This window comes from Streptomyces flavotricini (assembly GCF_020639365.1).
GTDB classification, from domain to species: domain Bacteria; phylum Actinomycetota; class Actinomycetes; order Streptomycetales; family Streptomycetaceae; genus Streptomyces; species Streptomyces flavotricini.
Window position 1 is genome coordinate 1,640,491 of record NZ_JAINUL010000001.1, and the last position, 115,343, is coordinate 1,755,833.

103 protein-coding genes and 2 pseudogenes (2 of these 105 only partly in view) are annotated in these 115,343 nt (G+C 70.4%); 66 read left to right on the plus strand and 39 right to left on the minus strand.

Going from position 1 to position 115,343, the window contains the following annotated elements; translation table 11 throughout:
- The 8 genes from K7B10_RS41225 to K7B10_RS07715 form a co-directional block, all read left to right on the plus strand.
- Positions 1-97 carry the final stretch of a GNAT family N-acetyltransferase gene (locus tag K7B10_RS41225; RefSeq protein ID WP_229335199.1) on the plus strand. Its footprint begins 383 nt before the window's first position, so only the last 97 of its 480 coding nucleotides appear in the window; its start codon lies off the left edge, out of view; it ends in the stop codon at positions 95-97.
- Positions 94-600: an NUDIX domain-containing protein gene (locus K7B10_RS07685; protein WP_308284560.1), complete on the plus strand. Its 507-nt coding sequence runs from the start codon at positions 94-96 to the stop codon at positions 598-600. The genes K7B10_RS41225 and K7B10_RS07685 overlap by 4 nt, the downstream gene beginning before the upstream one ends.
- Positions 601-1,263, plus strand: coding sequence for a M15 family metallopeptidase (locus K7B10_RS07690; RefSeq protein ID WP_229335200.1), 663 nt, complete (start codon positions 601-603; stop codon positions 1,261-1,263).
- Between the two features lie 31 nt (positions 1,264-1,294).
- Complete coding sequence (fxlM, locus tag K7B10_RS07695; RefSeq protein WP_229335201.1) at positions 1,295-3,667, plus strand: methyltransferase, FxLD system; 2,373 nt, start codon at positions 1,295-1,297, stop codon at positions 3,665-3,667.
- Positions 3,664-4,002 carry an ATP-binding protein gene (locus tag K7B10_RS40750; RefSeq protein WP_267501348.1) on the plus strand — a complete coding sequence of 113 codons (339 nt, stop codon included), beginning with the start codon at positions 3,664-3,666 and terminating at the stop codon, positions 4,000-4,002. The genes fxlM and K7B10_RS40750 overlap by 4 nt, the downstream gene beginning before the upstream one ends.
- Positions 4,003-4,231: 229 nt before the next feature.
- A complete protein-coding gene (gene hemC / locus K7B10_RS07705) occupies positions 4,232-5,191 on the plus strand; it encodes a hydroxymethylbilane synthase (RefSeq protein ID WP_229335202.1) in 960 nt (319 codons plus the stop codon).
- Positions 5,188-6,078 (plus strand): hypothetical protein, encoded by an 891-nt coding sequence (locus K7B10_RS07710; RefSeq protein WP_229335203.1) that lies wholly within the window; start codon positions 5,188-5,190, stop codon positions 6,076-6,078. The genes hemC and K7B10_RS07710 overlap by 4 nt, the downstream gene beginning before the upstream one ends.
- A gap of 88 nt (positions 6,079-6,166) precedes the next feature.
- Entirely contained in the window at positions 6,167-6,931 is a 765-nt protein-coding gene (locus tag K7B10_RS07715) for a PIG-L deacetylase family protein (RefSeq protein ID WP_229335204.1), read from the plus strand.
- A gap of 797 nt (positions 6,932-7,728) precedes the next feature.
- On the opposite strand, the gene K7B10_RS07720 is transcribed toward K7B10_RS07715, so the two are convergent.
- Complete coding sequence (locus K7B10_RS07720) at positions 7,729-8,154, minus strand: acyl-CoA thioesterase (RefSeq protein WP_229335206.1); 426 nt, start codon at positions 8,152-8,154, stop codon at positions 7,729-7,731.
- A 223-nt stretch (positions 8,155-8,377) separates the two neighbouring features.
- The gene (locus K7B10_RS07725) at positions 8,378-9,712 is read right to left on the minus strand and encodes a helix-turn-helix transcriptional regulator (protein ID WP_229335207.1); all 1,335 of its coding nucleotides are present in this window, start codon (positions 9,710-9,712) and stop codon (positions 8,378-8,380) included.
- Positions 9,713-10,643: 931 nt separating this feature from the next.
- Between K7B10_RS07725 and K7B10_RS07730 the strand changes: the two genes are divergently transcribed.
- The 9 genes and pseudogenes from K7B10_RS07730 to K7B10_RS07770 all read left to right on the plus strand — a co-directional run bounded on the left by K7B10_RS07730 (position 10,644) and on the right by K7B10_RS07770 (position 18,824).
- The gene (locus K7B10_RS07730) at positions 10,644-11,732 is read left to right on the plus strand and encodes a hypothetical protein (protein ID WP_229335208.1); all 1,089 of its coding nucleotides are present in this window, start codon (positions 10,644-10,646) and stop codon (positions 11,730-11,732) included.
- A complete protein-coding gene (locus tag K7B10_RS07735; protein WP_229335209.1) occupies positions 11,729-12,490 on the plus strand; it encodes an ATP-binding protein in 762 nt (253 codons plus the stop codon). Before K7B10_RS07730 ends, K7B10_RS07735 begins: the two co-directional genes overlap by 4 nt.
- Before the next feature lie 143 nt (positions 12,491-12,633).
- Complete coding sequence (locus K7B10_RS07740) at positions 12,634-13,356, plus strand: WhiB family transcriptional regulator (protein ID WP_229335210.1); 723 nt, start codon at positions 12,634-12,636, stop codon at positions 13,354-13,356.
- A pseudogene (locus tag K7B10_RS07745) lies at positions 13,317-13,773 on the plus strand (DUF2637 domain-containing protein); the annotation flags it as partial. The gene K7B10_RS07740 and the pseudogene K7B10_RS07745, both read left to right, overlap by 40 nt.
- 1,039 nt (positions 13,774-14,812) lie before the next feature.
- Positions 14,813-15,004, plus strand: a complete 192-nt coding sequence (locus K7B10_RS07750; protein WP_229335211.1) for a hypothetical protein — start codon at positions 14,813-14,815, stop codon at positions 15,002-15,004.
- A gap of 172 nt (positions 15,005-15,176) precedes the next feature.
- Entirely contained in the window at positions 15,177-15,803 is a 627-nt protein-coding gene (locus K7B10_RS07755) for a plasmid mobilization protein (RefSeq protein WP_229335212.1), read from the plus strand.
- Positions 15,800-17,530: a relaxase family protein gene (locus tag K7B10_RS07760; RefSeq protein ID WP_229335213.1), complete on the plus strand. Its 1,731-nt coding sequence runs from the start codon at positions 15,800-15,802 to the stop codon at positions 17,528-17,530. Before K7B10_RS07755 ends, K7B10_RS07760 begins: the two co-directional genes overlap by 4 nt.
- Before the next feature lie 86 nt (positions 17,531-17,616).
- A complete protein-coding gene (locus tag K7B10_RS07765; RefSeq protein ID WP_229335215.1) occupies positions 17,617-18,039 on the plus strand; it encodes a hypothetical protein in 423 nt (140 codons plus the stop codon).
- Positions 18,040-18,131: 92 nt separating this feature from the next.
- Positions 18,132-18,824, plus strand: a complete 693-nt coding sequence (locus K7B10_RS07770; protein ID WP_229335216.1) for a hypothetical protein — start codon at positions 18,132-18,134, stop codon at positions 18,822-18,824.
- 98 nt (positions 18,825-18,922) lie between these two features.
- On the opposite strand, the gene K7B10_RS07775 is transcribed toward K7B10_RS07770, so the two are convergent.
- From K7B10_RS07775 to K7B10_RS07900, 26 genes are all read right to left on the minus strand, one after another.
- Positions 18,923-19,780, minus strand: coding sequence for a nucleotidyltransferase domain-containing protein (locus tag K7B10_RS07775; protein WP_229335217.1), 858 nt, complete (start codon positions 19,778-19,780; stop codon positions 18,923-18,925).
- A gap of 263 nt (positions 19,781-20,043) precedes the next feature.
- Entirely contained in the window at positions 20,044-20,265 is a 222-nt protein-coding gene (locus tag K7B10_RS40755) for a hypothetical protein (RefSeq protein ID WP_267501349.1), read from the minus strand.
- A 44-nt stretch (positions 20,266-20,309) separates the two neighbouring features.
- Positions 20,310-21,059 carry an SPDY domain-containing protein gene (locus K7B10_RS07785; protein ID WP_229344834.1) on the minus strand — a complete coding sequence of 250 codons (750 nt, stop codon included), beginning with the start codon at positions 21,057-21,059 and terminating at the stop codon, positions 20,310-20,312.
- Between the two features lie 16 nt (positions 21,060-21,075).
- Complete coding sequence (locus K7B10_RS07790) at positions 21,076-21,390, minus strand: hypothetical protein (protein ID WP_372481384.1); 315 nt, start codon at positions 21,388-21,390, stop codon at positions 21,076-21,078.
- Positions 21,391-21,421: 31 nt separating this feature from the next.
- Complete coding sequence (locus K7B10_RS07795; RefSeq protein ID WP_229335218.1) at positions 21,422-21,784, minus strand: SPDY domain-containing protein; 363 nt, start codon at positions 21,782-21,784, stop codon at positions 21,422-21,424.
- A 335-nt stretch (positions 21,785-22,119) separates the two neighbouring features.
- Positions 22,120-23,829, minus strand: a complete 1,710-nt coding sequence (locus K7B10_RS07800) for a UvrD-helicase domain-containing protein (protein ID WP_229335219.1) — start codon at positions 23,827-23,829, stop codon at positions 22,120-22,122.
- Positions 23,819-25,642: an ATP-dependent nuclease gene (locus K7B10_RS07805; RefSeq protein WP_229335220.1), complete on the minus strand. Its 1,824-nt coding sequence runs from the start codon at positions 25,640-25,642 to the stop codon at positions 23,819-23,821. The genes K7B10_RS07800 and K7B10_RS07805 overlap by 11 nt, the downstream gene beginning before the upstream one ends.
- A 507-nt stretch (positions 25,643-26,149) precedes the next feature.
- The gene (locus K7B10_RS07810; protein WP_229335221.1) at positions 26,150-27,145 is read right to left on the minus strand and encodes a SpaA isopeptide-forming pilin-related protein; all 996 of its coding nucleotides are present in this window, start codon (positions 27,143-27,145) and stop codon (positions 26,150-26,152) included.
- Between the two features lie 74 nt (positions 27,146-27,219).
- Positions 27,220-28,113, minus strand: a complete 894-nt coding sequence (locus K7B10_RS07815; protein ID WP_229335222.1) for a hypothetical protein — start codon at positions 28,111-28,113, stop codon at positions 27,220-27,222.
- A 21-nt stretch (positions 28,114-28,134) separates the two neighbouring features.
- Positions 28,135-28,980, minus strand: coding sequence for an SPDY domain-containing protein (locus K7B10_RS07820; protein WP_229335223.1), 846 nt, complete (start codon positions 28,978-28,980; stop codon positions 28,135-28,137).
- 20 nt (positions 28,981-29,000) lie between these two features.
- Positions 29,001-30,257, minus strand: a complete 1,257-nt coding sequence (locus tag K7B10_RS07825; RefSeq protein ID WP_229335224.1) for an ATP-grasp domain-containing protein — start codon at positions 30,255-30,257, stop codon at positions 29,001-29,003.
- A complete protein-coding gene (locus K7B10_RS07830) occupies positions 30,254-30,478 on the minus strand; it encodes a hypothetical protein (RefSeq protein WP_229335225.1) in 225 nt (74 codons plus the stop codon). The genes K7B10_RS07825 and K7B10_RS07830 overlap by 4 nt, the downstream gene beginning before the upstream one ends.
- A gap of 17 nt (positions 30,479-30,495) precedes the next feature.
- Entirely contained in the window at positions 30,496-31,752 is a 1,257-nt protein-coding gene (locus K7B10_RS07835) for an MFS transporter (protein ID WP_229335227.1), read from the minus strand.
- 67 nt (positions 31,753-31,819) lie between these two features.
- Positions 31,820-32,278, minus strand: a complete 459-nt coding sequence (locus K7B10_RS07840) for a hypothetical protein (RefSeq protein ID WP_229335229.1) — start codon at positions 32,276-32,278, stop codon at positions 31,820-31,822.
- Complete coding sequence (locus tag K7B10_RS07845; protein WP_229335231.1) at positions 32,275-32,802, minus strand: regulator; 528 nt, start codon at positions 32,800-32,802, stop codon at positions 32,275-32,277. Before K7B10_RS07845 ends, K7B10_RS07840 begins: the two co-directional genes overlap by 4 nt.
- Positions 32,799-33,662, minus strand: coding sequence for a winged helix-turn-helix transcriptional regulator (locus K7B10_RS07850; RefSeq protein WP_229335233.1), 864 nt, complete (start codon positions 33,660-33,662; stop codon positions 32,799-32,801). The genes K7B10_RS07845 and K7B10_RS07850 overlap by 4 nt, the downstream gene beginning before the upstream one ends.
- A gap of 48 nt (positions 33,663-33,710) precedes the next feature.
- Positions 33,711-34,121 carry a hypothetical protein gene (locus K7B10_RS07855; protein WP_229335234.1) on the minus strand — a complete coding sequence of 137 codons (411 nt, stop codon included), beginning with the start codon at positions 34,119-34,121 and terminating at the stop codon, positions 33,711-33,713.
- Positions 34,122-34,568 (minus strand): hypothetical protein, encoded by a 447-nt coding sequence (locus K7B10_RS07860; protein WP_229335235.1) that lies wholly within the window; start codon positions 34,566-34,568, stop codon positions 34,122-34,124. It lies immediately after the preceding gene.
- On the minus strand, positions 34,565-35,014 hold the full coding sequence (locus K7B10_RS07865; RefSeq protein ID WP_229335236.1) for a hypothetical protein: 450 nt from the start codon (positions 35,012-35,014) through the stop codon (positions 34,565-34,567). The genes K7B10_RS07860 and K7B10_RS07865 overlap by 4 nt, the downstream gene beginning before the upstream one ends.
- A 159-nt stretch (positions 35,015-35,173) precedes the next feature.
- A complete protein-coding gene (locus tag K7B10_RS07870; protein WP_229335237.1) occupies positions 35,174-35,818 on the minus strand; it encodes a hypothetical protein in 645 nt (214 codons plus the stop codon).
- A 116-nt stretch (positions 35,819-35,934) separates the two neighbouring features.
- The gene (locus K7B10_RS07875; protein ID WP_229335238.1) at positions 35,935-36,555 is read right to left on the minus strand and encodes a hypothetical protein; all 621 of its coding nucleotides are present in this window, start codon (positions 36,553-36,555) and stop codon (positions 35,935-35,937) included.
- Positions 36,556-36,692: 137 nt separating this feature from the next.
- The gene (locus tag K7B10_RS07880) at positions 36,693-37,145 is read right to left on the minus strand and encodes a GNAT family N-acetyltransferase (protein ID WP_229335239.1); all 453 of its coding nucleotides are present in this window, start codon (positions 37,143-37,145) and stop codon (positions 36,693-36,695) included.
- A gap of 41 nt (positions 37,146-37,186) precedes the next feature.
- Positions 37,187-37,876 carry a DUF3631 domain-containing protein gene (locus tag K7B10_RS07885; RefSeq protein WP_229335240.1) on the minus strand — a complete coding sequence of 230 codons (690 nt, stop codon included), beginning with the start codon at positions 37,874-37,876 and terminating at the stop codon, positions 37,187-37,189.
- Entirely contained in the window at positions 37,873-38,364 is a 492-nt protein-coding gene (locus K7B10_RS07890) for a type II toxin-antitoxin system RelE family toxin (RefSeq protein WP_229335241.1), read from the minus strand. The genes K7B10_RS07885 and K7B10_RS07890 overlap by 4 nt, the downstream gene beginning before the upstream one ends.
- A complete protein-coding gene (locus K7B10_RS07895; RefSeq protein ID WP_229335242.1) occupies positions 38,361-39,011 on the minus strand; it encodes a DUF4913 domain-containing protein in 651 nt (216 codons plus the stop codon). The genes K7B10_RS07890 and K7B10_RS07895 overlap by 4 nt, the downstream gene beginning before the upstream one ends.
- A 175-nt stretch (positions 39,012-39,186) precedes the next feature.
- Positions 39,187-39,942, minus strand: a complete 756-nt coding sequence (locus K7B10_RS07900) for a DNA-methyltransferase (protein WP_229335244.1) — start codon at positions 39,940-39,942, stop codon at positions 39,187-39,189.
- Positions 39,943-40,488: 546 nt separating this feature from the next.
- Between K7B10_RS07900 and K7B10_RS07905 the strand changes: the two genes are divergently transcribed.
- The 29 genes from K7B10_RS07905 (at position 40,489) to K7B10_RS08045 (ending at position 67,818) form a co-directional block, all read left to right on the plus strand.
- Positions 40,489-41,631: a C40 family peptidase gene (locus tag K7B10_RS07905; RefSeq protein ID WP_229335246.1), complete on the plus strand. Its 1,143-nt coding sequence runs from the start codon at positions 40,489-40,491 to the stop codon at positions 41,629-41,631.
- Positions 41,632-41,760: 129 nt separating this feature from the next.
- Entirely contained in the window at positions 41,761-42,075 is a 315-nt protein-coding gene (locus K7B10_RS07910) for a DUF6112 family protein (protein WP_229344839.1), read from the plus strand.
- Positions 42,075-42,761 (plus strand): hypothetical protein, encoded by a 687-nt coding sequence (locus K7B10_RS07915; RefSeq protein ID WP_229335248.1) that lies wholly within the window; start codon positions 42,075-42,077, stop codon positions 42,759-42,761. Before K7B10_RS07910 ends, K7B10_RS07915 begins: the two co-directional genes overlap by 1 nt.
- Before the next feature lie 35 nt (positions 42,762-42,796).
- The gene (locus K7B10_RS07920) at positions 42,797-44,137 is read left to right on the plus strand and encodes an SCO6881 family protein (RefSeq protein WP_229335249.1); all 1,341 of its coding nucleotides are present in this window, start codon (positions 42,797-42,799) and stop codon (positions 44,135-44,137) included.
- An 85-nt stretch (positions 44,138-44,222) separates the two neighbouring features.
- Entirely contained in the window at positions 44,223-45,689 is a 1,467-nt protein-coding gene (locus K7B10_RS07925) for an SCO6880 family protein (protein ID WP_229335250.1), read from the plus strand.
- A gap of 71 nt (positions 45,690-45,760) precedes the next feature.
- Positions 45,761-46,207: a DUF6238 family protein gene (locus tag K7B10_RS07930; protein WP_229335251.1), complete on the plus strand. Its 447-nt coding sequence runs from the start codon at positions 45,761-45,763 to the stop codon at positions 46,205-46,207.
- A gap of 30 nt (positions 46,208-46,237) precedes the next feature.
- A complete protein-coding gene (locus K7B10_RS07935) occupies positions 46,238-47,752 on the plus strand; it encodes a putative type IV secretion/conjugal transfer ATPase (protein ID WP_229335252.1) in 1,515 nt (504 codons plus the stop codon).
- 91 nt (positions 47,753-47,843) lie between these two features.
- The gene (locus tag K7B10_RS07940) at positions 47,844-48,626 is read left to right on the plus strand and encodes a ParB/RepB/Spo0J family partition protein (RefSeq protein ID WP_229335253.1); all 783 of its coding nucleotides are present in this window, start codon (positions 47,844-47,846) and stop codon (positions 48,624-48,626) included.
- Positions 48,623-49,132 (plus strand): hypothetical protein, encoded by a 510-nt coding sequence (locus tag K7B10_RS07945; protein WP_229335254.1) that lies wholly within the window; start codon positions 48,623-48,625, stop codon positions 49,130-49,132. Before K7B10_RS07940 ends, K7B10_RS07945 begins: the two co-directional genes overlap by 4 nt.
- A gap of 271 nt (positions 49,133-49,403) precedes the next feature.
- The gene (locus K7B10_RS07950; protein WP_229335255.1) at positions 49,404-49,688 is read left to right on the plus strand and encodes a hypothetical protein; all 285 of its coding nucleotides are present in this window, start codon (positions 49,404-49,406) and stop codon (positions 49,686-49,688) included.
- A gap of 123 nt (positions 49,689-49,811) precedes the next feature.
- Positions 49,812-50,441 (plus strand): hypothetical protein, encoded by a 630-nt coding sequence (locus tag K7B10_RS07955; protein WP_229335256.1) that lies wholly within the window; start codon positions 49,812-49,814, stop codon positions 50,439-50,441.
- A 174-nt stretch (positions 50,442-50,615) separates the two neighbouring features.
- Entirely contained in the window at positions 50,616-51,050 is a 435-nt protein-coding gene (locus K7B10_RS07960) for a hypothetical protein (protein ID WP_308284562.1), read from the plus strand.
- A gap of 150 nt (positions 51,051-51,200) precedes the next feature.
- Positions 51,201-51,497, plus strand: a complete 297-nt coding sequence (locus K7B10_RS07965) for a hypothetical protein (protein WP_229335258.1) — start codon at positions 51,201-51,203, stop codon at positions 51,495-51,497.
- Complete coding sequence (locus K7B10_RS07970; RefSeq protein ID WP_229335259.1) at positions 51,494-51,838, plus strand: hypothetical protein; 345 nt, start codon at positions 51,494-51,496, stop codon at positions 51,836-51,838. The genes K7B10_RS07965 and K7B10_RS07970 overlap by 4 nt, the downstream gene beginning before the upstream one ends.
- Positions 51,839-52,102: 264 nt before the next feature.
- Positions 52,103-53,350, plus strand: a complete 1,248-nt coding sequence (locus tag K7B10_RS07975) for a hypothetical protein (protein WP_229335260.1) — start codon at positions 52,103-52,105, stop codon at positions 53,348-53,350.
- A gap of 237 nt (positions 53,351-53,587) precedes the next feature.
- Positions 53,588-56,365, plus strand: coding sequence for an MFS transporter (locus K7B10_RS07980; protein WP_229335261.1), 2,778 nt, complete (start codon positions 53,588-53,590; stop codon positions 56,363-56,365).
- Between the two features lie 134 nt (positions 56,366-56,499).
- Positions 56,500-56,919: a hypothetical protein gene (locus tag K7B10_RS07985; protein ID WP_229335262.1), complete on the plus strand. Its 420-nt coding sequence runs from the start codon at positions 56,500-56,502 to the stop codon at positions 56,917-56,919.
- Positions 56,916-57,776, plus strand: a complete 861-nt coding sequence (locus K7B10_RS07990) for a hypothetical protein (protein ID WP_229335263.1) — start codon at positions 56,916-56,918, stop codon at positions 57,774-57,776. The genes K7B10_RS07985 and K7B10_RS07990 overlap by 4 nt, the downstream gene beginning before the upstream one ends.
- Before the next feature lie 23 nt (positions 57,777-57,799).
- Positions 57,800-58,507 (plus strand): hypothetical protein, encoded by a 708-nt coding sequence (locus K7B10_RS07995; RefSeq protein ID WP_229335265.1) that lies wholly within the window; start codon positions 57,800-57,802, stop codon positions 58,505-58,507.
- Positions 58,508-58,539: 32 nt separating this feature from the next.
- The gene (locus tag K7B10_RS08000) at positions 58,540-59,289 is read left to right on the plus strand and encodes a hypothetical protein (RefSeq protein ID WP_229335266.1); all 750 of its coding nucleotides are present in this window, start codon (positions 58,540-58,542) and stop codon (positions 59,287-59,289) included.
- A 116-nt stretch (positions 59,290-59,405) separates the two neighbouring features.
- Entirely contained in the window at positions 59,406-60,161 is a 756-nt protein-coding gene (locus K7B10_RS08005; protein ID WP_229335267.1) for a hypothetical protein, read from the plus strand.
- A 35-nt stretch (positions 60,162-60,196) separates the two neighbouring features.
- Entirely contained in the window at positions 60,197-60,592 is a 396-nt protein-coding gene (locus K7B10_RS08010; RefSeq protein ID WP_229335268.1) for a hypothetical protein, read from the plus strand.
- 277 nt (positions 60,593-60,869) lie between these two features.
- A complete protein-coding gene (locus tag K7B10_RS08015; protein WP_229335269.1) occupies positions 60,870-61,247 on the plus strand; it encodes a hypothetical protein in 378 nt (125 codons plus the stop codon).
- The gene (locus K7B10_RS08020; protein ID WP_229335270.1) at positions 61,244-62,062 is read left to right on the plus strand and encodes an SPDY domain-containing protein; all 819 of its coding nucleotides are present in this window, start codon (positions 61,244-61,246) and stop codon (positions 62,060-62,062) included. Before K7B10_RS08015 ends, K7B10_RS08020 begins: the two co-directional genes overlap by 4 nt.
- Before the next feature lie 27 nt (positions 62,063-62,089).
- On the plus strand, positions 62,090-62,911 hold the full coding sequence (locus K7B10_RS08025; RefSeq protein WP_229335271.1) for an SPDY domain-containing protein: 822 nt from the start codon (positions 62,090-62,092) through the stop codon (positions 62,909-62,911).
- Between the two features lie 40 nt (positions 62,912-62,951).
- Positions 62,952-63,542: a hypothetical protein gene (locus K7B10_RS08030; protein WP_229335273.1), complete on the plus strand. Its 591-nt coding sequence runs from the start codon at positions 62,952-62,954 to the stop codon at positions 63,540-63,542.
- Positions 63,543-63,651: 109 nt separating this feature from the next.
- Positions 63,652-65,451: a type IV secretory system conjugative DNA transfer family protein gene (locus K7B10_RS08035; RefSeq protein ID WP_229335275.1), complete on the plus strand. Its 1,800-nt coding sequence runs from the start codon at positions 63,652-63,654 to the stop codon at positions 65,449-65,451.
- Positions 65,448-66,689, plus strand: coding sequence for a DNA cytosine methyltransferase (locus tag K7B10_RS08040; RefSeq protein WP_229335276.1), 1,242 nt, complete (start codon positions 65,448-65,450; stop codon positions 66,687-66,689). Before K7B10_RS08035 ends, K7B10_RS08040 begins: the two co-directional genes overlap by 4 nt.
- 1 nt (position 66,690) lies before the next feature.
- A complete protein-coding gene (locus K7B10_RS08045; protein ID WP_229335277.1) occupies positions 66,691-67,818 on the plus strand; it encodes a DnaB-like helicase N-terminal domain-containing protein in 1,128 nt (375 codons plus the stop codon).
- Positions 67,819-68,068: 250 nt separating this feature from the next.
- Here the strand turns inward: K7B10_RS08045 and K7B10_RS08050 are convergent, their stop codons facing one another.
- Positions 68,069-68,212 carry a hypothetical protein gene (locus K7B10_RS08050; protein ID WP_229335278.1) on the minus strand — a complete coding sequence of 48 codons (144 nt, stop codon included), beginning with the start codon at positions 68,210-68,212 and terminating at the stop codon, positions 68,069-68,071.
- Positions 68,213-68,490: 278 nt separating this feature from the next.
- On the opposite strand from K7B10_RS08050, the gene K7B10_RS08055 reads away from it, so the two are divergent.
- The 3 genes from K7B10_RS08055 to K7B10_RS08065 are packed head-to-tail and all read left to right on the plus strand — an operon-like array spanning position 68,491 to position 75,823.
- Positions 68,491-69,690, plus strand: coding sequence for a restriction endonuclease-related protein (locus tag K7B10_RS08055; protein ID WP_229335279.1), 1,200 nt, complete (start codon positions 68,491-68,493; stop codon positions 69,688-69,690).
- Entirely contained in the window at positions 69,687-73,049 is a 3,363-nt protein-coding gene (locus tag K7B10_RS08060; RefSeq protein ID WP_229335280.1) for a pPIWI_RE_Z domain-containing protein, read from the plus strand. Before K7B10_RS08055 ends, K7B10_RS08060 begins: the two co-directional genes overlap by 4 nt.
- Before the next feature lie 5 nt (positions 73,050-73,054).
- On the plus strand, positions 73,055-75,823 hold the full coding sequence (locus K7B10_RS08065; RefSeq protein ID WP_229335281.1) for an RNaseH domain-containing protein: 2,769 nt from the start codon (positions 73,055-73,057) through the stop codon (positions 75,821-75,823).
- A gap of 204 nt (positions 75,824-76,027) precedes the next feature.
- Here K7B10_RS08065 and K7B10_RS08070 read toward each other — a convergent pair whose 3' ends face one another.
- A complete protein-coding gene (locus tag K7B10_RS08070) occupies positions 76,028-76,915 on the minus strand; it encodes a DUF5655 domain-containing protein (RefSeq protein ID WP_229335282.1) in 888 nt (295 codons plus the stop codon).
- 591 nt (positions 76,916-77,506) lie between these two features.
- Between K7B10_RS08070 and K7B10_RS08075 the strand changes: the two genes are divergently transcribed.
- The 6 genes from K7B10_RS08075 (at position 77,507) to K7B10_RS08100 (ending at position 92,940) form a co-directional block, all read left to right on the plus strand.
- The gene (locus tag K7B10_RS08075) at positions 77,507-79,555 is read left to right on the plus strand and encodes a type I restriction-modification system subunit M (RefSeq protein WP_229335283.1); all 2,049 of its coding nucleotides are present in this window, start codon (positions 77,507-77,509) and stop codon (positions 79,553-79,555) included.
- Positions 79,552-80,838, plus strand: a complete 1,287-nt coding sequence (locus tag K7B10_RS08080) for a restriction endonuclease subunit S (protein WP_229335285.1) — start codon at positions 79,552-79,554, stop codon at positions 80,836-80,838. Before K7B10_RS08075 ends, K7B10_RS08080 begins: the two co-directional genes overlap by 4 nt.
- Before the next feature lie 38 nt (positions 80,839-80,876).
- Positions 80,877-84,107 carry a type I restriction endonuclease subunit R gene (locus K7B10_RS08085; protein ID WP_229335286.1) on the plus strand — a complete coding sequence of 1,077 codons (3,231 nt, stop codon included), beginning with the start codon at positions 80,877-80,879 and terminating at the stop codon, positions 84,105-84,107.
- A 52-nt stretch (positions 84,108-84,159) separates the two neighbouring features.
- Entirely contained in the window at positions 84,160-85,818 is a 1,659-nt protein-coding gene (locus K7B10_RS08090; RefSeq protein ID WP_229335287.1) for a serine/threonine-protein kinase, read from the plus strand.
- A gap of 237 nt (positions 85,819-86,055) precedes the next feature.
- Positions 86,056-91,461: a sacsin N-terminal ATP-binding-like domain-containing protein gene (locus tag K7B10_RS08095; protein WP_229335288.1), complete on the plus strand. Its 5,406-nt coding sequence runs from the start codon at positions 86,056-86,058 to the stop codon at positions 91,459-91,461.
- A gap of 285 nt (positions 91,462-91,746) precedes the next feature.
- Positions 91,747-92,940 (plus strand): tautomerase family protein, encoded by a 1,194-nt coding sequence (locus K7B10_RS08100; protein WP_229335289.1) that lies wholly within the window; start codon positions 91,747-91,749, stop codon positions 92,938-92,940.
- A gap of 31 nt (positions 92,941-92,971) precedes the next feature.
- Here K7B10_RS08100 and K7B10_RS08105 read toward each other — a convergent pair whose 3' ends face one another.
- Both K7B10_RS08105 and K7B10_RS08110 read right to left on the minus strand, forming a co-directional pair.
- On the minus strand, positions 92,972-94,237 hold the full coding sequence (locus tag K7B10_RS08105; RefSeq protein ID WP_229335290.1) for a hypothetical protein: 1,266 nt from the start codon (positions 94,235-94,237) through the stop codon (positions 92,972-92,974).
- A gap of 362 nt (positions 94,238-94,599) precedes the next feature.
- Positions 94,600-95,565: a pirin family protein gene (locus K7B10_RS08110; RefSeq protein WP_229335291.1), complete on the minus strand. Its 966-nt coding sequence runs from the start codon at positions 95,563-95,565 to the stop codon at positions 94,600-94,602.
- A 143-nt stretch (positions 95,566-95,708) separates the two neighbouring features.
- Between K7B10_RS08110 and K7B10_RS08115 the strand changes: the two genes are divergently transcribed.
- The 6 genes from K7B10_RS08115 to K7B10_RS08140 all read left to right on the plus strand — a co-directional run bounded on the left by K7B10_RS08115 (position 95,709) and on the right by K7B10_RS08140 (position 100,069).
- Complete coding sequence (locus K7B10_RS08115; protein ID WP_229344844.1) at positions 95,709-96,086, plus strand: tetratricopeptide repeat protein; 378 nt, start codon at positions 95,709-95,711, stop codon at positions 96,084-96,086.
- A 57-nt stretch (positions 96,087-96,143) separates the two neighbouring features.
- Positions 96,144-97,331, plus strand: coding sequence for a methyltransferase (locus tag K7B10_RS08120; protein WP_229344845.1), 1,188 nt, complete (start codon positions 96,144-96,146; stop codon positions 97,329-97,331).
- A gap of 52 nt (positions 97,332-97,383) precedes the next feature.
- Positions 97,384-98,178 (plus strand): MerR family transcriptional regulator, encoded by a 795-nt coding sequence (locus K7B10_RS08125; RefSeq protein ID WP_229335292.1) that lies wholly within the window; start codon positions 97,384-97,386, stop codon positions 98,176-98,178.
- A gap of 138 nt (positions 98,179-98,316) precedes the next feature.
- Entirely contained in the window at positions 98,317-98,979 is a 663-nt protein-coding gene (locus tag K7B10_RS08130) for a DUF6230 family protein (RefSeq protein WP_372481385.1), read from the plus strand.
- Positions 98,970-99,422 (plus strand): DUF6114 domain-containing protein, encoded by a 453-nt coding sequence (locus K7B10_RS08135; protein WP_229335294.1) that lies wholly within the window; start codon positions 98,970-98,972, stop codon positions 99,420-99,422. The genes K7B10_RS08130 and K7B10_RS08135 overlap by 10 nt, the downstream gene beginning before the upstream one ends.
- A complete protein-coding gene (locus K7B10_RS08140; RefSeq protein ID WP_229335296.1) occupies positions 99,419-100,069 on the plus strand; it encodes a hypothetical protein in 651 nt (216 codons plus the stop codon). Before K7B10_RS08135 ends, K7B10_RS08140 begins: the two co-directional genes overlap by 4 nt.
- A 103-nt stretch (positions 100,070-100,172) precedes the next feature.
- Here the strand turns inward: K7B10_RS08140 and K7B10_RS08145 are convergent, their stop codons facing one another.
- Positions 100,173-102,929 (minus strand): penicillin acylase family protein, encoded by a 2,757-nt coding sequence (locus K7B10_RS08145; RefSeq protein WP_229335298.1) that lies wholly within the window; start codon positions 102,927-102,929, stop codon positions 100,173-100,175.
- Positions 102,930-103,094: 165 nt separating this feature from the next.
- Between K7B10_RS08145 and K7B10_RS08150 the strand changes: the two genes are divergently transcribed.
- Positions 103,095-103,415, plus strand: a complete 321-nt coding sequence (locus tag K7B10_RS08150; protein WP_229335300.1) for a DUF2087 domain-containing protein — start codon at positions 103,095-103,097, stop codon at positions 103,413-103,415.
- Here K7B10_RS08150 and K7B10_RS08155 read toward each other — a convergent pair.
- The 5 genes from K7B10_RS08155 to K7B10_RS08175 all read right to left on the minus strand — a co-directional run bounded on the left by K7B10_RS08155 (position 103,387) and on the right by K7B10_RS08175 (position 109,655).
- Entirely contained in the window at positions 103,387-104,826 is a 1,440-nt protein-coding gene (locus K7B10_RS08155; RefSeq protein WP_229335302.1) for a dihydrolipoyl dehydrogenase family protein, read from the minus strand. The two genes, K7B10_RS08150 and K7B10_RS08155, sit on opposite strands and share 29 nt — an antisense overlap.
- Before the next feature lie 122 nt (positions 104,827-104,948).
- A complete protein-coding gene (locus K7B10_RS08160; protein WP_229335305.1) occupies positions 104,949-105,338 on the minus strand; it encodes a thioredoxin family protein in 390 nt (129 codons plus the stop codon).
- A 133-nt stretch (positions 105,339-105,471) separates the two neighbouring features.
- On the minus strand, positions 105,472-106,911 hold the full coding sequence (locus K7B10_RS08165; RefSeq protein WP_229335306.1) for an aldehyde dehydrogenase family protein: 1,440 nt from the start codon (positions 106,909-106,911) through the stop codon (positions 105,472-105,474).
- Positions 106,912-107,073: 162 nt separating this feature from the next.
- On the minus strand, positions 107,074-108,291 hold the full coding sequence (locus K7B10_RS08170) for a thiolase family protein (protein WP_229335307.1): 1,218 nt from the start codon (positions 108,289-108,291) through the stop codon (positions 107,074-107,076).
- Positions 108,292-108,641: 350 nt separating this feature from the next.
- Positions 108,642-109,655 (minus strand): LacI family DNA-binding transcriptional regulator, encoded by a 1,014-nt coding sequence (locus K7B10_RS08175; RefSeq protein WP_229335308.1) that lies wholly within the window; start codon positions 109,653-109,655, stop codon positions 108,642-108,644.
- 333 nt (positions 109,656-109,988) lie between these two features.
- On the opposite strand from K7B10_RS08175, the gene K7B10_RS08180 reads away from it, so the two are divergent.
- From K7B10_RS08180 to K7B10_RS08190, 3 genes are all read left to right on the plus strand, one after another.
- The gene (locus K7B10_RS08180) at positions 109,989-111,266 is read left to right on the plus strand and encodes an MFS transporter (RefSeq protein ID WP_229335309.1); all 1,278 of its coding nucleotides are present in this window, start codon (positions 109,989-109,991) and stop codon (positions 111,264-111,266) included.
- 92 nt (positions 111,267-111,358) lie between these two features.
- Complete coding sequence (locus K7B10_RS08185; RefSeq protein WP_229335311.1) at positions 111,359-112,063, plus strand: alpha/beta fold hydrolase; 705 nt, start codon at positions 111,359-111,361, stop codon at positions 112,061-112,063.
- Positions 112,064-112,121: 58 nt separating this feature from the next.
- Positions 112,122-113,546 (plus strand): amidase, encoded by a 1,425-nt coding sequence (locus K7B10_RS08190; RefSeq protein WP_229335313.1) that lies wholly within the window; start codon positions 112,122-112,124, stop codon positions 113,544-113,546.
- Between the two features lie 419 nt (positions 113,547-113,965).
- Here the strand turns inward: K7B10_RS08190 and K7B10_RS08195 are convergent, their stop codons facing one another.
- A complete protein-coding gene (locus K7B10_RS08195; protein ID WP_229335314.1) occupies positions 113,966-114,436 on the minus strand; it encodes a hypothetical protein in 471 nt (156 codons plus the stop codon).
- A gap of 311 nt (positions 114,437-114,747) precedes the next feature.
- Here K7B10_RS08195 and K7B10_RS08200 point away from each other — a divergent pair.
- A pseudogene (locus K7B10_RS08200) lies at positions 114,748-115,343 on the plus strand (IS982 family transposase); it runs 258 nt beyond the window's last position.

A 115,343-nucleotide genomic window follows, 5' to 3' on the forward strand; every position in this document is an offset into this window, starting at 1 on the left:
TTCCGCCCCGCTGTACGAGCAGCTCGGCTTCGCGGCCGACCCGGCACTCATGCGGATGACGCGCTTCCCCGCCGCTGTCGAAGGGAACGCGTCGTGAGCAAGCGGAAGTGGCTGCCTCCGGAGGAGTTCGCCGCGACGCTGCCGAAGGCCACGATGTTCGGGACCGTCTTCTTCACCGACGAGGACGACCGGCCCGTCCAGCTGCGTGCCACGTACTCCAGTACCCACCCCTGGCAGTGGCCGGGCGGCGTCGCCGAACCGGGCGAGCGCCCCTGGGAGACCGCCGTGCGGGAGTGCCGGGAGGAGACTGGCCTCCGCGTGGAGGGACCGCCGAAGCTCCTGGCCACCGTGTTCGGGCTGCCGGGCAAGGACTGGCCGCTGGCCACCGTCGGATGGGTTTTCGACGGCGGCCAGCTCACCTCCGGGCAGCTTGCGGGGATCGTGCTGGACCCGGACGAGCACGACGAGTTCCGTGCCCTGGCCGTCCCCGAGTGGCAGGGCCTGATGCCGGGACGCGACCACGCCCGGCTCGAGGCTGTGATGGCCGCCCGCCATGCCGGGATCCCGGCGTACTTCGACACCTGGGACTGGGAGGTCTAGATGAGCATCATCCTCATGTCCGACCCGCGGGTCGCAGCTATCCCGGTCGCGGACAACGGTGAACCCCTGGCCGATGTCCGCGGCGGCGGAAAACTCCTCCTCGATGACCGCCGCTCCGATCCCGCGTACGCCTTCGCGCACCTACGCTCCGGTGTTCTCGACCGGCTCCTGCAGGCACAGCTGCTGCTGCCCGAAGGGCTGCGCCTGCTCGTCGTCGAAGGGTTCCGCCCGCCGGCCCTGCAGCAGCGGTACTTCGAGGAGTACGCGGCCGAGCTGCGCGCGGCCCACGGCGACTGGCCGGCGGAGGAGCTGCGGGCGCAGACGAGCCGGTACGTGTCACCGCCCGACATCGCCCCGCACAGCGCCGGCGCGGCCGTCGACCTGACCCTCGTCACCTCGGACGGCACCGAGCTCGACATGGGCACCCGCGTCAACGCCAGCCCGGAGGAGAGCAGGGGCCGCTGCTACACCCTCGCCGACGGCCTCCCCCACCAAACCCGGCTGCACCGCGCCACCCTCAGCCGTGCGCTCACCGCCGCCGGGCTCGTCAACTACCCGACCGAGTGGTGGCACTGGTCCTTCGGCGACCGCTACTGGGCCCTGATGACCGGCAAGCCGGCAGCCCTCTACGGACCCGCCGCCCAGCACTCCGACCTCTCTTGAGCCACCCAACGAATAGGGAGCCCCGCACCGCATGAGCACCACGCACACCGCACAGGACTGGCACGCCCACTACGCGGCCGGCCGCGACTTCCGCCCCCTGAGCGACACCGAGAAGACCGTCCTCACCAAGCACCTGGCCCTGTCGGAAGGCGCCGAGGCGGCCCGGGCCCTGGACGTGGCCTGCGGGACCGGTGAGCTCGCCCGCTTCCTCGCCACCGCCGGGTACCAGGTGGACGCCGTGGACTGGGCCCAGTCCGCCGTCGACAAGGCCAGCGCGGCCTCGGACCAGGTCAGCTGCCACCACCTCGACCTGACCAGCGGGGACCTCTCCTCCCTCGCCCCGGCTGGCACCGGCGGCTATCGGCTGATCACCATGCGCCGGGCGCTGGCCCACCTGCCCGACCGCACCCGCACGGTTGCCGAACTCGCTGCCCTCCTCGACGAGGACGGCACCCTGTGCGTGATCACCCCGCACGCCGACCGACACCCCGAGGAGCTGCGCGGGATCTGCCTGGACGACACCGAGATCGACCTCCTCGCCGACGGCTGGCACCACACCGAGCGCGTCGAGGCCGGCGACCTCACCGTCCTGCTGCTGCGCGGGCCCAAAACCGATGCCGTCACCTACAGCGAGAAGCGGACCCCGAAGCCATCCGCGATGGCCGGCGTCGCCGTGGTGGTCACCAACGACCGCGGGCAGGTCCTCCTCGGCTGGAACGCCTCCCGCGCCGTGTGGGAACTCCCGGCCGGCAAGGTGGAGCCGGGCGAGGCGTTCGAGGCCACAGCGGTACGCGAACTCGCGGAGGAGGCGGGCCTGCACGCCCGGCCGGAGTCGGTGCTCCTTCTGGGCACGTTGTGCGACTCCACGCACGGATTCACCCGGGTCACCGAGATCGCCCGCATCACCGACTTCACCGGCGAGCCGACCGTCCGTGAGCCGGAGTTGATCACCCGGTGGGAGTGGCACACCCCCTTCGCCGTGCGAAACCTGCCTCAGCCGCTGTTCGCGGCGTCCGCGCAGGCCCTCAACGTGGTGTGGCCAGGCCTGCTGCCCGACGTCCCGCCCGCGCACCATACGCCCAGGCCCGCCGGAGGCGTGCCGCTGAAGTTCGGCGAACCGACCGCGGCGGTCCGGCTCCGCGAGCAGCTGGTCCACGACCTCACCGAGGCCGGCTGGACGGACACCCCGGAGCTGCGGCGGGCGTTCACGACGGTGCCCCGTCACGCCTTCCTCCCCGAGCAGTCGCTCTCCCGGGCGTACGCCAACGAGGCGGTGGCCACCGTGTACGACCAGGGCAGCGGGCGGTCGATGAGCTCGGTATCCCAGCCCGAGATGCAGGCGGTCATGCTGCACCGCGCCAACCTCCGGCCCGGCGCGAACGTGCTGGAGATCGGGGGCGGTGGCTACAACGCCTGCCTGATCGCCGAACTCGTCGGCCCTCATGGGTCGGTGGTGTGCATGGAGATCGACCCGTACGTGCACGCGCGTACGGAGCGGTTCCTGGCCGAGACCGGTTACGCAGGCCGGGTCCGGGCCGTCCTGGGCGACGGCACCCGCGGGGCCCCCGGAGAGCTGATCCCGGCGGACGGCTTCGACGCCATCATCGTGACGGTCGCCTCGAACGACGTTGCGCGGTACTGGACGAACCATCTCGCGCAGGGCGGGCACCTGGTCATGCCCCTGCGGATCGGCGGGTTCACCCGGGCCGTCGGCCTGCGCAACGAGGACCCGGCGCTGGTGTCCACGGAGATCAGCCCGTGCGGGTTCGTTCCCATGCAGGGTGCCGGCCGGTGGGACGAGACCGCGGCCCCGCTCGGGGACACTGGCTACGGCATCCGCTGGGAGGACACCCCACCTTCCGCGCTCGACGGCCTGGACCGCGCCCTGGCCGTGGGCGGCACCGAGCTGTGGACCGGGGTGACGGTGCGCGGCGGGGAGACGCTGGAGGACCTGCAGCTGTGGCTGGCCACCTCCCTGCCCGGGTTCTGCCGAATGGAGGGGGATCCGGACCGCCCCGGCCTCGTGCGGCTGCCGAAGCGGTCGGGCGCCGAAGCGATCGTCCTCGGTCGCTCGCTGGCCTGCCTGATGACGGAGCGACGTGAGCACGACGAGGCCGAGGGCACGTCCACGTGGGAGTTCGGCGTCCAGGGCTTCGGGCCGGACGGCAAGGCCGCCGCGGACACCCTAGCCGCCGCCGTCCACACCTGGGACCGCGACCTGCGGGGCCGGGCCACGCCCCGGCTGACGGTGATGCCCGCAGGTACCCCCGACTCCGCGCTCCCCGCCGGAGACGTCGTGGAGAAGAACGACTGCCGCATCGTGGTCTCCTGGCCCGGCCGTGACGAGGCTCCCGCCCCCGCCGTTGGACGGAACACAGCCTCAGGGAGGTCCGACGAGCAGTGATCACCTGGATCAACGGGGCCTTCGGCAGCGGCAAGAGCACCCTGGCGGCCGGCCTTCATCAGGCGCTGCCCGGTTCGGTGGTGGCCGACCCGGAGGAGATCGGCGACCTGCTGCGCCGCACCCTGGCCTGGCACCCCGGAAAGCTCCGCGACTACCAGGACTATCCGGCCTGGCGGCGCCTGACCACGGCCTACATCAGCGAGATCGCCGCGCACACCAGCGGTCACGTCCTCGTGCCCATGGCCGTCCCGCCTACGCCGCGGAAGTGTTCACACCCTTGCGCCGCTCGCCCGGGCTCGTCCATCTCGTCCTCCACGTCGAATCGGACGAGCTGAAAGCCCGGATCGACGCGAGCGAGGAGTTCCCGGGAGACGAGACCCGTAGCGAGGCCGTGCGTGCGTACCGGCGGCGAAGGGCGGTGGACTACGCCGCTGCCGCTGTGTGGATGCACGCCGACGGCCACGTCATCGACACCAGCGTCCTGCCGGCGCACGCGGTCCTCCAGGCCGCCCTCAGCCGTATCTCGCCCGCCCACCCCGTAACCGCCGATGGAGCCCGACCCTCATGACCAGCAGCACCACCCTCACCACCGTCCGGCTGGGGACCCGGCCCAGCCCCATGGCCCTGGAACAGACCGACCGCTTCGGCGACGCCTTCCGCGCCCGCTACCCGGAGGCGGTCCTCGACATCGTCGAGATCGTCTCCGAGGGCGACCGGCACCGCGGCCCGCTCTCGGCGATCGGCGGGAAAGGGGCCTTCACCCGCAACGCGGACCGGTACCTCCTCGACGACCTCGTCCAGGCCACGATCGCGTGCGCCAAGGACGTACCCGGCCCGCACGACCGGTCCCCCGGCATCATCATCGGAGCGGTCCTGCCCCGAGAGGACACCCGCGACGCCCTCGTCCTCCCCGCCGGCCATCCCGCGGCCACTCTCGCCGAACTCCCGCCCGGCACCAGGGTCGGGACCAGCGCGCCTCGCCGCTCGGCCCTTCTCAAGGCTCTCCACCCGAAGCTCGTACAGGTACCGATCCGCGGCAACGCCGACAGCCGGCTCTCGAAGCTGGACGAGGGAACGCTCGGCGCGGACGTGATGATCGCTGCCCTGGCCGGGCTGCGCCGCCTCGGCTATGAGGGCCGGGCGTCAGAGATCCTCGACCCCACCGTGTGGCTGCCCGCGGCCGGCGCGGGGACCGTGATCGTCGAGCACCGTGCCGACGACCCCGCCACCGGGGAGCTGCTCGCACCCCTCACCCATGGCCCCACCCGGATCCTGCTCGACGCCGAGCGGGCCGCTCTCGCCACGCTGCAGGGCGGGTGCCTGACGGCCGCCTCCGCCCACGCCACCCTCGACGCCGCGTCGGGAGTCGTCACCGTGCACGCCGCCGTGCTCGACCCGACCGGCGGCGCCCCTCTGCGCGCCTGCGCGTCCGGCCCCTCGACGTCAGCCCATGAAGTCGGGCAGGACGCAGGCCGACAGCTGCTAAACGCCGGAGCGGAGCGTCTTCTCGGACGGTCCGCATGACCGATTCGAACGCCCGGCAGGCAGTATTCGCGCCACCAGCCCAGACGTCCGACCAGGAGCGGATGCGAAGTCGGCACCAGCAAGCTGCCCGTGCCTTCTCCGTGACCGCGTCCGGGCCGGAAGCCTGGGGGTGGCAGGGCCGAACCCTGGGGCGCCGAGCCGGCCGGTGGTGGCTGCGGCTGGTCAGTGCTCCTGCCGACAAGCGCAACGCCCGCCTATGGGAGGGCACTGCCGCCGCGGACTCCGCCCTGCCCCGCTCCGTTCCCCGGCCTCGCCTGCACGACGTCACCGAGTGGACCGACGACGCCATCGCTTACCGGGCCGAGCTGTCCGAGTACATCTCCCAACCGGCGCTCCAATCCGGCGGACCGGTCCTGACAGGCGAGGTAGACCTGCCCCGCTCCTGGTGGGCAGACCTACGCAACGCACTCGCTGCCACAGCGACGGTGCCCACCGACCGGCAAGCCGTACGGCAGCAGTGGATCGACCGCAACTTCACCCGCTTCCTCGGCACCCCGGTGCCCACGATCGCTACCTGGACCACGGGACACGGGGACCTCCACTGGGGCAACCTCACGCCGGAGCCCCTCGTGATCCTCGACTGGGAGGGGTGGGGCCTGCTCCCCACCGGCTACGACGTGGGCCTGCTCCACGCCTACACCCTCCCCCAGCCCGCCACGGCCGGCCGCATCCGCAGCGAGTTCGCCCACGTCCTCGACACCCCCGAGGGACGGATCGGCGAACTCGTCGCCCTCGCTCAGCTTCTCCAGGTAACGAGCCGCGGCGCCCACCCCGAACTCGCCCCGCACCTGGCCCGCCGAGCTCAGCAACTCACCGGCACGCCCGTCCCAGCAGCCACCGGCACGGCCGGAAACACCGACCGCTGACGGCCCACCCACGACATCTCGATGCTGCGGCCCGCACACAACCGTGAGGGCCGGCACCGGCACCGGCACCCCAACCGAAGGAGAAGCCGTGTCGCTTCCCAGCCTGCTCGGCGTCTTCGCACACCCCGACGACGAGGCCCTCTTGGCCGGAGGCGTTCTCGCGCAGCACGCCGCCGCGGGCGCGGCGACCGACGTCGTCACCGCCACCTGGTCCCCCACCAGCCACCGGGCGCCCGAGCTCGCCGATGCTCTGGCCGTGCTGGGCGCGGGCGAGCCGAGGATGCTCGGCTACGCCGACGCCCGCATCCCCGACTCCGCGCCCGGCCGGGCCCGGCTGTGCGACGCTCCCATCGACGAGGTCGTCGAGCTGCTCGTCGGGCACATCCGCGCCGTGCGCCCTCAGGCCGTGGTGACCCACGACGCCTACGGCCAGCTGACGGGCCACCCCGACCACGTCCGCACCCACCAAGCGACCGTCCTTGCGTTCCACGCCGCCGGACTTGAGCACCTCCACCCGGATGCCGGGGCCCCGTGGCAGCCCGCGGCTCTGTATGCGGCCACACACCCGGTCTCGGGGGTGGGCGAGCTCGGACCGCTCTTGGAGCGGGTGGGGAAGAAGATCCTCAGCGTTCCGGACAAGCACGCCACCGCGATGGTCGACGTGAGCGAGTGGCTCGAGCAGAAGTGGGCCGCGATCTCGGCTCACCGAAGTGAAGCCGCCAAGGAACGGCCACTTCCCGGGATCCTCTCCCGCCTCCCTGCAGCGGAGCGGGAGTCGATCATCTCGACCGAGCACTTCACCCTCCTCGCCACCCGCCCCGCACCCGCCCACCTACAGCAACTGGTCTTCTGACCGGCACAGCGGAACGCAACCGCGCACTCATCCGCAACGGAGAGCAGGGGATATGACCATACGTCTGGCGAATCTCAACGCCTACAAGCTCGCCCCTGCCACCCGCCACAGCAGCTCCTGGACGGCCCGGGGCACCGCCACCGTGGGGGGTGCGCGCCGGCCACCCGCACGGCATGGCCATGGCGAGCGGGCTGGCGAGGCCATCCAGGAACACTTCGGCCGCGGGTACGGGTTGGGCCTGGACGGCGCTCTGCGCGGTCCAGGCCAGCCGTGGTTCCAGGTCTGCGTCGAGGAGGTGGAGGCTCGGTGGTGGGTGAGGAGTGCGAGGGCGGCGGCTTCGTTGGCGGCGCGGGCCGGGTCGCTGCAATGCTTGAGGACGTACGGCTCGCGTCCGCCGATGTACCAGACGCTGTTGGCCTGGCCGGTGCTGATTTCGGTGCGCCTTCGGGGACGACGCGGCAGTCGATCGTCGCCATGGCGTCAGGCGAGGTCGCCGAGATAGCGGGTGGGAAGCTCGGCGTGCGCGAGGTCGGCAATCAGGGGGGCGCAGGCCCTGGGGCAACAGGTTGATGCCGGTCACCTTCGCCCTCGGGCCGGCACCCGGTGATCTTCCGGGGCACCGTCGTGGTTGGCGCCGATGTACTCACGCAGCCACAGCAGAGGCTCGGGGGTGACGTCCAGGCCGGCCTCCTCGTGGACCTCGCGGCCGCGCTGCGGTAGAGCATGGCGCCACGTACGAGGGACCGAACCTGACCCGCCACCCGTCCCACACCTGGCAGGCAAGCCAGGGCGATGGTTCAGCTGCCCACTGCCTGGGGGGTGTCGGCGTAGCTGTTGAACACTTCGAGCTCATCCTGCTCGAAGCGCCGGATGCCGCCGCGGATGGAGTCGTAGCCGGCCACGACCGCGGTCGCGGTGGCGTAGACGTGATCGTCGTCCTTCACCTCGAAGTGGAAGGTGATCGACACCCGCTTGACGTCGGTCACCCAGGCTTCGATACGGACCGGGGTCTCCCAGGCCTCAAGCGGGTACTGATAGCGGATGCTCTGCTCGCGCAGGAGGAAGTTGCGGGCCAGTCGCTCGGTGGGATCGCTGGGAACCAGCATGCTGAACATGCGCATGCGGGTCTCTTCCAGGAGGACGCCGTAGCGGCTGGAGTTGAGGTGTCCGTTTGCATCGAGGTCCGACCAGCGAACGGGGCAGTCGTAGGTGTACCGGGACACGGTGGCTCCTGAAGGGCTGTGGGATCTGCCGCGCCTCTGAGGCGCCCGGCCGATCCGAGGACGGACTGGCGCAGTCGTCGCAAGAGAAGCGGTTCATGGGCGCGGCCGTCCGGACGATCTCTGCTGCCCGGATGGCCACGCCCCGGCCCCCTGCCCTCGCACGGAGACGGCGCCAGCGGTGACACTAAGTTGTCTTCAATGCTCATTCGGCCAGCCACACCAGCTATTGGGCCAAGTCCTCGCCCTCTTGGAGGCTCTCGGAAATCTCACGAAGGAGAGCGGCCCGGAGGTCTGCCTGCGGTAGTTGATCCTGGAGCCGACTGAGGGCCTCGCGGTCAGATGCCGGGAGTGAAGCGCGCAACAGAACCTTCAGCTCAGCCCGAGCTTGGGGGTCAATGTTCGCCGGTTGAATGCGGTCTACCACCGCACCGGCCCCAAGCTGCGTTATGCCCCACTCTTCAGGCGCTTCTCGTACGGCCCACACAACGGAGTGGTTCTCGGGTGAGAGGGTGAGCTGGCACTGCGGGCCAAGCAATTCACTGAGCGCGGGGAGCGGAACGCCTCCGGGGCCGGCGAGCGCCGCGGCTTCGTCGGCACTGTCCACGACCAGGCGGGCCGTGAGCGCATTGGCTGCGCGGCGCCGGGCAGCATCCGCTTCGGCCTGGCCGGTTGGGTGCTGGGCCGGGGCGGCCCAGGCGTTTCGCCTTCCACCGAGGGCGTCGATCTCGTCGTCAGAGGACTCGGCCTCGACCCAGGTGATCACGACGAAGCGGCAGTGGGGCATGCTGGCCGGGTAGAGAACGTGACTGACGACCTCGACAGTTTCCCAGCCCAGCGCGGGGATGATCATACGGAAGACATGGCCGTCACGGTCGGCCTCCATGTCCGCCTCGGTGCGCCAGATCCGGTCGACGTCGGAGTTTCGGCGGACGTCTGCAATCAGCTCGGCCAGTTCCGCGTTGTCCTTGTGGGTGGCCTGTGCGAACTTCAGCAGTCGGACGTAGGCCATCGCATGCTTGTCCCAGTCGTGGTACTGGGTGCGGGCCTCCGGGTTCGTCAGCGCCCAGCGCATCAGGTTCGCCTGCGGCTCCATGACCCACGGCCACCACTCGGCCATGGCCTGGTTGTACGCCAGAACGTTCCAGTTGCGGTCGGTGAGGTAGGTGGGCGAGGGCATCTGCCGATCGATTAGCAGCCGCAGGGCCCTGCGCAGCTCGGGGCTGGCACCGACAAGCGGGTCATCGTCCAGCGTCGTTCCAATGTTGTACAGCAGCAGGGCGTGGCGCTCGCTCTTGTCCAGCTGGAGGACGTCCGCCAGCGCGTCGCACTGGGCTTTGGTGAACCGCGGTGGAGTCGCGCCCTTCTCCACGTTGCGGTAGGTCCGGACTCCCATGCCGAGGGCCCTGGCGACCGGAGCCTGGGTGATCCCGGCCGATTGGCGCCAGTTCTTCAGCCAGCCGCCGAACCCCATGAACTGGCCGGCGAGCTCCTCGCCGCGCGTGCCCTTGTTCTCGGCGTGGTCATCGCCGAAGGGGGTGGATATCCCCTGAGCAACCATGAGGCTCTTCCTTGTCTTCCCGTATCCCACGGGGACACCTGACGCGGACATGAAAAAAGAGGGGCAGGCATGAATGCCGGCCCCCCCGGCCTGGTGTCTCCCACAAAGACGATACGACGACCTTGAATGCTGTCCACAATTTGTGGCCTCGACCACAGCAATGTTGGTTAAATCTGCAACCATACCCGCCGCCATCAAGGCCCTTCCATGACGAATCTGGACATTCCCTCGCCCATGGATTCCCATGATCGGCAAAGCGGCAAATCCTTGCCGCTTTTCCCTGTAGCGGCATAAATGATCACTCGCACCTCTGTCAGGCATCCCTGAATGGCCATGCTTCACCACTCAATCCCCCTTCATCGCAAAGGCGTTACGCGACTTCATCACCCAGTCTTCACATCCTCTACACGTCGCTCTACGCGCGTGGATTCCGCCTTGAGCCACCGTTGACGAAGGCTTTGCCTGCGGGCTTAAATCCAGACCTGACCAGCCCGGTACAGCGCGACAGCCTGCCGGTTCACAGCTGGTCAGAGCATGTGCGGGAAGTTGTATGGGGTTGTAGAGCTATCTCTGGACCTTGGCGCAGCCTGCCCATATGTTCGTCGTCGCTCGCCGGGCAGTCCGCCCGGCCAACGGGGGGATCGGGGGAGAGCCATGTGTAGTGCGTGCACCAGCCGCGCGGATTAAACCGCAGATACAGCGACGGCGCCTGAGAGGGCCAACTCTCAGACGCCGAACGCTCACGGCGCTCCTACCCAAGGCAAGGGCCGGAGACCACTTCATCCGCACCGATCCTTCTCACGGGACCATCGGTGCGGCTTCACTGCACAGGAGAGTGTTGCATGACGCCTGCCCAGCGCAAAAGGCCAAGTTGTTCGGCCCGCGCGGCCACGGCCCCCTTTCGTAACCCCGCCCGCGGGGGCGCTGCCTGATGGCCCGCATCCGGACGATCAAGCCTGAGATGTTCTTGTCGGAGGATGTCGCCTCGGTCGACATCAGCGCGATGGTGACCTTCATTGGGCTGCTGACTCAGGCTGATGACAACGGTCGCTTCCTCGCCCACCCTGCGATCATCGCCGGTTTCCTGTGGGCGCTGCGCGCCGAGCACACCCCGGAGCACGTGGCCAACGACCTGGAGCAGCTGGAGGCAGCCGGGCTGATCTGCCGCTACATCGGGTGCGACGGCAAGAAGTACCTGCACATCGTGACGTGGGAGAAGCACCAGAAGATCGACCGGCCGTCCGCCTCTCGGGTATCGCGCTGCCCGAAGCACCAGACGCACCAGCGGTGCGGCGGGTGCACGGCCGAGAAGCAGCGGCCCTGCCCGGTCTCCCAGCCTGCCGCGGTGCAGGTGCCGGCCACACCTGCGGGAATCACCGGTCCGGTTCTGCAGGCCTCGGCGCACCCTCGTCGAGCCCTCGATCATCCGGTTTCGCCCGCTTCTGCGCTGGCGGCCGTATGCGGCGCCGAAGCGGCCGGGGGAAGCTCCTCCTCTGAGGACGCCTGCGAGACCCTCTCGGACGCAGCTCCGGCGAAGTCTGGAGAAAGTCCAGCTCAGGGGGCATTCGTCGAGCCCTCGACACAGACTCGCGAGGGCTCTTCGTCTGGATCTAGGATCTTGGATCCTGGATCTTCCCCTAAGGGGGGCGATGCCCCCGTGCACGAGGCGGCTCCCGGGCCTGACTCGACGAAGGCCCTGGTGGCCGAGTACGTCAGCAGTCACGTCCAACGGCCCCCGAAGGACGTGATCGGTCTGGTCGGGCGCCACGTCAAGGGCCTCCTGGAGGAAGGCTTCGACGCCGAGGTGATCCGGGCCGCTCTGGAGCGGCTGCGGTTCAAGAACCTGCATCCGAGCGTCCTGCCGAGCCTGGTCAACGAGGCCCTGAACGCCGCACCGCCGCATGCCGCCGCTGGGGTGTCGTCCGCCTCCGGCGCGGGGGCCTGGGCCCACGCCTCGGGCTACACGCCCTACATGAACCCGACCACGCCGGAGCCGACCACGTTCGGGGGCAGCCTGTGAACCGCGCCCGACTCTCGGACCCGCTGCCCGCGGTCTCCGACCGGCTGCGTGAGCGTCTGGCCGCCCGCCTGGCCGAGCGCGGCATCGACCCGGCAACGGCCCCGGTGCTCCCGAATTCGCCGGAGCCGATCCCGGCACTGGAGGCCGCCCAGAAGCGGATCCCCTACGCCTACCGGGACGCGGCGCCCCAGCATCCGCAGGTCGCCGCCTGGGTGCGGACCATCGCGGAGACCGCCGTCGCCCCGGCCGCAGAAGATCTCAACGCAGCCTGGGGTAGGCCCGGCCGCCGGCGGATCGCGCACGGACCGTCGCTGCTGCTTTGGGGCGGGACCGGGATCGGCAAGACGCACGAGGCGTACGGGGCGGTCCGGGCTCTGACCGCTGCCGGGTGTGGGGTCGAGTGGCATGCGACGACCGCCGCGGACCTGTACGCGGAGATGCGCTATCGGTCCGGCGTGGACCCCGAGCACATGCTCCGGCGGATCATGCGGGTGCCGCTGCTTCTCCTGGACGATCTCGGCGCGGCGAAGACCAGCGAGTGGACGGAGGAGATCACCTTCCGGCTGGTGAACTGGCGCTGCCAGAACCGCCTGCCGACGATCTTCACTACGAACCTGCCGCCGGTCCGCGCCCACCACATGGAAAAGCATCTCCCGGTGCTGCGCGACAAGGTCGGCGACCGGGTCCTGTCCCGCCTGTCCGGCATGTGCACGCCCGTGGAATTCACCGGAACCGACCGCCGCTTCCAGCGCGCCTGACCGGCCCTCCGCCCGGCACACGCTCATCGGCACGGCACCGCCGCCCTCGCCCCCTTCTCCGCCTCCCACCGGCCCGCCAGCCGCACCCCGGCCCCGTGCCGGCCCGCCGCCGGCCGGTGAGGCGTACCCGAAAGACAGCTCCGATGCGCACGATCACCTCGAACACCACTCCCCCACCGACACTCCAGGGCGTCTCCGACCACAGCTGGCACGCCCGCGCCGCCTGCCAAGGGATGGATCCGAACTCCGCCGACGAGCTGTTCTTCCACACCCCTCGCGACCGCTGGGCCATCCGTGAGGCCCTGGAAACCTGCGGCATGTGCCCGGTCCGCCAGGAGTGCTTTGACTACGCCCTCGACAACGAGGAGAGGGAAGGCATCTGGGGCGGCATGACCGCCGACGAGCGCCTCCACTGGCACGAGAAAGTCGAGCACCGGCTCGACTACGGCCGTGTGCTCTCGGTGATCAACGGCCGGAGCATCCAGCTCAGCGAGCACGAGCGCCGGACCCTGATCCGGTACGCCGCAGCCCGGGGCTGGAGCCCCGAACGCCTGGCCTTCACCCTGCAGGTCAGCCTCAACTGGGCCCGCGACGTCCTGCGCGAGGAAGCCCGCGCCATCGAAGACCGCGACAACTTCAACGTCGCCCTCGACACCAACCCCGTCGCCACCGCACGGCAGGCCGAGGCCGACGGCAAGGAGCCCCCCGGTGCGGGCGTTCGCCACGACGGCGACGGCCCCGAGCGCGACCGCAGCAAGCAGACCCCCCAACCTGTGCCCCGGCAGGTCCACACCTCTGCCCTGATCGACGACTTCCGAAAGGCCACATGCCGCCCCAGCACGACAAATGGAGGCACCACCCGGTGACCACCCAGACCGCTGAGCGATTCGTCCTGATTGCCGCTGGCGCCGTCATCGTGGCACTCACCGCCGCCGGGTTCTGGCTCTCCTACGCTCACCTGGCCGAGGTCGCGGGCCTGCACGGCCTGGGTGGCTCCCCCGTCCGACGGTGGGCCTGGCCCGGCACCTTGGATGCCTTCATCGTCGCCGGTGAACTGCTCATGCTGAGGGCCGCGCTCCGACGGGTGACCGACTGGTGGGCCATCGCTCTGACCACCACGGGGTCGGTCGGCTCGATCGTGCTGAACGTGGCCGGCGTGAGCGGCACCGGCACCGCGCCGGTGCCCCTGCTGAACTACGTGGTCGCCGCGATCCCACCGGCCGCCGCCCTGCTCGCCTTCGGTGTCCTGATGCGCCAGGTCCACCAGCTGGTCGCCACCCCCCAGGACGGCCAGAGCCCGAACGGGGACCGTACCCCCGCGCACGTCACACCGGGACCGTCCGCAAAGGGCCAGGCGGTCGGGGACGGGGCGCTGCCCGGACGGGGCGAGGGCACCCAGCATGACGGGGACCAGGTGTACGGGACCGAGGCCTCCACCGCCGGGGACCGTCCCCACACCACCGCGGGGACCGACCCCGGTCCCCGCCGGGACCGCACCACCGCAGTCCCCCACACGGTCCCGGTCCCCAACGGGGACCGTACAGACGGGACCGCCCATCCTGCCGGAGGGGACCGAACCGCCACCGCCGGAACCGTCCCGCAGGACAGCGACCACGGTCCCGGATCAGTCCCCAACACCGCCGTCCCCCAGCGGGACCACGCGTACGGGACCGGGGATCCCGTCGCAGGAGATCGTCCCCACACCGAGGGGACCGCCCCCGGCAGCGACCACGGTCCCCTCCGGAACCGCGCCACCACGGTCCTGGACACCGGCCACGATCCCCAGATGGTCCCGGTCCCCAGAGTTGCGGTCGCCAGCGGGGACCGTCCCCGGCATGAGCGCACTCTCGCAGTACCGGGGACCGGGGACCGCCTGTGGGCCGGGCTGGGGACCGATGCTGAGGGACCGCGTCCCCACCCGGTCCCCGAAGGGAACTCAGACGGGGACCGGGACGATGCCGGGGACGGGGACTGCAGTGACGGCGAGGACGACCCCGCCACCGGGGACCGGGAACCGGACCCCGCAGCCACGCGCTCTCGAGACCGTGCACGGGACCGGTCCCGAACGCCACGGGGACCACGGCCCCGTACGGGACGGGGCCCGCGGTCCCGGACCCGCCTGTCCGAGGACGAGATCGTCGACCTGCTGCGCCCCCATGTCCCGACGGCCCTGAGACGGGACGGCAACGAGTCCATCACGCGCGTGCAGCTGCGGCAGATCATGCGCGAGCACAGCATCCCCATCCGCAACGACCGACTTACCCCGGTTCTCGCCCGCCTGCGTGACGAGAACGCCACGTCCACGAATAGGAGTTCCGCCCGATGAAGACCTGCCGCACCTTCAGCCGCATCAAGGCGGGATACGAGACGGAGATGGGCCAGATGAGCAACCACTCCGTCCGCCACGCCGGCACCAGAACGGGCAAGTCCAGCGCCGGGTTCGCGGCCGGCGCCAAGCAGCGCATGGCCAGGGCCCTTACCCAGCACTACGCACACTGCCCCGAATGCGGCTGACACCGCTATAGCTGCAGGTCAACCGCCTGCCGCGCACAAACTGACATCCGGGTGGCCCGGCGATCGGCCGGGCCACCCCGCTCTCCTTCCCCCGGCCACACGAGCGGCAAGGCAGGCGACACCCGACAGGCACCACCAGCACCGGCCAGCCCAGCGACGAGGACCCCAACCCATGACCAGCCCAAACACCACGCCCGCAACCGAACACGTGCAGTCGGCATCCAACTCGACCTCAACGCGAGCAAGTTGGGGCGGAAGCGTAGCTTCCGCCGAACCCGCCCCCGAGGGGGCGGGCCAAGACCTGCACCAGGGGGCGCAGGTCCTTCTGGCTTCGACCGGGGGCGGATCGAAGCCAGGGCAGGAGGAGAAGCCGTCCGAGCGTCGCAGCCGCCGTGACCGCGCCGACCGCGCCCGACAGCGCCCGCGCCAGCCGCGCGAGAAGAAGCGCCTGCACCAGCCCAATACCCGCTTCAACGAAGAAGAGTTCGCCCTGATCAAGTCCGCCGCTGCCCAGTGTCGCCTGTCCGTCGCCGGCTTCCTCGCCCGCGCCGCTCTCGCCGCCGCCCGCGACCTCGACCGCACCAGCGCCGAGATCGCCGACGAGCGCGAAGTGATCACCGCACTGTTCGAGAGCCGGCGCAGGCTCGGCTGGGCCGGCAGCAACCTGAACCAGGTCTCCAAGGCCCTGAACTCCGGTGCTGACGTCCCGCAGCTCGACGCGGCCCTCGCCGCCGTCCAACGGGCCGCCGAAACTGTTCACGAGGCTGCCTCGCTGCTGATCGCGCAGCGCGCCTCGTGATCCCCAGAGTGCACACTGCCGGATCGCGGACCATCGGCCTTCTCGCCTACCTGTACGGGCCGGGCAAGCACGAGGAGCACACCGACCCGCACCTCGTCGCGTCCTTCGACGGCATGTCCCCCGATCCCGGCCGTGACCCGAACGCCACCTTGAAGGACCTCCAGCAGCTCCTCGACCAGCCCGTCCAGGCACTTCCCGAGCATGCCCGCCCTGCCAAGCACGTGTGGCACACCTCCGTGCGCGCCACCGCGGATGACCGGATCCTGTCCGACGAGGAGTGGGGCGAGATCGCCCGCCGGGTCGTGGCCGCCACCGGCATCGACCCCGGCGACGGTGAGCCGGGCTGCCGGTGGGCCGCTGTCCGGCACGCGGACGACCACATCCACATCATCGCCACCCTGGTGTGCGAGGACGGCAGCCGCCCCGACGACTTCCGCTCCGGCAAACGGGCGCAGGCCGAGTGCCGCCTCATCGAGAAGGAACTCGGCCTGCACCAGGTCGCGCCCGGGGACGGCACCGCCGCCCAGCGCCCCACCAGCGCTGAACGCCACAAGGCCGAGCGCCAGGGCCGGAAGCGCACCGCCCGGGAAGAACTGCGCGAGACCGTACGACGTGCGGTCGCCGGCACGCACAGCGAGGAGGAGTTCTTCGCCCGGCTGGCCGCCGCCGGCCTGCTCATCCGCAAGCGAGTCGCCCCGTCCGGTGACCTCCTCGGGTACAAGGTCGCCCTCCCCGACGACCGCAACAAGGACGGCGAGCCGGTGTTCTACCCGGGTGCGCGGCTCGCACCGGACCTGTCCCTGCCCCGCATCCGGGAGCGCTGGACCGTCGCTGCGCCGTCCGGCCAGGAGACCGAAAGCACTACGGCCGACGCTCCACTGCGAGCCGTGCCCGGGCCCGCTTCCGCACGCCGGGCCGCGACCACCGCCGCCTGGCAGGCCGTCCTGGTCCTCGACGACGGTGACGACGGCGTGATCGCCGCGCACATCGCGGCGGCGGGCGAGGTCCTCGACGCGCTCGCGAAAACCTCCGCCGCCCACACCCGCAAGCAACTCGGTGACGCGGCCGTCGCGTTCGAGCGGGCTTCCCGCTCCCACGTCCGGGCGGTCCGCGGGCACGACCGTGCCCTGCGCCAGGCAGCCCGCGACCTCGTCCACGGCGGCCCGGCGCTCGGCCGCGGCGAGGACGGAGCCACCACCGCCATGCTCATCGACATGGCGTTCTTCCTCGTCACCGCCGCCGCGCACTGGCACGGCAAGAAGCAGCACGCCCAGCAGGCCGAGGCCGCCCGCCAGGCCGCCGAACACCTGCGCGCCGCCTACCAGGCCGCAGCCTCCCAGCCCATGGCCGTCCTCCACCAGCGCGGCCGTCTCCTCCCCCTGGCCGTGCAGCGCCGCCACGTCCTCCTCGTGCGGCAGGCGCTGCCGGAGCTGGCCGGGCAGATCCTCGCCGAGGCTGGATGGCCCGCGCTCGCGGCCACGCTCGCCGATGCCGAAGCCGCCGGCCACGACCCCACCCTCCTGCTCGCCGAGGCGACGGCCCGGCGGGAGTTGGACAGCGCGGCCTCGGTCAGCGACGTCCTCGTGTGGCGGCTGCGCCGGTCTGCCGGCCTCCCTGCCGACGCCTCCGCCCAGCCCCTCCCAGGCGCCACCACGGCACAAGCATCGTCGCAGTCGCGTACAAGCGGGCGTACGCAGAGCCGCGACGACCGTCGCCGGGGCCGGTGACTATTCATAAGTTTGCTAGTTGCGGCAGGTCACGGGGTTGGTGCACGATCTCCCCTGCCCGGCTGGATCAGGACGAGGGGGAACTGATGCTTCGACGCAGACGTGAACGACAGCAGCGGCTTCAAGCGCAACAGCAGTGGGTGGCCTGGAACGCCATGCACGTCGAACCGGACCCGGCACCGTCGTCGGCCGCGCAGGCAGTCGTCGCGGTGGTGGACGACTTCCTGCCGCCCGACCTGCGGATGCCCGCCCGTGACGAGCTGGCCGGGATCCTGATGCCCCATGAGGCGCCGCTCGTTATCGATGGCGAGGTCCACGCCTGCGCCGACTGCGGTGCGTACCGGCAGTGGATCGTCGCCAGCACCCGCGACGGCGTGTGGCTGCGCTGCCCTGCAGGCCACGAGCGGCCCGAGTCCCGCCTGGATGCGGCCTGGTTCAACCGGGCCAGCGGCCCCATCACCGCCCAGCACGCCTCCTACGAGGAGTGCCTGCGCCACCTCGGCCACTGAAACCCGCCCCCTGCCATCACCCGCCCATCTGCCGGAGGAGAGCCCCACGCGGGTCCGGCTGTCAGACCCGCCACACCCAGCAAGGGGTTCCCATGCGCCGTCGCACCACCATCGCCATATCCCTGGCCCTGACCGCCTCCGCCGCGCTGTCCGGCTGCTCCGGCAGCCCGGCGACCGCACCATCCGGCTCGGCCGTCTCCTCCTCGGCGACCGGACCGGCCGCCCCTGCCGGCACGCCGAGTACGCCGGTGCCCTCGGCCGCGCTCGGCCAGCGGCTCCTCACCGAGGCAGACCTCGGCCAGGGCTACACCCGCAAGCCCGAACGCGAGAGCCGCCGGGACGACGTCACGGTGATCGGCTGCCCCGCACTCGAGCAGCTCGGCGACGCCGCAGCCGGCGGAAGCCTGGACTTCCCGAACAAGGCCAAGACCGCGTTCACGTACAACGGCAGCACCGGCTCCGAAGTGTCCGAGGAGCTCTACAGCGACACCCCCGACAAGCTCGCCGACGGCACGACGCGGATCTTCGACGCGATGACCGGCTGCCCGGTGTACCAGGTCGTCATCGGCAGCCGGCCCGTCAAGGTCACCACCCAGAAGCTGACCGCCCCCGCCCTCGGTGATCAGGCGTGGAGCCAGCTGCTCACCTTCACCGCCGGCGGGCAGGAGAGCGTCGTCAAGCAGACCGCCGTGCGCAAGGGTGCTGTCCTGACGGTCGTTTCCGGGTCACCCGCGCTGGTGGACACACACGTGGAGAAGGCGCTCGCCCAGGCCGTCTCCCGCTGAGCCTCTCCTGGACGGGCCCCGCCGATGCTTCCGCAGCGGTGGGGCTCAGTCTTGTTCACGCCGCCGCCAGAAACCGGCCATCGCTCATGCGGGACAGGTCACAGAGGGGGTAGTGCCGCCACGTCTCGTACGGTGATGTGCAGGGCGTGCAGCGGCTGGGTTCGCGTGGGGCGGATGACTTCCAGGGTCTGCGCACCCTGGCGCAGCCGGAAGGGCAGCTGGTCGAAGTCGTACCAGCCGAGGTTGATCCACATCGTGCCGGGCAGCTCGAAGCTCTGACCGGCTTGGAGGGGCTGCCCCTGCACCCACACCGGTGAGGTCGTCGGCAGGATCTCGGCGTGGCGCAGCGCGGCGCTGGCGGCTCGTCGCAGGGGGCTGTCGGGTTTCCAGCGGCGTGCCAGCATCACCGCTGCCTCGGGGCGTTCGGGATGCGTGTCGGGCAGCTCGATGCGCTGGATGCCGATCGCGCCCGCGTTCAGCATCGTGACGACCTGGGCCCGGACCGGTAGGGGGATCCAGCGGTCCAGCCCTTCGAACTGCTCGATCATCTCGTCCCGCGGAGCTCGGGCCGCGTCAGGGTCGGCTGTGATGGCCTCAAGGCGCGCCCGGGCGGCGGCGGGCGTGTCGCCGCGCTTCCACAGCAGTACCAGTTCGACGCCGTCGGGCAGGCTGCCGTTCTGGTTGAACTGGAACTGGAGTCCGCGCTTGGTGCCCTTGAGGGCCCGCTTCATGGTGGCCATGGGATCCCGGCCCGACATCAAAGCGCCCACCAGTTCCTCGGTGAACGCGGCATCCGTGCGGTGTGCGACCGCGACGTCCACGTCGCCGGGCTCCAGGGCGCCGCGCGCGTAGGAACCGAACACGTACACCTCGTCCACGAGGTCCAGGGGGCGTTCCTGGGCGTCGAGCCGGTCGAGCATCTCCTGGAGCAGCCCCGTGGCTCGCTCGCGTCGCATCTGGCACTCCCTCGGTTCCGGCCCTGGCTGTTCGACCCTACGGCCTCTGACAGCGTGCGCCAGATCGCCCACAAGGGTGAACTCCGCCGTGCCGGGAACTGCTGCCCGGGCACAGCCTGGCGGCAGCACCGAGCCGGGGAGATGCGCGTGGAACGGGCAACGGCCCGGTCCCTTACTCCATGGCATGGAGCAAGGGACCGGGCCGTTGTGTAGCAGGGGGCGGGCGGGAGCCGGCGGGCGGTCGGGGAGCGATGACGTGTGGCTCAGGGGCATGTGTGGCGTCGGCGGTTGTCGTCGGGCACGACCTTGAGGTCGGCCTGGTTGCGCCAGCCGCACTGGCAGACCGCGATCCAGGTGGCGCGGCCGGTGCAGCCGTCGGTGCGGGGGTAGCCGCGTGGGGAGAGCCGGTGCCGGTCGGGGCCGGTGGTGGGGCATTCGCTGCCGTCAGGGTGGTAGGCGGTCAGCTTGGGCTGGCGGCGGGACAAGGGCTCCTCCAGGGGGTAGGCGGCCAGGGCGCAGGGGGTGGCGCTCAGTGGGCGGGGGTGGTGATGAGGCGGCCCTCGGTGCCTTCGGGCAGGGTGCGGCGCAGGACCGGGGCGGGTGAGGCCAGGGAGGCGGCGAACGCGGCGACGAGGTCGTGGGGGACGCTGGGGCTGAAGGTGGCGGCCCACTGGTACGGGGCGCCGAATGTGGGTTCGGCCCATGCCTGCCAGCCCATGAGGTCCGGGCGAGGGTCGGCGTCCTGGATCTCCGCCGGGGTGGGTCCCCAGGTGAAGCCGGCGGACAGGGCGGGATCCCAGGCGGTGGTCTCGGGGCGGTCCACGTCGCGGGCCCAGCCGAGCGCGGTCAGCGCGTTGAGGACGGCGTCGGGGCCGTCGTAGTTGAGGGCCGGGTCGGTGCGTGCCTCGACGGCGAGGAGGAAGTCTGCGACGGCTTCGTGCGGGGTGCCGGCGGTGAAGTAGGCGTTCCACTCGGCCAGTGCGCTGTCGGCGGTGGGGCGGGCGGAGACCTGCCAGGCGACGGGGAGGTCTCCGAGGTGGAAGAGGTTGTCGGTCAGGATCCATTCGGCGCCGCACAGTCGGCCGGGGCTGAGGAAGAGCCAGGTGCTGCGGGCGGTGGTCCAGCTGGTCCAGCCGGCCTCGGTGAGCAGGCCGGTGATCCGGTCGGCGAGGATGCCGTCGTCGCCGGCCAGGTGGCGCGGGGTGACCCAGTACGCGGGGCCGGCGGGGTTGGGGGTGGACGGGTAGCGGGGGTGGTGCGGGTTCAGCAGCGCCTCCAGGCGTGTGCGGTACGGGTCACTGGCCGGCGCCGGCAGTGCCGGTGGCGGGGCGGCGGCGCCGCGGGGGTGCCTCGGTGGGCTCGCGCCAGGCCAGGCCCACGGCGACCGCGGGCGGTACGGGGCCGAGCTGTTCACCGCGTTCGGCGATGTAGACAACCGTCCGCCCCTGCGTGTCCACGGTCGCGGTGATACCGGCGACCGTGTGCTCCAGCGGGAAAAGAGGGTTGATGGCCAAGCGCACAGGTGCGCCGCGATCGAAGGCAGACAGACGGTCGATGACCTCGCCGACGGTGATCTCGCGATCCAACAGGTTCTCCTTCAAAAGCGTCAATGGGACTGTCATCGGGCGGAGCGGGTGCTGTTCAGCCCAGGGTCACGGGGCGGGAAGTGGCCAGCACGTGCGCGACGGCGGCCGCGACGAGCTCTGCAGGCGTGTCGACATCGAACGAGACGTGGTAACCGGGGAACTCGGCGGGCCCGGTCACCGCGAGTTTCCAGCCCTCGCCGTCGGTGCCGGGACGTCCGGTGGGGAACCAGCCGAGGTAGAAGCAGCCGTCCTTGCTGCTGATGTGGAGATCGGCCCGGTCGTCCACGATGAGGTTGAAGTCCTCGGCGGTGAACTGGTCGATCACGCTGGACGGCTGGCCGGGACCGACCTGCCAGGAGCGGAGCCTCAGCGCCTCGATCGTCGTAGCGAAGCCGTGCTTCGAACCTGCCGCAGCCATGAGCGCACACCTCTCTGACCTGGGGTTTCTTGGGAAGGTGTCTACGTTGACATCGGTTGCCGCGCTCCACCAGTCCTTTGCCTCTCTTTCCTGTCTGCCCCAGGCGAACTGGTGTCCCTTGTCGTCCAAACGAGTCGTTTGACACCGAACTTAGTCGTGCGGGGTGAACACGCCGGGAGATGTGTGGCCATACCGGCTGGGACGGGTCGACAGACAGACACATCAGTACGCGGTGTGTGCTCTCAAGCCGTGGCGCAACCTCCCGGTCTTGGCATTTCGCCATTGGTCCGAAAGGCAGCGGAGATCGCCCCCTAGCGCAACCGCGATTCCGGGGATTAGCGCGTCCTCGTGAGCTGTTGACTGCCCTGCGGGCGGATGAAAAGGACCATGGTGCGCGCTCGCGTGATAGCGACGCGCAGGAGGCGTCGCTGAGCACGGAGCCGTTCGGGTGGCCAGCTAGGGTCGAGCAGGGTGCCTGTGTAGGGGCCTTCGACGATGATGACACCGTCGAATTCCTTGCCCTTGGAGCGGTGCATGCTCATCAGGGAAACGGTCTCTGGTGGTTGTTGGGCGGCGGTGAGGGTCTCGGCGGCAAGGACGGCGCGGACGGTGGCTGCCGCGTCTTTGTAGGCGGAGTCGCCGTCCCAACTATCGGATAGGCCCCAGGCCAGTGCATCGGTAGCGTTGAGTAGGCGCAACAGGCGTGCGTGCTTGAGGACTTCTTCGAGTTCGTTGGAGCCGTGGAGGCGGTCGCGAGCGGTTGGCCAGTCAGCGACCGGTTGTCCGAGGTAGGAGATCCCCGCGTCGTAGGCAGCGGTCACGGCTTTGACGGTCTTGGAGCGGATGGTCTTGCCGGACATGAACGCGCTGAGCCCGTTCTCCAAGGTTTTGATCTTGTCGCGTGCGCCGGCGGTGCCGCTGGTCAGCTTGACCCGGTAAAAGTCGGCGAGGGCTTGCACGGTGCGAGTGACTGCCTCCACACGGGGCAGACCGGGCCATTCCATGATTGACGCTACGACGTAGCCGGCCGCGGCGGTCAGTTCGGGATCCCATTGCAGGGCGTGGTCGACTGCGGGAAGTGTGGTGTTGCCGGTGATGGTGTCGGTGGCCAGGGCCTCGGAGACCTGGCCCAGCAGGGAGTTGACGCTCGCCAGGACTGCGATGGTCGGTGTGTGCCCTAGCTGGGTGGTGAGGTAATCCCGCATGGCGATGACCCCGTGGTGGACACGCGTCTGCCACGGAACGCCGTAGACCGGGGTGTAGGTCCAGGTGTGGACGTTGGCCGGCTCGGCGTGAAGGGTGTTGTTCAGGACGGCGTTGGCGTAGTCGAGGAGTCCGCCGCCGGGGCTGCGGTGGTTGTCCTTGGACAGGTCGAAGGGCGTAGGCGCGAGGTGCGCCACGGCGTCGTCGAGGCGTTGCTCCTCGACGCCGTCCAGGTGGTCGAAGATGCGTTGGTCGGGGTCGGCGAGGCAGATGACGGTGGAGGCGCCGCTGACGGCCTTGATCACGCGCCATTGGTCGGTGTTGGTGTCCTGGAATTCGTCCACGATGACCAGCGGGTAAATGCTGCTGTAGAGGGCACGCAGGGCGGCGCTGCGTTCCAGGAGAGTCGCCGTTGTGTCGGCGAGGAGGTCGAAGACGTAGCGGCCCTCCTCGGTCGCGAGGCGTCGGCGCTCGCTCTTCCAGTCGCCGTCGAAGTCCGCCTGGATCTGCCGTTCACGATCGGGCGTGATGAACGAAGACGGCCGACCGGTGAGCAGCCGTCCGTGGCTGCGTACGACGTCAAGGAAGAAGGCGTGAAAGGTGCGTACTTCCAGGCGCTGGCGGCTGGCCCGGTCCAGCACTCCGGACATCCGGTCCGTGATCTGGCGTACGGCGGCGCGCGAGAAGCTCAGGAAGAGGACGCGCTGTTCGGGTTCGAGGGCGGCTAGTCTCGCCTGGGCCTTGAGCAGAGCGATGGTGGTCTTGCCGCAGCCGGGGCCGCCGACGATTAGAAGGTGGCCGGAAGCATCGAGGATCTCTTGCCTGACCGGGTCAATTTCCATCGGTCTCGTCCGAGTGGGCGGTGTCGTCGGTCTCTCCGCCGCTCGCAGAGGTCCCCAGGTCGCGGTCGATTTGGAGAAGGAGATCGGCTAGCACGGCGGGTAGCTGACTTCGGCCCGTGCACTCGGCGATGAGCAGCGCGGCATAGCCGTCACCCTTGCGGGCCCGCAACACCTCGTGGGTGAGGGTGTTTACCGCCGTGTCCGTGGCGGACGGGTCGGGTCGGGCGCATCCGGAGGGGTAGTCCGTGCGCTGGGCCACGGTGGCGAGGAAGCGACGCTGGGCATCGACCGGTACTTCGGCGACCAGCAGCTTCTCGACGCTCTTGTAGTTCAGCACCGTGTAGTGCGTGAAGTCGGCAGTCTTGGCTGCGACCTTGGCGTCAAGCGGCTTGTCGGGCTGGTCGTGGATCCCGTAGACCGGCTTGCCCAGCCCTTTGAAGACGGGGGCGAACAAGGGCACGGAGACGTCGTTCTGAGCGTCGAAGATCGTGACACCGGCCAGGTCGAGTGGGACGTAGCCCACGACGGAGGGATCAGCCTCCAGCACATCCGATACGGCTGGGAACAGGGCCGCTTCCGCAGCACCCTCCACCACCAGTACGGCACGCCCCAGGACGGCCTCAGCGAACTGCCGGCGGTTGTCCCGGTACCTCTTCAGCTTGAAGTCACCAGGCAGGACGACACGGTTGCTGCTGAGCGTGCCCTTTGAGTCGCGGCTGATCACGACAATGCCGGAGGGCTCGAACTTCTCGATCACGTACGGCGAATGGGAAGTGACGATCACCTGGCCCATGCGTTTGACCACGAAGTCGATGAGACGGCGCTGCGCGTGCGGAGGGAGCGCGATCTCCGGCTCCTCCATCGCGAAGATCACCGATTTGTCGCCCTTGAGTTCAGCGATGTAGGTGAGGAGGGCGAACACCAGCAGGTTCAGCGACCCGGTGCTCAGCCGGTTGAACGGCACGGCGTGCGGCCCAGGTTGGGTAGCGATGAACAGGCGCAATACCTCACGCAAGTGTTCGCGCGTGAGTTCAGACGCCTGCAGATCGACCGGATCCGCTGTGTCGCCGAGGCTGACAAAGCGGTCGACGCGATCGCGGATCTCCGTACGGATCTTTCCGAATCCTGATTCGGCCGCGGCCACGGCGACCTGCTCCAGGTCACGCAGCGCCTTCTCCCACAGCGGACCCGCCAGCTCGGCTTCCAGCCGCACGATCGTGTCCAGCAGCGAACCACGCTGAAAGGTGAGCGCCCTGTTGCCCGTACGGTTCGGCCGCAGGTAGAGGAATCCACAGTGCCGCTTGTCCTCCCGGGTGAATGATTTCAGTCCCGCGCCGAGCCCACTCTCCTCCCCGTCTAGGCCGTCCGGGACGCTCTCGGGATGCGCGAAGAACGTACCCCCGATGAAGTCGTCCTCCTGAGGGTCGTAGCGGCCGAGGAAGACCACCGGCAGGCACCATTCGCCGGTCTCGGCGTCTTCGACAGCGTCCGGAACCATGTCGAGGAAGTCACTCGTCTGCGCCGACCAGCGGCGCAGATGACTTCCGAATCGGCGCTCGGCAGCGTCGGACAGGTTGGTGAGGACCACCTCGATCCTCACTTCGGGTAGCTTGCCCTCCCGTTCCTGGTAGCACCCGCCGTAGAAGTCGTATTCGTCGACCACCGGTCGTCGGAACATGCGCTCGGGCCCCAGCACGAGCTCCAGCCCCTCGCACACAGTCGACTTGCCGACGCTGTTCGAGCCGACCAACAAGGAGTGGCCGTCCAGGAGAATCGTCCCGCTCTTCACCCCACGGAAGTTCTCCAGAACCACCCGTCGTACCTGCACGCCCGCCCCCCATCTTCGAGGGAGCAGGACACAGTCGACTCGTCGCCGCTGGCGCTTCCTCGCGCGAAAGCCGTCGCCACGAGGACAGATCGGAGCATCCCCTGACGCAAACCGGAGCCGATTCTACGACAAGCGGGATCTTCAGACCGCTCCTAGACGCGAATGACGGCGGCGGCGCCATACGGAGGAGCCATCACCCCGCAACCCGTGTGCTGCCCCTGCGGGTGGGGGTGGCCAATCCGCGACAGCAGAGGGCGGGTGCGGGCTGTAGGGGCTACCTGGCCAGTCGGATTCCCAAGCATGCAGCAGGAGCGTGCGAGCTTCCTCGTACGACTGGGTTCGCTGTCAAACGACTCGATTGGATGACAAAGGACAACTGGAGCCCCCCGAGGCCCCTGCCCGGTGCAGGCAAGGCAACAGGCCCCAGGAACCTGCGCGGTTCCTGGGGCCTGGCCTGGGGGTTGTTCACTTATGCGGGTGTCAGGTGCGGGATCAGCCGTTCGGCTGGCTGTCCTGGTTGGCTTCTCGACGGCGGCGCAGAGCGAGCAGCGCGCCGCCGCCCGCGCTGATCAGCAGTCCGGCGCCGGCAAGTAGCCAGGAAGTGGAGTCTGCGCCGGTCTGGGCAAGGGATCCCTTCGGGGCGGGAGAAGCGGTGCTCGACGCGGTCTCGGTCGGCCGCGGAGCAGCCGAGGACGGCGGAGTCGCGGACGGGGTGGGCGTGCCGGTCGTGTCGGGGGTGGTCGGGGTCGGGCTCCCTGACGGTGTGGCCGGTGTTGTGGGTGTCGGGGTGGTGGGCGGGTTGGTCGGCTGGTCCTTCTTGGTGTTGGTGAAGGCGGCGGTGGTCTTCTCGCCGGGCTTGGCGGTGATTTTCACGGGGGTGGAGTTGAGCTGGTAGCCGTCGGGGGCCTTGGTCTCGGTGGCGGTGTAGGGGGTGCCGGTGCGGGCGGAGACGTCGAGCTTGGCGGTGGCGGTGCCGTCCTTGCCGGTGGTGAGCGTGAGCGGCTTGCCGTCGCCGGCCTGTGGGGTGATGTTGATGACGGCGCCGGCGAGCGGCTTGCCGGTGTCCTTGTCCGTTTTGGTCACCGTGACTTCGGCGGGCTTGAATGGGTCGACGACGGTGAGCTTGGCACTCTGGCCGGGGGTGACGACGATGTCCTGGTCCGGGGCGAGGTCGTGGATCGGGCTGCCGGAGTTGGTTTCCTTGAGACGCCACACGCCTGGGGTGACGCCCTCGAAGCGCAGGATGCCGTCCTTGCCGGTCCTACCGGTGAGGGCCTTGGTGCCGTTGAGGGTGTCGAGCAGGGAGAACTCCGCTCCGGCCAGGAGGTCGCCGCCGGGGTCCTTCTTCGTGATCTCGATGTGGCCGGGCTGCGGTTCGGGGGCTTCGGCCCAGGCACACGGCGCCCAGGTCAGCGTCGTGGTGGCGAGGGTGGCTGCGGCGGCGACGGCTGCCGGTGCGGTGCGGCGGGAATTGGTGCGGGTACGCATGCGGTGGAACAGTCTCCTGATGTGGTGGGGTGGGGGTGCACTGCCGGGATCCCTTGGCGGGGCCGGGACGGGCGTCAGGGGGTGCGCCCCAGTGCGGCCTGTGCGGGTGCCGAGGCAGGCAGAGCGGGCCGGGCGGTGGGCGCGGTGGTCAGGACCGGCTGTGCCTGGGAAGCGCGGTAGCGGTGGGCTGCTGCCTTGACCAGGGCATGCTGGTCTTCCAGGCTCACGGCGTCGATGCAGGCCAGTGCTGCGGCGGTGCCGGGTCCGTACGGGCGGCCGGCGGTCTGGGTGATGTGGGCGACGGCCTCGGCCTCGGCCAGGAGGCCGTACTCGGTCGGCAAGCCGAGGGTGTCGCGGACGCCTTCGCGGGCGTAGCGAAGGTTCTGCGAGACGGGGATGCCGTCGAGGGTGCCGTACTCGGCGAAGTCGAAGACGAGCAGGGTCGCCTGGTGGAGCAGGTCGAGGAAGTCGGTGTCGGCAGCCCAGAAGCCGGCCGGGTGTTGCAGCCCGGGCGCGTCGAGGGTCTGTGCCTTACTCGCCCGCTCGCGCTGGTGTCCGGTAGAGGGTGCGGTCGGTGGGTGGGTCCACATGGCGGTGAAGTCGGTGACGGCCTGCCGCAGTCCGGTGAGGTCGGCGCCCCGCCAGGGCGCCGGGCCGGAAGACTGCCAGTCGCGGATGCGGGCGTAGCCGTCGTGGCCCGGGGACTTGCCGCGTGCGGCTTCTCGGTGGGTGAAGGTGTGGTGGTCGGCGAAGGCGAGGGTCTCCACGTGGAGGGCGCCGCGTTCGGGGTGGATCACGTTCAGGCGCAGTCCGTCGTACTCCCCGTGGCGGATCGTCGGGGCGAAGTCGATGCGCAGCCGCAGTGCCGAGCCGTCGGCGAGGGCGGCGTAGTAGCGGTCACCGATAACGGTGCTGGTGGCAAATGGCAGGTTGAGTTCGGCGAAGAACTCCTTGGCGTGCAAGGGCACGTGGGCTCCGGGGTGCGGGGGTCAGCGGCGGGCGGCGGCTGGGCGAGTGCTGGTGCTGGTGCTCCAGCGGGGGACGCTGGTCGTGGTGAGGGCCGGCCGTGGCCTTGTCCCGGTGCGGCGGTGTACGTCCAGCGGGGTCGGTGCCGGCGGCGGGGGCGGGACGACCGGGGTGAGCTGGACGTGCGGGCGCAGCAGTGAGCTGAGGAAGCTGTCCCATCGGGCGACCGGAGCCGGGTCGGCGAGCGCGGTGGTGACCGCGGCGACCAGTGTTACGGGGGTGCCGGTGGAGGCGGTGGCGTACCAGCGGGGGCCCTTGAGACCGCCTTCCATGTACCAGCGGGCCTGCAGCGTGGTGAGTTCGCGTTGCGGGTCGAGTGGGCCGGTTGCGTACTCCAGGCCGGCCATGCCGTCGGGGGCCCGCAGGGCCAGTGCGGAGCCGTAGCCGGTGTACTGGAGCTTCCACCGTTCGTCCAGGAGTGGGGCGAGGGCGTCGTACCGGTCCTGGTCGGCGCCGTTGTGAAGGTAGGCGTCGGCGCCGGTGGTGTACGCGCTGGCGAGCGCGGTGGTGAAGGCGGTGACCAGTTCGGTGGGCGCTGAGTCGTTGAAGCAGACGCCCCAGGCGGGGGCGGCGAACGGGTCCTTGTAGGCGGTGATCCGCCACATGCCGTCGTCTTCGCCCTCGGGGAGGAAGCCGAGGCGGACCTTGCGGTCCGGGGAGGCGAGGTAGAGGTTGCCGTACTCGTCGTTGTGGCGGTCGAAGCCGAGGTCGAACAGCGGCTTCAATGCGGGGTCGACGTTCGCGGCGCTGCCGGCGAGGTAGCGGGGGGATACCCACACGTCGCCGTCGATGTCGGAGGTGTCGGTCAAGGGGCTCCAGGTCTCGGGGTTCAGGCGGCGGGTGCGACAGTGATCGTGATGTGGCCGGTGACCGTGTCGAGGCACTCGCGGGCCTGGCCGGCGTCGGCCGCGGTGACGACGACAAGGCCGACGCGGGCGACGTCGACATCGCCCTCGGGCGGCAGAGTGACGCGGTCGCCGGGCTCGAGGATCCAGCTGGTCTGGTGCAGCCAGTCTGCTCCGGCCAGGGCAGGGTCGATGCCCCGGGCGGTGACGGTGCCGGAGGTGTCGGGGTAGAGCAGGGCGATGGCCGCGGCCTGGTGCCGGGTCGGGGTGAGGTCGGGGCGGCGGCCGAAGGCGAGGTCGGCGGCGGCCCGGGGCAGGTCGATGCCGGTGGCGAGCAGGACGAGCTTGCCGATCAGGTCGCCGCCGATGCGGGCGTTGACCTCGACGATGCGCGGTCCGCTCGCCGTGAGCCGCATCTCCACGTGCTGGATGCCGGAGGTGATGCCCAGGGCGGCGACGGCGGCCTGGGCGATGGGGCCGACGTGCGGCAGGAGCAGGTCTGCGGCGTCCACGCTGTGGCCGGTCTCCTCGAAGTACGGGGCGAAACCCAGTTGCTTGCGGGTGATGGCGACCGGGGTGGTGATGCCCTGGTGGGTGACGCACTCGACGGAAATCTCCTCGCCGTCGAGGTACTCCTCCACCAGCACCACCGTGGACTCCCCGCCGTGCAGCTGGGCGCCGGTGGTGGCGAAGGCGAAGGCGTCCGGGAGCTGCTGCGGGGTATCGACGCGGATGACGCCGACGCTGCCGGCCTGGCCCGCTGGCTTGACGACGACCGGGTAGCCGATGGCCTGGGCCGCCGCTACGGCTTCCGCAAGGGTCGCGGCCTTCACCGAGGTGGCGGAGGGCACCTTGTGGCGGTCGAACAGGGCGCGGCTGGTGGCCTTGTCGCGGCAGGCCCGCATCACGCCGGGCCGGTCGCCGGGCAGGCCGAGGTGGCGGGCGAGGCGGGCGGTGTTGACGAGCAGGGTCTCGTTCCAGGTGAGCACGCCGACGACCGGGTTCCGCGAGGCAAGGGCCTGCCCGGCCGTGAGCAGGGCGTCGAGGTCGTAGGGGTCGGCCTGTTCGTGGTCGATGACGTGGGGGTGTTCCCAGGTGAGGGGGGTGGGGGTGATGACGACGGTGTCGTAGGCGGCGGCGACGGAGGCGAGGCAGTAGCCGCGGTACAGCTCGTCGTTGGGGGCGACGACCAGGACGACGGGGCGTCCGGTCGGCTGCCGGAGCGGTCGGGGATCGGTCAAGACGGGTCCTTGTCTGCGGGGGCGGGGTGGTGGGCGGCTGCGAGGAGGCTTCGCATGTCGGTGGCGAGGCCGTCGGGTGCGTGCAGCAGGCGGGCCAGTGCGGCGGCCTGGTCGGAAGGCAGGCTGTGGAGGCGGGTGGTCAGGGTGCGGAGCAGTGCGGCGGCGCAGGCGGCCTGGTCGGCGGTGTAGGCCGAGACGGGTGCTAGTTGGTCGTTGGGCATGGGCAGTTCCACGGGGGTCAGGTGGCGGCCGGGTGGCGGTCGCGCATGGCGGGTTCGCGGCGCAGGCGCCAGAAGGCTGCGGTAAGTCCGATGGCCTGGAGGGCGGCGCAGGCGGTGAGGACGTGGCCGAGGAGGGCCGACGGGGTGAGGGCGACGAGGATGCCGGCGAGGGGGAACGGCAGGAGCATGACGAGGATGGTGACGCCGAGGGTGGCGCCGAAGACCTGTTCGGGGATGAGGTGGGAGCGCAGGGTGCGCAGTACGACGGTCATGCCGCCCTCGCCGGCCATCAGCACGGCGGTGAGGACCAGGAACTGGGTGTAGGTCCCGACTTGGGAGACGGCGAGCCCTGCCGCGGCGGCGACGAGGGCGCTGGCTGCTCCGGTGGGCCACAGGCCGACGCGGTCGATGGCGAAGCGGCAGCAGGCGACCGTGAGGAGGGAGGCCGCTGCGGCTGCGGACCAGATGACGCCGACGGCGGCGCTGGAGTACCCGAAGTGCTGAACGACGATGATCGGAGCGGCGGCCTGCAACATGCCCGTGGCCACGTTGGAGACAGTCAGTCCGGCGATCAGCCAGGCGAGCGCCGGCAGGGAGATGAGGGTCTTCCAGCCGGTGGCCAGTCCGGTCAGGGTGGAGGCGTCCGGGTCCACCTGGCGGGGCTCGCGGTGCCACGGGGCGAGGAGCGCACCGAGGAGGGAACAGGCAGCGATGGTGACCAGGGTGCCAGTCACCCCGGCCCAGTGCAGGAGGAATCCTGCGGCGGCGGGTCCTGCGAGGGTGGCGGTCTGGTCGATGCCCAGCAGGACGGACTGCACCCGGTGCGCCCGCTCGCCCGCGTCCCGGCTGGCGGTGGCCCCGGCGGTCTCGGCGGCGATGTAGGAGAACTCGGTGACCACGCCGGTGACGGCGGCGAGCGCCATCACCGTGACCGTCGCAGCGGCACCACTGACCTGGGGCAGGAGGAACGCGGCGGCCAGCACCACCAGGGCGCGCAGTACGGAGGCGATACGGAAGACCCTTTTGGTGCCGTGCCGGTCGACCATCGCCCCGGCCAGGGAGAACGCTGCGAGCCTGGGTACCCACTCCAGTGCGAACGCCAGGCCGGTCAGGGCCGCCGAGCCGGTGGTGGCCAGCACGATCAGCGGGATGCCGTACGTGGTCATCGCGAACGCTGCGGCATCCGCGGTGCGGGGGAGGTAGATCCGGCGCAGCAGGGACAGCTGCGGCAGGAGGGCGTGCCGGGGGCCGGCGATCACAAGCTCGGTGGTCATCGTCGCTTTCACACAAGAACGGCGCCCGCCGCAGCGAGCTGAACAGAGAGAAGGAGGTGGAGCGAGGTCAGCGGCGCGGGCCGCGCGCCTGCGGCGGGGAGTCCGCAGGATGCGCCGGACCCGCTGTGCTCGTCGGCCCGGCAGTCGGCTGGGGCCCGGAGTTGGCGGCTTGGTAGAGGGCCAGGTGGGCATCGAGGCGGCGCAGGAGTTCCCCGCGGCGGACGGCCAGGCGCTCGATGCGGGCGCCCCGGTCGCCGAGGAGGCCGCCGGTGGCCCGGAGGCTGTCGGTACCGGCCGCGGTCTTCGACAGCTCCTCGATCGCGCGGACCGCGTCGTCGAGGAGGTGCCGCTGCACGGCGTCCAGTTCGTGGGCGGTGTTCATCACCGCGAGCACCACGGCCTGCACGTGGCCGGGCGCGTCCTTCATGACGGCGTGCGCCCACACGGATGGGTCGGTGCCGACGGCCTCGGCCACCGTGCGGATTCCAAGACCTGCTTCGGCCGGACCGTTGGAGGTAGTGCTCACGCCGCCAGTTCCATCCCGTCCTGCGCCCGGGCGGACACCGGGTCCGTGACGAGGGCGTCCCCGTGGTCGCCGGACCACTGCGACAGGGCGGCCCGTACGGAGTGCAAGGTGCGCGCGGCTTCGTCGTCCGGCCCGGCCTCGGCGGTGTTGCCGGGGTGCTGGGCGAGGAGGGTGAGGGTGGCCTGGACGCGGGTGGTGAAGTCGCTGACCGGGTGGGGGTAGTGGTAGGTACGGGCCCACCGGGCCGCGATGTCGTAGACCTCGGCGAGGTCGCGGCCGACGCTGGTCAGGACGTAGCAGGCGTTGCCGGCCTGGCGGCCGGTACGCAGCAGTCCCAGCCGTCGGCCGGTGGTGGTGGCGTGGGTGAGCTGGCGGCGGGAGAGGCCGTGCAGGGTGGTGGCGAGCATGCGCCGCTGGAGGGGTCCGTTGTCGTCGATCTCGCTGATGAGACGGATGAGTCCGGCGTGAGCCAGCGTGTCGGCGGACCGCGACGTCGGGGTGGCCGGGGTGCGGGAGGTGTTCATCGGGTGCGGCCTCCTGCCGGTGCGGGGGTGATCGGGCGGGCGGGGGTGGTGTGGGAGAACATGTCGCCCGGCTTCCAGGCGGTCTGGGTCGGCCGGGGTGCTGGTGCGGGGTGGCGGGGCTGGGTGGTGAGCCACACGCCGGGCCCGGCGGTCGTGGCCGGGGAGGGTACGGGTGCCAGCCCCCAGACCGGGTGGTCGCCGGCCTCCGCCGGTGGGCGGCCGGCCGCCCAGGCGGACAGGGCCCGGTAGACCGGTGCGAGGTTCCGGCCGGCCGCGGTCAGCTCGACGTGGCCGTCGCGGTGCCGGTCGCGGGTGATCAGGCCGTCCTCGGCCAGCCGCTGCAGGGGCTGGTAGATCACGGAGAGGCTGGAGTCGGGCATCACACTGGCGGCGATGGCCTTGGCGCTGGACGCTCCTCGCACCTGGAGCGTCCACAGGATCGCGGTGGCGTGCCGGGGTGAGAGCAGCGTGAGGGTGTCTTCGATGTCCTGGGCCTGTGGCACCGCCTTGGGTACGCGCTGGCCCGTGACGGCGTCCGGGGCGGTGTCCTTCTCCAGGTGGGTGCGGCCCCAGTGGGCCAGCTCCGGGAGCACCGGCAGCACCGCCTTGCCGCGGGCGGACAGCCCGTAGAGGACGTTTCGCCGGTCAAGGGCGGTGCGCTCGACCATCCCGGCGTCGGTGAGCTTGCGGAGCTTGGGGTGGAGCTGGCCGTCGACGAGCCAGGGCAGGCGGGTCTTGATGTCGCTGTAGCGCAGGGGCTGTTCCGCCAGGGTCATCAGCACCCACACGTTCCAGCGGGGGGCCAGCATCTGCAGGCTTTCGGTGACGCGGGACAGGTCGGCGGCGACGGTTTCGGGCATCCCGGGGGTAGGCAAAGTGGTGCTCCTGGAACGTGGGTGGAGGAGGGTTCAGCGCGCCCGCGCGGCCGGGGCAGCGGGTGCGGGAGCCGGCAGGGCGGGCGTGGCGGGGGCTTGCTCGGCGGGCGCGGGGGCGCGGTGCAGGCTCTGCAGGACGGCGGAGGTGTGCCGGGCCTGGGAGTCGCGGATGGCGACGGCTTCGCCGATGCGGCGGGCGCAGTCGAGGAGGTGTCCGGCGGTGAAGCGGCCGATCTCGCGGTCGGGGTGGGTCAGCTGGCGCAGGCGCTCGGCCTGGAAGGCGATGTCGCGTTCGGCGAATTCGACCGCGGACAGGGAGCCGAGGAGCGCGGCCAGCATGCTGGGGTGGCCGGTGGCATCCGCGTGGGCTTCGAGTTCGGCACGGGGCCGGCCGTAGAGGGCTTCGATGCGTTCGGTGATGGACTGGGAGGTGCGGTGGGGCAATCAGCGGCCTCTCGTTGCGGGCTGTGGCGGTAAGGCGGCCGGGGCGGGACGGGGACTCAGCCGGGCTGCGAGACGAGAATGATCGAATGCGACCGGCCGGCGGGGAGGGTTGGTCGGCGCCGGCATGGTCTTAAGGAGCTCGCCCAGAGCGGTGAGGTACTCGCCGCGGGCGGACAGGGCGGCGTCCATCCACTGCGAGTCCATCCGCAGCTGTGCGGCCGACAGCTCGTTCATGTCCCGGTCCGGGGCCATGGCGGCGTGCACCCGGTCCCGGACCCGAGCGACCTGTTCCTCGGTCAGAGCGAGGAAGGAACGCAGCTCCAGCGCCCGCGACACCGCCGGCGGCGCGATCCCGGCCATGGCCTGCGCGTACAGCTCGCCGACCGGGGCGCCGAAGACCTCTTCGAGACGGATGTCCTGGCTGGAGGGCTTGGTGGAAGCGCTCATCGCACAGCCCCCCTCACCGGCACCGCAGTGGCGGCGGGCCGGGCAACCGGCGTGGTCCGGACGGCCGGAGCCAGTCCGTTGGTGCGTGCGGACCAGGCAGCGCGGTTGCCGGGGGCGTTGCCGTCGAGGAGGTAGCGCACGACCATGGCCCGGCCCTCGCGGACCGCGACCGCCGCGTTCACCTGGTGGGCGAGGGCCATGGCCGGGTCGTCCAGCTCTCCCGGCGTGCTACCGAGTTCAGCGACGAGCGCGTCCTCGGCGCGGGTGAGGGCTTCCTGGGCATCGGTGAGATGCCCGTACCAGCGGAGGACCGTGGTCGCGCCGGGATCGGCGCCCGGTGCCGCCGTGACCGCGGCCCGCAGCTCGTCGGGCGTCATTCCGTAACGGGCTTCGATCAACTGGGTGATGACACCCACGACATCGTCGGACTCCAGTGCTTGGGACACCGTGGACTCCTCTCCAGGAAATGGGCATGCCTCGCCCAAGGCGACAGGCAGGGGTGGGAAGCCCGTGCGGCGTTACCCGCCGGGCTGATTCAAGGGTCCGGACAATCCCCGGTTTGGCTAACCGGGGATGTGCTGTTACCTTCTCCGCCCCCAACACGGTTAGCGGGACCGTCCCGGATTCGGCCCTGTCACAGGGGCCGGGGGGCGTGCCGGTGCCCCAGGCGTGCGCGCGACCGATGCCCGAAGGGCCGGCGGGGCCGGGAGCGGGGTATCGCGGTCCTCCAGCCACGCGTCCGCCGCCTCGAAGGTCTCGAAGCCGCCCTCGCGCAGGGTGTGGGTCCAGGTGTCGATGTCCACCTCCTCCAGCAACACCCGGTACGGGTACGGCGCAAGTTCGTCGAGGGCCCGCAGCAGCACCCCCGTGATCTCCGGCTTCGGGCCGTCGTCCTCGGTGTAGCTGAACAGGACGGCGAAGTTGTCCCCGTCACCTATCAGCCGCCGCTCCAGGGCGACGGTGGTCTCGTCCGCGGGCCTGGACCCCGTCCCTTCCGGCAGGCCGATGGCATCGGTGGGGCAGCCGCGCTTGATCAGCCACGACTGGGCCATCGAGACCAGCGGCAGGCGGACGAAGTCGGCCGTGAAGGTGCGGGCTGGGGTGTCGCGCGTGAGGTGGAGGGCGATCAGCTGCGGCTCGCCGGGGATGCCCCAGGTCGCGGTGCGGTCGTGGAGTACGAAGAAGCTGGTGCGCCCGTCCGGGCTGTGGTGAGAGGCCAGCACGCTCATCTCGTGGGATTCGCTCTCCACGAAGCTCTCCCCCATCGCGGGGTCCGAGGGCTCAAGGCCGTCGAGTCGGAAGTCGGGCTCGTCATCGGTCGGTGGCAAGGAGGTCCGTTCGTCGTGCGTGAGGTGGGCGGGCGGAGTCAGCGATGGGCCCGCGCGGCGGGCGGCGGCCAGGCACCGGTGCGGACGGCCGAAGGGGTCCCGCGTGCTTTCGTACGCCGGGGGCCGGTGAGCGTGGCGCGTCCGGCCTCGGTCAGGGTGAGGGGGACCCCGGCGTGGACGGGCCGGGAGGCGTCCCGCGCGACCAGGCCGGCGGACTCTAGGCGCTGAAGTGCCGAGTAGGCGATGCGGGTGCCCGAGGACGTGATGACCGACAGCCGCTGGGTGAGCAGGTTCTCGTGGAGCTTGGCTCCGCGGGCGATGGCAAGCAGCGCGGCAGTGTCCGGGGCCGACAGGTCCGGAGCCCCGCTGGTATCCGGCCGGGCGGAGCCGACGGCCTGGAGTTCGGCCAGGGCGGCGAGGACGGCGTCGCGGTGAGTGCCGCGGGTGGCGGCGGCCTGCCGCAGGTGGCCGATCGACCGGTCGATGCGGTCCGCGACCGTGGTATCCACGACAGGCTCGTCGAACAGCAGCCGGCGCAGGTGCTCGCGGTGATAGTCCACGGCCTGCTGCGCCTGCCTCAGTAGACGGTGGGCTTCGGCCAGGGCCGCCGTCGGCCCGTCCAGCAGGCCACGTTCGTGGTACTCGGCGAGGCCGGTCACGCTGTGACCGGTGACGGCCTGGATCCGGTCGGCAAGCGCAGTGTCCGGCGCTGAAGAGGAGGCGGGTGCGGTGGAGATGGGCGGCTCCTGAAGGTGGTGGAAGCGGTGGGAGGTGTTCCAGGGCCGGACGGCGTGTGTCAGCTCCTGAGCTGGACGCGGACGTCCATGTGGCTGCCGTGCGGTGTCTGCGTGGCGGGACCGAGGCGGTGCAGGATGCGGAGCATCGGTGTGTTCGACGCCGCGGTGTAGACCGACAGGGTGTGGGCGCCGCTGCTGCGGGCGTGCGCGGCGGCGTGGCGGGCCATCAGGGTCCCGATGCCGCAGTGCTGCTGAGCGTCGGTGACCTGTAGGCCGAGATCCCTCACTTGCGACTCACCACTGATACGCCCTGCGGTGGCCACTGCGGTCACCCGCCCGGCCGCGTCGAGGCCGAGCCATGTCGTACCAGCGGCCAGCAGGCGATCGATATCGCGGATCGCGACGCGGGTCCGCCCCCACCGCTGGTGAAGACCGGCAGATGAGCAGCGGCGGCGGAACGCGTCGATGCGGGCGATGTCCGAGGTCCCAGCCCGCCGGATGCCGGCGAGCACAACGGTGGGAGCAGGTCGGGGGCGTGGGCCGGTGGGGCGGTTCAGCAGAGGTCTTCGCCCCACGCCGCCGAGACGAAGGCGGTGCGGCGGTAGGACTTGCGGCGCCGGCCGTCCGGCAGGGTGATGTCGCGAGTCTGGATGCCGAACGGGGCCAGGAGCTGGGCCAGTCGGGGCTGAGTGAGGTCGGCGTAGGACCAGCGGCCCTCCGCGGTGCCGGGCAGGAGGCGCAGTCCGTCCACCAGGTCCGCCGACGCCAGCGCGTCCGGATCGCCGAGCGCGCAGAACACCACCAGGCACGCATCCAGCAGGTCGGCCGGTTCCGCGCCTGCCTGCCGACAGGAGCCGTTCTCCGGACCCTGCCCGCACGGGAGGCACTCGGGTTCGACCGGGGCGTCTCCGCTCGGGCGGCAGCAGTCCGCGTCCGCATCGGACTCGCCCTCGGCGGTCGGGGTGCTGCCGGTGACCGGGGCGCAGGGGGCGGACAGCAAGAGGGACAGCTCGACGCCGGCGGCGAGCCGGTCTAGGACGAGCTCGGTGTACTCCTCCACGTACGTATGCAGCGAGGTGTTCTCGGGCAGCGGCCGGGAGAACCTCTCCAGGAGCTGGCCTTCGAGGTGCTGGACGGCGGTGTGAGCCTCCAGGAGGGCCCGGTGGTGGGGGTTCTCCGGCTTCGGCTGCGTCCCGAGGAGGGTGTGGGCGAAGGCGTCGAGGAGGTTGGGGCGGGTCGTCAACGTGTGGGGCCTTTCGTGGCGAGGGGGGTGGGTGCGGGCTGGGGCAGGCCCGGCAGCGCGTACGGCGCAGGGCCGAGCTTGGGAACGGGCCGGTAGCCGGCCAGCTGGGGTGAGCGGGCGCGGGCGGCGTGGGTGAGCGCGCTGACCGGCCGCCGCTTGATACCCAGGCGAGCAGCGGCCGTGTTGTAGACGTCGTGGCGGTCCCGCGGGCGGATGGCGACCACGTGGATCTCGGTGCGGTGCACGGAGCCCGCCGGGGCCGGCCGCTGGGCGTAGACGATGCGCCAGGCAGCGCGGCGATCGACGTAGAGCTTGCGCAGGCCGGCGAGGTCGCCGGTGAGCTTGCCGCCGAACAGGCTGGCGTTGACCACGTCCTGGAGCTGGGCGAGGGCCAGGTCGCGGATGTCGCCGGGGGCCGCAAGCAGGTCGTTCAGGGCCCGCGGGTCGAAGCTGAGGCCGAACGCAGGCCGGGGCTCGGGCCCGCTCACGACTCGCCCCCGTCCGGTGCCGCTGCACCTGCCGGGCCCGGGATCGATGCGCGGCTGGATCGTCCGGGGCCGCGCAGGAGACGGTGGGCGGGCCGGTCCGGATCGGTCTGGCAGGCCGAGAGCGGCCCGCCCGGTGCGCGGACGGCGGCCATGGTGTGGGTGAGGAAGTCCCGGTGCCACACCGCCATCCCGGACTGGCCCGCGTCGGGTTCCTTGTGCTGGAGGTAGGCCATCCACAGGGCGTGCAGCCAGGCCACCACGTCCAGGTGCTCCTGCCACTGCCCGCACCACGGCGCAGCGGTGGTGACCTCCGCGCCGTAGACGCGCATCAGGAAGTCCTCGACCCAGTCCGTGAGTGTGTCGAGCTCGTTCTCGTACTCCTCGCCCTCCAGCTCCAGGATCGGCCGCGGCTCCGGCGGGAGCGCAGGCGGTACCGGCATCCCCGGCATGCCGGGGAGCGAGGGCATGGCGAAACCGGGGAGCGGCATCGGGGCGGGAGCGGTGGCCAGGCTGTCGAGCTGGCGGGCCTGTTCGGCGGAGCGGTCCAGAAGTTTGAGGACGCTGGCCTGGATGCTCTCCAGCTCGGCTTCCGGTATCCGGACCGGCTCCAGTTCCTCGCCGCCGGTGGCATCTGGGGATTCGTGCACGGGAAAGGGATCTCCTCGCAGCCGTAGAGGCATGGGGAATTCAGGAAGGGAACTTCAACGATCCAGGGGATCCCCGGTTTGGCTAACCGGGGATCCCGTGTTACAAAGCCCGGCAACCGGACAGGAACGGGAGTCGAACCCTCGGGAATCCGCCCCCGTGAGACGGTGGGCGGAATCAGGCGGACAGGGTGAAGTCGTCCTGGGTGAGGGTCTGCTGGAGTGTTTCGGTGAGCCGTCCAGCGGCGGTCTCGGCGTAGTGCTTGGTCTTCTCCACGCCGATGAAGTCCCGGCCCTCCAGCAGGGCGGCGACGCCGGTGGAGCCGGAGCCGGCGCAGAAGTCCAGCACCGTGCCGCCCGGCGGGCTGATCTTGACCAGCTCCCGCATCACCTCCACGGGCTTCTGCGTGATGTGCTGCCGGTTCTTCCCCGAGGGCTGCGAGGCCGAGTACAGGCCCGGCAGGTAGACCTCGTTCCGGTCCCCGTCGATGGCGCCGTTGGAGCCCCAGACGATGAACTCGCAGTTCTGGGTGAACCGGCCCTTCTGCGGCCTGGCCTGCGGCTTGTGCCAGGCCAGCACACCCCGCCACAGCCATCCGGCGGCCTGGAGCGCGTCGGTGGTGACGGGCAGCTGGCGCCAGTCGGTGAACAGCAGCGCCGTCCCACCGGTACGGGTGAGGCGGTGGGCCTCGGTCATGATCTGGGTGAGCCAGAAGCCGTAGGAGCGCTGGTCCATGTTCTCGCCGGTGAAGTCCGGCAGGCTATGGCCCGCGTCCGCGGAGGTGTACTTCTGGCGTGCCGTCCGGGAGGTGCGCTCCTTCGCGGTCCGCCCTCCGGAGTTGTACGGCGGGTCGGTGATGACGGAGTCGACGCAGTCGTCCGGGAGGGTGGACAGGACGCTGAGCGCGTCACCCTGGTGCAGGGAAAAAGGCAAAGAGAGACCCCAATTCAGGTCGGGAAAGGGATGGGACTCCCCAGAACGCGCCAATAGGACACACGCCAGCCAGGCGGTATGCGGGCATGGCAAGGCCACGGCAGAAAGCGCCGGCAGTTGCAAGGGGGAGTCCCAAAACTGTAGGGCACGATCCCCGGTTGACCACGGTCGCCGCCAAAACCCTTGAAATAGAGCCTTGATCATCAATTTCTTGGTCAACCGGGGATCGGCACCTACAGTTTTGGAACCGCCCCGGCACGCACCGACTGCCGGATGGCCTCCCCCACCCATGCCCTCACGGAGGATCCCTGTGCCCAGGCACACCTGACCCCAGGCCCTGCCACGCCGGAACGAGAGACAACTCGAACCGGCCCGCCGCAGGGCACCAGATCACCCATCACCCGGCACGACGCGCCCTTCTCACACGCACCACGGACCGCGCGGCCGGGCTTCACTCACCAAGGACACCGTTATGACGCACGCCTGCCCTGACCTGCCTGAATCCCGGCCGCCGGCACCGACCGGCGAGCGGGGAGGCACACCGGATTGAAGGCCGTAGCCGCCGCTCTCGGCGTCGTCTGCCTCTCCCCACTCCTCCTCGCCGGCACCGCCGCCATCGCGGCGGCCGGAAGCGCCGGTGCCTCCCGGTCCGCGAACTGCACCCCCGGCGGCGGCACCGTCGACACCGGCGCCGTCGCCCGACAGGTCGCGGCCATCCTCGGCGGCCAAGGCGCCGACCAGAACGTTCGCGTCGAAGGCCTGGAACTGCCCGCCGAGCAGATCCCGCACGCCAAGACCATCGTGGCCACCGGCATCGCAATGAAGGTCCCCGAGCGCGGGCAGGTCGTCGCCCTCGCCACCGCCATCCAGGAATCCCGCCTGCGCAACCTCACCTACGGTGACCGCGATTCGCTGGGGCTGTTCCAGCAGCGGCCCAGCATGGGTTGGGGCACACCCGAGCAGATCCGCGACCCCGTCTACGCCTCCACGAAGTTCTACGAGGGGCTGCTGGAGGTCAACGGCTGGCAGCAGATGACGATCACCCAGGCTGCCCAGGCCGTACAGCGCTCCGGCTACCCGGACGCCTACGCCCAGTGGGAGCCGCTCGCTCGGGCCCTGCAGGAGGCCATCGTCAAGACCCTGCCCAACGGCGGCCAGGCCCAGCCCGGCCAGCCCGACACCGGCAGCGGTGGGCGCACGGGCGTCGGCTGCCGACCGGGCGAGGATGGGGCCGGCTGGGGTGAGATCCCCGAAGGTTCCGTCCCCGACGGGTACAAGATCCCCGCGGACGCCTCTCCGAAGGCCCGCACCGCGATCGACTGGGCGATGCACCAGCTCGGCACGATGTACCAATGGGGCGGCACATGCCTGAACCCGCGCGGGCCCGACCCGATGGGCCGCTGCGACTGTTCAAGCCTGATGCAGCAGGCCTACGCCAAGGCCGGGGTCCAGCTGACCCGCACCACGTACACCCAGGTCAAGGAAGGCGACCCGGTCCCGGCCAGTGCCCTGAGGCCCGGTGACCTGCTCTTCACCCGCGGCACCGCCGCCGTTCCCGAGCACGTCGGCATGTACATGGGCGCAGGGCTCGTGATCAACGCGCCGAAGACCGGGCGTCCAGTGCGGATCGAGAAGGTCGGGGACTGGCAGATCCTCGCCGTCCGCCGCATCCCCGCGCTGGGCAACTGACCGCCGGCAACGCCCCGGCCTGATCCGGGCCCCTCACGCACCCCGAGCGCCCCTCACGCCCCGAACGCGCTCTTCCCTTCCCCGTATTCCGCAGGGCCGCTTTGCCCTGCGTACGCAAGGAGCTCCGCCATACCCATTCCACTCGCAGACCGCGTCACCCACCTCGCCTTCGACCCCGGCATCACCCCGAAGGGTGGCGGCCTCCCGGGACTTGACGTCCTGCGCAACGTCGTCAGCTCGATCAACATGTTCGGCATCATCGCCGTCGTCGGCGCCCTTGCCGTGTCCCTCGGCGTGTGGGCCTGGGGCCACCACAGCGGCGGCCATCAGGCCGAGGCCAACGGCAAGAAGGGCGCCGTCGTGAGCGCTGGCGCGGCCCTCGGTCTCGGCGCCGCCAACGGCATCGTCGCCTTCTTCTCCGCCCTCGGCACCCAGGTCCGCTGATGGGGAAGCGCTCGCTGTCCCCCCTGCACCGCGCCACCTCGCACTGGCCCGCCAAGCGGCGGATCACCGTCCTGGTGACCGTGACGGCCCTGCTGCTGGCAGTCGCCGCAGCCGCGGCCCTCCTCACCAGCCGGGACCAGGGCAAGGCCCGCACCCCCACGGCGCCGGCCTCGGCCAACCCCTCACCGTCCCCGCCGGGCGCATCGAAGCCCGGCGCGGGTACGGGCTCGGTTCCGGCGCCGCCGCGGCTGGCGGATCCGCTGGCCTACGGGCGGGCGGCGGCGGTGATGCTGTGGTCCTACGACACCCGCACCACCAGCCGCGACCAGAAGCTCGCCGGCATGCACGCCTGGATGACCGCCGAGAAGAAGTACACCGACTGGACGTCTCTGTCCGCCCAGGTCCCGGACCCGGTGCTGTGGTCGCGGATGGCGGACAACGCCCAGTACGCCACCGCGACCGTCACCGACGCCCGCTTCCCCTCCGCGTTCAAGCAGGCCCTGGCGGAGAACCCGACGGCGATCACCGAGGCGTACATCTACGCGGTCACCGTCACCGGCAAGCAGTCCATCGCCTGGAAGGACGGCGGGGGTGGGGCGGAGGACCGTTCGGTCACCCTCGCCGTCCAGTGCCGGCCTGGCGCCGACTGCGCCCTGGTCTCCCTCGCCTCGAACGTCGCCCCGTAGCACGCCACTGAACAGATAAGGAGGTATCCCGTCCAGTGGACTTCTGCTCCCTGCCCATCGCGAGCAAGCTGTGCACGGCGGCCGACGCCATCGACTTCGTCAACGATCCGGGCAAGGCCATCACCGAAGGCATCGGCAACTGGATCGCCAAGTCTGTCGGCGAGTTCGCCGCGGGAGCGGCCGAACTGGCCGCCGAGGCCGTTGACACCACCACCAAGGTCGACCTGCGGGCCGGGTGGTTCGTCGACAACTACGAACTGCTGCTGCCCATCGGCCTGACGATCCTCGTCGCCACCTTCTGCGCCCAGCTCATCCGGGCTGCCGTCAAACGCGACGGCCAGGCACTGGCCCAGGCGTTCACCGGCACCGCGAGCGGCGTGCTGTTCTCCTTCGTCGCCATCGCGCTCACCACCGTGGCCATCGAAGTCGTCGACGCGCTGTCCGCAGGGCTGTTCGCCGCAGCGGACACCTCCATCCAGGAAGCCGTGCGACGCATGGTCAAGGCCAGCTCGGTCGGCTCGATGGTGCCGCTGGGCTGGATGATCCCCGCCGTCGTCGGCCTCGGCTCCGCGGTCGGGGCGCTGCTGTACTGGTGCGTGATGATGGTCCGCAAGGTCGGCATCCTCGTCCTGGTCACCCTCGCGATCTTCGCCGGAGCCGGCGGCGGCTGGGAAGCCGCCCGCAGGTGGCGCCGCGGCTGGATCGAAGCCACCGCCACCCTCGTCGTCTCCAAGCTCCTGATGACGATCGTCTTCCTCCTCGGTGTCTCCGCCCTCGGACGGACCGAACCGAAGGACGGCATGGCCGCGCTCGCCGACTGCCTCGCCGGTGCCGTGATCATGATGCTGGTGCTGCTCTGCCCGTACGCCACGTTCAAGTTCGTGCACTGGGCCGCCGAAGGCACCGACGGCGAATCCATCCACCGAGCCGGCGGCGCGGGCGCGCAGATCGCCAAGCAGCACACTGAGCAGGCTGCCCGCAAGGCCGCCGCGATGGCCGCGACCGGCGGTGCCGCCGCCGGGGCCGCCCCGCAGGGGCCGGCCAGTGTCCCTGGCCAGTTCCCCGGCGACGTCGCCGCCAGCCCCACCGGCGGCAGCGGCGGGGAGAAGAACACCGCGCCCCTGGCGTCCGCGGGCGGCGGGCTCGCCGATGGGCTGTCGAAGGTGGTCCAGCCGCCGCCGACCCGCGTGAACCAGGACACCAGCGGCCACCTCGGCGGCAGCGCCGGCCCGCAGGCCGGGCCGCCCTCCCCGGGCCCGGGTGCCGGTCCGGTACCGCGCAGCACGCAGCAGGTGCCGCCGCAAGGCGCCCCGAGTGCGACAGCCGGTTCCTCTGGCAGTCCGTTCACTGCTTCGCCGCCGCCCAGCGGTTCCTGATCCGTTCGCCCCAGCCCGGGTGGGACGCCCACACCGCGTGTCCCGCCCGGGCGCCAGCCCCGCGCCCCGAAAGCGGCCCCCTGCCTTGTCTGATCTCTCCCTGTCCCCGCTGACTATCAAGTTCCCTCACCGGTCCCGGCGCGGCATCCTGCTTGGCCTGTCCCTGCCCCAGCTCGTCCTCACCTCCGCCGCGCTCGCCCTGCTCCTGGCGACCGTGGTGTCCACCGGCCTTCTCGGCGCACTCGCCCTGATCCCCTTGTGGGCGGCTGTCGCCGCCCTCGTCGCGATCCGCCGCCACGACCGCTCCCTCATCGACTGGGCGCCGATCGTCCTGCGCTACGCCCACCGCCGACGCACCGGCCAAACCATGTGGCTGGCCCGCGCGGTCTCCCGCCCCCAGGTGGACGGCCTGCTGCACCTGCCCGGCACCGCCGCCTCGCTGCGCGTGGTCACCCCGGCCGGATCCCAGGCCGCCGCCGTCCACGACCCCCACCGCCAGACCCTCACCGCCGTGGCCCGCGTCACCAGCCGTGCCTTCGCCCTCCTCGACCCCGCCACCCAGAACGCCAACGTGAGTGCCTGGGGCCGGGCACTGGCCGGCATCGCCCGCACCGGGCACATCGCCACCGTCCAGGTCCTGGAACGCACCGTCCCCGACTCCGGCGACACCCTCACCCGCCACTGGACCACCCACGGCCACCCGGCAACACCGGTGGCCGGGCAGGTATACGCCGACCTCGTCGCCTCCGCCGGACCGGCCGCCGCCCCGCACGAGACGTACCTGGCGATCTCCCTGGACATGAAGGCCGCCAAGCGGCTGATCTCCCAGGCCGGCGGCGGACTGCCCGGCGCGTTCACCGTGCTCGGGCAGACCACCGCCTCCGTCGCCCAGGCCGCCCGCAGCGCCGGCCTGACGGTCACCGGCTGGCTGACGGCCCGGGAGATCGCCGCCGTCGTCCGCACTGCCTACGACCCCAGTGCTCTGGCCGGTCTGCAGCAGTGGTCCGAGCACGGTCGCGCCGAGGCCGACCCGGCAGCAGCGGGCCCGGTCGTCCAGGTCGAGGACTACGACCGGGTCATCACCGACAGCGCCCGCCACGCCACCTACTGGGTGGAGAACTGGCCCCGCACCGAAACAACGCCGGGGTTCCTGCACGGGCTGATGTTCACCGCGGGCGTGCGCCGATCCTTCTCCCTTATATACGTGCCCCAGGAGCTCGAGGCCGCGCTGCGCGATGTCCAGCGCACCAAGGCCACGATCATCGCCGACGCCAACGAACGCGCCCGCCGCGGACAGGTCGACTCCGAAGCCGACTCCGTGGAGTACACCGACGTCAAGGAACGCGAACGCCAGCTCATCGCCGGGCACGCCGACGTCGCCCTCACCGGCCTGCTCACCGTCTCCGCCGAAACCGACGCCCAACTGGACGCCGCCTGCGCGCAGATCGAGACCGCCGCCGTCACCTCCCAGATTGACCTGCGCCGCCTTTCCTACCAGCAGCCCGACGCGTTCACCCTCGCCGCCCTCCCCCTCGCCCGCACCGCCCTGTAACCGGCACAGACGGGGCATCGCTTACCGCCCTGCCGCCGCTGGCCCGTCCCAACAGAAAGACGCCCTGCTTCTTGGCTTCCTCCCTCACCGACTCCGGCGACGCTCACCCCTACCTGCGGGCCGCGACCGCCGGCGTCCGCCACCACGCCCGCCAAAGCGCCACCACCGGCACTCCGGCCGACCGCGCACACCTTGATGTCCTGCACGGCCACCTGACCGGACTGCACCTGCTCCTGGACCAGCTCGCCGAGGCCACCCGGCCCGCCCACCCGGCGGCCGGACGCCACCTCGCCGCAGCGCACCTGCGGCTGTGGCAGGCCTCAGCCGGCGTCCACGACGCCTTCCACACCCTCCCCGCCACACCCAAGGCCGACGCGGACCCCGTCTGCCGCCCAGAGGCGCTGCCCGAGGGGCCGCCCGTCCTCACCATCTGCCAGCGCCACCTCGCCTCCGGGCACTCCATCCGCCGCAAGACCACCCCCAGCGACCACGGCCCCCGCTCCGCCGGCACGGTGTGAGCGGCGCCCATCGCAGAATCGATCCGCTCCATGCCCCAGCAGCACCGTCCCGGCCGCCGCGCCCGCCGTGCCAGCGCCTCCCCTCTGTTCACCCCGCACGGCACCGACCGCGCCAGCCGCCGCGCCGCCCGCAAGCAACTCGCCGAAGCCGAGGCCAAAGCCCGTGCAGCCGCCGCAGTCCACGGAACCGAGCCCGCCGAAGCGCAGATGCCGACGCCCACATACCCGTCCTCCGGACGGTCCGGCGCAGCCTCCGCCCGCGGCAGCGTTCTGCGCCTGCCCGCGCACCGCATGACCACCGCGGTCGCCGCCGGCGCGTATCCCTTCCTCGCCGAGGGAGGACTCGGAGCCGACGGCATCTACATCGGGCGCGACGTCCATGCCGAAGCCGCTTTCACCTTCGACCCGTTCACCCTGTACGGCAAGGTCGAGGGCTTCACCAACCCCAACGTGCTGTTGGCCGGGGTTATCGGCCAGGGCAAGTCCGCTCTGGCGAAGTCCTTCGCGCTGCGCAGTGTTGCGTTCGGGTACCGCGTCTACGTGCCCTGCGACCCGAAGGGCGAGTGGACTCCCGTCGCCCAGGCGCTCGGCGGTACCTCGATCGCCCTCGGCCCCGGCTTGCCCGGCCGCCTCAACCCCCTGGACGCAGCGCCGAGGCCGCCGTCCGTACCCGAGGCGGACTGGGCGGGGGAGATCCGCAAGCGGCGCCTGCTCCTGCTCGGTTCCCTGGCCCGTACCGTGCTGGGCCGGGACTTGATGCCGATGGAGCACACAGCGCTCGACATCGCCCTCGACGGCGTCGTCAAGGCCGCCGCCCACGCGGGTCGCACCCCGCTGCTCGGGGACATCGCCCACACCCTGGCCCAGCCCGCGCTCCTCGACCAGGCTGCCGGCACCGTCTCCGGCCACCTCGGCGACGCTGCCCGCGACCTTGCGCACGCCCTGCGCCGCATGGTCCACGGCGACTTGGCGGGGATGTTCGACGCCCCCTCCACCGTGGCCTTCGACCCGAACACCCCGATGCTCAGCATCGACCTGTCCCGGCTCGGCGGCTCTGGCGACGACACCGGCCTAGTCCTCGCCATGACCTGCGCCTCGGCCTGGATGGAATCGGCCCTCACCGACCCCCGCGGCGGGCGCCGCTGGATCGTGTACGACGAGGCGTGGCGCATCCTGCGCCACCCCGCGCTGCTCCAGCGCATGCAGGCCCAGTGGAAGCTGTCCCGCGGCCTGGGCATCGCCAATCTCATGGTTGTTCACCGCCTCTCCGACCTGCTCTCCGCCGGGGACGCCGGATCCCAGGGCCGGGCCCTGGCCGAGGGGCTCCTCGCGGACTGCTCCACCCGCATCGTCTACCGGCAGGAAACCGATCAGCTCCACGCGGCAGCCGCCCTGCTCGGCCTGACCAGCGTCGAGACCGAAGCGATCTCCCACCTCAGCCGCGGACGCGGCCTGTGGAAGGTCGCCGGAAGATCATTCATAGTTCAACATCTTCTGCATCCGGCCGAGCAGCACCTGTTCGACACCGACGCCCGCATGCACTGAGGTCTGCCCACCTCACCGGGCCACCCCTCACAACCGAATCCCCTCCAGGAGGACCCTCATAGAATCCCACCCGACCACCGCCCTCTTCCCCATGCTCGATGAAGAGGAACTCCAGGCCCTTGCCGACAGCATCCGCGAACTCGGCCTGCTCCACCCCATCGTTCTTGACCCCGCCGGCCGCGTCCTCGACGGCCGAAGCCGCCTGCGGGCCTGCGAACTCACAGGCACTGAAGCGGCATTCACCAGCTACGACGGCGACGACCCCCGGGCCTACTCCCTGGCGGTCAACAGCCGCCGGCGCCACCTGACCAAGGGGCAGCTCGCCATGATCGCCGCCACAGCCTGTTCAGTTTCTGAACATCCAGGCCGTTCAGAGACTGAACAGACGGCCCGTTCAGTTTCTGAACAGGCCGGGGTCTCCCTCGCCCGGATCGGACAGGCCCGCACCGTCCTGCGCCACGCCTCCGATCTCATCGACCGCGTGATCTCCGGCGTCGTATCTCTGGACGACGCCTACGCGACCGCTCGCGAGCGCAAGGCGCAAGCCGACTCCCACGAATCACAGCTCGCTCGGCTGCGTAAGGAGGACCCCGAGCTTGCCGACAGGGTGGTGGAAGGCGAACTGACCATCCAGGGCGCCTGGGCGGAGCACAAAGCCCGCCTTGAGGAAGAGGTACGCCAGCGCCGGGTAGCCACGCAGCTGCTGTGCGAGATCGTGCCGGCTCTCGCCCAGATCCGCGGCAGCCGCACCTTCAACCAGTACGACCCCGAACTCGCGCTGCCGGGCCGCACTGTCACCCGCGAAGTGATCGCATACGCCACCGAGGCGCTCGCCGAGATGGCGACCGTGTGGAAGGAGCGTGACCTGCCGTGAAGCGTATCTCCGACCCGAAGCTGCGCCAGCTCGCCCTCGACGCGGCTCATGAGGCAACCACCGACATCGGCCGCATGCACACCAACGACATGCTCGACATCCTCTGCGGGAAGCTGGACAAGCATCCGGACCTGCACAGCGTCCTGCTCAGGAAAGCGGCACAGGGCGCGCTGCGCGATCTCGGCGAGCGCCGCAGCCCCCGTCGCAACCGGATCACCGGCGGGCTCCACCACCCGGACAGCATCATGAAGCTCGGCCATGGGGTCTGGGTGTGGATGAAGGATGCCACGTTCACCGACATGACCGCGTGGGGCCGTGTCGCCGCCCAGAACACGATCCGGACGATCACAGCGGACGGGGCGAAGCAGAAGTACGTCTTCGAGCGCACCGACGCGTTCCGGCAGAACCCGACCTTCGAACGCCTCGCTCCCCTGGAAGCAGCCATCTTCGACTACCAGCACGTCTCCTTCGACGACCTCGACGTCGAAGACGACTGGGCCGCGTAACATCCGCGCCCCGGACCAGCAAGCCCCCGCCCTGAACCCCGACTTCGAGCCGTACGACAACGCCGGCCGCGACGCCGAGCAGATCCACTCCCACGCCACCGGATCTGCCACCGCGGCTGACCTGGACCGGTGGGCGCGCAGGGATGCCGCCGACCTCCTGGCCCGCCACCACTTCCCGGAACCGCCCCTTGACGCACCCGACCTGCGCCCCTATCTGAAGGCTCTGGACGAGTCCGCCACCCCTGTCGAGGCGGCTGTCGTCACCAGCGCCGTGCTCAACGCCTCCGAAGCGTTCGTCGGAGCCCTCAGGGACTACCTCCTCGCCGCCGGCCACCGCTACGAGCACAACGCCCCATCCTCGGCCGACTCCCCACGCACGGCGGCGTGGAGAGCCGCGAGCGGTCTGCTGGCCTCCCTGGGCGAGGCCGCTCGCGCCGTCGAGATCACCCTCCGCCAGGAGTACGACACCCCAGCCCGACCGGGCAGCCAACCCGGGCAGCAGCCACCGGCTCCTCCGCCGAACCCCGCATCCGGCCCCACCGCGCCCCGCCGCTAGAACCCATGACAGGAGGCAGCACGCAGATGCTGCACCACCCCGTGAGCATCCACGTCGGAGCCCACACCGCCGCACCCATGACCCACCCGCGCACCGACCCCGTCCACCGCCTGCTGTGGGGGCGTGGATTCTCCTACTGCCCCCGCCTGCACGCCTACGTCGCACCGTCGGAACTTCCCGTCGAGCAGCAGGAGCATCTGGTGCACCAGGCCGTCCACGCCCTCACCGCACTCGGCCATCCGGTCGCCCACTTCCACCACCAGCAGCCGGGCGTCTGACCCGCCCGGCCGACCAATCCGGAGCCACCCTCTGCCCACCCCGCCCCTGCCCGATCCCGCGGCCCCGGGCCCGCCGCACTCGACCACCCCTTCCGATCCGGACGGCCGCTACGCCTACGGCCTGCTGCTGCTCGATCTCACCGATCGCCTGAGCGGCGCCCCGGACCTTGACCGCGCCGCCGCTCTCGTCGACCAGGTCCTCGACCCCGCCGACGGGCTGCTGGCCCGTCTCGCCGACTTCTTCGAAGCCGCCGGGGAGAAAGCGAAGGAGTCCGAGGACGACGACGCCTTCGACCTCGGCGCCGACTTCGAGGAGGCCGCCGCCCAACTCCGCGACGTAGGCGACACCCTGCAAGACGCCACCGAGCGCATGGCAGCCCTCGCCCCCACACCCTCACCCGTGCGCGCCCCGCGCTCCCTCGGCTCCGCCGTCCCCGTCGGCATCACCCGGCCCGTACCCGGCCGCTCCCGCTGACCACCCACCCGCTTCCCCCCGGAGTATCCCCTGGCCACCCGCTCCTTCATCGCCCGCCCCACTGAACCCGGCAGCTACGAGGGCATCTACGTCCACTGGGACGGCTACCCCAGCCACCACCTGCCCCTCCTGCTGGCTGCCCACCAGCACCGCTTCGCCGGCAGCCTCGACGCCATGACCCGCCACCTGATCGACGACGTACCCGTCGGCTGGTCCGCGCTCGGCACCGACCTCCTCGACGGCGCCCCCGACGAGCTGATCACCGCCCTCACCCGCGGTGAGCGGTACGCCAGCGACCAACTCGACGTCATCACCCCCGACGGATCACCCCCCACCCGCATGACCGTGCGAGACGGGCAGGCATCCGGCCTGGACTGGGGCTACGTCCTCCACGACCACGGCATCGAAGTCATCAGCCTCCGCGAAGAACAGCACGGCCCCGTCGTCGGATGGGCGACCGACCCCCGCACCCGGTTCAGCGACCACCCGGCGCTGTGGCAGCCGACCGGACCGGTCCCCGGCCGACCGCCCTCGCCGGCTCCGAAGCTGACCACCACCGCCATGCCGCCCGCCGCCGGGGCGGCAACCCCGCACCCCGCACGCCGCTGACCCGTAAGGAGTCCGCCTCTGTCCGGCCAGTTCGTTCTCGGCACGCACCCGCAGTACGGGTACGTCGCCTCCTCCACCGGCATCCCCCACCACATCAGCCAGTGGTATCTCACCCGCCTCGGCTTCCAGCCGCTCTATGGCCTGCACGGCGTGTACCTGCTGAGCACCCCCGGCCACGACGGTGCTCGGCGCACCCGCGAGGCCGTCGCCAGTCTGCGCGCCAGCGGATACCCGGTCCACGCCGACTACTCCCTCGATCCCGCCAACACCACCCAGGCGGCCCCGGCGCCCGATCCGCGGGCGTGGTACCGCACCACCGTGGCGCAGGCCGCAGCCGCCCGCTCCACGCAGGACCGGCCCGCCGTGCCCGCCCGCCCCGCGCCCGCTGCCGCCACCGGGCCGCCGGCGAACACACCGACAGCCAGCGGGCCGGGGCGAAGCCGTTGACGAAGGACCCCGCGACCATCTCCATCACGCGCGGCAGGGGCGGGCAGGTCGAGGCCGAGGGCCCCATCGACGCGCTCGCCTGGGCCCTGCTGGACCGTGCCGGGTTCATCCGGCAGCCCACCCTCAGCGGCACCTGGCACCGGCTCCCCTTCGACATGGGCGAGGCGTGGGAGAACGAACACGCCTCCTACGCAGCCGAGATGCTCCGCGCAGCCCGCTACGCGATCCGCCTCGACCCTGCCCTGACCCCCGGCGGCCGTCCCGCACCGAACAGCCCGCGCCAGGGCGCCGGCCCCATCCCGGCACCGGCTGCGCCCGCAGCGGTGCCCCGTACCCGCTGACCACCAGGACCTTCCCATGACCACCACCCCCCAGCCCGTCCTGCCCTCGCCCAACGAGCTGCGGCGCCAGGCCCGCGCGGAGGCCGGATCGTTCCTTGACCTGCCGGAACTGTCCGATCCCGCCGAAGCCCTGCGGGACTGGACACGCCGGCTGGCCGAGGCCGAGACACCCGCCCAGTTCCACGTCCTCGTCGACACCGTGACCGGCACCCACGACAGCACGCTGCTGGCCCTACGGGACTTCCTGCTCACCGCCGGCACCTGGTGCCGCGAGCACGGCCACGCCCGGCTCGGCGAGCGCTACCAGCGCACCAGCGACCTCCTCGACGTCGCCGACCGGCTCCTTCACCAGCTCGGCGTCGACCACCTCGCCGCCACCTGGCCCAGCCAGGCACCCACCGCCCCCTCCCCTGGAAGGACACCTCACTGAACTCGGCCGAGATCACCCTGTTCACCAGCAAGCACGACGGCATCGTCGCCCTGGTCACCGGCGACAACTGGCGCTGGGCCCGCAAGATCCTGCTGGTCGCCGGATTCGCCAAGGAGGGTGACGGCAACTACGCCCTGCCCCTGGCCGACCTCCCCCGGATCCGCGCGGCCCTGACCGACGTCCACGAGCTCGCCCGCGCCTGCCAGATCAAGGTCACCGCCACCCACCAGCCCTATGTCGGCGACTTCGCCCGGGACATGGCCGAGCACCTGCCCGGCCAGTGGAGCGTGAAGGTCGAAAACTGCTCCCTGCCGGTCTGGCAGAAGGACCTGGCGGCCTGCCTGTGGGACACAAGCCCCCGGCCGGACGCGAAGTTCTACGGCCCGCTGCTGCACACCGTGGAGAAGTACCGGGTGCCCTGGGCAGCCGTGCTGCGCAGCGACACCGGAGTCGAACTCGCCGTCGTCCAGGCCCCGCGCGACGGCCTCTACCACGTCGGCACGCTCGCCCCCAGGGACATGTACCTGGACGAGGAGGTAGTCCCGCCGCGCAGCATCACCGTGCAGCCCTCCGCAGTCACCGCAGCGCGCCAGGTCGCCTCCCTGCTACTGGCCGACTACCGCCGGGCCGTCCTGCAGTCCCACCTCAACCACCTGGCCGATGATCTCGCCTGGGCACAGGAGGCGTTCGAGCCCGGCACCGTGCAGACTCCGCCACAGCCGGACCTGGCCGCTGCCTTCGCCCGCTTCACCACCCACGCCCCTGGCCTCATCGCCGCCCTGCGGCAAGCCGCCCCCGGCACGGTCGGCAGGCAGGAGGCGGCGTTCCTGGACCGTATGGACTCCGCCTTCGGAACCCAGCCGCCCGGCAGCGACCCGGACACACCCGCGGCGGTGCCCGCTGTGGATCCGCTGGCGCTGTGGCTGATGGAAGGCGGCGAGCTGGTCAGCCTGGCCCGCACGGCCCACCCGGCGCTCATCCCAGGGCCCGCTGCCGCCGTGTCCGGCCGGTCTCCGGCCGTTGCGGGTGCTCTTCCCGCTGTCCTGCCGCCGCGTTCCGGGGCCGTCCCGATCCGCCGATAGCCCCGCCTCCCTGGAGTGCCCATCACCTCTCGCCCGGACCCGACCCCACAACTGCGTCAGGCGGTCGACTCCCTGACCGGCTACGCCGCCCACTATTCGTAGATACGGCTGCGCCTCGAAAACTCCCAGAAGCACCCGCGCAAGGGGTACGGGCTGATCACCGTCCCGGGCGCCGCCTTCGAGGGACGCGTCCGCGATCTCGCCGAGGCCTTCAAGCATCTGCTGCCTCACGTTCCCGTGCTGCTGGAGTCCGCCCGCGCCGGTATCGACGCCATGCCGCCCGCTCGCCACCCAGGATGGCGGCTGCTGCTGGACGACCACGCGCACGCCGCCAACCAGGCATCACGCCCCGCCAACATCACCGACGGACTCGGTAACCGGCTGTGGCCGTACCTGCAGACCTGGGGCGAACGCGCCACCCTGCTGCGCGACCTCGCCCTCCAACCCCAACAACCGCACACGAACCTCCTCCTGAGCGCGCCCGAGGAGGAGTTGTGGACCGCGCACGCCCGCTCGACACGCCTACGGGGCCTGCTCCAGCCCATCGAGTCCCGCTACGACGCCGCGGGCCGGCCGATCACCGTGGCCACCTCCCTGCACCCCGAAGACCCCGACGAGGAGATCGTCCTGGTCCTGTCCGGGGACATCGACAGCCCCGGCATGCGGGTGATCGGGCACTACGACAGCCACGACGACGCCATCGCCCACCTGCCGCCGGCGGTCCCGCCCGGCGTGCTGTACCCGGCCGGGCCGCCCACCGTACGGGACACGCAGGTGCCGTCCCTGGCCGACCTGACCCGCGACGTGGCCGCAGCCCGTCACAGCGGCGAGGTCGCCGAGGCGCTCTCCTACCTCACCGAGCACCCGGTCGAGGGCGGGCACCTCGGCGAGCTCACCGCGTTCCTCGACACCTGTTCGGCCTGGGCGAGCGCCATGGACACCCGCGCCGGCCACGACCTCGCTGCCCGCCTGCGGATGCTCGGCGCCCAGACCCGGCAGCTCGGCCACGAACTGCGCCTCGTCGGCTACGACATTGACGCCGCCGTCGCCGTCCTGCCCCCGCATCGCACCCCGGCCCCCCGCCACCTCAAGGCGCCGACCACACCAGCGCTGACCACCACGCCGCTGCCGGCCACGCCGCCGGCGAACGCGATGCCCGCCCAACGCCGCCTGGCCCAGCTCTTCCACCTCACCTTCGTACGCCATCTGACGGAAAGCCCTGCCCTGTTGACCCTGGCCGCCACCCCGACCGCAACGCCGCCTCCCGCCACGTACAGTGCCGTTCTCGGCAGCCGGCACGTCGCGCGCCTTCTCGCCGGCACCCTGACCGGGCGCCTGCCCAACGGCATGGTCCCCGTGTCCCTCGTCCTGTGGATCACCGCAGCTGGGGGGAGCCTGGCCTTCGCCGGGATGCTCGCTGCCCTGTACGGGCTGGCTTCGGGACTCTCCCAGCCGGTCAAGGGCAGGCTCATGGACCGGTACGGGCAGACCCGTGTCTCGGCCCCGGCGGTGGCGGTCAACTCCGGCTGTCTACTCGCCCTCACCTGGATCGGGGCGGGCGGGCACCCGGCCGCCGTCACCGCGGTGGTCGGCGTGGCGGGGGTCTTCACGCCGCCTTTGGAGGCCGGGCTGCGGGCCCTGTGGCCGAGCGTGCTCATCGACCCCGGACAGCGTCGCGTCGTCCAGGCCCTCGACACCGGCTCCCAGGGGCTGCTCTACATCGCGGGCCCCCTGCTCGCCTCCTGGCTGGCCACCACGTACGAACCCGATGCCGCGCTGGCCGTCACCGCCGTACTGGGCCTGGCCGGCACCGTCGTGGTGCTGACCGCCGCCCCGTCGCGGACCTGGCGCCCCGCCGCCCCCGGCAGCGGGGCGGCGGGCAGCAGGCGGCTGATGAACACTGCCCTCGTCCTGCTGTTCCTGGCGCTCGCCGGCACCGGTTTCACCCTCGGCGCGATGAACGTATGGGCCGCCGGCATGGCCACCACCCACCACCAGCCCCTGCTGTCCGGAGTGCTTCCCGCAGCGTTCTCCACCGGGTCGTTCCTCGGCGGTCTGATCTACGCACGCCGCACCTGGCCCGGCACGACCACCACCCAACTCCTCGCCACCAGCGCACTGTTCCTCCTGGGCTGGCTGCCCCTGCTGGCCCAGCCCGGCCCCCGCACCGCGATCGGGCTCGCCCTCCTGCCGGGACTGTCCCTCACCCTGGTCATCACCTGCGGATTCCACACCGTGGACACTCTCGCCCCCGCCTCCCGCACCACCGAGGCGTACGCCTGGCTGATCCTGTCCGTCGGCGTCGGCCAGGCCGCCGGCACCGCCCTCGCCGGAACCCTCGCCGACCACCCGCAGACCCTCGCCGCACTGCCCGCAGCAGGAGCCGCCACCGCCCTGCTCGTCCTGCTCCTGGCCCGCCCAAAGCTCGGGCCCGGACGCCGACCCGGACGCCACCGCCTCCCACGAACCACCCCCCGTTCGCGCTCGAACTCCCATACGCCCGAAGGAGATACCCCTATGGCTGTACGCACCGCATGGCAGACCATCCACAGCTGTGGACACGAAGTCACCCACGACCTGTCCGACCGCCCCGCCGACCGGCGGGCGTCCTTCGCCCGCTGGCTCGCAGGCCGCGACTGCACCGACTGCTGGAAGGCCGCCCGCGACAACGACAGCGCCGCCAAGCAGGAGTGGCTGGCCGCGCGCCGCGCCGAGGAACAGGCCGCCGCGAAGGCATGGACCGAACAGTTCGACATGCCGCCCCTGGAGGGCCCCGAGCGCGCCCTGGAGTGGGGCGAGCGCTCCCGCTACCAGCTGGCCACCGCCGCCTACACCGCGCTGGTCACCGAAGGGACCTGGGACGAGGCGGACTGGGCCGTACTGGAGGAGAAGGTCCGCACGGTCACTCGGGCCGGGTGGTGGATCGACCAGCGGGAAGCCGAGGGCACCGACCTGCCGGAACTGCTCGACGCAGCAGGCGAAGCAGACCGCGGCACGGAGAACCCGTTCCGGTGAGCGCCGAGCCGGGACGACGGCAGGGGCAGACATATATAGCGGACGATCCCCGGTTAGCCAAACCGGGGATCCTCCAGACCATTGAAAGTGCTGGCCCCACCGCCAGCCGTGCTCTTCGCAGAGAGGATTTTTCCGTGCCCGAAGCCGTCTCCCGTGACGCGTGCATACCCGCCGACACCATCACCCCCGACCGGGACATCACCCATGCCCACTTCGCCCCGGGCGACCAGATCGTGGTGATCAAGGGCGTCGCGGACGGCGAACTGTGGGGCGACGCGATGACGGTGGTCACCCCGTCCTGGCACACCCCCACCGAGGAGGACGGATGGCGGCTGCGCGATCCCAACGGCGGCGCGCTGTCCTTCATCACCGGGCACCCCCGCTACCTCGTCCACCTCTCCAAGCGCTGCCCGGACTGCCTGATCTACCAGCGCGCCCTGGCGGACTACCTGCTGCCGAAGGTGGGCGGGACCAAGCCCGTGGACGTCGGCTGGTACTCGATCACGGACCGGAACCAGCTTGTCCACGACGCGGACAAGGGGAACGCCCGGTGATCGCCCGCCTGCACCGCCGGCAGCACACCGCCGAGGCCTCACTGGGCAACGCGCTGGAGCGTCCGGTTAGCTTCACCCGCGAACTCAGCCACCGCATCGTGGCGTCCTGGGACCGGCTGGACCTGCGCTCCGAGTTTGCCGAGCGGGAGGGATGGAGCGAGGTCCAATGGGCCGCGCACCTCAGCCAGGCACAGCCGCGCTCCGAGGCGGGCGATTCGCCGCGCTTCCTTCATTTCGGCATCCGGTTGCACCGCCTGGACCGGCCGCTCGCCCCGGCGCAGTGGTCGGAGATCGCCCATCGCCTGGCCCGCACCGCGGGCCTGGCAGCGCCTATGCACGGCGAGCCGTGCCGGTGGATCGCGCTCCAGTTCCGCCACGGGCGACTGGATGTGATCGCCAGCCTGGTCCGCGAGGACGGAACCCTCGCGCGCACCCCGAGGCGGCTGGCCGAGGAACTCGCCCGGCAGGCCCGGATCCTCGAGACCGAGTTCGACCTCATTCCCGCCCGGCCCCCGGCCGCCCGCGAGGAGCAGCTGATCGCCGAACCCCTGGTCGCCGCGGAAGCCACGCCCGCGCAGATCGCGGAGCAGATCCGCGCCCTCACCGACGAGGTGAACGGCAACCTCGCCCAGGCCCGGCACCTGGCCGAACAAGCCGGCCACCAGTTGGCGACACGGCCCGAGGTGTACGCCCGGCGCGGCGCGCACCAGCTGGAGTGGGCCGCCGGGCGTCTGTACGGGCTGCTCCACGACCTCGAAGGCACCGCCGAGACGCTGGCCAACCCGCCCGCACTGCTGCGCAACGCCGTGGTCCGCTCCACTCGGCGCCCCGCCCGCGCGGCGCGGCGATCCCGCTGAACCCACCCTCGAAGGGAGCCTGTTTGCCCCTGGCCGAACGCCACCTCACCCTGCGGCGTGACCCGCACTCCGGTGAAGTCCTCGCCCGCGGCGGCGACGCCGTCGCCCGCAGCATCCTTGAGCGCACCGGCTTCGTCCCCGTCATCCGCTACCACGACCGCTACCACCGGCTGCCGAAGAACCTCGACCCGGCCGAGGAAGAACGCCTGGCCACGCGCGCCGTGGCCCGCCTGGAGGCAGTCGGCTACCACGTCGAGGCGGACACCGCCTTTGTCACCGAACACCGTGAGCCGTATTACCTGCCCCTCGGCGCCCAGGTCGCACACCTCGCCGCCCGTATCCGCGAAGCCGAGTCCACCGGCGACGTCGCGGCCGTTCTGACCGAGCTGACCGCCGACCACGACGGCATCCTGCCGGCCCTGGCCGACGTCCTGGCGGCCGCCGCCGACTTCTACGAGCATCTCGGCGATCCGGCCGACGCCTACACCGCGAAGCGGCTGCGCTACCTGTCAGGGGAGCGGCTCGCCGTCATCGACGCCGACTTGCGCACCACGCGCAACGAACTCGCCGACCGGCATACCACGCACCCCCACCGCCGACCCTGCACCAGCGAGGTCGGCCTCGGTGAGGCCGAGGCGTCAACCGTCTGTCCCTGCCCCGTCCCGGTCACCACCCCGTTGCCCTCCCCGCCGGCCGCGCTGCCGCCCGTCCCTGTCGGCCGGCACCGCTGACCCACCCCGTCCCGTCCCGCCTTGAGGAATCCATGCCCGCCCACCACCACGACGAGCTCGGTGCCTTCGCCGCGATCCTCGCCCAGCTCCTGCCCGGCGCCTGGACCCACCAGCCCCGCCGGCACACCGCCCACGACGACCAGTTCTTCCTCGCCTCCGATGTGTGGGACTTGAACCAGGTCGCCGAAGCCATCGCCACCACCACCCTCACGCATGACGCCATCCTGGCCCGCGACGACGGCCTGCGCCTGTTCCTCATGGACCACCCCCGCCACGAGGACACCTTCCTCATCGCCGCCATGGCACCTGCGGACACGGCCGCCGAAGCCTTCCGCGGCGTACCCGAGCCGGACGGCATCGCGATATCCGACGACCCCGAGCAGGCCGCCGACGCCATCACCACCCGCCTCCTGCCCCGTTTCGAAGCCGCCCTCGCTCACGTCCGCGACAACGCCGCCCGCCTCACGGCCACTGCGGCCGGGCTGCACACCGTCGAGATGACCTGGACCGAGGACGGCGCCCTCACCGCCGCGGCCACCAGCGATAAGGCCGCCGGGGTCCTGGCCGCCAACGGGTTCGTCCACGCCCCAGACCGGCAGGCTTACGTCCTCTCCGGTGACGACACCGCCGTCCAGGCCCGCCACGTACGCACCGCCGGCACCCAGCTCGCCGCCCTCGGCATCGGCGTCGCCCTGCGCCACCCCACGCCCATCACCACCGTGGACACGACGCCCGTCCCGGTCCCACGCCAGCACGCGGCGGGCAAGGCCCGGTCCCGGTGAAGGAGCCCGACGGCTCGCCGGACCCCCGCACGAACCTGATCGCGGGGGTGGGTCCGTCTCGCACCAGCTGATGCCCTGGGCACCCGCCGCGTTCTTCCCTCCCGCCCGAGGAGCCCATGTCCCCCGCACGCCCCGACCTGGCCGCCTACGCCGGAGCCCTCGCCACCCGGCTGCCCGGCGCCTGGACCACCGCCTACAGCCGCAACGCCGCCTACGCCGACCAGCTCTCCACCACCGCGGCAGTCTGGGACGCGGGCGCCATCGGATACGCCGCGTCCAACTACGTGCTTGGCCACCAGGCCGTGCTCGCACGCGGTGACAGCGCCCGCCTGCTGCTCTTCGACCGGCCACTGCGCCCCCGCCAGTTCATGGTCGGCGCCCTGGAGCCGGACGCTCACCACGACGCCTTCCACGGCGTGGCCGAACCAGGCGGCATCACCGTCCCTGCCGACCCCGCCCGAGCCGCCGCCCAGGTCGCCCGCCGCTTGCTGCCCCGCTACGAGGACGCCCTGCGCCAGGTCTGGCACAACACAGCGCACCCTCCGCCGCGGCGGCCGGCACCACCTGTGATCCCCGGGATGGTGAGCATCGCCTGGTATCCGGACGGCGTGGTCGGCGCCGTCACCGGCCTCCGCGACGCCACCTCCGCCCTGTACGGCGCCGGGTTCCAATTCCACCCCTACCAGCGGATGTTCCTGCTGCCCGCCTCCCTGGGCGACCGCGAGCAGATAGCCCGCATCTACGTGGCCGCCCAGCACCTGGCCCGGATCGGCGTCGGTGTCACGGTGCGCCCCGCCCCGGCCGCCACTCCCGCGACGCAGCCCGCCCCGCTCCCGGCCCTGCCGACCGCCGTGTCCGCGCCAGGCCGCTGACCCCAACCCCGCCCCCCTTTTGAAGGAGTCCCGCCTTGGGCAATCTCGCCGATGAATCCGGCACCGACGTCGAGATCTATCGCCGGGCCTTCACTCCCGACGCCATCCACATCGTCAGCCGCACCGACGCTCCCGAAGAACTCCTGGCCCTCCTCGACAGCGCCGGTCTGGAACGCAAGACCGAGGCCATCTACACCTGGCACGAAACCCCCCAGGGTCTGAGCGAGGCCGCACAGAAGCAGCTGGTCACCTGCGCCGTGCTCCCGCTGCTGATCGCCGACTACAAGGTCAACATCGACCCCGACGTCTACGACGTGACCGCCTGGGCGCAGACCCTGCGCGAGCACCGCACCACCCAGGCCCAGGCTGCAGGAGCGCCGGCCCTTCCGCCCCCAGGCCCGGCAGGCCCCCGCCCCGGCCGTACCCGCTGACCCCCAGTTCTCAGCCAAGTGCCCGGTCCGGCCCGGCGGGGCTGGACCGGGCAACCTCACCCACCGGAGCTTCCACGATCCCCAAGCCCTCGCGGCTGCCAGCACCGATCACGGCAGACCGCCGCCCGCGCCTGGCCGCTTTCCTGATGCGCCGCTACCTGCGCGCCGTGACCGCCGTCGGCACCGGCCGCCACCACGTACGCGCCCCCGGCCCTTTCGGCGCGCTGGATGAATCCCGCCGCCGATCCCCTCACCCCTGACCACAACCGGGAGGACCATGACCGACCCGACCCCCGATCCCGTGCTGCTTGCACGGCACATCGCCCAGCAGATCGGCCAGCTCACCGACCACCTTGCCGTCGCGCCGCCTCGGCAGGCCGCCCAGATCCTCGGGCACGTCCTGGCACCCGACGGTGTCCTCGACGGGATTACCGGGCTGGTCGCCGCCGGATCCCGCTTCGCCAAGGACCGCGCCATCTCCGGAGCTCTGCCGCCGGAGGTGTGGCTCGCCCTCGGCCGCGCCTCGAACGATCTCGACGCCATATGCGGTGACCTCGCCGAACACACCGAAGACATCCACCGGCTCACCCAGACCCCGGCAACCGCCCCAGCCCGGCCGGTCGCATCCGCCCTCGTCGCGCGGAGGCACCGGTGAAGAAGCAGCAGTGGACCGGCTGGGGCCCGTCCGCCGACCAGCCGGAACAGCACTACCTGATCGAACCCCGCCACCTCGGCGGCAGCGGCGACCCCCGCTACATCGCCGAGTACCTGCGCGCCTCCGGCTGGAGCGACCACACCCGCAGTGGCGGGCCGTACGTCTTCGAGAGCCCCGACCGCACCGTGCGCAGCGGCTACGACCCCACCACGATGGCCGGCGGCTGGACCGTCTCCGGGCAAGCGGTCGGCGAACACCAGGCGGCCTGGCACGCCACGTTCACCATGGCCGTGCCCGTCGAGATCGTCGCCGGCCTGACCGACAGCCTGACCAAACCGCGCTCCGCGCACGCCCCCAACGTGTGGGCCCCGCTCGAGGAGCACGGCTGGGAGACCGAACGCGGACAGCACTTCACCGCCGTCTCGCCGGACCGCAACTCCTGGGTTCAGTACCACCAGAACGAACCCGGCCAGGCGCACTGGTGGGCAGGCGCCCGCACCGAGTACGGCCGCGCCTGGGACGCGGTGTTCACCTCCACCACGCCCCTCCACCTCGTCCAGGGCTTCTCAGCAGCGCTCGCCGACCCGACCCCGGTGATGCGGCCCCGCGGACACGTACCCGCCACCAAGTGGATCAAGGCCACGTCCGTGTCGGTCCGGCCCTCCGAGCTCGGTGCGTGGCAGCAGGCCCGGATCACCGCGGCCCGCGCAGCTTCCTGGGCCCGCAACTCCTGGGCCGCCGCCCGCCCCCGCCAGCACACCCCCACCCCCACCGCCGGCCCGCCCGCGGCAGCAGGCGCACGTGGCCGCCGGTAACGCCTGGAAGGAGAAGCCTCGCCCTCTGTGAGCATCAGTGAGCGGCAGTTGGCCGCCTTCGCCGCCGACCACAACGTCTACGGCTCACCCGTCAGCCCCCGATACCTCGCCGGCCGCGGGGATCCCCGGCACATCACCCACACCCTGTGGGCCGCCGGTTGGACCAATTCCTCTGACCCCCTGCACCCGGCCCTGCGCATGACCAGCCCCGACCGCAGCCTGCGCCTCGACGTCGACTTCGCCGAGGAACGCTACGGCTGGAGGGTCAGTACCGAGTTCGGCCACAGCTACTGGTCGGCCTCGTTCAGTACCAGCACTCCGGTGGAGATCGTGGCCGGTCTGACCGACGCCCTCATGCGACCCGAACCCGACACTCCGGCCCTCCCGGTCGCCGACATCCTCACCGCCCGCGGCTGGGAGCACACCACCGACGAGACCCAGACGCAGAGCCTGCTCTCCCCGGACGGCACCGTCCACGCCGAGCTGCGCGTCTCCCCGTCCATCGGGGTAACCGGCTGGCAGTTCATCGCCGCCTCCCACCATGGCGAGTTCGGCCCCCGAGGAGTGCTGTGGCGGGCCGACTTCCGCGAGACCACCCCGCCCCACCTCCTGGCCGCGTTCACCGCTGCCGTGTGCCACCCCGCCCCCGCCCTGCGCGCACGCTTCGACCACGCTTCCAGCCCCCACGTGCACGTCGACGAGGAGTTCGTCATCGGCGATGCCATGGTCGCCGTCCACAAGCAGCGCCTGGCCCACGCCCGACGCATGCGGCCCCGCCCCGTCCAGCACGCCCCGGGCCCGGCGATCCCCGTACCCGCAACCCCGGCCACAGCCAGCCCCGCCCGATAGGGCCCGCCTCCTCTGTTTCTGCTCCAGGAAGCCGTACCGCGTGCCCCTGCCTCCCGACGAAATACAACACCGCTCCCTTGACCGGCTCGCCCGGTACATCAAGGAGGCCGAGGAGATCCTCGCGTCCTGGGACGCGTACTCCGGCGAGCACACCGACGCCGACGGCTGGCCCCACGACCCCACCGCCTACGACACCCGGCAACGCCGTCGCGACGCCGACACCTGGCGCGCCTTCACCCGGATCCGCAGCACCGCTGCCTCCTACCTGCTCACCGCGGACCGACAGCTGCGGCAGCTCCCCGGGACCGCCGCCGCACCCCATTGGGCCTGGCAGCTGAAGGAACTACGCACATCGCTCGACGCGATCCACACACTCCAGGCCGAGTGGCCCGCCACGCTCAACACCCCGCCAGAGCCGGCGCTGCCGGGCACCGAGGCGTGGGCCGAGACGCAGGCCGAACGCAACGCAGAGGCCTGGCACCACCTCTACACCTGGGCCGGCCACGGCCACGCCGTCCTGGACATCCACACCGCCACCCAGCACCACCGGCCCCGCGCCGTCCCCATTACGACAGCGGTCGCCACCACCCCCGTACCCCGGCCGGCCCCCATCTCCAGGAGACCCCTCTGACCTACACCGAAGGCCCCCTCATCGAACGGTGCCTCGTCTATCCCCGCCACCGGGGACGACACCCGCTCCCTGCCACGCCCGCTGACCTCCTCTTTCTGGAACCGCCCTCTTGACCAACTCCCCCTCCAGCTCCGGAAACGACGGCTACGACATAGCCTTCAAGGCACTGCTCGGCGCCATGGCCGTCATCATCCCCGCATCCTCCCTGGCCTGGCTCGGCGGCAACGCCCTCGCCTGGGCCACCGACGCCGGCGACTGGGTGCCCTACCAGCCGGCCGCCGCCCTCCTCCACCCCGACCAGCTGTGGCCCGCCGCGGATGAGACCGCGCTGCTGATCGCCACCCGCATGCTGCCCGCCATAGCCCTCATCGCGCTCGTCCTGGGCGGGCTCACCTGGTGGCGGCGCCGCAGTGGCGCCGGCGGCGGGGGCAAGCGGAAACGTATCGCCGGGATGGCCAAGCGGTCCGACATCGAGCCGCTGCTGGCCAAGGCCATCACCGCCAAGGCCCGCTCCCTGCGCCCGAGCCTCAAGCACGCCAAAAGCATCGACGCCAAGGACACCGGCATCCTCCTCGGCAACCTCCAGGGCAGCCGGCACGAGGTCCGGATGGGGTACGAGGACGTCGCCGTCGCCATCATGGCGCCCCGCTCCGGCAAGACGACCTGCCTGGCGATCCCCGCCATCCTGGGTGCGCCCGGCCCGGTCCTGCTCACCTCGAACAAGGCGGCTGGCGACGCCTACACCGCCACCCTCGACGCCCGCGGCCAGGTCGGCCGGGTGTGGTCCATGGACCCCCAGCAGATCGCCCACGCCGAACGCACCATGTGGTGGAACCCCCTCGCCGACGCCCGCACCCTCGACGGAGCGGGCCGCTTGGCCGGGCACTTCCTCGCCGCGAGCGTGGACGCCTCCCAGCAGGGCGACTTCTGGTCCAAAGCCGGATCCAACATCCTGTCCCAGCTCTTCCTCGCCGCCGCGCTCGACGAACGGCCGATCACGGACGTGATGCAGTGGCTGGCGTTCCCCGCCGACCGTACGCCACTGGACATCCTGCGCGACCACAAGTTCACCGCAGTCGCTTCCCAGTTGAAGGGAACCGTCGAAGGCCCACCGGAAACCCGAGACGGCATCTACGAGACCGCCCGCCAGTACGCCGCCGCCCTCCTCAACAGCGAGATCGCCGCCTGGGCCACCCCACAGAAGGGTGTACCGGAGTTCCGGCCCGCCGAGTTCGTCACCTCCCTCGACACACTGTTCCTACTCAGCAAAGACGGCGGTGGCGGCGCCTCGGCGCTGATCGCGGCGTGCGCGGACTCGGTGATGCGAGCAGCGACCGCCCAGGCCGAACGCGCCGGCGGACGCCTGGACCCGCCGATGCTGGCGATCCTCGACGAGGCCGCCAACGTGTGCAAGATCTCGGACTTGCCCGACCTGTACTCCCACCTCGGCTCCCGCGGGATCATCCCGATCACCATCCTGCAGTCCTACCGGCAAGGCCAGAAAGTGTGGGGAGACGCCGGCATGGACGCCATGTGGTCCGCGTCCACCGTCAAGGTGATCGGCTCCGGCATCGACGACCCGGACTTCGCCGACAAGCTCAGCAGGCTCATAGGCGACCACGACGTCGAGACGAAGTCCACCTCCGTCTCCGACTCGGGCAAGTCCACCTCCATCAGCATGCGGCAGGAGCGGATCCTGCCAGCGGATGCCATCCGCGCGCTGCCGAAGGGCACCGCGCTGTGCTTCGCCACCGGCATGCGGGCCGCCATGCTCGACCTGCGGCCCTGGTACCTGGAACCCGGCGCCAAGGAGCTGTCCGCAGCCTCTGCCGCCACGTCGAAGGCGATCACCGCTCGCGCGGTCGCCAAAGCCGCACCGCGCCAGTCCGACTTCGGAACCGCCGCATGAGGGCGCACAACCGGTTCGTCCTGGACCTCTTCGCCGGCCCGGGAGGCTGGAGCCACCCGTTGAAGGTGTTCGGCATACGCGAAGTCGGGCTCGAGTGGGATGAATGGGCCTGCAAGACCCGGGCCGCTGCCGGGCAGTTGACAATCCGAACCGATGTGGCCCTGTATCCGACCCGACCGCTGACCGGCCGGACCTGGGGATGCCTGGCGTCGCCTCCCTGTCAGGCATGGTCGATGGCCGGCAAACGCCTGGGGCTGGTGGACCAGCCTCTGGTGCACCAAGCCGTCGCCGACCTCGCGACCGGGCGTGACACCCGGGCCAAGCTCCTGACCGCATGCAAGGACGTACGGTCGCTGCTGGCTGCCGAGCCGATGCGCTACCTCCACGCCCTCAACACCGTGGGCGAGCCGGATTGGATCGCAATGGAGGAAGTCCCCGACGTCCTTCCCCTGTGGAAGCAATACGCGGCCATTCTGCGCACCTGGGGGTTCTCGGTATGGACGGGGATTCTCAACGCCGCCGACTACGGCGTGCCCCAGACCCGGCGCCGGGCGATCCTCCTCGCTTCCCGCGTCCGTACCGCCGAACCGCCAGCGCCCACCCACGCGCGGGCCGCAGAACCGGAGTCCCTGTTCGGGCCGGGCCGCGAACGGTGGGTGTCGATGGCAGACGCGCTCGGCTGGGGCGCCACCGACCGGCCCACCCCGACCGTTTGCGCCGGCGGCGGCCCGGGCGGCGGCCCTGAACCCTGGCCCTCCGGCGCCCGGAAGACACTCGCCGATGCCCGCGACCGCGGCCGATGGAGACACCCGGCCCCCGGCCGCACCGACGGTCACACCCGGCCCGGCGGCCCGGCCAGGAAGACCACGGGTGAAGCGGGCTGGTCCTGGTCGCTACGGAGCAACAACCAGGCCAACGCCACTATCCGCACCGTCGACGAGCCGGCCGGGACGCTGTTCTTCGGGCACCGCGCCAACGAGTGCGTGTGGGTGGCCGAACCCACCGCCGCGGAGCCGGACGTGGACGCCCCTTCGGGTCCGGCGCCGGAAGCGATCCGGATCACCGCTTCCGAAGCCGGTGCCCTGCAGTCCTTCCCGGCCGACTACCCGTGGCAGGGCAATAAGGGCCAGCGGTTCTCGCAGATCGGCAACGCCGTCCCGCCCCGCCTGGCCGCCCACCTCCTCGCCCCGCACGTGGGCGTCACACTCACCCGCGACGACTTCACCCTGGCCGCCTAAATTGCCCCAACCCAACATCCCCGCAGCCGACTTCGACCTGCTCGACGTACCGCCCGCCCCAGCCGTCCACCACGCCGAACAGGCACTCCTGGGCGCGCTCCTTCTCGAACCCCGCCTGCTCAAGGCCCTCGGTCCCTTGCATCCGGCTGATTTCGCCAGCGCCCTACACCTGGCCGTGTTCGACGCCATAACCAGCCTCACCCCTCCCGCGCCCGAGGTCCACGCCCAGCAGCCGGTCTGGCTGACCGCTGTCCTGGAGCACGCCCGACCCGCCGCCCGCGGGCTGACCGCGGCCTACCTCCACCAGGTCGTCAGCGCCTGCCCGGAACCCGCCCACGCCCCGGCGTACGCAGCGATCGTCCGCGCGGGCCATGCCCGCCGGACCCTGCGCGCCCGAGCCGAACACCTCGTTCTTACCGTCGGCGACCCCATCCTGGAGGACCAGCCCACCGCCGCCCTCATGACCGCCGACAAGCTGACCAGCGTCCTGGACCAGCTCGCCGCCCGGTTCCCCGCCCACTCCAGCACCCTGCCCCGCACCCCCGCGCCACCCCACCCAGTCCGTGACCCCGACAACGAGGACATGGAAGACGAACGCGTACTCCTGGCCGCCCTCTGCGCCAGCCCACACCCCAGCGACGCCGCGCGCTGGCTCCAGCCCGCCGACTTCTCCGAGCCCCTGCACGGCCGTCTCTTCCACTGCATGCTCACCGTCGGACGCCGCGGCGACCCCGTGGACCCCGTCACCGTGTTGTGGGAAGCCCAGCAGCAGGGACTACTCAGCCCCAGCCGGCCCCCGGCCGAGCTGCTCGGCATGCTCGTCGGCGGGCAGGCCGTGGCCGCGGAGCACTGGGCCGAGCTCGTCCTTCGCCGCTCCATGCTCGCCCGGGCCCACACCACCGGCCTGACCGTCCTGGCCTACGCCGAGGACGACTCCAACACCATCGGGCAACTCCTCACCGGCACCCGCCGCGCTCTGGCCGACCTCGACGCCGTCCGTCACCGCTGGCAACGCGCCATCGACCCCATCCCTGCCCGGACCACCCAGCGCCAGACCCCCATCTCACCCCGCGCTGGACGCCCACCGCCCCAGGTCAAGCCCGCCAGCGCCGTGAGGGGAATCCGGTAGCCCGTCCCGGTCCGGCCGACGCCCCGTCGGCCGGACCCCAGCCACAGCCCACCCCGAGTGCCGCCCATGTCTGAAACCCCGCCGGGACGCATGTCCACTTCGCCCTCCACACCAACCACCTCCCCGCCGCCACCGCCACCGGGACCGGGCCTGCAAGCGCCGACGCCCGCGTCCTCCTCACAGCCCGCGGCTTCCGCGAGCCCGGCGGGCAGACCATGGTGCTGGGCAGGATCGACCGCGAGGAGCCGTACTACGCCCAGCAGGCCTCCGAAACGCTCGCGCCCCGTTCGGCATCGAGATCGACCCCGCCCTCCGGGAAGCGATCGACACGGACCGGGCGATCCACGCCGACAACGCCTCCGGCCGCCTCACCGTCCACCTGCATGCCCTTCATGGACACAGGCGGTCGGCTCCTACACCGACGACCGCCGTGTCTACCTCCGCGGTCAAGGCCTGAGGGCCGTCGTCCGCGCCTTCACAGACGGGACCAAGGCGGTCGCCGGATTCCACCGCCTCTACTCCGTCGCCGTACGCCCAGGCTCCAAAAGGCCAAGCGGAACGTGAACAGGTGGTGCTTCTCCCGCTGCCCGGCCAGTCCCACACCCGGCATGCAAATCGAATGACTACCCTCTGCTATCTTCGGTGGCATTCAGTGATCAGTGAGGGGTTCTGTTGGCCACCCATTCAACGCTGCCGGGACATCCGGCACGGCTGTCGCGGCTGAACCAGGTATCACCGGACCTGGCCGACGACTACATGACGCTCGAACTGCTGGCGGCGGGACTCGCTGGGATCCAGGCCAACCAGCAGAAAGCGCTGTGGAGCTCCGCTCAGCCTTCCGCCGACCCCACTGGACTACCCCCGGCCTGGACTGCGGGTGTCACGCGCCTGCTCTGGAGGACGTTGGAGGACGGCTGTCGTGAGGTGGCGTCCCACTCCGACGTCTTCCGTTGGTGCCGCACGCCTCTCGGGCAATGGCCGCTGGCCCTGCGCGTCGCCGAGAGCGATTCAGAGCTTCTTATGATCGAGAACGGCCGACCATCGGCCTTCGCCGAACAAGCGTCCCGCCTCCTGCTCTCCAAGGATCCCGAAGCGGAGCTTGTCGAGAACCGATGCTACGAGCTGATGATCAGCGTTGCTGACCGGAACGGGCAGACCGAACGGGAGGTACAGGACAACTATGTCCGGCTGCGCGGATTCCTGACGAAGCACTCGGTATCCTCTGACATCGACCTACTTGGATTGCTTCGGGCTTTCCCGGCCAAAGATGCCAATGGTCAGCCATGGGTGAAGCAGTGGTTCACCCAGTGCTACCGAGCTCTGCCGGCAAGCAGCGCCATCGTCCTGAGTTTCTGTGACGGCTGCGAAAACCCAATCTCCGGCCACCGCGACTGCGGCACACCGGGATGCAGGGGCACCCTGGTGTACCGCACCGTGGAGACGATGTCCGAATACTTCATCCAGAACCGGGCCGTTCGGCGTTTCCTGCACGATCCCGGCCTGGCGGAGCAGCGCATGTTCGATGCGCTCGAACCGGTGTTTGGAGAACGCCTCCACCCTTGGTGGGGCATGGACGCGGTGGACGTGGCCATCGACTTCGACAATACGGGGGAGATGGCGGTCGGTGAGTGGTGGGCCGCCGACGTGAAGGATCACGCCAGTGCCACGCTCCTCGGCCGCTCGTTCCGCTGGAACCCACGTGCGGCTGCACAGCGGCGGATCCTCGTAATCGCGCAGCATCGCTTCGAACAGCCGGGATACGTAGATGACCTCGCCACGTCATTGCAAGGGCGCGTCCAAGGCGTTGAGATCATGAGCGAGGCCGCCTTCATCGCCGCCGCCATGGCTCGTGAGGCAAGGCGGCCTCGGTGAGCCGGGACACCGACGGCTGGCTGGAGCCTCTGGAGAACAAAGCGTCATCGTCAGGCGTGGCTGACGCGATCACGTCTTGCCTCTCGGTCCGTGAGTTCTTCCGGGTGGAGCTCGGACTGATGTTCCTGTCCGAGTACGCGCCGGGACAGCCGGCCATCATTCTTCTCCGCAAGCTACTCGACGGCTACGCCCTGCCTGGTGCCGGTACCGAGACAGTCGTGCGTAATGTGCGCCGCCGCATGGGACCGACGGCTCGGGGCGGACAGTGGAGACTGCGCCTCAACGACTACTGCAAGGTACCTGCGCACCTGCGATTGTTCGAGCTTGACGAAGACGCCGTAACACGCGTGGTCCACGGCAGCGTCTTTCGCCGCCGAGGAAGCTCTAAACTCCCGGAGCGCGAGCAGGCATATCACAACGCAATGTCGCTACCGGTGGCCTACAAGCTGGAGAAGACTCATGATCCCGCTCCGCCGGGGACGCCGGTTCGGTTCAAGCGAGCCGACGGTAGCACCGCCCGGCTGCGGCTTCCTGACTGGCTGCCAGAAGCTCGCCCTGAACGCCGGCTAGAACCCATGGAGTACCGGACCAGGGCAGCGTTTCCGCAACTGACGGAGGACGACTTCCGCCAAGCAGCCAAGGAGATGGACCAGCGCCTCAGCGTAAGCGAGAGGTACCGCACGGAGAACTTCACCGGCCGCGTGGAAAGGATGGTCTTCGCTCGCACCGACCGCGAGGCCGGCTGTCTGACAGACGGGCTCGGCATCTTCGCGATCGACGGAGTGGCGCAGGTCGTGGGCCTGATGAACTCAGGTAAGACGACCTTTAACGACATTCTGGTCAAGATCTGTACCGATCGCGGACTAAGGGTCGGGTACCTGGTGTCCTCCGTCGGAAACGCCCTCGAGAAGGTCCGGTTCTTCCGGGCTCTGGGCATCGACGCTATTCCACTGATCGGCCACAGAAACCGGCCCGCGCACATGGCACGTTACTGGGACGATCTCCTCTACGTACCGGAGCACGGTCAGCTGCCGCCGCTCCCGGACGGCCACGACGAAGTCGCCGAGTTCACCACCGACATTTGTTTGCTAGAGAGCCTCCTGGAACCTTCTGGCCGCGCCGCCACGCCGCTATCCATGGACGAGCGGCCTTGCCGGGACAAGCTCCGCATCGACGATTCGGGCAAGCGTACGCAGATTGTCGACTGCCCCCTGCTCGCCGTGTGCCCGGCGCAGGCTGCGGTCCGCCGCGTTCCAACGGCACAGGTCTGGGTGGCCACGCCAGCCGCACTTCTTGCCAGCAGGGCGGAGCCCGCTACGTACAAGACGCAATGGGTGATTCCCGCTCAGCATGAACTCGACCTCCTCGTCGCTGACGAGGCGGACCAGGTGATGACGCAGTTCGACAAGCAGTTCATGCACCACGAGCCGCTGACGAGTCCCGATGGCTGGAGCAGCCGTATCGCGCTGGCCTGGCATGAGGGTCTGGCACGCACGTGGTACCGGCCGATGGCCGAGCGGCAGGGACTTCGCTACCAGCAGTACGCGGCCTATCACGCCGCCGCTCTTGCCGGCTTGCTGCCGCTGCTCATGAGACTGTTGACCGAGGGGCAAGAAGGCGAGGGCGCAGGCAGCGAACTGCTGGGCGAGGTGACGGCCGACGGCCCGTTCAGCGGCCATACCCTGCTCATGCGGCTGGCACGGGCCATGCATGGCATCACAAGCCGAGTCGAGGAGCAGCAACAGTCGCATCTGTGGGAGCGAGCCGAGGAGTACTTCCACACCCACTTCGCACGGCTTGTCGAAGACCCCTTCGGCACCCCTCCCCCTGGACTGAAGCTCCTGGTCGACACAATGACCTCCGGTTACGACACCGAATCGAGCGCCGAGGAAGTAGCCCAGGACTGGCTCACGCACCACATCCCCGAGGGGATGCCTCACCCTGGCGAGCGCTTGGCCGAATTCGCGCGAGTCCTTGTCGCCGGCTGCTGGAGCGCCCGCATCACGAACACCGTGTTCGAGCTCTCCCACATGCAGGAATCGCTCCGGTCACTCATGGGCGCGGAGGACACGAACAACATGCTCGCCCACCAGCCGAAACCAGAGCTGCTTGCCCTCGTCCCCGAGCAGCCAATGGGCAACATGATGGCACTTCAGTGGACCCGCAATCCCAAACAGGACAGAGGATCACTGGACCTGCTGTGGCTGCGTGGGGTCGGCCGATGGCTGCTCTATCACCTGCACGATCTCCTCGCGTGTGAGGGCGTCGAGGGCCCACACGTCCTGCTGTCGTCGGCAACCAGCTACAACCCGCTCTCCGCCCGCTACCACATCGACATCCTCCCCACCCTCATCCTGCGAGAACCTCCCGACTGCGCCGCCGCCATCCGGAAAAGCCGCCTCTATTTCCGCCCGCGACGACGCCCGGGCCACGAACGCGGCATCTACGTCTCAGGCGCCGGCGGCCGCGGTGCCCGCCAAGCGGCAGTCCGGGCCATGACCGACGCGGTCTGTACCCCCGACCCCGGAGCAGCCCATTCCCTCCTCGAGCAAGTGCTCGAAGGGTGCGATCCTGACCGCCGACGCGCGCTCTTCGTGGCGCTCAGCACAGAGGACGCTGCCACCAGCGCCCACTACATGAACACCCGGACCGGCGTGCGCGCCGTCCACGTCGTGCCCGACCGCCAGGCGCCGGGCCTCTACGGCCTCAACCATCGCCGCATCTCCGCCTTCCCCCGAACAGATGCACAGGTGATGGCAGCTGCAGAAGGCTCCGCCGGCCGAGGCCACAACATGCTGAACGAACACGGGGTCGCAGCGATCCAGGCCATCTTCTACCTGGCCCGCCTGCACCCACCGCCGACGGACCTCTCCTTCCCGCTCGCGGTCCTCAACGCCCAAGCCATGCAACGACTCTTGAACCCAATCCTGTGCGACGATCCCGGCGCCGACGCGGCACACGAGATGAGGAAGCTCGCCTTCGGAGCCCGCGCCACCTGGAGCACGATGATGGGCCGCCCGCTCAACTTCCGCGCTATGAAGGAGGACTACCTCCGCCACGCGTTCGTCGCAGACCAGGGAGCCTCCCTCTACCAGACCACAGGGCGTGGCCTACGCGGCAACGTGCCTGTGCAGGTCTACCTACTCGACGCCGCCTTCGCCCCTCGTGCGGCAGACCCCCGCGATACCGCTCCCGACACCGATCGAACCAGCGTGCTGGTCGCATGCCGCGACCTCACACGTCAGATGCTCGCCGATCCAGGACCGACAGCGGATCCCCGCGCGCGCCTCAACCATCAGATCCACACGGCCGTATGGGGCCTGTTGGGACACCTGCTCGACACCATCGACTGGGGATGACACGCATGAACGAAGCCGACACCGCCGAGGCCGACTCCGGAAAGAGGAAGCCACCGCCTCGCTACAACCACATCATCACGCCCGGCTTCGAAGCACGTTGCGGAGCCGCCCTGCCCATCCCCGTGCACACGGCTACCTTCCCTCCGTCGCTCCTGCCACGGCTCGAGCGGGCCTGGAGCAGTAACCCGAAAGCCCGCTCGAAGTACCTGCCGACGTACGCACTACGCGAGCTCATCGAACAAGTGGAACCGGCCGTCCTCGCAGTCGAAGGCCGACTGGGAGAAGGCCCCTGGCTCCACGCGATGCAACGACCACAGCACGAACTCCCCATCCAACTGGCCCTTGAGTTCTGGATCACCACCCACGTCGCACCCCACCAGAACGACGTTGACTGGTCCACCCTCATCAAGCGTTCGCTACCCCTGGAGTGGACGCAGTCCGAGGTCGATCTGCTGGCACATGGCCGCGCCGCAAACGGAACAGCAACCCCACACAGCAGCACGTTCTCCATGCTCGCGACCTACATCGCGGGACGCTGGGTGGACGACAACCTCGTGATGCCCGGCCAGAGCGCGAAGGGCTTCTCGGCCCTCGGCCCCCTGACCGACCGCGGCGAGCGCAGCATCTTCAGCTGGCCGCCCAGGGAGCTCAACGATGAAGGGGCCTACGGTCTTTGGACCCACCGGACAGCGCTGCGCGTGGTGTCCATGCCCCACGACGGCCGACTCATCCTCCGCGCCGTCCCCCACATCGCCCGCTTTGGTGGTGCCCAGCCCGCCTACATCCCACGTCGCGGCGACGGCCCTGCCACCGCAACCATCCTGCTCTACCTGCCTAAGGGGGCCCTGCGGGATATCGAGCGTCCCATGCTGTTGCGCGCACCCGTATCGGTCACCGGCAAGAAGCAGGACATGAGGTGGCAGTGGCAGCCGAGCATCGCGCGCATCCTGCCCTCACTCCCGTCCAGCAACCGCTACCCCAATCCCGACGACGTCCGCACTGACCCCCGCCACGCCGCCGGAATCCAACGCAGTGCTGATACGACGAAGGACCCCGCCGCGCTGCTGCTGCACGCCACCGGCTACACCTACCTCACCCGAACGGACCTCGAGGGCGAGCCGCCGGCATTCAAGACTCATGGCCACCCCGCGGAGAGCGGCCTGCAGCCCATCGACCACCTAACCCTCTTCGAACACCTCAAGGAACCGCTCGCGAAGCTGGGGTTTGATCCACTTCCTGCCCTAGAACGTGCCCCCCAACGCCGAGCACCGCGGCTCGTTCCGGCACGCGAGGGCGCTCTCTACCATCTCGAACTCTGGCACTGTGCGCCGAAGACTTACCAAGCAGTCCATCTGGCGCTCACCAGGCTGCTGGGCTACCAGCACCTCGGTGAACGCGACTCAGACCCCGGCATCCATGAGTACGCCGGGCCCACCAAGATCACCCTGGTGCTACGCAATCCCGGGGCGCTTGTCTCCGGCCTGCCCAAACCTCCGCCGGGCGCGGAGCCAGAGGCCCGCACGGCGCACCGAAGGCAGGTACGAGGGCAGCGAGCAGAAGCTCTGTGCAAGGAGTTCCCCGAGGCCGATCGGCTGATCGGTTGCCTCGTGGAGATCGACAAGCCTGTGAACTTCGCCATGGCCGGAGAGGACGACCCATATCGGTTCCTGAAGGACACGCTCCCCCAGCTGAACCGGCACGTGCAATGCCTGCACCCTGTAACGGCCGATCCCAAGCCCGACGCCAAGAGCGCAGGGCTCAAACCCTTCGAAGACAGTGACGTCCGGTGCGAGGACGTCCAGCGTGCCGCATCCTCGGTGAAGGACCTCCTCCGCTCGCTCGCCCACTTGCCCCGCCTGCCAGCCCCCCACGGCGTCAAGGGCCGCTTCGAACTGGCCACGGTACACATCGCGCAGGCCGGCCCATGGATCATCCCGTACGTCCTGCGCATGGACACCGACGGCAACACTACGGCCCAGCTCATGCCGTCCCCGAGTCATCCTCACGAAGCGCCCATCCCCATCGAGCATCTCCCGCGCGCTCTGACCGCCGGACGTGGCCGGGTACGGCGACGCGACAAGGCCCAACTGAATGACTTCATCACCCAGGCCCTCGCGCTCGACTCCCACACTGAACGGCTGTTCCTCGCCCGCGCGCAGACTCTACGCAACCGGGAAGTATGGCCCTGGCTGCAGAACCCTCACATCACCCCGGACGAACTCCGGCTTCCGGGGGAAGACTGCGCCCACCCGCACCACGGCGAGGACCGCGAACCCAAGCACCTGCCGGGCCTACGCATCGTTCGCATCAACGAGGAGCCCTACGAGATCCCCCTGGCCTTCGGCGCCAACCTCTTCGACGCGCCTGATGAGTCGGACGACGACACATCACCCGACGCGGCTTCCAAGAGCCAGGCGTCTACGGAACCGACCACGAACTCAGTCGGCTTGCCGTACGAGGAATGGGGCAGGTTCTCCGGCGTCGTCGAGTGGAACGATCACGCGTACCTGGCGATCAACCCACGGCCCGATACTCACCGCCTCCCCAAGGAGGTCTCCAAGTACTCAGGCGACGAACAGAACGCCACCCGCCACGGAGCTAACCCCGCGTCTCTGGAGATCCACGTCTCCTTCAAGCAACCCCGCGACCGCGGCCCTGATCTGGCCGCGTACGTGAACAACCTGCGCAGGTGCCACCTCCACACGGACACAGCCACGCGTATGCCACTACTCCTGCACCTCGCCAAGCTGATGGAGGAGTACATCAGCTGTTGACAGCCAGCTGCGCCGGGCAGCGCCCGCACAGCAGTAGGAGCTTTCAGCGTGTCCCCAGTGGCCGCCCCGGGGACACGCTGGATCACGAGGGGGCCACGGCTGGGTCCATGCCCAGCTAGCGAAGGGCAACAACCCGAATCCAGACCCAAACCATAGACCGAGTCAGCGCGCACCTCATGTCTGCCGAACGGCACAGTACAAGACCTACGCCACGGCGTAGCTCATCCGGAACAGCTCCTGGGCAAGCTCCAGGTCTCGCTCAGTTTGGAGCCGTATTTCCAGGTTGCCGGTGCCATGGTGGCCGAGCCCTGTCACATCCCGGCTGAACCCCGGGACGAGCTCGACCTCGGCCGGGCTGGCCTTGAGGTAGATCAGCAGCCTGCTCCTCCGCGGGCACACACAGGCGAAGTTCTGCAGCCGTTGGTACGCGATGTAGGTCTGGTTCTCAACCTTCGTGACGCCCTCGCCGAGACCAAGCAGTACCTCGTCGACTGCCGCGGCCAGCTCGCCCATCGCCCCGTCCGGCCCCGCGGCATGCTTCTCGCGAGCCGTGCCGCGGCCACGCCCCGCCCACGCCGGCATACGGGATTTGCCAGCCGAGGCGACAGTTTCCAGGCCGAAGTGCTCGTCGCCAAAGATCCGGTAGCGCACCAAGTCGATGGAGTGCCGGTGCTCGCGGACCGCGTGGAGGTCGTAGCGCGTGAAGTCGCCGGCCACGCAGATCAGTCTTGGCGCGCTCCACCGCACCCTGGCCGCAGCCTGCACACCCAGCCGGTCGCGGACCAGACGCCGGAAGGCGTCCCGGTGATCCATCAGCCAGGCGAGGTAGAACAGGCCCTGGTTGATCACGCCCGCGTCTGTCGAACGCTTGTACTCGACCACGACAGGTGAGCCATTCTCGTCGATGCCCAGCGAGTCGACGCGGCCTCCATGCACCGGTCCGGTGCTGTACTCGCTCGCCAGGAATGTCACCCCGAGCATGGCCTCCATGTGCGCCTCAACGAGGTCCTGCACATCAGCCTCGACCTCGGCGAGCCGCGGCACGATCTCCGTCACCACACCCTTGAGCTTGAACAGTCTCAGTCTCGACACCTTCCCTTCCTCAGCTATGGGCTGCAACAACAGACGGTGATCGAATTGTTTCCCTCAAGCTCTTCGGGCTTGCGAAGATGGCGCGAGAGGTTACCTCCGGCCCGCCGTGGGACGTCCGCGTCCCACCGCGCCGCAGGGAGCCAAGGATCCCGCGTACGTCCCGCAGCAGCGCGGACGCACACGGGAGAACTGCGTTTTCACTGGTCACCCCGCAGCTCAGTGGATAGAGTAGGTGCCTTTCAGGGCAATACCACACACTCCCAACATTTCAAAATGCCAGTGCGAGTGAACTGACACCGCTGTCCTGCGGGCCTTGACGCGTGTCAGTTTCCAAGCACGGGCATGCTGGCGATCCGACCTTGCAGGACCACACGCCCTGCATCCTTGCCAGGTCAAAGACGTAGTGATGTCTCAGGGCGTCCTCATCGCCCACGCGGCCGCTTGTGTGCGGGACCCCGGGCTCAGCCACCTCGAGATCATCGCCCCCAGGCCCTGCGGCCCGTCCGTTTTCCGTACGCTAGCCCTGTCCGATCTCTCCGGTACGGTGCGAGCAACCAGGCACCGCAGCGAAACAACACAAGAAGGTGGCGTGTGAGCGACAAGAATCAGGAGCTGGCCGACTTCATCTGGTCGGTCGCCGACCTGCTGCGGGGCGACTACAAGCGCTCCGAGTACGGCAAGGTCATCCTGCCTATGACGCTACTCCGCCGCATGGACTGCGTGATGAAGGACAGCCGCGAGGCCGTATGGGCCCGCGCCGAGTCCTTCGCGGGGCAGAACAAGGACGCGGTCCTGCGCGCCACAGCCGGCCGCGACTTCTACAACCTCTCCCAGCAGACGTTCGCCACCATCGGCGCGGACCCGGACACTCAGAAGGTCGAGAAGAACCTCAAGGACTACATCGGCGGCTTCTCCTCGGAGGCCACCGAGATCCTCGACCACTATGCTTTCCACCTGCAGATCGACCGCCTGGCCAAGGCCGGACTGCTCTACCTCGTGGTCCAGAAGTTCGCTGGCATCGACCTGAGCCTCGAGGCCGTGGACAACCACAATATGGGTTACGTCTTTGAAGAGTTGATCCGCAAGTTTGCGGACGCCTCGAACGAGACCGCTGGTGAGCACTTCACCCCGCGCGAGGTCATCGAGCTGATGGTCGAGCTGCTCCTGGCTCCGGACGGCGAGCGCCTCACCGGCGCAGCGCCGGTGATCGACATCCTCGATCCTGCCTGCGGCACCGGCGGCATGCTCTCCTCGGCCCAGGACCACATCAAGGCCCTCAACCCCAACGCGCGTGTCAATGTCTTCGGGCAAGAGCTCAATGCCGAATCATACGCGATCTGCCGTTCCGACATGCTGCTGAAGGGCCAGGCAGCCTCCAACATCCACTTCGGCAACTCATTCACCCAGGATGGCCACGAGGACGACCAGTTCGAGTACATGCTCGCCAACCCACCCTTCGGCGTGGAGTGGAAAAAGGTCGAAAAGCAGGTCAAGCAGGAGCACGACGATCGCGGCTTCGACGGCCGCTTCGGTGCCGGATTGCCTCGAATTAATGACGGCTCGTTCCTCTTCCTGCAGCACATGATCCACAAAATGCGACCGCTGAAGAAGGACGCCGAAGGCAAGGAGATCGGCGGCAGCCGCATCGCAATCGTCTTCAATGGCTCTCCGCTCTTCACCGGCGGCGCCGGCTCCGGCGAGTCCGAGATCCGCCGCTGGATCATCCAGAACAATTACTTGGAAGCGATCGTCGCTCTCCCAGACCAGCTCTTCTACAACACTGGGATCTCGACCTATATTTGGATCGTCACCAACCGCAAGCCGAAGAACCTAAAAGACCGGCTTATCCTGATCGACGCCCGGGACCAGTGGTCCAAGATGCGGAAGTCCTTGAGCAACAAACGTAAGGAGATCACGGAGGACCAGCGCAAGGAAATCTGCGCCTGGTACGGGGAAGCATGCCGCCTCGCGCGCTCGGGCGACGGGTCGCGGCACTCTGTACCGGAAAAGGTCAAGGTCTTCGACGCGGACAACTTCGGATATCAGCGCATCACGGTGGACCGACCGCTCAAGCTGCGGTTCGAGATCTCCGAGGAATCCCTGGACGCGCTTCGCGTAGCCAAAGCCGTGGAGAAGGAGCTTGGCGAGGCTGGCCCGGATAAGCTGGCAGCCGCACTGAGGCCACTGGTGGGCAGTTCGTGGAAAACCAAGGCCGAAGCATGGATTGCCTTGGGGTCAGCGATGGACCAGGCCGGCATCACTTGGCCCAAGGCCAAGACCTTCGACAAAGCAATGCGTGACGCGGTCGGCGTCCCGGACCTGGAAGGTGAGGTCCAATACATCAAGAAGGGTCAGGTCGAGCACGATCCGGATCTACGAGACGCAGAGAACGTGCCGCTTCGCGAAGACATCGACGCGTATTTCATGCGGGAGGTGAAACCTCACGTCGAGGATGCCTGGATTACGGAGTCAAAGGACCCTAGGACCAAGGAGACTGTACGCTTCCGCGTCGGGTATGAAATCCCCTTCACGCGGCACTTCTACGTGTATAAGCCGCCGAGGCCGCTGGCGGACATCGACGCGGAATTGAAGGCTCTAGAGGAAGAGATGCGGGAGCTACTCGGCGAGGTGACCAAGTGACCGACGGACTGATCGCACCGTGGCTTTCAGACTCTCGATGGCCGACAAAGCCCATCCGTTACGTGGCAAGGCTTGGCACCGGGCACACCCCTAGCCGCAATGTTCCACAATACTGGAAAGACTGCACAATCCCTTGGATCACCTTGGCCGATGTGTGGCAGCTTCGAAATGGAACCGCCGATACGATCACAAAGACCAAGGAAAAGATCAGCAACCTGGGCCTTGCAAACTCCTCTGCTGTGAAGCATCCAGCAGGCACAGTCATTCTTTCCCGTACCGCATCGGTCGGTTTCTCCGCGATCATGGGTGTCGATATGGCAACCACCCAGGACTTTGCGACCTGGACATGCGGCCCTGATCTGGAACCGAAATACTTGCTTCACGCTCTTCGCGCAATGGCGCCAGATTTGAAGCGCGTGGCTGCCGGGTCGACCCATAAAACAGTCTACATGCCTGACATCGAACAGCTCCGCATTCCACTTCCCCCACTGGGGGAGCAACGCCGCATCGCCGACTATCTTGACACCGAGACGACTCGAATCAACAAGCTTACTGCATTGCAGCTCGACATACGGAATAAGCTCAGTGAGCGCGAGCGGGCCCTGCGCGATGGACTAGTCGACAATCTTGCAGCGTTGTGCGGGGAATTGCCCATGCGGCGTTTCGTCACCAAGATCGAGCAAGGAGCGAGCCCTCAGTGCGAGGCTATTCCTCGCCAGGCAGCCGATGAGTGGGGCGTCCTCAAGCTCAGCGCGGTCAAACAAGGGCGATTCGACGATCGAGAGAACAAGCGGCTCCCCGAGGACGTTGCACCCACCCCGGCCTACGAGGTGCACCGCGGCGACCTTCTCGTGACTCGCGCAAACACTCCGCATCTCGTGGGTGACGTCGCAGTCATTACAGGCAACACCAAGCGGCTTCTGCTCCCCGACCTAATCTACCGTGTCGGTCTACTGCCTGAAATGGATGCTGCGTTCGTCGCTCAAGTCGCCCTTAGTAGCCGAGTAAGGTTGCTAGTGGAGTCAGTAGCACGGGGTTCATCTCAGTCTATGGTCAAACTGCGTGGGGAGGACATTAAGGAATGGCCAATCCCCGTGGCCAGCGCTACTCAGCAACGCACCCTTCTCACTGAGGTAGAGCGTAATGCTGAGACCATTGGCAGGCTCCGTGCCGTCGCTGACCGACAACTATCCCTGTTGGACGAACGCCGCCAGGCGCTCATCACCGCAGCCGTGACCGGTCAGTTCGACGTCACGACAGCCCGTCAGGTCACCCCCGCGTAACGACCAGCCTCCCACTGATCACGTACGGAGCCTTTCTTATGCCTACTAGCCCGCGCCTCGCCCACGAAGCCCACACCGAGGGCGCTTTCGAGGACGCCGTCGAGGTGGCCCTGCTTCGCAGCAGGTGGGAGCGGGGCTCGGCTGCGGCCTACAGCCACGAACTCGGCATCGATACATCCGAGTTGTCAGCGTTCCTGCGTCACTCTCAGCTGCAGGCGTGGGAGCAATTGATGGAGACGTACGGAGAGACGGAAGAGCACGCAATCCAGCGCTTCGCCGCGCATGTCGCCAGGCAGATGGATGAGCGCGGAGTGTTGGACGTCCTGCGTCACGGAGTGGTCCAGCGCAACATCAAGCTCCGGCTAGCGTACTTCCGGCCCGCCCACACCCTGGCCGCTGGGGCGCTGGATGAGTACAACGCGAACCGGCTCACCGTGGTACGGCAGTTCCGCTACTCCGCTGCGGAGCCGACCAAGTCTCTGGACCTCGCGTTCTTCGTGAACGGACTGCCCATAGCGTCGGCCGAGCTGAAGAATCCCCTCACTGGGCAGTCAGTCGAGGACGCGAAGCGGCAGTACCGCACTGACCGTGACCCGAACGAGCTGTTCTTCGCCCGTCGCAGCTTGGTGCACTTTGCAGTTGACCCAGAGCTGGTATTCCTGACCACGCGCCTTGCCGGGGCGAGGACACGGTTCCTTCCCTTCAATATGGGCACCGGCGGTCCGGGCAACATCGGAGGGGCAGGTAACCCCCCGACAGAACCTGGGGCGGAGTACACGGTCTCCTACCTGTTCGACGAGATCATGCAGCGCGACAATTGGCTCGATCTGCTGCACCGGTATCTGCATGTGGAGGACGCAGCAGCCAAGGCCGGCAAAGCCCCCCGCTACCGTCCCGGCTCCGCACACAAGCAGCCGCTGATTTTCCCGCGGTTCCACCAGTGGCATGCAGTCCGGAAGCTGACGAACCACGCAGCCACGCATGGTTCAGGAGAAAACTACTTGATCCAGCACTCCGCAGGATCGGGCAAGTCGAACACGATCGCCTGGCTCGCTCATCGCCTAGCCTCACTGCACACACCCGAAGACCCCACGCTCCTGGACCCGGCCGCCGCCCATACAAAGGGTCTTGGGCCCAATCAGCAGGTCTTCGACAAGGTCATCGTCATCACCGACCGGCGGGTGCTGGACAAGCAACTCCAGGACACGATCTACCAGTTCGACCACACTCCAGGTGTGGTGCTGCGCGTTGACGACGATTCCCAGCAGCTCGCTGATGCACTGACCGGGACGACTGCCCGCATCATCATTACGACACTCCAGAAGTTCCCGTTCATCCTGGATAAAGCGTCCGGGCTCGGCCGCGAGCGCCGCTACGCCATCATCATCGACGAGGCACATTCATCTCAGGGAGGCAAAGGCACCGACGCGCTGAAGCGGATGCTGGGCAAGCTGGGCGATGGCTCGGTCGACGAGGACGGCGATCCGCTGACTGCAGCCGCGCTGGCCCGCGGCAGGCAGCCCAACTTGTCCTTCTTCGCGTTCACCGCAACCCCAAAGGACAAGACGCTCAAGCTGTTCGGCACCGATTCACCCGTCACAGGTCAGATCGAGCCGTTCCACGTGTACTCGATGCGTCAGGCCATCGAGGAAGGCTTCATCCTCGACGTGCTCGGCACCTATGTCACTTACGGCACATATTTCAAGCTACAACAGGCCGCTGCGGACGAGGCTGAGCGACAGGTTGATCCGCGCAAGGCAAAAGCGAATCTGGTGCGAGCCGCGCTTATGTCCACGGCATCCCTGGAGTCAAGGGCAAAGATCATCGTAGATCACTTCCGCGCCCACACGACGAATCGGCTCGGCGGCCGGGCCCGCGCCATGGTCGTCACTCCCAGCCGCGAGCACGCCGTACGCCTCTACCAGGCGATCCGCGGCTACGTGGAGCGCTGCGGCTACACCGACTGCGGCACTCTGGTGGCGTTCTCCGGGACCCTCACGCTGGACGAGATCGAGTACACCGAAGCGAAGCTGAACGGCTTCCCAGAGAGCAAGCTGCCCGAAGCCTTCGCCTACACCCGTTTGGACGACCCCAAGCCGCCGTCCGTGCCCCGCCCTGAATATCGCATCCTGGTCGTCGCCGATAAGTACCAGACCGGCTTCGACCAGCCCCTGCTGACGACGATGTACGTCGACAAGCTACTTGCCGGCCTCGCCGCCGTGCAGACTCTGTCCCGGCTGAATCGCACACACCCCCTCAAATCAGCCGAGGACTTGTTCGTGATGGACTTCGCAAACAAGCCGGATGTGATCGAGGAGGCATTCCAGCAGTACTACGAAGCGTCGATCTCCGAGCCGACCGATCCGGATTTTCTCTTCACCCGGCACGACGAGGTGATGGCCTATCGCCTGCTTATCGAAGCGGAGATGGACGCCTTCGTCACCGCCTACTTTGCCGCCTTCAAGAATGGCACCGCCACGGACACCGCCGTCTCCAAGGCACACTCGAAGCTGTACGCCTACACCCAGCCCGCCGTGGACAGGTTCAACGCCCTGGCCGAGGACGAGCCCGACGCAGCACAGGAGTTCCGACGCGCGCTGGACTCCTACGTCAAGGCTTACGGCTGGCTCTCCCACGTCATCGGCTTTGAGAACGAGGACTTGGAGCGTCTCTACCAATACGGAAGGTTCCTGGTACGCCGGCTCCGGCTCCCGGTCGGCTCGGCAAGCGCGGACGTTGGCGAGGTCACTCCTAGCCACATGAACGTCCGCAAGACGGGCACGGCCGAACTCATCCTCAAGGCGGAGGGTCTCCAACTGCTGCCCGGCCTCGTCCCACAGCCCGCTGGCGCAGGCCCGGAGGCCGAGGAAAAGTCCCTCGCCGAGGTCATCGAGTCGGTCAACGACGAGTACGGCATCGGTCTGTCCACCACCGACCAGATACTTCTCGGCCAGCTCGTCGTCGCCGTTTCGGAGGATCCGGACCTGAAGCGAATCGGCATGCACAACGACGAAGAGACCTTCCGCCGCGAAGTCGACAAGGACATGGACCGCATCGTCATCGACCAGGCCAAGTCCAACGACGCCCTGCTCGTGCGGTACTACGACGACCCACTCATCAACAAGATCTTCAAACAGGTCGCCACCCAGCAGGCGTACGGACTCATCCGCCGTCCCGTACGCCGCGAAGCGGAGCGCCGCGCCACCGCCGAGCGGGCCGCAGCGATCAAATCCGGCGAAGCGGGAACCACCTCTCCGGCCGACGCGTAATCTGCATCATCAGTCCCAACTTCAAGACGACCTCCGGTGCTGGGCAGGCGCCGTGGCTGAAGGGATCGCTGCAGTGCCGCACGATGAGCACCACCACTGGCTGGCCGAGGACGCCGGCGGGTCGCCGTCCCGCGTTATAGCAGGACGCTACCGGCTCGACCGGCCGATCGGCGCCGGCGGCATGGGCGAGGTCTGGCACGCCTACGACGAGCGCCTCGACCGCCGCGTCGCGGTCAAGATGATGCTCACCGATACCCGCGGCCTCTCCGGCATCCCCGGCCTCGGCGCAGCCGAAATGCTGGCCAACCGCCGCGACCGCTTCCTGCGCGAAGTTCGCACCACCGCCGCCCTGGAGCACCTTGGCATCCCAGCCATCTACGACACCGGCATCGACGAGACCACACACCAGCTTTACGTGGTCATGCAGTTACTGCGCGGACGTGAGGTGCAGACCATCGTCGATGACACGGACTACGATGTCTCACCACTGGCTGTCTCCTGGGCAGCGGCGGCAGTCGTGCAGATCGCCTCCGTCCTGGATGAAGTACACCGGAACGATGTCGTCCACCGCGACATCAAACCCGCGAACCTCATGATCACCCCCGACGGTGTCGTCAAGGTACTCGACTTCGGGGTCGCTGCCCTGCGCGGTTCCGGCAATCACCCTCGCCTGACCCAGGAGGGCATGACGGTCGGTACCCCGCCCTACATGTCCCCCGAGCAGAGCCTGGCAAACGAGGTAGGCCCAGCCTCCGACATCTACGCCTTGGCGTGCGTAATGTACGAACTCCTCACCGGCCGACCGCCATTCGCTGCCGATGCCAATGGCTCCCACGCCTGGCACCACGTGCATTCTGGCCCACCGCCGATCCGCAGGCGGCGTCACGACATCCCCCAAGAGTTGGAAGATCTCCTGCTGGGCATGCTGGACAAGGCACCCGAGCGCCGCCTCAATGCCGCCCAGGTCTACGACGCGCTTTTGCCATGGGCTTGTCAGCGGGACGGCTCTACGGCTATCCAGAGCGAGCACGACCCGCGCCAGCCTTTCCGCCGTCCGTTCGGTGGCCCGCCCAAGCGCCCCACCCCGATCGGCTACACGCCGACCCTGGTCATGCCGGCCGAACCAGACTCTGCGTCCGAGACCCCGTCCACCCCGCTCACCGACGAAGAAGCCAGCGAGGCCGCTGACCTCGCCGCACAGCTCGCCCAGGCGGGGAAGTTCGTGCAGGCCGCGGACCTCCTTGTCGGTGCCATCCAGCGCGCCCAGGACGGTGTCCTGCACGGCGACCTGATGTTCTCCCTGGCCCAGGTCAGATTCCTGGCCGGCGCTCACAGTGAAGCCGCTCCTCTCTTCGACGAGGTGGGCACCGCCTGGACCGACCGCTACGGCGCCAACGACGAACAGGCCCTGCTCTGTCAGTACTACGTCGCTCAGTGCCGGATGGCCCTCGGCGAGTCCAGTGCCGCGATCAATGCCTTCCTTGCCTACACCGCACAGGCCCCGGAGCCCACCGACGCAGAGGCTGTCGACCGCCACTTGGATGCCCTCGCCAACCTCGTCCGCCTCCACGCCGCCCGCGAACGTTTCCCCGAAGCCCGCAGCGCTGCCGCAGCGCTGCGCGAGGCAACCCAACGTCTGCGCGGCCCCGACGCCCCAGACCTGGCCGACATCGACGGCTTCATGCAACGCCTCAAGCGCTTCACGACGTGACGCCGACCGTCGTAGGAGACGCAGCCAGGTACGTGGCACGCTCATCTCGCTGACGGCCCACGACGTGGTCAGCCCGTGGGAGGACCGCCACGAGGGTCTGCCCACCCCCGGGAAGACGTCGGGGCCGCTGCTCTGCGGAGCCTCGGGCCTGATGACTTCCCGGATTGAGGACAACCCTGCGCCGTCAGCGACCCCCGAGCTACGGTCTGCGTGAGATCGTCATGGAAGCAGGGGGACATGGCCGGTACGACGCACATGGACGGCCCGAGCGGAACGTGGGCCCGCGAGCTGTGGGACTACGCGCAGACCGTACTCAAGGAGTGGCAGTCCACCCAGGTGTGGCAGCCCGCCCAGCAGTTGCGTGCGGCCTCACACGGCAACGCGCGCGACTACGCCGGCCGCTTCCTCCTGGAGCTGCTCCAGAACGGGCACGATGCTCACCGCGGAGGCCGGAACGACGGCAGCGTGCACGTCCTGCTCGACGAGGCCGAGGGGGCGCACGGCACGCTCTACGTGGCCAATGGCGGCACGCCCTTCACCTGGGCCAGCATCCAGGCCGTGTGCAAGCTCGCCCGGAGCGAGAAGACCGTCGGCGAGGGCATCGGGAACAAGGGAGTCGGCTTCCGCAGCATCCTGGAGATCACCGACGCCCCGGAGATCTACAGCGCCAGCACGGCCGGAGAGGGACCGGCCGTGCTGGACGGGTATTGCTTCCGGTTCGCGGTACGGGACGACCTGCGGGTATTGCTCGGGGACGAGGACCTCGTACGCAGGGCGGAGGAGGAACTCCCGCCCTTCCAGATCCCCTTCCCCCTCTCCGATGTGCCCCCGACGTGCAAGGAGCTCGCCGGCGACGGTCATGTGACGGTCATCAGGATCCCGCTGCGCAACGAGGCCTCCCGGCGCGCGGCCGTGCGCCGCCTCGACGAGCTCGGCGCCGCGAAGGCCCCGGTGATGCTGTTCCTGGACCGGCTCAACCGACTGGTCATCGAGCGGCGGGGCGGCCAAAGCCCCCAGCGTACGGAACTCGCCCGGCAGGAAGCCACCTTGGGGACCTGCGTCATTCCGGCCCAGGGACACGGTGTGCAGGCCGGTGCGGCGCGGACCGTCCCGAACGTCTCCCTCGTCCGTGTCGGACTCGGCTCCCTGGGCACGTACCTCGTGGCCAGGGGCCGTGTCCCCGTGGCGCGCCTGCGCGGCACGATCGAGGTGGCGACCGAACTCGGACAGCTGGACGATTCGTGGGGTGACTGGAAGGAACCGGCCGTGGTCGAGGTGGCGTTGCCCCTCGACGGGACCGAGTCGCTACGCGGCGGCCGGATCTACACCTTCCTCCCCCTGGGAGAGGACGCCACCGCACCCCTGCGCGGGCACCTCAACGCCCCGTTCTTCACGAAGGTGGACCGTACGGCCCTCGACCGGGAGCACCCGCTGAACAGCATGCTGTTCGCGGCGGCGGCCGAGACCTCCCTGGCGGCGGCCGCCGCGCTGCGGGAGCGGGGCCGGCCCTCCGAGCGCAGGCTGGCGGTCGATCTCGTGACCTGGGAGCACGAGCAGCGCTCCCACACCCTGCTGCGCGAGGCTGCGCACCAGGTGCACGGGGCCGAGTTCGCGGACGTTCCCGTCGTACCGCTCCTGAACCGGGAAGCCCCCCACGGTTCCTGGGGCACGCCCCGCGATTCCGTGCTCTGGCCCGAGCTCGGGCTGTCTGTGCTCACGGCCGAGGCGGCCGGGGCGGTCGGCATCGGCGTGGCCGATCCGGCCGTCGGAGCCAAGCCCCTGAAACGCCTCGCGAGATTGTGCGAGGCGCTCAAGTGCCCCCTGGAGCCCTCGGCACAGCAACGGGCGGACCACGCCGAGCGGATCGTGGAAGCCCTGCCGCTACCCGCACCCGATGCTCCCGTCGGCGACTGGAACGGCGTCTACGCCGATCTCGCCCTGCTGTTCAAGGACGAGGGCGCAGTGCTGCGGGGCAGGAAGCTGTTGCTGGCGGACGACGGGAAACTCCGGCGCGCCAACGGCAACCCCGCCATGGACACGAAGGACGGCTCGCGGCGCACGATGGTCAGGCGGGAGGCCTTCTTCCAGCCAGCGCGCGGCGAGACAACGGGCGACGAGGGCCTGGCCGTGCCCGACGCCTTGAAGAAGCGCATGTTCTATCTGCACCCGGGGTTGAACTGGGTTGAGGAGGAAGGCCACGTACGACGCCAGGAGGCCCGGTTGTTCCTGGAACGCTTCAGGCTCGTCCGGCGTTTCGACGCCGCCGGCCTGCTCGACCACGTCCGCCGCGCCCTCACCGAGAGCAACTCGGCGCGGCTGCGCGAGCAGACCCTCCGCTTCGTGTTTCGCCTCCACCGGTCAAGGCAGTCGGCACACTCCCTGCAACTACGTCCGCTCGGGCTGTACGTCCCCTCCGCCAAGGGACCCTCCATCAAGGCGGCCGGCGCCGCCTTCGGGGCCGGATGGACCGGGACCCACGGAGACGATCTCGCCTCCGTCGTGGCCGAGGGGCGGGAGTCCTCGGCCAGCCTCCGCTTCATGGCAGAGCGGCTCGTCGCACCACCCGAGGACTTCCGCAGGCGGGGCGAGACCCTGGAGGAGTGGCGGGAGTTCCTCGGCGATCTCGGCGTCACCGACGGACTGCTCCCCGTAGTGTCACCCGGCGCGGAGACGGAAGCCGAGGGTGGCGCGCTCACCACGAGCAACCTGATCAGCATGGCGAAGGTGTCCGACGAAGTCGCCGATCAGTGGCGGCCGTTCATCGACCGCGCGCGGAGCCGTGCCGCCCATCCGTACACCCCGTACGTCGGAACCCCCGCGTACCGGCTGCCGGGCCAGGACGTCGCCGGGCGGCTCAGCGAACCGGGCCGGATCGCCTATGCACGACTGGTCCTGCACGGCCTGGCCCGGTGGAGCGACACTCACCTCACCACCGTCTGGAACCGGGACCGGACGGGCAACCAGGATCTGCAGCACGTCCCCACCCCCCTGTCCTCCTTCGTCCGCGGCGAGCCCTGGCTCCCCGTGCGAGGCCGTGGCGGCACCGTCCGCTTCGTCCGGCCGAGCGAGGCGTGGCATGCCCCCGCGACCCTTGAGCAGGAGCCGGCCTTCGCCCCGACGGTCCTGCGGCAGCTCCGCCCCCTGCTGGACGCCGATCGGGCCCTACGGCGGCTACGCGATGCCGGATTGCCGACCTGGGGCGACCCCAGGGACAGCGCCCGGCTCATCGCCACCCTGGGCAAGCTGGTGAAGTCGGATGCGGTGGACGACGCGGACCGGCCCGCCCTTCAGCGGGCGAACGAGCGCGCCTGGCAGGACCTGGCCGCACAAGCGGCCTCGATCGATCCGCTCATCGGCTCAGCCCTGCTCGCGGAGCGGGGCCGGCAGCTCATCGCGGTCGACTTCGCCTCGCTCCTCGACGGCTCGGTACGGCTGTACGTCACCGGAGACCGGGACAATCTCAAGGCACGCCTGGCCAGGGAGCTCAGGCTTCCGCTGCTCGTGGTGCCGGGGGCGGCGGCCGGAGTCGCCCGTGTCCTGGGCCGCCGCTGCCCGGACGCGATACGTCACGCCGACGACGCCGACCTGTCGGTCGAGATCGTCAGCGCCTCCGGCACCACTGTCGTCGGATCCTCCGGCACCACCGAAGGACTCGGAACGCCGCTCATCGACGAGCTGCCGTGGCTTCCCCTCGCGGTGGGCACCCTGGCCGACCATCCGCCCCGGGGCGGCCGTCCGACCGACGCCGAGCTCACCAACCTCGTCGCCGCCGTCCGCCGCGTCCGCGTCCACCGCTACGTCTCGCTGAAGATCAGCCTCGACGGGGCCGCCGTGGAACTCCCGGAACGGCAGGACGGCATGCTGCCCCTGCCCGATGCCTCTCACCCGCTGGTCCTCACCCCCGACCTGCCCCTTTCCTGGGACTTCGTGGCCCGGATCGGCTACGCGGTCAGCCAGGTCCTGGACCGTCCGCAGTACGCGGTCCCGCTCAAGCTCGCCGCCCGCGAACTGGAGCGCTGGCACGCACCCCTCGGAGAACCGGCCGAGCGGCAGCTCGCGACGGTGCTCGATCTCTCCGTCCACCAGGTCAGGGAGACGGTTCACCGCCTCGACGGGTCCCTCGCGGGAGTACTGGAGCGCTGCCACCCCTTCCTCGTACACGCCCTCGGCGCCGACGCGGCCCGAGAGGTGACGGACCCGGCTCCGGCTGACGCCCGGGAGTTCCTCGCCCGCCTCGAACCGTACGCGGACGCCCTTCCCCTGCACGCCCCGCAGCTCATCGAGGCCGCGCGCGACGCGCGGGACATCGACGACCTCCGGGTCGTGGCGGAGGTCGACTTCGCGGACCTGAACCGCACCCTGGCAGGGCTCGCGCCCCGGTACCGCCCGATCAGCCACGCCGAGGCCCACGACGAGGCCGTACGCCGGCACGTGGATCTCGGTCGCGGTGCCCTCATCGACCGGCTGCGCTGGGCCCGTCGGGAAGAGTTCGACGCCCGCAGGCCCATCGCCGACTGGCCCGCGACCCGCTCCCTGAAATGGATCACGGCTCCGGAAGAGTGGGCGCTCACCGTCGACACCGCCGACGACGGCCTCCTGCGCGCCATCGTCGAACAGGCACTCACCGCCCGCCTGGGGGCGCCCGCCCCAGCCAAGGGCGAACGGCTCGCCGCCATCGACAGGCTGCGCAGCCACAACCACGCGGTCATCACCAGGACCACCCCCGACCTGGTCGCCCTGGTCAAGGCCGCGAAACAGCCGCTGCCCCCGGCGCTGGAGCACGCGGCCGCCGCGGAGGAGGTCACCGCCCTGCTGGACGGGGCGGGCGCACTCGACTTCCGCGAGCTCACGGCGGACGACGTCGTTGGCTGGCTCGCCGCCCTGGGACAGTGGCCGGCGGGCATGGCCGCCTCCTCGGAGCCCCAGACGCACGGAGTCACCCCCGCCGAGCTGGACCGGGTACGGAACGCGGCGGAACAGGCCCGCGCCGAACGAGCCAAGCGCAAGCGGATCATCTCCATCGGCGAACGGAACTTCGACATCGAGTCCGGCGACTTCACCGAGCTGGCCTCGGAGCTGCGCCGCGCTCTGGAATCCGGCCCGCCGCCCGGCGGCAGCGCCCGCAGTCGCTGGGCCGCGCTGAAGCCGATCCCGCCCCGGAAGGCGGCCGGCCCCTCGGGTGGACGGCCGGGCGGGCGCGTCGACGGGGAACGCGGGCTGTCGTCCGCCCAGCGCTCGGCGATCGGCTTCGTGGGCGAGTGGCACGCCTACCAATGGCTTCGCGAGCAGGACACGGCGACCGACGAGACCAGCTGGGTCTCCGGCAATCGGGCCCACATCTTCCCCGGGCCCGCCGGAGACGACAGCCTCGGCTACGACTTCAAGGTCGGCTCGGGCAAGAGTCCGCGGCTGTACGAGGTCAAGGCCACCCAGGGGCAGGGCGGGCAGATCGAGCTCGGCGAAACCGAGGTGCGGGCCGCGCAGAAGTACGCCGGCAGCGACCGCTGGCGGATCCTGGTGATCACCTCGGTACTGGACGCGGAGCACCGGCAGGTACGCATGCTGCCGAACCCGTTCAGCGAGCGCGGCCGCGGGCTCTACCGCGAGGAAGGCGGCGCGCTCCGCTTCGCCTACCGGCTGTGAGATGCAGCCGGCCCCTCCGCCGCAGCCATCACTCGCCTCGGCTCACCACTGCCTCGCATCGGCCAGCGCCGCCCGGCATGGAGCCGACGGCTCGGAACGACCGGTCGCACCAGGCCGCCTTCGCCTTGACGCGAAGAGGCTGGCCGTCGTCGGGCAGAGCCACGGCGTAGCCGGGAGGTCCGTCGGGCAGAGGCTACGGGAGAAGTCGACGGACACCGGCGCGATGAGCTGTAACCATGAGCGACGGAAGGCCCTTGAAGACGCGCCGGGCGGGAAGGAACGAAGATGGCAACGGACTCCTTCCTGGATCTCCACGAACCCACACCAACCGTCTACCTCGACCAATGGGTGTGGATCCGCTTGGCGCGGGCCGCAAACGGCTCGCCTCGCGAAGCGTCAGACGTCGAGGCCCTGGCTGCAGTGAGGGATGCAAGCGCTGCCGGTGTCGTCTTTCCCCTCTCTCACACGCACTACTTCGAGACCAGCAAGATCACTGACCCACGGCAGCGGTTCGACCTGGCACGCATCATGGCGTCGGTGTCCCACGGCCGGACCCTGCGGTCGCGCCAGGTCCTGATGCGCCACCAAGTGCTCCACGCAATGTACGAGTGCTTCGGCCGGCCCACGTTCCGGCCGAAGCGACCGCAGGTTCTTGGCTTTGGGGCCATGTGGGCCGTCACCGGCGAGCACGCTCCGCTCGCCCTCTACGGCCCGGCGGGAAGGATCAACGTCGATGCGAGCCCCGAGCTGCAATCCTGGTTGCGCCAGGCGAACCAGTACGCCGAGTTTCAGGTACTCGCAGGCCCGAGAGACGAGGAAATCTCGGAGTTGCGAGCCAAGTACGGCTACCAGCCTGAGACCGCCCTCCAGTCAGCGCGTAGCAGGCTCGAGTGGGAGAGCACTTACTCTCAGCTCCTGGCAAGCGATCCCGTAAGCCGACCGGAGCTCCGCGTGCGGGTCCAGGCACGAGAGATGATGCACGAGCATTCCCAACTGCTGACGGAACTACTGGCGGAGTATCGACTCGATCTCCACCGAGCCGTCGGTCTCAATCCCACCAAACCTGAGTCGGGTCGCAAGAAGATGGTGGCGTTCGCCGACCGGATAGCCTCCGTGCGGATCGCGGTGGACCTCAAGACCGAACTCTTCCGTAATCCCGCCAGGCCCTGGAAGCTGAGCACCTTGCATGACATCGACGCGCTCAGTCTTGCAGTGCCTTACTGCCACGTCGTCGTCCCGGACGCAGATATGGCCGACTTGCTGTCCCGATCTGATGCAGGGCAACGTAGCGGCACACGGATCGTCAAACAGCTGCGTGACCTTCCGAGTGAGTTGCAGACTCTTCGCAGCCGCTCGGACTTCGAAATGACATCCACCTGCGTGCCTGACGGTTACGATCCCGCCGCGGAGTTTTGTACCGACATGGATCTGTTGCATCGCACCGCTCCATGGAAGACCGGCTCCGCCGCCTCACCGTGATGGGTTGGTCGAGCAGAGGCGGGCAGCGAGCTTAGGCATTCGATCCCGCGTCGAGTGCTGCCGCGATGGCGGATACGGCTTCGGCGAGGCTTCGGAAGACCTGGGTGGACCGCCCCAGTCGGGCAATGCCACGCGCCAAAGGCTCACGCATCTGCCGCTCGCAGACGACGAAGTCCGCATAGCCAGCAGCACAGGACAGGTACACCATGTCGATCACATCATTCGGCTTCCAGGTGGTCCCCTTGTTGAGATGTCGCTCGTGAAGCATCTCCCGAAATAGACCGAGGCACGGGAGGGCAGCCAGTTCCTGCACGGGCTGCGATGCGCTGCCCCACTCCTTGAGTCGCTCTGCCGTCAGGCCGGCGGCGTACGACTCCTCGCCCAACTCGCGCTGGAGGTCACGAAAGAGCCAGGCATCGATCGCCTTGCGCTTCTTCTGGGAGTCTCCGTCCTGGCTGTCCAACCAATCGCTGAACCCTTGGTTGTCTTGCGTCCAGCCGGTCTCCGGACCTAGCTCCCCACCTTCCGAGTCCAGCATGAGATCGATGAGCGTCGTCGCCGACACGACCGCTTCGTGCTGAAACGCTTCCTGCACTGGAAAGTCTGGCGGAGGGCTGAGGGGCGTGAACCCTCGCGCGGCGGAATGGATGACGTTCGGCGCCAGCGTGACAGCTGTCGGCAATACCCCACCGGGTGCCAGCCTGTTGCGGAACAGCCAACGCAGCTCGTCCCGACGGACCTGGAGGGGGTCCCGCAGTTGCCAGCCTCTACTCAGCTGAAGGATGGACAGGCCCAGACGGTAGCGCCCCTCAGCGTCGGACCATTTCGTCGTCTCGTAGTAGTGGCCCGCCGAGGCAGGAAGGATGATCCTTCCCGCCTCCACCCACTCCACGAGTCGCTGCGCCGCCTCCCGATCGGCGGCTGCGCCACCGCACCGCCCCTGGAGCACGTCACTCACGGGGCGCCATTTGTTCTGGTCCAAGTAGACGACCAACCTGCCGTTCAGCTGGTCTGCCCCATCAGAGCGGGGCAGCTCGAACACGATGGTGTCGCCTTTGCGGGTCTGGACAAACAGTCCTTCGAAGGTGGGCGGATAGGCGAGTCGGGAGAGCAAGCTGCTCGATTCGAACATCGGGGAGGTGAGCGGAAACCGAGCCTCCTTGCCGTCGGACCTCGTCAGCACGACGGTCTCGGTCTCGCGGTCAACCATGACCATCACGACGCGCAGGCCCTCATCACTCTCCATCGCCCCATGATGCAAGACGCTGCTCCAGCAGCCCATGGCCATCAACGTCATTGCTTGTCGACCTTCTACAAGCGGTACATCAAGTCGACGAGGGGCCATATTCGACCTTCCGACCGCCCCCACCTCCGGGCGTCACCTGGCATCGCCGCGGGCCCAGGTACTCCGCCAGGCCGCTCGACGCTGCCACCCAAACGATCAGGCAGGCGGACGACAGCCATCTGATTACTTGTCAGTAAAGTCAGCATTGGGTCAGCATTCGTAGACACAGACCCTCCAACGGACACCCACGGAAGGGAAAAGCCCTGCACTCCCGGAAGCGGAGCGCAGGGCTCGATCGGCAATCCCGCGAGCTCGACAAGCGGAGGCGTATACGCCAAACCGCCTAAGGAGTCGGGATTCCGAATAACCGCAGGTCAGCGGACGCGACCTCGTGGCTTCAGGTGCGTCGGGGGAAGAGAGGGGGCCGGAAGTGGAGGGCCGCCGTAGCCCTTTACCTCGCCGAAGCGTGTCCCATTCATCCAGTCCTCGCGGGCCTGTGCGATATCCTCGTGGGAGCGGCCGATCCAGTTCCAGAACATCACGATCTCCTCCTCGAACGGCTCGCCGCCCAGGAGCATCAGGCCGGCGTCCGAGGCCGCGCGGACGGGGAGCTCCGTGCGGCCGCAGCCCAGGTAGAGCATCGAGCCGGGGAGGACCGGGACGCCGTCCACGTGGGCCTCGCCCGACATCGACAGCACCGCGTACTCGAAGTCGGGGTCCAGAGGGAGGCGGGTTTCCGTGCCCGCCGCCAGTGCGAGGTCCGCGCCCACGATCGGGGTGTACGCGGTGCCGGGCGAGGTCGCGCCGTCCAGGGTGCCCAGGATGACCGTGGCGGTCAGGCCCGGGGCGGTCACCTGCGGGAGCTCCGCGTGGTGCTGGAAATGGGGCTCCACACTCCGGTGGGCGTCCGGGAGGGCCACCCACAGCTGGGCGCCGTGCAGGATGCGGCCGTGCGAGCGCGGGCTCTCCTCCGAGTGGCTGATCCCGCGGCCGGAGGTCATCAGACCGAGCTCCCGCGGGCGGATCGTCTCGAGACTGCCCACGCTGTCCCGGTGCAGCACCTCGCCGTCGTGCAGCCAGCTCACCGTCTGGAGCCCGGAGTGCGGGTGCGGGGCGACCTGCATGCCGGGCTCGCCCGCGATGTCGTCCGGGCCGTAGTGGTCGACGAAGCACCAGGCGCCCACCATGCGGCGGCCCAGGTTCGGCAGGAGTCGGCGGACCTCGGTGGATTCCCCGAGCTTGACCGTGCGCGGACTGAGGAGCTCGCGCACGGGTTCGGCCACGACGAAGCCGCGGCCGCCGCAGGCGGAGAGAGCGGGCTGGCGATCGAGATTGCTCATACCGCACAACTTAGTACCGCCGCCCGTGCCGCGTTCGGTGGAATGTCCGACCGCCGCCACGTGTTGGGGCAGTCGGACGGTCAGGCAAAGACGCCACCTGAACGGCGGAAGGGATCCCGATGAACTCGCCGATGGACTCGCCGATGGACTCGCCGACGAACACTGCGGCGAACACGCCGACGACGTACTTCGAGCACGGCACGGCGGCCGACCGCTGGGAGCGCGCCCGGCTCTTCTTCGACGCGAAGGAGTACACGACGGCCGCGGCCATCCTGCACGCGCTGGCGGACGAAACCCCTGACCAGCTCACCCCCCGGCTGCTGCTGGCCCGCGCCTACTACCACTCCGCCCAGCTCTCCCGCGCCGAGCGCGAGCTCCGCGCCATCCTCGAGCGCTGGCCGGTGGAGGACTACGCCCAGCTGATGCTCGGCCGGACGCTGGAGCGCCAGGGCCGGGCCGACGAAGCCCGCCCCCACCTGCGGATGGCCGCCGCCATGGCGGGCGAGTTCCCCGAGCGCTGAGCGAGTGGTGCGGAGCCGGGCCGCCGCCTCGGTTAGCCTGGGGTCACGATGAACCGTCTGACCACGCCTTTCGGCTCCTACGAGCTCACCCGCTTCCCCGAAGACCCGCGCGACCAGCTCCGCGCATGGGACGCCGCCGACGAGTACCTGCTGCGCCACCTCGACTCCGGTACGGGGGAACACGGCCCGGTGGACCTGGCCGGCGCCGGGCAGATCACGATCCTCGGGGACCGCTGGGGGGCGCTCACGACGGCCCTGGCCGCGTACCACCCGACGCAGATCACCGACTCCTACCTCGCCCGGGCCGGCACCGCAGGGAACCTGGACCGCGCCGGGATCGGCACCGCGAAGTCCACGGTGCGGCTGCTGACCACGCAGGACGCACCGCCCGAGCGGATCGACGTACTCCTCGTACGGGTGCCGAAGAGCCTGGCGCTGCTGGAGGACCAGCTGTACCGGCTGGCGCCGCACGTGCACGCCGGCACGGTCATCGTGGGCACGGGCATGGTCAAGGAGATCCACACCTCCACGCTGAAGCTCTTCGAGAAGATCCTCGGCCCGACGAAGACCTCGCTCGCCGAGAAGAAGGCCCGGCTGATCTTCTGCACGCCGAGCGCCACCTCGACGCGCGCCGTCGACCCGTGGCCGGTGACGTACACGCTGGACGAGGACGCGGGCTCGGGCGCCGGCCTGACCGCCGTCAACCACGCCGGGATCTTCTGCGCCGACCGGCTCGACGTCGGCACCCGCTTCTTCCTCCAGAGCATCCCGAACAACACGAACGGCGCCCGGGTCGTGGACCTGGGCTGCGGCAACGGCATCGTCGGCACGGCGGTCGCGGTCGCGGACCCACGGGCCGAGATCGTGTTCACCGACGAGTCGTACCAGGCCGTCGCCTCGGCGAAGGCCACCTTCCGCGCCAACGTCCAGCACGAGCGCGAGCGGGCCGACTTCCTCGTCGGCGACGGCGTGGCCATGCTGGACCCGGGCTCGGTCGACCTGGTGCTGTGCAACCCGCCGTTCCACTCCCACCAGGCGACGACGGACGCGACGGCGCTGCGCATGTTCGCCCAGTCGCGCAAGGTGTTGCGCCCGGGCGGTGAGCTGTGGGTGGTCGCCAACCGCCACATGGGCTACCACACCCACCTGCGCCGCCTCTTCGGCAACAGCGAAGTCGCGGCGAGCGAACCGAAGTTCGTGGTGCTGCGGGCGGTCAAGCGGGAGGAGCGGCCGCGCCCCATGTGACCTGCCGGTACACCCACCGGTAGCTCCCCCCGTTCGTCCTACACTCGGCCGCGTGAGCAGCCAGGCACGAGAAGACGACGGTACGGACGGCAGCGCGCGAAACCGTACGGATGCCGGCCCCGACGGCGCGCGCTACCGCCGGGAGGACCTGGCCCGCGCGGCCGGCGTCAAGGTGCGCAACCTGCGCTACTACCAGGAGCGCGGACTGCTCCCGCCGCCGCGCCGCGAGGGCCGCATCGCCTGGTACTCCGCGGACCACCTGACCCGGCTGCGCCTGATCAGCGATCTCCTCGGGCGCGGGTACACCGTCAACGGGATCGCCGAGCTGCTGCACGCCTGGGAGGCGGGCGGCGGGCTGTCCCAACTCCTGGGCCTGGAGCGGGCGATGACCCGTGACTGGATCCACGAGGAGCCGGTCACCATGACCCTGGCCGAGCTGCGCGAGCTGTTCGGCCCGGCGGGGACGGCCGAGGACACCCGGCGGGCCGCGGAGCTGGGGTACGTACGGATCGAAGGCGACCGGGTCACGCACCGGAGCCGGCGGCTGATGGAGGCCACGCTCGCGCTCGTGCGCCAGGGCGTGCCGCTCGCGGAGATCCTCGACGCGGGGGACTTCGTACAGACGCAGGCGGCCGCGCTCGCCGACCGGTTCGTCGGACTGTTCCGGCGGCATGTGATCGGACCGGACGGACTGGAGCGACTTTCGGCCACCCAACTGGATCACATCTCGGACGCGGTGGCGGCGCTGCGTCCCGTGGCGGGCGAGGTCGTGGCTTCGGAGTTCGCCCGGGCGATGGCCCGGCGGGTGGAGGCGGAGGTCGCCGAACTGATCCGCAAGGACGCCTGAGGCAGCGCCGGAAGCGGTGACCGACCGGTAGGAGTCGGCCGAAAAGGCACGGTCGAACAACCTTGCCAACCCCCATTGGCACTCTTACATTCAACTCGTCGGTAACAACGGTGCACAGCCGAAATAAGGGACGATCTCATGGCAGATTCCCCCAACTTATCGGATTCCTCCGCCCCGCCCGGCAGAGACGGCGGCAGCCAGGACGCGGGAGGCGGCCGCGTCCGCTGGCGCCGCTTCGCCGTCCTGACCGTCCCCGCCATCGCCGTGACCGCGGGCCTGGGCATCGCCCTCGCCCAGGGCGCGCTCGCCGCCTCCTTCGCCGTGTCGGGCCAGCAGTTCAAGGTGTCGGCGTCGAGCCTGGAGGGCGAGGGCTTCGCCCAGTACGGCAGCATCGACGTCAACGCCCGCGAGGAGCTCATCCCGGTGGCGGTCACCGCCATCAAGGAGGCCAAGCTCCACAGCCTCTGCCAGTCGGTGGTGACCACGCTCCCGGTCGTCGGCGACATCTCGCTCAACCTCACCGCGGGCAAGAAGGCCCCCGTCGAGGCCAGCAACCTGTTCGTCGACGCCACCCAGCTCTCCGGCGACGCCGTGTTCAGCAACATCGAGATCGGCCGCGACGCCTCCACCCTCGACAAGGGGCCGGCGGAAGCCGTGGGCATGCAGGACCTGTTCGCCCAGCAGGCGGACACCGTCAGCATCACCGATCTGCAGCAGACGGCCTGGGCCACGAACGCGGGCACGTTCAAGCTCTCCGGGCTCAGCATGAACATCAGCAAGGGCAAGAAGGAATGCTTCTGAGCCTCTGGCGGCGGTGGCGTCGGTGGCGTCGGGGCAGGCCGTTCTGGGGAGGGTTCTTCGCCGTCCTCGCCGGGGCGGAGATCTGCGCCCTGCCGCTCGCACCGCTGAAGGTGATGCTCCAGCAGGGCATCGCGGGCATCCCGTCGGTCCTGATGGGCATCGTCATGATCGTGCTCGGCCTCACCGCCTGGTTCTCGCCCGCGCAGCGCAGCCTCGCGGGTGTCCTCACCACGCTCATCGCCACCGCCGCGCTGGTCATGTCGAACCTCGGCGGATTCCTGATCGGCACCCTGCTCGGGATCCTCGGCGGCGGGCTGATGTTCGCCTGGCAACCGAACGCCACCGCCCGGCGCCCCTCCCCCGAGCCGCAGTCCCCCACCCCCACGGGAACCACCCCAACCGGCACCACCGCGCACCCCGATCCCCAAGGAGCACAGCCATGAGCCGCACGCGTACCGCGCTCGCCCTCGGGTTGGCCGCCGCCGGAGCGCTGTCGGTGGCCTCGGTCACCGCCACCGCCGCCCCCGCGCCGCTGGCCGGATCGACCACCGTCACCCCGGCCGGGCACTCGTTCACGGCCACCCTCAGCGGCAAGGCCACCCTCAAGGCCGGTTCGGTGACGGTGACCTGTACGGTCTCCGTCTCCACCGGCACGGTCCCGGCCGCGCCCGGGAACCAGAACGCCTCCGGTCCCGTCTCCTCGCCGATCTCCCCGCCGACGTACAGCTCCTGCACCTCCAGCGTCTGGGGAGTGACCCCGACCGTCACCACCAGCGGTGCCTGGTCGGTGTCGATGCAGAACGGCTCCCCGATCACCGCCACCATGACCGTCCCGGTCGGCGGGCTCGTCGTGCAGACGTCCGGCCTGGCCACCTGTACGGTCACCGCCGCCCCGACCGCCCCGGCGAACGTCGCCGGGACCTGGGCGAACGGCGCCCCGCCGAGCCTGACCTTCACCAACGCCTCCGTGCCGGTCACGGTCACCGGCGGGTTCGGCTGCCCGACCAGCGCGACCTCGTCCGTCTTCAACGCCGTGTACAAGGTCACCGACACGACCGACCCGGCGCAGCAGATCACCGTCGGCCCCTGACGGGCTGCCGCGGCCCCCTGCGAAAGGGGCCGCGGCCGAGGAGGCCCGCCGGCCCCGGATCGCTCCGGGGCCGGCGGGCCCTGTCGCGCCTGCGGCCGGATCCTCAGCGGTGCGCCGGGAACTCCACCACCTGCTGGTACGTCGGCCGGTTCTGCCAGCTGATCTGCGGGTGGCTCAGCCCGCCCACCGGACGCTGCACGATCGAGTCCGCGCACCACTGGTTGCCGGCCGCGCAGGTCCCGTCGGCCGGGTAGACGGACGCCGGGGTGGCGGCGGCCGCCTGCTTGAGCGTGGCCGCCATCGCGTCCCGGCACGCGGGTAGCGAGCCGCCGCCGCAGTACGCCTTGGCCAGCGGACCGGCCACCGGACGCCCGAGCACCGTCCGCAGGTCCTTGTCCGCGTAGCTCCACCACCCGTACTGGAACGCCGACCCGGCATGCGAACCGGTGGGCCCGTGGCCCGCGTTGGGCGCCTCGTCGACGGTCAGGGAGGCCCGCAGGGCGTCGTAGAGCGGGGCGCCGAGGCCCGGCTCGAACTCGGCCTCGATCAGCAGCGGCCACCAGGCGTCCATGATCCGGACGGCGTCGGCGTGCGCGTACGCCTTCGAGCCCTGCGCGGTCTCCTTCCGCTCCGTTCCCGCCGCCTGCCACGCCGCCAGCTTGTCGACGGCGGCGGCCACCGCCGGATCGGTGACCGGCTGGCTGCGCAGCACCGCCAGCAGCTCGGGCAGCAGGTTCTCGGCCCGCAGGTCGGTGACGGCCGCGTCCGCCATGGCCTGGGTGAGCTTCGCGCGGGTGACCCCGCCCGCGGCGACGATCGGTGCGACCCGCCGGTCGAGGAGGTCGCCGCGGTGCACGGAGCCCATGCCGAAGCCCGCCGCGCCGTACTCCTTGGCCTGCTTGTTGTTCCAACTGATGTAGTAGTCCTGGCCGATGGACTGCGGGTGCTCGGCGGGCGGGGTGTAGGCGGCGGTGTTGGCCGCCGGGTCGAAGCCCTGCCACTCGTAGCTCTGCCGGCCCGCGATCGGCAGCGCGGCGTCGACCCCGGCGGGCCGGACCGGGTTCAACCCGCTGTTGTAGTAAGCCGCTTCGCGCGCGTCGGCGTAGAACCAGTTGAAGGCGTAGCCGATGTGCTGGGCGGCCTGCTGGAACGTACGGGCGTCCGTCACGTACGAGGGGTCGTTGAGCATCTGGAAGCCGATGATCGAGTCGGCCTCGTGGCGGTACGTGGAGCGCAGCGCGGCGTAGGCCACGGGCTTGCCCCCGATGGTGGCGCGGTGGGTCACGATGCCGTAGTTCGTCCGCCAGACCTGCATCCGGTACGAGCCGTTCGGCGTCGGGTCGGCCACCGAGGACTTCCAGGCGTTGGTGCGCTCCAGCTTCTCCATCGGGGTGCAGGTGCCGCGGTAGAGGTAGGAGGCGCTCGCGGTGGTCGGGGTCCCGCCGCCCGGCTCGCACAGTTCGAGCGCGAAGGTGTCGGTGATGTCCTGTCCGGCGGAGGTGGCGCTCCAGGCGTAGTCCTGGCCGCGGCCGAGCTGGACGTACATGCTCACGCCGGCGAAGGAGGCGCCGCGGGCGCTGATTCCGGGGCCCTGGATCTCCTGGAGCATGAGGAGCTGGGGTGCGAGGTAGCCGGTCTGCGGGCCGAAGACGGCGACGGGGTGGCCGCTCGCGGTCTTCGCCCCCGAGACGAGCAGGGCGTTGGACATGCTCTGCTTGACGGGCCTGGGCGGATCGGCGGCGGCCGCCGTGGCCGCCGCTCCCGTACGGTCGTACACGAGCTGCTCGGCGGTGACCGAGCCGGGGTCCGGCAGCGCGGTGCCCCGCGGGTTCGCGGGCTTCTGCGCGTACGGGAAGCTCGTGCCGTCGTGGACGGTGAGCACGGCCTCGGGGTCGTCGCGCTCACGGAAGGACTCCCAGACCCGGGTGCCCTCCTCCAGGCCGTACTTCTGCTGTGCGGAGAGCAGGGAGAGCGCGGCCTGCACCTCGCCGCCTCCTCCGCCGCCGAACAGCCCGCCGACGACGGAGGCGAGGGCGATCAGGTCGGTGATCTTGAACGGCTGGATCTCGCCGGCGTTGGTGATCGAGTCGATGTGGCCGGTGAGCACGTACTCCCCGGGGAAGTAGCGGCCGTTCTTGGACTGGACGCGGTAGGCGTTGATCCCGTCGACGTACGCCTGCGCGTCCTCCATCGCGAGCCGGCCGCGGTCCCCCTCGGTGGTGCGGATCCGGTCCACCTGGGCCTGGAGGTCGGCCTCCGTGTACGGGGCCTGCGGCCAGAACTGCTGCTCCAGGCCCTGGTTGGCGAGGGCGCCGCCGGCGAAGGGGGTCAGGTCGCCGCGGCCGACGTGGCGGAAGAGGTCCATCTGCCAGAGCCGGTCCTGGGCGGCGGCGAAGCCCGCGCCGAAGGAGGTCCCGTAGCGGGTGGTGCCCTTGATGTGGGGGACGCCGGTCTTCTTGTCGCGGGTGATGGTGACGTCGGAGCGCGGGCTGGCGGTCGACTCGACCTGGCCGGCGGGGACCCCGAACGACGCGTCGTTGAAGAAGTCGTTGACCTTGGCGTCGGTCAGCCCGGGGTAGCCGGCCACCAGCGAGTCGTAGCGGGCCAGTTGGTCGGAGGCGTGGGCGGGCATGGTGCCGAACGCCTTGTGCAGGAGGATCTGGGCGAGGGTCGCGTTGCCGTTCTGGCCGGGCGGCAGGATGTCCGCGCACTGGCCGCCGCAGTAGTCGGCGATCGGCAGCGGGACGGGGTCGGCGGACGGCGCGGCGACCGCGGACGCGAGCGGGGAGAGCAGGGCCGCGCCGAGGGCGATCACCCCGGCGGCGACGGCGGTTCTCAGGCGAGCGGTGGGACGTCGCATGTGTGCTCCTCCGTGGGGCAGGAAGCGGTCACGGGGGAGGGTACTGGCGGGTCTACCACTCAGTAAGATGAACGACCGTCACTTTTCGGGGGAGTTGGCGCCGATCCCCGGTCGACGGCATAAATCCGTTGCCGGACGTGCGGGATGTCGGAGAGGGTCGCTGTCATGTCACAGAAAGAGCGCCACGTCGCCGACCTCTTCTCCGGCGGGCGGCTCATCGCCGTCCCGCGCAAGGCCGCCCGCCGCGCGCAGCTGCTCGCCCACCTCACCGAGACCCTCTTCGAGGAGGGCCGGACGTACACGGAGCCCGAGGTGAACGACGCGCTGCGCACGGTGCACGAGGACTGCTCGGCGCTGCGCCGCCACCTGATCACCTCGGGCCTGCTGACCCGTACCCGCGACGGCGGCAGCTACCGGCGGGCCGAAGCCGTGGACTCCGCCCTGGCCGGTGCCTCCGCTATCCCCGGTACGTCTCCAGCAGCCTGAGCCAGACCTCGCTGATCGTCGGGAACGCCGGGACCGCGTGCCACAGCCGCGCGATCGGCACCTCCCCCGCGACCGCGATCGTCGCGGCGTGCAGCAGCTCGGCCGCACCCGGGCCGACGAAGGTGGCCCCGAGGAGCACCTCCCGGTCCAGGTCGACGACCATCCGGGCCCGGCCCCGGTACCCGTCGGCGTACAGGCCGGCTCCCGAGACCTTGCCGAGGTCGTAGTCGACGGCGCGGACCCGGTGGCCCGCCCGCTCGGCCTCCGCGAGGGTGAGGCCCACCGCGGCCGCCTCCGGGTCGGTGAACACCGCCTGCGGCAGGGCCTGCGTATCGGCGGTCGCGGCGTGCGCGCCCCAGCGGCCGGTGTCGAGCACGGGGGCGCCCGCCACGCGGGCGGCGATGGCGGCCCCGGCGATCCGGGCCTGGTACTTGCCCTGGTGGGTCAGGAGCGCACGGTGGTTCACATCGCCGACGGCGTACAGCCAGTCGTGGCCCTCGACCCGGCAGCTCTCGTCGACAGGGATCCAGCCCCCGGGCGTCAGCCCGACGGTCTCCAGCCCGATGTCCTCGGTGTGCGGGGAGCGGCCGGTCGCCATCAGCAGCTCGTCCCCCTCCAGGATCTCGCCGCCCTCCAGTACGACCTGGACCGGCCCGGTCGAGCCGTCCCGTACGACCGCCTCTACCGAGACGTCCGTACGGACCACCGCGCCGGCCTCGCGCAGCGCCTCGGCGACCAGTTCCCCGGCGAAGGGCTCCATCCGCGGCAGCAGCCCGGAGCCGCGTACGAGGACGGTGACCTGCGAGCCGAGGGCTTGCCAGGCGGTGGCCATCTCCACGGCCACCACGGAGCCGCCGACGATCAGCAGCCGGCCCGGCACCTGCCCGGCGGAGGTGGCCTCGCGGCTCGTCCACGGCCGCGCACCGGCGAGCCCGGGCACGTCCGGAATCACGGCGCGGGTGCCGGTGGCGACGACGACGGCGTGCCGGGCGGCGAGCACGTGGTGCTCGCCCTCGGGGCTGGTGACGGCGACCTTGCGCACGCCGTAGAGGCGGCCGTGACCCCGGTAGAGGTGGGCGCCGGTCGACTCGATCCAGTCGACCTGGCCGTCGTCCTTCCAGCTGGACGTCCAGTAGTCGCGGTGCGCGAACACGGCCGCCGTGTCGAGCGGCCCCTCCACGGCGCCCGCGAGTCCGGGTACCCGGCGGGCGTCGGCCCTGGCCAGCGCGGGGCGCAGCAGCGACTTGCTCGGGACGCAGGCCCAGTACGAGCATTCGCCGCCGACGAGCTCGGCCTCCACCAGGGCCGTGCTCAGCCCGGCGGCGCGGGTCCGGTCCACGATGTTCTCGCCGGCCGGTCCCCCGCCGAGCACCACGACGTCGTACTCCACCGCTTCCGACACAGTCACCATCCGTGGTTCCAGGGGCTCTTGTTCCCTGTCACCTTACGTGCGGACCGTGGGCCGCGCGGCAGACGCGCGGCGGCGCGGCCCGCGGGTCGGCGGGGCGGCGGGGGACGGGGCGGCGGGGCGGCTCAGGCCTCCGCGGTACCCGCCTGGCCGTCCTGCTGCGACGCGGCGATCTTCGCCCGCACCTCTTCCATGTCGAGCGACCGCGCCTGACCGATCAGGTCGGTCAGCGCGGCTTCCGGCAGCGCGCCGGGCTGCGCGAAGATCGCCACCTGGTCCCGGACGATCATCAGCGTCGGGATCGAGCTGATCTGGAAGGCGGCGGCCAGCTCCTGCTGCGCCTCCGTGTCCACCTTGGCGAAGACCAGGTCCGGATTGGCCTCGGAGGCCTTCTCGTAGACCGGGGCGAACTGGAGGCAGGGCCGGCACCAGCCCGCCCAGAAATCGATCAGCACGAACGGGTTCTCGCTGACCGTCCGGTCGAAGTTCTCCTTGGTGAGCTCGACAGTAGCCACGGTTCCAGACCTCCTGATTGCCTTGTATGCACCTTGAACGATCGGCTCGCCCCGCGCATTCCGCCGCGACGCGCGGGGCGGGCGGGGCGGCGGACCGCCGCACCACACCCGCGGCCCGCGCGCACGCGCCGTCTCAGAAGGGGTGCCCCGCCGGAGCCGAGCGGACCGTCGTCCAGCGCAGCTCCGTGAACGCGTCCAGGTTCGCCTCGCCCCCGAACCGGGCCCCGGTGCCGGAGGCGCCGACCCCGCCGAAGGGGGCCACGGCCTCGTCGTTCACGGTCTGGTCGTTGACGTGCGCGATCCCGGTCGGGATCCGTGCGGCCAGCTCCAGCCCCCGCGCCGCGTCGCGCGTCACGATCCCGAGGGAGAGGCCGTACGGACCGGCGGCGGCCAGGGCCACCGCCTCCTCCTCCGTCGCGAAGGAGCGTACGGGCGCCACCGGGCCGAAGACCTCCTGCGCGTAGGCGGGGGTGTCGTCGGCGACGCCCGCCAGCACGGTGGGCCGGTAGAAGAGGTCCTCGTACGTGCCGCCGGCGACGAGCTTGGCCCCCTGCTCCGCGCTGGCCTCGACCAGGGCGTGGACCCGCTCCAGCTGGCCGCGGTCGATCAGCGGCCCCAGGTGCACCCGCTCGCGGTACGGGTCCCCCACCGCCAGCGCCTCGGCCCGCACGGCGAGCCGCTCGACGTACTCGTCGTACAGCGAGGCGTGCACCAGGTGCCGGCCTGCGGTCATGCAGATCTGCCCCTGGTGGAAGAAGGAGCCCCAGGAGGCCTGCGCGACGGCGGCCTCGACATCGGCGTCCTTCAGCACGACGAGGGCCGAGTTCCCGCCCAGCTCCAGGTGCGCCCGCTTGAGATGACGACCCGCCAGCTCCCCGACCAGCCGCCCGGCGGCCGTGGACCCGGTGAACGACACCACCCGGACCAGGGGGTCCGCGACCACTGCCGCCCCGGTTCCGGCGCCCCCGGGCAGCACCTGCAGCAGTCCGTCCGGCAGTCCGGCGGCCGCGAAGACGGCGGCGAGCGCGAGGCCCCCGCTCACGGCGGTCCGCGGGTCCGGCTTGAGCAGCACCGCGTTGCCGAGGGCGAGCGCCGGGGCGACCGAGCGGATCGACAGGATCAGCGGTGCGTTGAACGGGGCCACCACGCCCACCACCCCGGCCGGGACCCGGCGGGTGAAGGAGAGCCGCGGCGCCTCGCTCGGCAGCACCTGCCCGGCCGGGCGCGAGGCCAGCGCGGCGGCCTCGTAGCACTCCTGGGCGGCGACGTGCAGCTCGAAGTCGGCCTTGCCGGGTATGGAGCCCGACTCCCTCACCAGCCAGTCCCGCAGCTCCCCGGCATGGGCGGCGAACAGGTCTCCGGCGCGGCGCAGGACGGCGGCCCGCTCCATGTGGCCGGCCCGCCCCCAGTCCTCCTGGGCGGCCCGGGCCCGCAGGGCGGACTCGGCGACATCGGCGGGCGCGGCCAGGGCGAGGGTGGCCAGGGTGCGGCCGGTGGCGGGTTCGACGACGGGGGCGGAGCCCCCGGTGAGGGTCGGTCCGTCCTGCCAGAGCGTCGGATCGAGGAGCGGCATGGCGCGGGGCCTCCGGTGGGGATGGGCGGGGCGGGGGGCGGCAGCACGCGCCATCGTGCCAGACCGGAGGCACCACATCTGTTCAGTTATTGGGCAGTTGACGCCCCACCGTGACCTGAAACGATCGACGGCGGGGCGGCGTAAGGGAGTTCCGGCCCCGGCTCAGCGCTCCAGGACGAGCGCGATGCCCTGCCCGACCCCGATGCACAGCGTGGCCATGCCCGTGCCCGAGCCGGCCGCGGCCAGCTGGTGCGCCACCGAACCGGCCAGCCGGGCCCCGGAGGCGCCCAGCGGGTGACCGATCGCGATGGCGCCACCGCGCGGGTTGAGCACGGCCGGGTCCAGCTCCGGCCAGGCCGCGACGCAGCCCAACGCCTGGGCCGCGAAAGCCTCGTTGAGTTCGAGTGTGGTCAGATCGGCCAGGCTCCGGCCGGCCTTGGCGAGCGCGCGCCGCACGGCGTCGACCGGGCCCAGGCCGAAGAGCTGCGGCTCGATGCCCGTGACCGCGGAGGCACTGATCCGGGCGAGCGGCTCCCGGCCGGTGGCGGCCAGCCCCTCCTCGTCGGTCAGCAGCAGCGCCGCGGCGCCGTCGTTGAGCGGGGAGGCGTTGGCGGCCGTGACCGTGCCCGTGCCGTCCGTCCGGAAGGCGGGCTTCAGGCGGGCCAGCGACTCGGGCGTGGAGCCCTCCCGGATGCATTCGTCACGTACGAGGTCCACTCCGGGGTACGCGACCACCTCGTCCCCGTACTGCCCGGCGGCCCAGGCGGCCGCGGCCTTGCGGTGGCTCTCCAGGGCGAAGAGGTCCTGGGCCTCGCGGGTGATGCCGTGCTTCTCCGCGATGAGTTCGGCGCCCTCGCCGAGGGAGCCCGTCCACTCAGCGGGCATGCGCGGGTTGGTCATCCGCCAGCCGAGGGTGGTGGACCACATCTGCTGGTGGCCGGCCGGGAAGGGGCGCTCGGGCTTCTGCACCACCCAGGGGGCGCGGCTCATCGACTCCACGCCGCCCGCGATGGCGACGGAGGCGTCGCCCAGGGCGATGGCCCGGGCGGCCTGGATCACCGCTTCGAGGCCCGAACCGCAGAGCCGGTTGACGGTGACCCCGGGGACGGACACCGGGAGCCCCGCGAGCAGGACGGCCATCCGGGCCACGTCCCGGTTGTCCTCGCCCGCGCCGTTGGCGTCACCGAAGACGACGTCGTCGATGCGGGCGGGGTCGAGGTCGGGCGTACGGTCCACCAGCGCGCGGACGACGTGCGCGGCGAGGTCGTCCGGGCGGACCCCGGCGTAGGCTCCGCCGAACTTGCCGATCGGGGTGCGGACGGCGTCGACGACGTAGACGTCGCGGACACCGCGTCCGTCGCGGGCGGTGCGGATGCTCATCGGGGCTCTCCTGGGCGGATCCGTACGGGCGGCGCCGGGGTGGTGCCGGGGTCGGCACCCGGTGCGGCGCCGGGCGCGCCCGGTGGGGCGCGCCCGCAGTCTCCGTCCGCAGGTCACCGGCTGTCAACGGCCCGCTGCCGGCCAACGACCGGCCGCTCCGGAGCCCCGGTCCCGGGACCGCCACCACGGGCCGTCCGGCCCGGCACGGCCGACCCGGGCCCGACGTCACGGCACGGCCGACACGAGTGCGACGTCACGCGCTCGTCGTCACGGCACGGCCGTCACGGGCCGGCCGACACGGCACGGTCACCACGGCCCGTGGTCGCGCGCCCGTCGTCACGCGCCTGCCGTCAGGTCGACTCCCGCCGGATGGCCACGGCGGAGATCAGGTCGTGCCGCCGCGTGATCTCGCCCGGCTCGCGCACCGCCCGGTCCACCAGCTCGGCCAGGTGGTCCCCGGTCGGCAGCTCGATCTGCACCGTGCTCAGCCGGGGCCGCAGCAGCCTGCCGATGAGCAGGTCGTCCGCGCCGATGACCGCGACGTCCTCGGGGACCCGCAGCCCCTCGTCCAGCAGGGCGCGCATCAGCAGCATCGCGTACTCGTCGTTGTACGCGAACACCGCGTCCAGGCCGAGGGAGGGCCAGCGGGCCGCCAGCGCGGCGGCCGACTCCTCCGTGTAGGCCATCGGCAGCGGTTCGATCACGGCGCCCGCGACGGAACGGGCGCCCTCCAGCCGGGGGGTGGAGAAGAGCTCCATCCCCTCCTCCTCCGGAACGACCACGCCGATCCGCCGATGGCCCCGCTCGACGAGGTGCGTGGCGGCCCGGGTGCCGACCTCGCTCTGGTCCAGGACCAGCGCGTGGGCCCCGGGGACCCCGACCGGGCCCATCGTTATCACCGCGCGGGCCCCGGCCCGCTTCAGCGTGGCCACGTTGTGCGCCGACAGGGTGATCTCGCCGAGCGAGATCACCGCGACCGGCCGCAGCTCGGCCCAGGCGCGGGCCGCCTCGTCGCCGCTGAGGCCGAGGCTGCCGTACTGGACCACGGTGTAGTCGAGGCGGCGCAGCGACCACTGGAGCTCGTTGAGGAAGGCGCTGTAGAGCGGTCCGATCGGCACGTGCGAGGTGGGCAGCAGCACGATGCGGGTGTGCCCGGCGCGCAGGCTGCGGGCGGCGGCGTGCGGTACGTAGCCGAGCTCCTCGGCGGCCCGGCGGACCTTGCGGCGGGTCGGCTCGCTGATCCGCACGGCTTCCGCGTTGTTGAGGACGTAGCTGACGGTCGCGCGCGACACGCCGGCGAGACGGGCCACGTCGGCGCTGGTCGGCACGGGGGCCGACTGCGGCGGTTTCGATGACTGTGACATTGCCGTGGCATCTTTCCAGACCGATTGCGCCCGAGGGCTAGCGGATGGCCGGAATCGGATGCTACACAGTGGTTACACGATTCATTGACACGTGTAACCCGGGCCTCACATCCTCTTCCCCGGGTCCGCGCAGCACGTGTCCGCCCGTGTCCCCGCCGTGCCGCCGTCCTGTCGTGTTCCGACGCACCCCCGCCGTCACGGCAGGGCGGCGCGCACCCTCCCCGCACCCCTCTGCGCACCGCTTCCCCACACTTCCCGACTGCCCCATCCACACCTCTCACCTCAGCTTCACCCCACCCTCATCCGCACGAAGAACCCGCCCAGGAGGGCACCGTGGCCCTTTCCTCCTCCGGCACCGGCACCGCCGGAGCCACCCCCGACGACGCGTCCGCCGCACCCGACGCCACCGGCGCCCGGCGCGCTCCGGGACGCGGTCTGTTCCCGTTGCTACTGGTCGGGAACAGCGCGATGTACTCCCTGTACATCGGCGTCGCCGGCGTCCTGCTCGCCCTCCAGGTCGAGGACGTCGACCCGGCGAACAAGGTCTCCAACTTCGGCCTGATCGCGGGGGTCTCGGCGGTCTTCGCCACGATCTTCAACCCGGTGGCCGGCGCCCTGTCCGACCGCAGCGGACGGCGCAATCCCTGGATCCTGGGCGGCGGGATCGCAGCCGTACCGGCGATGTTCCTGCTCGGCGCCGCCGACACGATCCTGCTGATCACGATCGCCTGGTGCCTCGGCCAGGCCGTCATGAACGTCTACCAGGCCGCCATCACCTCCGTGGTCCCCGACCGGGTACCGATGTCCGCGCGCGGCAAGGCCTCCGCAGCCGTCGGCCTCGGCCTGCCCTTCGGCTCCACCGTCGGCGCGCTGATCGGCGCCGCGTTCTCGCAGGACTACCGCACCGGGTACCTCGTCTTCGGCGCGATCGTGGCGGGCGCCGCGGTCCTGTTCACTGCCTGCAGCCGCGAGGAGCGGCTCCCGGCGCGCGCCCCGCTGCCGGTCAAGGAGCAGCTGGCCGCCTTCACCGGCGCCCTGCGCGACCACGACTTCCGCTGGGCCTTCGTCGGGCGGGCGCTGCTCGTCCTCGGGTACTTCGCGGTCAGCGGGTACCAGCTGTACATCCTCCAGGACCACACCGTGCTGCCCGACGGCATGAAGCCGGAGGCGGCGGTGGCGGTGCTGATGCCGCTGACCAGCGTCGCGATGGTCGTCTCCACGGTCCTCGGCGGGTACCTCTCCGACCGGCTCGACCGCCGCAAGCTCTTCGTCGGCGCCTCCGCCCTGCTGTCCGCCGTCGCGCTCGTGATCCCGGCCGTGTCGGACAGCTGGAGCGCGATGCTGGCCTTCGCGGCCGTCAACGGGCTCGCGTTCGGCTCGTACATGGCCGTGGACACGGCGCTCGTGACGATGGTGCTCCCGAAGGCGGAGGACGCGGCCCGCGACATGGGCGTGCTGAACATCGCTAACGCGGGGCCGCAGATCGTCGCACCGTTCATCGCCTCGGTGATCGTCTCGTTGAGCGGCGGCTACACCGCGCTGTTCGTCGTCGCGGCGGTGCTGGCGGTGGCGGGCGCACTGGCCGTGAAGCCGATCCGCAGCGTCCGCTGAGCTTCCGGGAACCTCCGGGACTCCGGGGCCCCGGGACATCAGAGTCCTCCGAGACATCAGCGACTTCCGAGACATCCGAGAAAGGCATCACCGTGCAACTGCACACCCACACCTGGGGCGAGGGCGACCGCGTCGCGCTCCTGATCCACGGCATGATGGCCGACCACCGGACCTGGCGCCGCGTGGGGCCCGCACTCGCCGAGCGCGGCTACCGCGTCATCGCCGTGGACCTGCGGGGCCACGGCGCCAGCGGGCGGGGCGAGTACCGCCCCGAGCTGTTCGCGCGGGACGTGGTCGAGACCCTGCCGGCCGGCGCCGACCTCGCCATCGGGCACTCGCTGGGCGGGCTGACCCTCTCGCTGGCCGTGGACCGGCTCAGGCCCCAGCGGGCGGTGTTCTCCGACCCGGCCTGGCACCTGGCCGCCCCGGTCGAGGGGATGGGGCCGGAGGTGTTCGCGCAGTTCAAGTCCGCGCCCAAGGAACAGATCCGGGCGATGAACCCGCGCTGGGACGAGGCGGACGTCGACATCGAGCTGGAGACCCTGGCCCTGTGGGACGAGGGGACGGCACTGAGCCTGACCTCGCTGTTCGGTACGGACCTGCTCCCGGCGGCGCCGGCGGTCCCCTCGCTCGTCCAGCTCGCCGACCCGAGCTTCCTCATCTCCCCGGAGCGGGCCGTACTGCTCGAGGAGCGCGGCTTCGAGGTGCGGTCCGTGGCCGGCGCCGGACACACCATCCACCGCGACGACTTCGACGGGTTCATGGCCTCGCTGGAGGGCTGGATCCAACCGCTCTAGCCGCCCTCGGGCCTTCCCCGTTACCTTCGGACCTACCGAGCGGTAACGGGGAGGTCCGATGTCGGTGACGTCGTCAGGTACGAAGGCTCCGGCCGTGTCCGGCGGGCTGGTGGAAACGGCGCGGGCCCTCGCCGAAGGAAGCGTCAGCGCACGCCGGTTGACGCAGGAGGCGCTGGAGCGGATCGCCGCCGCGCAGCCCCGGCTCAACGCCTTCCGGATCGTACGCACCGAGGCCGCGCTCGCCGAGGCGGACGCTGCCGACCGGCGCCTGGCCGCAGGCGAGCGGCTCCCGCTGCTCGGCGTGCCCGTCGCCGTCAAGGACGACATGGACGTGGCCGGGGAACCGACCGCGTTCGGCTGCGCCGGAGAGTTCCCGCCGAAGAGCGCCGACAGCGAGGCCGTACGAAGGCTGCGCGCCGCCGGCGCCGTCATCGTCGGCAAGACCCAGACGCCGGAGCTGGGCCAATGGCCGTTCACCGAGGGGCCGGCGTTCGGCGACACCCGCAACCCCTGGAACCCGGCGTACACGCCCGGCGGTTCCTCCGGCGGCTCGGCCGCGGCCGTGGCCGCGGGACTCGTCCCGGCGGCCCTCGGCTCCGACGGGGCGGGTTCGGTACGGATCCCCGCGGCCTGGACCCATCTGGTGGGCGTCAAACCGCAGCGCGGGCGGATCTCCACGTGGCCGGAGCCGGAGTCGTTCCACGGGCTGACCGTCAACGGCGTGCTGGCCCGCAGCGTCGCCGACGCGGCGCTCCTGCTCGACGCGGCGAGCGGCCCGCACGCCGGGGACCGGCACCAGCCGGCCCCCGTCTCGGCGGTGGAGGCCGCCCGCCGCACGCCGCGGCGGTTGCGCATCGCCCTGTCGTTCGGGATGGCCTTCACCGCGACGCCGAAGTCCCTCGACCCGGAGGTCCGTTCGGCGGTGGAGCGACTGGCCGGGCGGCTGGAGTCCCTGGGCCACGAGGTGGTCCCTGAGGATCCGCGCTACGGGCGGATCGGCCTGACCTTCGTACCCCGGGCGACCGGTGGCGTACGGGACTGGGCGTCCCGGGTGCCGGATCCCGCTCTGCTGGACCCGCGCACGCGCGAGTCGGTGCGCACGGGCCGCATCCTGGGCGGCCTGCCGCTGCGGGCGTCCCGCCGTGCGGAGACCCTGCTGCGGCGGAGGGTCGGGGAGATCTTCGGCCGGTTCGACGTGGTGCTGACCCCGACGACGGCCACTCCCCCGTTGCGGATCGGCGCCCTGGCGGGACTGGGGGCTATGGCCACGGACCGGGCGATGATCGCCGCCTGCCCGTACGCCTGGACCTGGAACGTCCTGGGCTGGCCGGGGGTGAACATCCCCGCGGGCTTCACCACCGAGGGCCTCCCGCTGGGAGCCCAGCTCCTGGGCCCGGCCGACTCGGAGCCCCTGCTCCTGTCCCTGGCGGCCCAGGCAGAGGCGGCGCAGGCCTGGACGGCCCGCCGGCCGGCCGCGGGCTGAGCGGGCGCGCGGGGACCGGCCTGCCGCGTGTGCCGGGCCGGCGGTGCGCGGACTTCGTCGAGCAGTGCGTCAGAAGAGCCGCTCCAGGGGCGACCGGGGTTCGAGGTCGCCCTGCGGCGCCGCGGCGCGGGCCGCCCGTACCTCCGCACCTCCGCCGGGCGTCGCGGGGCAGGCGGGACTTTGCGGACACCCCTAGACGAGTCATTCCGAAGTGATCGTGCTCAGCTTGCCGATGAGCCAAGGGGCCATTCGATGGCGTGCTGCTGGCCCGTGGACATGCATGCTGCCTGCGCCAAGGCGGGCTTTGCGTCCCTCGAGAAGCCGGCGAAGCAGATGACGCTCGCCGCACAATGGAGGCCGGAGCTGGTGCTGCTTGTCCCGGGCCGCTCACGGCAGCTGCCGAATCCCTTCCCGGGGCTTCAACTTAGCTGGTCGCGCACGAGATCAAGGAATGCCTGTCGGCTCGGATGGATGTGCGCCCAGACCTTCTCATCCTGTGGCTCTCCCGGGTCTTCGGGGCCCTTCCTGATCACCTCCTGTACTGCCCACGCGAGGCTGCGCGCCGCTTCGCTGACCTCGGACGCGCACAGTACGTGGATCGTCTTCTGCGTCACCCACACCCCGTCAAGGACCTGCCTTGCCCGGGCCTGCCACTGCTCGTCAGCCAGGTTGTGGTGATACCGATCCACCGCGACTCGTTCTGCTTCCTGCACCGCAGACAGAAATGCGATGAGGTGCGTGAGACGCTCGTTGCGGCGCGCCTCGGCAAGTTCACGGACACTGCGGCGCGCCTCGCCGCGTTCCAAGGCGCGTCCTGCCGAGCGTTGGGCCAGCATCGACATGAGCCCACCGAGCAGGACGCCGATGAGCGGCGCAAGCGTTGTCCACACGACGTCCGATTATGACATCAATAGCATGAACACGGCACGGGGTTCGGGCATATCGGGCCGGGACCGGGACGCGCAGACGGCCAGGTTGTCGCAGCCTTCGACAACGGCGGGCACCAGACGGCGGAAGATCTGAGATCTTCGCGCTGCCCTGGGCGCTCTTGGCCACAGCGCGGACCGGGAGGTCCGGTACTGGGCATGAGGTGGCGTCCGGTCTCCCGTGTCTTGTCGGCCTGCTCAAGCGTGAAGCCGGGCAATCGGGCAGCCCCCTGCCGGCGGCCGGAGAGACCAGACAGGGCGGCCAAGATCGTTCTGTGACGAATGACCTGGACGCCCTGCTCACCGCACTGTATGTGGAGATCGACGACGAGATCACGGACACCCGGTGGCTGGGACGCCCTCCCCGGCTGACCGATTCCGAGCTCGTCTGCCTCGCCGTCGCCCGGGCGATGCTGGGCTTCACCTCGGAGTCCAGGTGGCTGCGGTCCGTCCACTCCCGCCTCGGCAAGATGTTCCCCTCCGTGCCGAAGCAGCCGGGCTGGAACAAGCGGCTGCGGGCTGCGCTGCCGCTGGTCAAGCGGGCTGTACGGCTCCTTGCGATGGACACCGACTTCTGGTTCGACAACCACTGGATCATCGACTCCATCCCGGTCGAGTGCGGCCGGTCACGCCCCACCGTGAAGCGGTCGGACCTGGCCGGCTGGGCCGGATACGGGTACTGCGCCAGCCATTCCCGATTCTTCTGGGGCCTGCGGCTATACCTGGTGTGCACCCCAACCGGACGAGCGCGAGGTGCTGCCGGCGATGTTGGATCGTGAGCCGGACACAGTCACCGACCGCCCCGGCCTGCTGGTGATCACGGACAAGGGCTTCGCCTCCAAGAAATTGGAGACCGATCTGGCCATGCGCG

What these genes read in the sequence shown, in the direction of transcription:
- K7B10_RS08175 (WP_229335308.1), bottom strand. Translation starts at nt 109,655, where the DNA reads ATGTCACAGTCATCGAAACCGCCGCAGTCGGCCCCCGTGCCGACCAGC.
- K7B10_RS07750 (WP_229335211.1), top strand. Translation starts at nt 14,813, where the DNA reads ATGAAGACCTGCCGCACCTTCAGCCGCATCAAGGCGGGATACGAGACG.
- K7B10_RS08095 (WP_229335288.1), top strand. Translation starts at nt 86,056, where the DNA reads ATGGCCGGTACGACGCACATGGACGGCCCGAGCGGAACGTGGGCCCGC.
- K7B10_RS08065 (WP_229335281.1), top strand. Translation starts at nt 73,055, where the DNA reads ATGAACGAAGCCGACACCGCCGAGGCCGACTCCGGAAAGAGGAAGCCA.
- K7B10_RS07765 (WP_229335215.1), top strand. Translation starts at nt 17,617, where the DNA reads ATGCTTCGACGCAGACGTGAACGACAGCAGCGGCTTCAAGCGCAACAG.
- K7B10_RS07860 (WP_229335235.1), bottom strand. Translation starts at nt 34,568, where the DNA reads ATGAGCGCTTCCACCAAGCCCTCCAGCCAGGACATCCGTCTCGAAGAG.
- K7B10_RS08105 (WP_229335290.1), bottom strand. Translation starts at nt 94,237, where the DNA reads ATGACGTTGATGGCCATGGGCTGCTGGAGCAGCGTCTTGCATCATGGG.
- K7B10_RS07850 (WP_229335233.1), bottom strand. Translation starts at nt 33,662, where the DNA reads ATGCCCGAAACCGTCGCCGCCGACCTGTCCCGCGTCACCGAAAGCCTG.
- K7B10_RS08115 (WP_229344844.1), top strand. Translation starts at nt 95,709, where the DNA reads ATGGACTCGCCGACGAACACTGCGGCGAACACGCCGACGACGTACTTC.
- K7B10_RS07845 (WP_229335231.1), bottom strand. Translation starts at nt 32,802, where the DNA reads ATGAACACCTCCCGCACCCCGGCCACCCCGACGTCGCGGTCCGCCGAC.
- K7B10_RS08155 (WP_229335302.1), bottom strand. Translation starts at nt 104,826, where the DNA reads ATGGTGACTGTGTCGGAAGCGGTGGAGTACGACGTCGTGGTGCTCGGC.
- K7B10_RS08085 (WP_229335286.1), top strand. Translation starts at nt 80,877, where the DNA reads ATGCCTACTAGCCCGCGCCTCGCCCACGAAGCCCACACCGAGGGCGCT.
- hemC (WP_229335202.1), top strand. Translation starts at nt 4,232, where the DNA reads ATGACCAGCAGCACCACCCTCACCACCGTCCGGCTGGGGACCCGGCCC.
- K7B10_RS08005 (WP_229335267.1), top strand. Translation starts at nt 59,406, where the DNA reads ATGTCCCCCGCACGCCCCGACCTGGCCGCCTACGCCGGAGCCCTCGCC.
- K7B10_RS08130 (WP_372481385.1), top strand. Translation starts at nt 98,317, where the DNA reads ATGGCAGATTCCCCCAACTTATCGGATTCCTCCGCCCCGCCCGGCAGA.
- K7B10_RS07835 (WP_229335227.1), bottom strand. Translation starts at nt 31,752, where the DNA reads ATGACCACCGAGCTTGTGATCGCCGGCCCCCGGCACGCCCTCCTGCCG.
- K7B10_RS08100 (WP_229335289.1), top strand. Translation starts at nt 91,747, where the DNA reads ATGGCAACGGACTCCTTCCTGGATCTCCACGAACCCACACCAACCGTC.
- K7B10_RS07960 (WP_308284562.1), top strand. Translation starts at nt 50,616, where the DNA reads ATGACCCGCCACCTGATCGACGACGTACCCGTCGGCTGGTCCGCGCTC.
- K7B10_RS07710 (WP_229335203.1), top strand. Translation starts at nt 5,188, where the DNA reads ATGACCGATTCGAACGCCCGGCAGGCAGTATTCGCGCCACCAGCCCAG.
- K7B10_RS07690 (WP_229335200.1), top strand. Translation starts at nt 601, where the DNA reads ATGAGCATCATCCTCATGTCCGACCCGCGGGTCGCAGCTATCCCGGTC.
- K7B10_RS08150 (WP_229335300.1), top strand. Translation starts at nt 103,095, where the DNA reads ATGTCACAGAAAGAGCGCCACGTCGCCGACCTCTTCTCCGGCGGGCGG.
- K7B10_RS07800 (WP_229335219.1), bottom strand. Translation starts at nt 23,829, where the DNA reads ATGGAAATTGACCCGGTCAGGCAAGAGATCCTCGATGCTTCCGGCCAC.
- K7B10_RS08170 (WP_229335307.1), bottom strand. Translation starts at nt 108,291, where the DNA reads ATGAGCATCCGCACCGCCCGCGACGGACGCGGTGTCCGCGACGTCTAC.
- K7B10_RS07940 (WP_229335253.1), top strand. Translation starts at nt 47,844, where the DNA reads ATGCTCGATGAAGAGGAACTCCAGGCCCTTGCCGACAGCATCCGCGAA.
- K7B10_RS08000 (WP_229335266.1), top strand. Translation starts at nt 58,540, where the DNA reads ATGCCCGCCCACCACCACGACGAGCTCGGTGCCTTCGCCGCGATCCTC.
- K7B10_RS08135 (WP_229335294.1), top strand. Translation starts at nt 98,970, where the DNA reads ATGCTTCTGAGCCTCTGGCGGCGGTGGCGTCGGTGGCGTCGGGGCAGG.
- K7B10_RS07775 (WP_229335217.1), bottom strand. Translation starts at nt 19,780, where the DNA reads ATGCGACGCGAGCGAGCCACGGGGCTGCTCCAGGAGATGCTCGACCGG.
- K7B10_RS08190 (WP_229335313.1), top strand. Translation starts at nt 112,122, where the DNA reads ATGTCGGTGACGTCGTCAGGTACGAAGGCTCCGGCCGTGTCCGGCGGG.
- K7B10_RS07740 (WP_229335210.1), top strand. Translation starts at nt 12,634, where the DNA reads ATGCGCACGATCACCTCGAACACCACTCCCCCACCGACACTCCAGGGC.
- K7B10_RS07935 (WP_229335252.1), top strand. Translation starts at nt 46,238, where the DNA reads ATGCCCCAGCAGCACCGTCCCGGCCGCCGCGCCCGCCGTGCCAGCGCC.
- K7B10_RS08040 (WP_229335276.1), top strand. Translation starts at nt 65,448, where the DNA reads ATGAGGGCGCACAACCGGTTCGTCCTGGACCTCTTCGCCGGCCCGGGA.
- K7B10_RS08015 (WP_229335269.1), top strand. Translation starts at nt 60,870, where the DNA reads ATGACCGACCCGACCCCCGATCCCGTGCTGCTTGCACGGCACATCGCC.
- K7B10_RS07915 (WP_229335248.1), top strand. Translation starts at nt 42,075, where the DNA reads ATGGGGAAGCGCTCGCTGTCCCCCCTGCACCGCGCCACCTCGCACTGG.
- K7B10_RS07795 (WP_229335218.1), bottom strand. Translation starts at nt 21,784, where the DNA reads ATGGCTGCGGCAGGTTCGAAGCACGGCTTCGCTACGACGATCGAGGCG.
- K7B10_RS08145 (WP_229335298.1), bottom strand. Translation starts at nt 102,929, where the DNA reads ATGCGACGTCCCACCGCTCGCCTGAGAACCGCCGTCGCCGCCGGGGTG.
- K7B10_RS07730 (WP_229335208.1), top strand. Translation starts at nt 10,644, where the DNA reads ATGGCCCGCATCCGGACGATCAAGCCTGAGATGTTCTTGTCGGAGGAT.
- K7B10_RS08050 (WP_229335278.1), bottom strand. Translation starts at nt 68,212, where the DNA reads ATGAAGGGCATGCAGGTGGACGGTGAGGCGGCCGGAGGCGTTGTCGGC.
- K7B10_RS08140 (WP_229335296.1), top strand. Translation starts at nt 99,419, where the DNA reads ATGAGCCGCACGCGTACCGCGCTCGCCCTCGGGTTGGCCGCCGCCGGA.
- K7B10_RS07830 (WP_229335225.1), bottom strand. Translation starts at nt 30,478, where the DNA reads ATGCCCAACGACCAACTAGCACCCGTCTCGGCCTACACCGCCGACCAG.
- K7B10_RS08110 (WP_229335291.1), bottom strand. Translation starts at nt 95,565, where the DNA reads ATGAGCAATCTCGATCGCCAGCCCGCTCTCTCCGCCTGCGGCGGCCGC.
- K7B10_RS07770 (WP_229335216.1), top strand. Translation starts at nt 18,132, where the DNA reads ATGCGCCGTCGCACCACCATCGCCATATCCCTGGCCCTGACCGCCTCC.
- K7B10_RS07755 (WP_229335212.1), top strand. Translation starts at nt 15,177, where the DNA reads ATGACCAGCCCAAACACCACGCCCGCAACCGAACACGTGCAGTCGGCA.
- fxlM (WP_229335201.1), top strand. Translation starts at nt 1,295, where the DNA reads ATGAGCACCACGCACACCGCACAGGACTGGCACGCCCACTACGCGGCC.
- K7B10_RS08165 (WP_229335306.1), bottom strand. Translation starts at nt 106,911, where the DNA reads ATGCCGCTCCTCGATCCGACGCTCTGGCAGGACGGACCGACCCTCACC.
- K7B10_RS07810 (WP_229335221.1), bottom strand. Translation starts at nt 27,145, where the DNA reads ATGCGTACCCGCACCAATTCCCGCCGCACCGCACCGGCAGCCGTCGCC.
- K7B10_RS07725 (WP_229335207.1), bottom strand. Translation starts at nt 9,712, where the DNA reads ATGGTTGCTCAGGGGATATCCACCCCCTTCGGCGATGACCACGCCGAG.